This is a genomic window from Paenibacillus sp. FSL P4-0184, from assembly GCF_038004625.1.
Classification (GTDB): Bacteria; Bacillota; Bacilli; order Paenibacillales; family Paenibacillaceae; genus Paenibacillus_AQ.
The window spans coordinates 3,541,344-3,656,686 of record NZ_JBBORN010000001.1; the positions used below are offsets into that span (position 1 = coordinate 3,541,344).

At 44.6% G+C, this 115,343-nt stretch carries 101 protein-coding genes (2 of these 101 cut by a window edge); 83 read left to right on the top strand and 18 right to left on the bottom strand.

Annotated elements, in window-relative coordinates; genetic code table 11:
* The 6 genes in view from ruvA to yajC are tightly spaced (at most 49 nt apart) and all read left to right on the top strand, a layout consistent with a single transcriptional unit that may run on beyond the window.
* Positions 1–8 carry the 3' end of a Holliday junction branch migration protein RuvA gene (gene ruvA / locus MKY52_RS15455; protein ID WP_341052169.1) on the top strand. 610 nt of this gene lie to the left of the window's left edge, so 8 of the gene's 618 nt are visible here — the last part of the coding sequence; its start codon lies beyond the left edge, outside the window; the stop codon is at positions 6–8.
* A gap of 36 nt (positions 9–44) precedes the next feature.
* A complete protein-coding gene (ruvB, locus tag MKY52_RS15460) occupies positions 45–1,052 on the top strand; it encodes a Holliday junction branch migration DNA helicase RuvB (RefSeq protein WP_341052170.1) in 1,008 nt (335 codons plus the stop codon).
* A 32-nt stretch (positions 1,053–1,084) separates the two neighbouring features.
* A complete protein-coding gene (locus MKY52_RS15465) occupies positions 1,085–3,187 on the top strand; it encodes a SpoIID/LytB domain-containing protein (RefSeq protein ID WP_341052171.1) in 2,103 nt (700 codons plus the stop codon).
* 9 nt (positions 3,188–3,196) lie between these two features.
* Positions 3,197–4,225 carry a tRNA preQ1(34) S-adenosylmethionine ribosyltransferase-isomerase QueA gene (queA, locus tag MKY52_RS15470; RefSeq protein WP_042191125.1) on the top strand — a complete coding sequence of 343 codons (1,029 nt, stop codon included), beginning with the start codon at positions 3,197–3,199 and terminating at the stop codon, positions 4,223–4,225.
* Positions 4,226–4,246: 21 nt separating this feature from the next.
* Positions 4,247–5,383 carry a tRNA guanosine(34) transglycosylase Tgt gene (gene tgt / locus MKY52_RS15475; RefSeq protein WP_042130504.1) on the top strand — a complete coding sequence of 379 codons (1,137 nt, stop codon included), beginning with the start codon at positions 4,247–4,249 and terminating at the stop codon, positions 5,381–5,383.
* Between the two features lie 49 nt (positions 5,384–5,432).
* On the top strand, positions 5,433–5,741 hold the full coding sequence (gene yajC / locus MKY52_RS15480) for a preprotein translocase subunit YajC (RefSeq protein ID WP_042191123.1): 309 nt from the start codon (positions 5,433–5,435) through the stop codon (positions 5,739–5,741).
* A gap of 94 nt (positions 5,742–5,835) precedes the next feature.
* On the opposite strand, the gene MKY52_RS15485 is transcribed toward yajC, so the two are convergent.
* Together MKY52_RS15485 and MKY52_RS15490 are read right to left on the bottom strand one after the other, a co-directional pair.
* Positions 5,836–6,675 (bottom strand): phosphatase PAP2 family protein, encoded by an 840-nt coding sequence (locus MKY52_RS15485; RefSeq protein WP_341052172.1) that lies wholly within the window; start codon positions 6,673–6,675, stop codon positions 5,836–5,838.
* A gap of 95 nt (positions 6,676–6,770) precedes the next feature.
* Entirely contained in the window at positions 6,771–7,163 is a 393-nt protein-coding gene (locus tag MKY52_RS15490; RefSeq protein ID WP_042191121.1) for a TIGR04086 family membrane protein, read from the bottom strand.
* Positions 7,164–7,388: 225 nt separating this feature from the next.
* On the opposite strand from MKY52_RS15490, the gene MKY52_RS15495 reads away from it, so the two are divergent.
* Positions 7,389–8,153, top strand: coding sequence for a DUF421 domain-containing protein (locus tag MKY52_RS15495; protein WP_341052173.1), 765 nt, complete (start codon positions 7,389–7,391; stop codon positions 8,151–8,153).
* A gap of 5 nt (positions 8,154–8,158) precedes the next feature.
* Here the strand turns inward: MKY52_RS15495 and spoVB are convergent, their stop codons facing one another.
* On the bottom strand, positions 8,159–9,751 hold the full coding sequence (spoVB, locus tag MKY52_RS15500) for a stage V sporulation protein B (RefSeq protein ID WP_341052174.1): 1,593 nt from the start codon (positions 9,749–9,751) through the stop codon (positions 8,159–8,161).
* A gap of 196 nt (positions 9,752–9,947) precedes the next feature.
* On the opposite strand from spoVB, the gene MKY52_RS15505 reads away from it, so the two are divergent.
* The 6 genes from MKY52_RS15505 (at position 9,948) to MKY52_RS15530 (ending at position 16,853) form a co-directional block, all read left to right on the top strand.
* Entirely contained in the window at positions 9,948–10,199 is a 252-nt protein-coding gene (locus MKY52_RS15505) for a post-transcriptional regulator (protein WP_042191115.1), read from the top strand.
* Between the two features lie 223 nt (positions 10,200–10,422).
* Entirely contained in the window at positions 10,423–11,673 is a 1,251-nt protein-coding gene (secD, locus tag MKY52_RS15510; protein WP_042191112.1) for a protein translocase subunit SecD, read from the top strand.
* Entirely contained in the window at positions 11,663–12,562 is a 900-nt protein-coding gene (gene secF, locus MKY52_RS15515; protein WP_076284843.1) for a protein translocase subunit SecF, read from the top strand. Before secD ends, secF begins: the two co-directional genes overlap by 11 nt.
* Positions 12,563–12,727: 165 nt before the next feature.
* Positions 12,728–13,678, top strand: coding sequence for a cation diffusion facilitator family transporter (locus MKY52_RS15520; protein ID WP_042191108.1), 951 nt, complete (start codon positions 12,728–12,730; stop codon positions 13,676–13,678).
* Between the two features lie 29 nt (positions 13,679–13,707).
* The gene (recJ, locus tag MKY52_RS15525; protein WP_341052175.1) at positions 13,708–16,110 is read left to right on the top strand and encodes a single-stranded-DNA-specific exonuclease RecJ; all 2,403 of its coding nucleotides are present in this window, start codon (positions 13,708–13,710) and stop codon (positions 16,108–16,110) included.
* Positions 16,111–16,334: 224 nt separating this feature from the next.
* The gene (locus MKY52_RS15530) at positions 16,335–16,853 is read left to right on the top strand and encodes an adenine phosphoribosyltransferase (protein WP_042191103.1); all 519 of its coding nucleotides are present in this window, start codon (positions 16,335–16,337) and stop codon (positions 16,851–16,853) included.
* Between the two features lie 207 nt (positions 16,854–17,060).
* Here MKY52_RS15530 and uraA read toward each other — a convergent pair whose 3' ends face one another.
* Positions 17,061–18,374, bottom strand: a complete 1,314-nt coding sequence (gene uraA, locus MKY52_RS15535) for a uracil permease (protein ID WP_341052176.1) — start codon at positions 18,372–18,374, stop codon at positions 17,061–17,063.
* Between the two features lie 306 nt (positions 18,375–18,680).
* Here uraA and MKY52_RS15540 point away from each other — a divergent pair, with 306 nt between their 5' ends.
* Positions 18,681–20,861: a RelA/SpoT family protein gene (locus tag MKY52_RS15540; protein WP_149647662.1), complete on the top strand. Its 2,181-nt coding sequence runs from the start codon at positions 18,681–18,683 to the stop codon at positions 20,859–20,861.
* Positions 20,862–20,882: 21 nt separating this feature from the next.
* Positions 20,883–21,326, top strand: coding sequence for a D-aminoacyl-tRNA deacylase (dtd, locus tag MKY52_RS15545; protein ID WP_076284841.1), 444 nt, complete (start codon positions 20,883–20,885; stop codon positions 21,324–21,326).
* A gap of 160 nt (positions 21,327–21,486) precedes the next feature.
* Here dtd and MKY52_RS15550 read toward each other — a convergent pair whose 3' ends face one another.
* From MKY52_RS15550 to MKY52_RS15560, 3 genes are all read right to left on the bottom strand, one after another.
* The gene (locus tag MKY52_RS15550; RefSeq protein WP_341052177.1) at positions 21,487–22,608 is read right to left on the bottom strand and encodes a TolB family protein; all 1,122 of its coding nucleotides are present in this window, start codon (positions 22,606–22,608) and stop codon (positions 21,487–21,489) included.
* A 130-nt stretch (positions 22,609–22,738) separates the two neighbouring features.
* On the bottom strand, positions 22,739–24,202 hold the full coding sequence (locus MKY52_RS15555) for a sensor histidine kinase (RefSeq protein ID WP_341052178.1): 1,464 nt from the start codon (positions 24,200–24,202) through the stop codon (positions 22,739–22,741).
* Between the two features lie 2 nt (positions 24,203–24,204).
* Entirely contained in the window at positions 24,205–24,897 is a 693-nt protein-coding gene (locus tag MKY52_RS15560) for a response regulator transcription factor (protein ID WP_341052180.1), read from the bottom strand.
* A gap of 283 nt (positions 24,898–25,180) precedes the next feature.
* Between MKY52_RS15560 and MKY52_RS15565 the strand changes: the two genes are divergently transcribed.
* From MKY52_RS15565 to MKY52_RS15640, 16 genes are all read left to right on the top strand, one after another.
* A complete protein-coding gene (locus tag MKY52_RS15565; protein ID WP_179085778.1) occupies positions 25,181–25,336 on the top strand; it encodes a hypothetical protein in 156 nt (51 codons plus the stop codon).
* A gap of 148 nt (positions 25,337–25,484) precedes the next feature.
* A complete protein-coding gene (locus MKY52_RS15570; protein WP_076284837.1) occupies positions 25,485–25,994 on the top strand; it encodes a type 1 glutamine amidotransferase domain-containing protein in 510 nt (169 codons plus the stop codon).
* 44 nt (positions 25,995–26,038) lie between these two features.
* Positions 26,039–26,488: a hypothetical protein gene (locus MKY52_RS15575; RefSeq protein WP_042191093.1), complete on the top strand. Its 450-nt coding sequence runs from the start codon at positions 26,039–26,041 to the stop codon at positions 26,486–26,488.
* Between the two features lie 366 nt (positions 26,489–26,854).
* On the top strand, positions 26,855–26,980 hold the full coding sequence (locus MKY52_RS15580) for a hypothetical protein (protein WP_256990000.1): 126 nt from the start codon (positions 26,855–26,857) through the stop codon (positions 26,978–26,980).
* A gap of 197 nt (positions 26,981–27,177) precedes the next feature.
* A complete protein-coding gene (gene hisS / locus MKY52_RS15585; protein WP_341052181.1) occupies positions 27,178–28,431 on the top strand; it encodes a histidine--tRNA ligase in 1,254 nt (417 codons plus the stop codon).
* An 81-nt stretch (positions 28,432–28,512) separates the two neighbouring features.
* Complete coding sequence (aspS, locus tag MKY52_RS15590; RefSeq protein ID WP_042191089.1) at positions 28,513–30,291, top strand: aspartate--tRNA ligase; 1,779 nt, start codon at positions 28,513–28,515, stop codon at positions 30,289–30,291.
* A gap of 66 nt (positions 30,292–30,357) precedes the next feature.
* Positions 30,358–31,113 (top strand): tRNA threonylcarbamoyladenosine dehydratase, encoded by a 756-nt coding sequence (locus MKY52_RS15595; protein ID WP_060621914.1) that lies wholly within the window; start codon positions 30,358–30,360, stop codon positions 31,111–31,113.
* A gap of 241 nt (positions 31,114–31,354) precedes the next feature.
* Complete coding sequence (locus MKY52_RS15600; RefSeq protein WP_341052183.1) at positions 31,355–32,653, top strand: NCS2 family permease; 1,299 nt, start codon at positions 31,355–31,357, stop codon at positions 32,651–32,653.
* A 130-nt stretch (positions 32,654–32,783) separates the two neighbouring features.
* Complete coding sequence (locus MKY52_RS15605; protein ID WP_341052184.1) at positions 32,784–34,967, top strand: HelD family protein; 2,184 nt, start codon at positions 32,784–32,786, stop codon at positions 34,965–34,967.
* Between the two features lie 395 nt (positions 34,968–35,362).
* Complete coding sequence (locus tag MKY52_RS15610) at positions 35,363–35,644, top strand: CD3324 family protein (RefSeq protein ID WP_042191081.1); 282 nt, start codon at positions 35,363–35,365, stop codon at positions 35,642–35,644.
* A 244-nt stretch (positions 35,645–35,888) separates the two neighbouring features.
* On the top strand, positions 35,889–37,193 hold the full coding sequence (locus tag MKY52_RS15615; RefSeq protein WP_076284834.1) for a replication-associated recombination protein A: 1,305 nt from the start codon (positions 35,889–35,891) through the stop codon (positions 37,191–37,193).
* 374 nt (positions 37,194–37,567) lie between these two features.
* Positions 37,568–38,584, top strand: a complete 1,017-nt coding sequence (locus tag MKY52_RS15620) for an ABC transporter ATP-binding protein (RefSeq protein ID WP_076284833.1) — start codon at positions 37,568–37,570, stop codon at positions 38,582–38,584.
* A complete protein-coding gene (locus MKY52_RS15625; RefSeq protein WP_341052185.1) occupies positions 38,571–39,506 on the top strand; it encodes an ABC transporter ATP-binding protein in 936 nt (311 codons plus the stop codon). Before MKY52_RS15620 ends, MKY52_RS15625 begins: the two co-directional genes overlap by 14 nt.
* A 4-nt stretch (positions 39,507–39,510) precedes the next feature.
* On the top strand, positions 39,511–40,473 hold the full coding sequence (opp4B, locus tag MKY52_RS15630; RefSeq protein ID WP_076284831.1) for an oligopeptide ABC transporter permease: 963 nt from the start codon (positions 39,511–39,513) through the stop codon (positions 40,471–40,473).
* Positions 40,474–40,500: 27 nt separating this feature from the next.
* A complete protein-coding gene (locus MKY52_RS15635) occupies positions 40,501–41,406 on the top strand; it encodes an ABC transporter permease (protein ID WP_076284830.1) in 906 nt (301 codons plus the stop codon).
* 19 nt (positions 41,407–41,425) lie between these two features.
* Positions 41,426–43,273, top strand: a complete 1,848-nt coding sequence (locus tag MKY52_RS15640) for an oligopeptide ABC transporter substrate-binding protein (RefSeq protein ID WP_341052187.1) — start codon at positions 41,426–41,428, stop codon at positions 43,271–43,273.
* Between the two features lie 340 nt (positions 43,274–43,613).
* On the opposite strand, the gene mnmA is transcribed toward MKY52_RS15640, so the two are convergent.
* Positions 43,614–44,735 carry a tRNA 2-thiouridine(34) synthase MnmA gene (gene mnmA / locus MKY52_RS15645; RefSeq protein ID WP_341053429.1) on the bottom strand — a complete coding sequence of 374 codons (1,122 nt, stop codon included), beginning with the start codon at positions 44,733–44,735 and terminating at the stop codon, positions 43,614–43,616.
* 292 nt (positions 44,736–45,027) lie between these two features.
* On the opposite strand from mnmA, the gene cymR reads away from it, so the two are divergent.
* Positions 45,028–45,447, top strand: coding sequence for a cysteine metabolism transcriptional regulator CymR (gene cymR, locus MKY52_RS15650; protein WP_042191066.1), 420 nt, complete (start codon positions 45,028–45,030; stop codon positions 45,445–45,447).
* Positions 45,448–45,669: 222 nt separating this feature from the next.
* On the opposite strand, the gene MKY52_RS15655 is transcribed toward cymR, so the two are convergent.
* Both MKY52_RS15655 and MKY52_RS15660 read right to left on the bottom strand, forming a co-directional pair.
* The gene (locus MKY52_RS15655; protein WP_341052188.1) at positions 45,670–46,806 is read right to left on the bottom strand and encodes a sialidase family protein; all 1,137 of its coding nucleotides are present in this window, start codon (positions 46,804–46,806) and stop codon (positions 45,670–45,672) included.
* A 114-nt stretch (positions 46,807–46,920) separates the two neighbouring features.
* Positions 46,921–47,286 (bottom strand): hypothetical protein, encoded by a 366-nt coding sequence (locus MKY52_RS15660; RefSeq protein WP_341052189.1) that lies wholly within the window; start codon positions 47,284–47,286, stop codon positions 46,921–46,923.
* Between the two features lie 199 nt (positions 47,287–47,485).
* Between MKY52_RS15660 and MKY52_RS15665 the strand changes: the two genes are divergently transcribed.
* The 3 genes from MKY52_RS15665 (at position 47,486) to MKY52_RS15675 (ending at position 50,361) form a co-directional block, all read left to right on the top strand.
* Entirely contained in the window at positions 47,486–47,860 is a 375-nt protein-coding gene (locus MKY52_RS15665) for a hypothetical protein (RefSeq protein WP_341052190.1), read from the top strand.
* 169 nt (positions 47,861–48,029) lie between these two features.
* Positions 48,030–49,238 carry a glycosyltransferase family 2 protein gene (locus tag MKY52_RS15670; RefSeq protein ID WP_341052193.1) on the top strand — a complete coding sequence of 403 codons (1,209 nt, stop codon included), beginning with the start codon at positions 48,030–48,032 and terminating at the stop codon, positions 49,236–49,238.
* Between the two features lie 25 nt (positions 49,239–49,263).
* Positions 49,264–50,361, top strand: a complete 1,098-nt coding sequence (locus MKY52_RS15675) for a glycosyltransferase family 4 protein (RefSeq protein WP_341052195.1) — start codon at positions 49,264–49,266, stop codon at positions 50,359–50,361.
* Positions 50,362–50,438: 77 nt separating this feature from the next.
* On the opposite strand, the gene MKY52_RS15680 is transcribed toward MKY52_RS15675, so the two are convergent.
* Entirely contained in the window at positions 50,439–51,113 is a 675-nt protein-coding gene (locus MKY52_RS15680) for an SOS response-associated peptidase (RefSeq protein ID WP_341052198.1), read from the bottom strand.
* A gap of 125 nt (positions 51,114–51,238) precedes the next feature.
* On the opposite strand from MKY52_RS15680, the gene MKY52_RS15685 reads away from it, so the two are divergent.
* The 6 genes from MKY52_RS15685 (at position 51,239) to leuS (ending at position 58,230) form a co-directional block, all read left to right on the top strand.
* Complete coding sequence (locus MKY52_RS15685; RefSeq protein ID WP_341052200.1) at positions 51,239–51,688, top strand: DUF523 domain-containing protein; 450 nt, start codon at positions 51,239–51,241, stop codon at positions 51,686–51,688.
* Between the two features lie 229 nt (positions 51,689–51,917).
* Positions 51,918–53,063 carry a cysteine desulfurase family protein gene (locus tag MKY52_RS15690; protein ID WP_341052201.1) on the top strand — a complete coding sequence of 382 codons (1,146 nt, stop codon included), beginning with the start codon at positions 51,918–51,920 and terminating at the stop codon, positions 53,061–53,063.
* Positions 53,064–53,162: 99 nt separating this feature from the next.
* Positions 53,163–53,684 carry a PRC-barrel domain-containing protein gene (locus MKY52_RS15695; protein ID WP_042191050.1) on the top strand — a complete coding sequence of 174 codons (522 nt, stop codon included), beginning with the start codon at positions 53,163–53,165 and terminating at the stop codon, positions 53,682–53,684.
* Positions 53,685–53,698: 14 nt separating this feature from the next.
* On the top strand, positions 53,699–53,908 hold the full coding sequence (locus tag MKY52_RS15700) for a hypothetical protein (RefSeq protein WP_036677557.1): 210 nt from the start codon (positions 53,699–53,701) through the stop codon (positions 53,906–53,908).
* Positions 53,909–54,194: 286 nt separating this feature from the next.
* Complete coding sequence (locus MKY52_RS15705) at positions 54,195–55,262, top strand: AI-2E family transporter (protein WP_042191048.1); 1,068 nt, start codon at positions 54,195–54,197, stop codon at positions 55,260–55,262.
* A 517-nt stretch (positions 55,263–55,779) separates the two neighbouring features.
* On the top strand, positions 55,780–58,230 hold the full coding sequence (gene leuS / locus MKY52_RS15710; RefSeq protein ID WP_341052202.1) for a leucine--tRNA ligase: 2,451 nt from the start codon (positions 55,780–55,782) through the stop codon (positions 58,228–58,230).
* A gap of 59 nt (positions 58,231–58,289) precedes the next feature.
* Here the strand turns inward: leuS and comER are convergent, their stop codons facing one another.
* Positions 58,290–59,141: a late competence protein ComER gene (gene comER, locus MKY52_RS15715; RefSeq protein WP_341052204.1), complete on the bottom strand. Its 852-nt coding sequence runs from the start codon at positions 59,139–59,141 to the stop codon at positions 58,290–58,292.
* Between the two features lie 186 nt (positions 59,142–59,327).
* On the opposite strand from comER, the gene MKY52_RS15720 reads away from it, so the two are divergent.
* From MKY52_RS15720 to MKY52_RS15730, 3 genes are all read left to right on the top strand, one after another.
* A complete protein-coding gene (locus MKY52_RS15720) occupies positions 59,328–59,966 on the top strand; it encodes a helix-hairpin-helix domain-containing protein (protein WP_341052205.1) in 639 nt (212 codons plus the stop codon).
* A 115-nt stretch (positions 59,967–60,081) separates the two neighbouring features.
* Positions 60,082–60,600 carry a deoxycytidylate deaminase gene (locus MKY52_RS15725; RefSeq protein ID WP_042191041.1) on the top strand — a complete coding sequence of 173 codons (519 nt, stop codon included), beginning with the start codon at positions 60,082–60,084 and terminating at the stop codon, positions 60,598–60,600.
* A gap of 117 nt (positions 60,601–60,717) precedes the next feature.
* The gene (locus MKY52_RS15730; RefSeq protein WP_341052206.1) at positions 60,718–63,393 is read left to right on the top strand and encodes a ComEC/Rec2 family competence protein; all 2,676 of its coding nucleotides are present in this window, start codon (positions 60,718–60,720) and stop codon (positions 63,391–63,393) included.
* A 434-nt stretch (positions 63,394–63,827) separates the two neighbouring features.
* Here MKY52_RS15730 and MKY52_RS15735 read toward each other — a convergent pair whose 3' ends face one another.
* A complete protein-coding gene (locus MKY52_RS15735) occupies positions 63,828–64,148 on the bottom strand; it encodes a transposase (RefSeq protein ID WP_341052207.1) in 321 nt (106 codons plus the stop codon).
* Between the two features lie 422 nt (positions 64,149–64,570).
* Between MKY52_RS15735 and MKY52_RS15740 the strand changes: the two genes are divergently transcribed.
* From MKY52_RS15740 to MKY52_RS15755, 4 genes are all read left to right on the top strand, one after another.
* The gene (locus tag MKY52_RS15740) at positions 64,571–65,476 is read left to right on the top strand and encodes a GNAT family N-acetyltransferase (protein WP_341052208.1); all 906 of its coding nucleotides are present in this window, start codon (positions 64,571–64,573) and stop codon (positions 65,474–65,476) included.
* A gap of 845 nt (positions 65,477–66,321) precedes the next feature.
* Positions 66,322–66,861 carry an RNA polymerase sigma factor gene (locus MKY52_RS15745; protein WP_341052210.1) on the top strand — a complete coding sequence of 180 codons (540 nt, stop codon included), beginning with the start codon at positions 66,322–66,324 and terminating at the stop codon, positions 66,859–66,861.
* The gene (locus MKY52_RS15750) at positions 66,858–67,976 is read left to right on the top strand and encodes a hypothetical protein (protein WP_341052211.1); all 1,119 of its coding nucleotides are present in this window, start codon (positions 66,858–66,860) and stop codon (positions 67,974–67,976) included. The genes MKY52_RS15745 and MKY52_RS15750 overlap by 4 nt, the downstream gene beginning before the upstream one ends.
* Positions 67,977–68,048: 72 nt before the next feature.
* On the top strand, positions 68,049–69,065 hold the full coding sequence (locus MKY52_RS15755; RefSeq protein WP_341052213.1) for a LacI family DNA-binding transcriptional regulator: 1,017 nt from the start codon (positions 68,049–68,051) through the stop codon (positions 69,063–69,065).
* A gap of 87 nt (positions 69,066–69,152) precedes the next feature.
* Here the strand turns inward: MKY52_RS15755 and MKY52_RS15760 are convergent, their stop codons facing one another.
* Positions 69,153–70,103: a sugar kinase gene (locus MKY52_RS15760; protein WP_341052215.1), complete on the bottom strand. Its 951-nt coding sequence runs from the start codon at positions 70,101–70,103 to the stop codon at positions 69,153–69,155.
* 345 nt (positions 70,104–70,448) lie between these two features.
* Between MKY52_RS15760 and MKY52_RS15765 the strand changes: the two genes are divergently transcribed.
* The 5 genes from MKY52_RS15765 (at position 70,449) to holA (ending at position 75,032) form a co-directional block, all read left to right on the top strand.
* On the top strand, positions 70,449–71,090 hold the full coding sequence (locus MKY52_RS15765) for a bifunctional 2-keto-4-hydroxyglutarate aldolase/2-keto-3-deoxy-6-phosphogluconate aldolase (RefSeq protein WP_042130419.1): 642 nt from the start codon (positions 70,449–70,451) through the stop codon (positions 71,088–71,090).
* Positions 71,091–71,326: 236 nt separating this feature from the next.
* Entirely contained in the window at positions 71,327–71,563 is a 237-nt protein-coding gene (locus MKY52_RS15770; RefSeq protein WP_042191032.1) for a hypothetical protein, read from the top strand.
* A 384-nt stretch (positions 71,564–71,947) separates the two neighbouring features.
* Complete coding sequence (locus MKY52_RS15775; protein ID WP_036677530.1) at positions 71,948–72,496, top strand: RNA polymerase sigma factor; 549 nt, start codon at positions 71,948–71,950, stop codon at positions 72,494–72,496.
* Positions 72,493–73,734 (top strand): anti-sigma factor family protein, encoded by a 1,242-nt coding sequence (locus tag MKY52_RS15780; protein WP_341052217.1) that lies wholly within the window; start codon positions 72,493–72,495, stop codon positions 73,732–73,734. Before MKY52_RS15775 ends, MKY52_RS15780 begins: the two co-directional genes overlap by 4 nt.
* Positions 73,735–74,012: 278 nt before the next feature.
* Positions 74,013–75,032 carry a DNA polymerase III subunit delta gene (gene holA, locus MKY52_RS15785; protein ID WP_042191027.1) on the top strand — a complete coding sequence of 340 codons (1,020 nt, stop codon included), beginning with the start codon at positions 74,013–74,015 and terminating at the stop codon, positions 75,030–75,032.
* A gap of 248 nt (positions 75,033–75,280) precedes the next feature.
* On the opposite strand, the gene rpsT is transcribed toward holA, so the two are convergent.
* Positions 75,281–75,553 carry a 30S ribosomal protein S20 gene (rpsT, locus tag MKY52_RS15790; RefSeq protein ID WP_042130412.1) on the bottom strand — a complete coding sequence of 91 codons (273 nt, stop codon included), beginning with the start codon at positions 75,551–75,553 and terminating at the stop codon, positions 75,281–75,283.
* A gap of 248 nt (positions 75,554–75,801) precedes the next feature.
* On the opposite strand from rpsT, the gene gpr reads away from it, so the two are divergent.
* The 16 genes from gpr to dnaJ all read left to right on the top strand — a co-directional run bounded on the left by gpr (position 75,802) and on the right by dnaJ (position 96,126).
* Entirely contained in the window at positions 75,802–76,803 is a 1,002-nt protein-coding gene (gene gpr, locus MKY52_RS15795; RefSeq protein ID WP_042191024.1) for a GPR endopeptidase, read from the top strand.
* A gap of 156 nt (positions 76,804–76,959) precedes the next feature.
* Entirely contained in the window at positions 76,960–78,333 is a 1,374-nt protein-coding gene (locus MKY52_RS15800; RefSeq protein WP_341052219.1) for a stage II sporulation protein P, read from the top strand.
* A gap of 63 nt (positions 78,334–78,396) precedes the next feature.
* Positions 78,397–78,882, top strand: a complete 486-nt coding sequence (locus MKY52_RS15805; protein ID WP_341052221.1) for a hypothetical protein — start codon at positions 78,397–78,399, stop codon at positions 78,880–78,882.
* Positions 78,883–79,016: 134 nt separating this feature from the next.
* Positions 79,017–80,831 carry a translation elongation factor 4 gene (gene lepA, locus MKY52_RS15810; protein ID WP_036677511.1) on the top strand — a complete coding sequence of 605 codons (1,815 nt, stop codon included), beginning with the start codon at positions 79,017–79,019 and terminating at the stop codon, positions 80,829–80,831.
* A gap of 108 nt (positions 80,832–80,939) precedes the next feature.
* Positions 80,940–82,745, top strand: coding sequence for a sensor histidine kinase (locus MKY52_RS15815; protein ID WP_341052222.1), 1,806 nt, complete (start codon positions 80,940–80,942; stop codon positions 82,743–82,745).
* Positions 82,730–83,497, top strand: a complete 768-nt coding sequence (locus MKY52_RS15820) for a response regulator transcription factor (protein ID WP_149647635.1) — start codon at positions 82,730–82,732, stop codon at positions 83,495–83,497. The genes MKY52_RS15815 and MKY52_RS15820 overlap by 16 nt, the downstream gene beginning before the upstream one ends.
* A gap of 95 nt (positions 83,498–83,592) precedes the next feature.
* Complete coding sequence (locus MKY52_RS15825) at positions 83,593–84,897, top strand: ABC transporter substrate-binding protein (RefSeq protein WP_341052225.1); 1,305 nt, start codon at positions 83,593–83,595, stop codon at positions 84,895–84,897.
* A gap of 91 nt (positions 84,898–84,988) precedes the next feature.
* A complete protein-coding gene (locus tag MKY52_RS15830) occupies positions 84,989–85,873 on the top strand; it encodes a carbohydrate ABC transporter permease (RefSeq protein ID WP_231573337.1) in 885 nt (294 codons plus the stop codon).
* Between the two features lie 63 nt (positions 85,874–85,936).
* Positions 85,937–86,764 (top strand): carbohydrate ABC transporter permease, encoded by an 828-nt coding sequence (locus MKY52_RS15835; RefSeq protein ID WP_076284811.1) that lies wholly within the window; start codon positions 85,937–85,939, stop codon positions 86,762–86,764.
* Between the two features lie 19 nt (positions 86,765–86,783).
* The gene (locus MKY52_RS15840) at positions 86,784–89,033 is read left to right on the top strand and encodes an FAD-dependent oxidoreductase (protein WP_341052227.1); all 2,250 of its coding nucleotides are present in this window, start codon (positions 86,784–86,786) and stop codon (positions 89,031–89,033) included.
* 213 nt (positions 89,034–89,246) lie between these two features.
* The gene (gene hemW, locus MKY52_RS15845) at positions 89,247–90,419 is read left to right on the top strand and encodes a radical SAM family heme chaperone HemW (RefSeq protein WP_341052229.1); all 1,173 of its coding nucleotides are present in this window, start codon (positions 89,247–89,249) and stop codon (positions 90,417–90,419) included.
* A 93-nt stretch (positions 90,420–90,512) separates the two neighbouring features.
* Positions 90,513–91,004 (top strand): N-acetyltransferase, encoded by a 492-nt coding sequence (locus MKY52_RS15850; protein ID WP_042194380.1) that lies wholly within the window; start codon positions 90,513–90,515, stop codon positions 91,002–91,004.
* 105 nt (positions 91,005–91,109) lie between these two features.
* Complete coding sequence (gene hrcA / locus MKY52_RS15855) at positions 91,110–92,141, top strand: heat-inducible transcriptional repressor HrcA (RefSeq protein WP_042191003.1); 1,032 nt, start codon at positions 91,110–91,112, stop codon at positions 92,139–92,141.
* A gap of 62 nt (positions 92,142–92,203) precedes the next feature.
* A complete protein-coding gene (grpE, locus tag MKY52_RS15860; RefSeq protein ID WP_149647632.1) occupies positions 92,204–92,785 on the top strand; it encodes a nucleotide exchange factor GrpE in 582 nt (193 codons plus the stop codon).
* A 114-nt stretch (positions 92,786–92,899) separates the two neighbouring features.
* The gene (gene dnaK, locus MKY52_RS15865; protein ID WP_042190999.1) at positions 92,900–94,747 is read left to right on the top strand and encodes a molecular chaperone DnaK; all 1,848 of its coding nucleotides are present in this window, start codon (positions 92,900–92,902) and stop codon (positions 94,745–94,747) included.
* Between the two features lie 257 nt (positions 94,748–95,004).
* Positions 95,005–96,126, top strand: a complete 1,122-nt coding sequence (gene dnaJ, locus MKY52_RS15870; protein WP_042130386.1) for a molecular chaperone DnaJ — start codon at positions 95,005–95,007, stop codon at positions 96,124–96,126.
* Positions 96,127–96,210: 84 nt separating this feature from the next.
* Here dnaJ and MKY52_RS15875 read toward each other — a convergent pair whose 3' ends face one another.
* A complete protein-coding gene (locus MKY52_RS15875; protein ID WP_341052232.1) occupies positions 96,211–100,692 on the bottom strand; it encodes a S8 family serine peptidase in 4,482 nt (1,493 codons plus the stop codon).
* 284 nt (positions 100,693–100,976) lie between these two features.
* Between MKY52_RS15875 and MKY52_RS15880 the strand changes: the two genes are divergently transcribed.
* The 12 genes from MKY52_RS15880 to MKY52_RS15935 all read left to right on the top strand — a co-directional run bounded on the left by MKY52_RS15880 (position 100,977) and on the right by MKY52_RS15935 (position 111,245).
* The gene (locus tag MKY52_RS15880; RefSeq protein ID WP_042190997.1) at positions 100,977–101,336 is read left to right on the top strand and encodes a hypothetical protein; all 360 of its coding nucleotides are present in this window, start codon (positions 100,977–100,979) and stop codon (positions 101,334–101,336) included.
* A 39-nt stretch (positions 101,337–101,375) separates the two neighbouring features.
* Positions 101,376–101,555: a YfhD family protein gene (locus MKY52_RS15885; protein WP_042130382.1), complete on the top strand. Its 180-nt coding sequence runs from the start codon at positions 101,376–101,378 to the stop codon at positions 101,553–101,555.
* A gap of 93 nt (positions 101,556–101,648) precedes the next feature.
* The gene (locus MKY52_RS15890; RefSeq protein ID WP_340972278.1) at positions 101,649–102,023 is read left to right on the top strand and encodes a hypothetical protein; all 375 of its coding nucleotides are present in this window, start codon (positions 101,649–101,651) and stop codon (positions 102,021–102,023) included.
* A gap of 363 nt (positions 102,024–102,386) precedes the next feature.
* On the top strand, positions 102,387–103,298 hold the full coding sequence (locus MKY52_RS15895; RefSeq protein WP_149647628.1) for a methyl-accepting chemotaxis protein: 912 nt from the start codon (positions 102,387–102,389) through the stop codon (positions 103,296–103,298).
* A gap of 197 nt (positions 103,299–103,495) precedes the next feature.
* A complete protein-coding gene (locus MKY52_RS15900) occupies positions 103,496–104,056 on the top strand; it encodes an RNA polymerase sigma factor (RefSeq protein ID WP_076299677.1) in 561 nt (186 codons plus the stop codon).
* Entirely contained in the window at positions 104,016–105,692 is a 1,677-nt protein-coding gene (locus MKY52_RS15905; protein WP_341052236.1) for a DUF4179 domain-containing protein, read from the top strand. The genes MKY52_RS15900 and MKY52_RS15905 overlap by 41 nt, the downstream gene beginning before the upstream one ends.
* Before the next feature lie 135 nt (positions 105,693–105,827).
* Positions 105,828–106,406 (top strand): DNA-3-methyladenine glycosylase I, encoded by a 579-nt coding sequence (locus MKY52_RS15910; RefSeq protein WP_341053430.1) that lies wholly within the window; start codon positions 105,828–105,830, stop codon positions 106,404–106,406.
* A gap of 190 nt (positions 106,407–106,596) precedes the next feature.
* Positions 106,597–107,652 carry a 50S ribosomal protein L11 methyltransferase gene (gene prmA, locus MKY52_RS15915; protein ID WP_341052238.1) on the top strand — a complete coding sequence of 352 codons (1,056 nt, stop codon included), beginning with the start codon at positions 106,597–106,599 and terminating at the stop codon, positions 107,650–107,652.
* Positions 107,653–107,654: 2 nt separating this feature from the next.
* Positions 107,655–108,338 carry a site-2 protease family protein gene (locus MKY52_RS15920; RefSeq protein WP_042190984.1) on the top strand — a complete coding sequence of 228 codons (684 nt, stop codon included), beginning with the start codon at positions 107,655–107,657 and terminating at the stop codon, positions 108,336–108,338.
* Between the two features lie 278 nt (positions 108,339–108,616).
* Entirely contained in the window at positions 108,617–109,381 is a 765-nt protein-coding gene (locus MKY52_RS15925) for an RsmE family RNA methyltransferase (protein ID WP_042190982.1), read from the top strand.
* 3 nt (positions 109,382–109,384) lie between these two features.
* Positions 109,385–110,728 carry a tRNA (N(6)-L-threonylcarbamoyladenosine(37)-C(2))-methylthiotransferase MtaB gene (gene mtaB / locus MKY52_RS15930; RefSeq protein WP_339243213.1) on the top strand — a complete coding sequence of 448 codons (1,344 nt, stop codon included), beginning with the start codon at positions 109,385–109,387 and terminating at the stop codon, positions 110,726–110,728.
* Positions 110,729–110,924: 196 nt separating this feature from the next.
* A complete protein-coding gene (locus MKY52_RS15935) occupies positions 110,925–111,245 on the top strand; it encodes a hypothetical protein (RefSeq protein WP_341052241.1) in 321 nt (106 codons plus the stop codon).
* A gap of 244 nt (positions 111,246–111,489) precedes the next feature.
* On the opposite strand, the gene MKY52_RS15940 is transcribed toward MKY52_RS15935, so the two are convergent.
* Together MKY52_RS15940 and MKY52_RS15945 are read right to left on the bottom strand one after the other, a co-directional pair.
* Complete coding sequence (locus tag MKY52_RS15940; RefSeq protein ID WP_341052243.1) at positions 111,490–111,816, bottom strand: AzlD domain-containing protein; 327 nt, start codon at positions 111,814–111,816, stop codon at positions 111,490–111,492.
* Complete coding sequence (locus tag MKY52_RS15945; protein WP_341052244.1) at positions 111,807–112,541, bottom strand: AzlC family ABC transporter permease; 735 nt, start codon at positions 112,539–112,541, stop codon at positions 111,807–111,809. Before MKY52_RS15945 ends, MKY52_RS15940 begins: the two co-directional genes overlap by 10 nt.
* A gap of 211 nt (positions 112,542–112,752) precedes the next feature.
* Between MKY52_RS15945 and MKY52_RS15950 the strand changes: the two genes are divergently transcribed.
* Together MKY52_RS15950 and MKY52_RS15955 are read left to right on the top strand one after the other, a co-directional pair.
* Positions 112,753–114,981, top strand: a complete 2,229-nt coding sequence (locus MKY52_RS15950) for an Ig-like domain-containing protein (protein ID WP_341052246.1) — start codon at positions 112,753–112,755, stop codon at positions 114,979–114,981.
* A 158-nt stretch (positions 114,982–115,139) separates the two neighbouring features.
* Positions 115,140–115,343, top strand: partial view of an ECF-type riboflavin transporter substrate-binding protein gene (locus MKY52_RS15955; RefSeq protein ID WP_341052248.1) — the 5' end (the start) only. 357 nt of this gene lie beyond the right edge of the window; only the first 204 of its 561 coding nucleotides appear in the window; its start codon is at positions 115,140–115,142; its stop codon lies off the right edge, out of view.

A 115,343-nucleotide genomic window follows, 5' to 3' on the forward strand; every position in this document is an offset into this window, starting at 1 on the left:
CTAAGTAAAGCCGAACACATCCTTGAAGAAAGGGAGCGATAGGAATGGATGAACGGATTATATCCGCTAATTTGATGATGGACGAGCAAGCGGTAGAATTAAGTTTACGCCCTCGTTATCTGGGAGAATATATCGGACAGAATCAGGTAAAAGAAAACCTGAAAATATATATCGAAGCAGCCAAAATGAGAAGTGAAGCGCTGGATCATGTGCTGCTCTACGGGCCTCCAGGACTCGGTAAAACAACACTCGCGAACATTATCGCCAATGAGCTGGGTGTGAATTTACGAACAACGTCCGGTCCTGCGATAGAGCGGCCGGGAGATTTAGCCGCCCTGCTGACGAACCTGCAGGAAGGCGATGTGCTGTTTATCGATGAAATTCACCGCTTACACCGGACGGTGGAGGAGGTTATGTATCCGGCGATGGAGGACTTCGCGCTGGACATCATGATCGGCAAAGGGCCAAGTGCCCGTTCGGTACGATTGGATTTGCCGCCTTTCACACTTATAGGTGCTACCACCCGTGCTGGCCTGCTGTCAGCGCCACTACGTGATCGTTTCGGAGTGGTCAGCCGCTTGGAGTTCTATACCATAGATGAGCTAAGCTTCATTGTTGCTCGAAATGCAGATCTTTTAGGAATTGAGATTGTCGGAGATGCGGCAGAAGAGATAGCGCTTCGTTCCCGTGGAACGCCGCGGATTGCGAACCGACTATTGAAGCGAGTCCGTGATTTTGCTCAAGTGCGCGGCGATGGGATTATAACCCCTGAGATTTCTGGGGAAGCCCTGAAGATGCTACAAGTGGATCCACGTGGGCTGGACAGCATCGACCATAAGATGTTAAGAGCGATGATTTCAAGCTTTCGTGGCGGTCCTGTAGGGCTGGATACGATTGCTGCTACAATTGGTGAGGAAAGTCAGACGATTGAGGATGTTTATGAGCCCTACCTGCTGCAGATAGGATTCTTGCAGCGGAGCCCTCGTGGAAGAATTGTAACCCCGGCCGCTTATCATCACTTAGGCCTTCCGCTCCCTCCGGAGCAGCACTGAGTCAGTAACTACATTTAAAAGGAGGATGCTGGATGAAGCATACGAAGATGAAATGGGGAGGAATAGCTCCACTAAGCAAAGGATTGCTAGCAGCTGCGATTGCTGTGGGAAGTCTCTTGATCCCTGCGGGTGCCAGTCATGCCGATTCTAATAGTACGATACGAGTTGCCCTTTATGCCGATATTGGTAGTAAATATAAATCTACCGTGCCAGTAGTAACTATGTTATCGACACAAAGCTTCACTTTGATGTCAAACCAACCAGGGAGCACTCCTTTGTTATCGGTGCCTGCCCAGAGCAGAATTCGTGTTAGTGTGGATGGTTATAGAGTAAAGGTAATGGAGACTTCAAGCTGGAAAACAGCTGCCGATGCGGCTAAAAAGCTTCAGTCCACCTCTGATAAGCCTCAAATTTATATGATTTCTAGAAATGGAACCAATGTGTATCAGTTGTATACAGGAGTCTATGCCAGTGAAGCTGCTGCCAAGGATGGACTTACCCGTGTAGTAAAGGCAGGACTCGGCATTCCTGCTGATCAAACCCCTGCGTTGAAAGGGGACAAGCATTTATCGGCGGGTCGCTATTCTTCGGAACAAGAAGCTGATACTGCTCTGAGTAGTATTACAGCTGCTGGTTTTGATGCCTGGAAGGTATTTCTCTCAGGAAGTGATGGCAGTGCTCAGTTTGAGGTATGGGTAGGCGAAGCTGCGAACGACAAAGATTTGGGTGCTGTTCAGACCGCAGTGTCTGCAGCATTGCCACAGCTTGCTATGTCTGCTGCAACTTCACCTGGGTTAATCATGCGTCTGGATGCTGGGCTGGACCTTAGTAGCGAGACACAGGCTAATCATTATATGGTTTCCGGAAATGATGCTAAATTTTTGGCCGTTGGCAATGAGGCTGGAATTCAGCTCGAAGAAAGATCCAAGCGTACCTACCGTGGAAATATGGAACTAAGTAATTTGAGAGGTTCCCTAGCGGTTATCAATGAAGTGCCACTGGAACAATATTTGTATGCAGTGGTTGGAGGAGAGGTTTCCTCCAGTTGGCCGGATGAAGCTCTAAAGGCTCAGGCTGTCGCCGCCCGAAGCTATGCAATGGCGCAAGGCAACCGTTTCGAAGTAGCGAATGTAGTAGATTCTACATTGAGTCAGGTATATAACGGAATCGGATCAGAGGCTCCAGTTATTATTAAGGCAGTGGATGCTACTGCCGGTGAAGTATTGATGAGCGGTGGTAAAGTTATAGAGGCTGTGTTCTCCTCGAACAGTGGCGGAGTAACCTCTGATCCATCAGAGGTATGGGGAAATGGTGGAGATGCATTTGCCAGCGTTCCCAGCAAAGAGGATGTCGCAGCTACCGCGACCGCTAAGAAGTGGTATTATTTACTGCTCGCTAATGGCACCTCTGGATACGCACGTGAGGATAACATTAAATTGACAGGAAATAAAACTGCAGCGGGACTGGATATAGCGACAGCTACCACTAAAGATGTCAATGTACGCCCGCTTCCTGCTGTTGAAAGTAGTGTAAGTGCGGTAGGTAAGCTGAATCCAGGCGAGAATGCTGTTGTTCTAGACAAAGTCTATGAGTCCGGTAGTTATAGCTGGATCAAAGGGCCATATACCTCTGCCGACCTTCTAAAAAGCTTGCAAGGTAAAACAACTAGCGCGCTCCCTTCTAGCATCCTTAATTTGCAGGTCACTCAGCGCGGTCCTTCTGGAAGAGCGATTCAGGTGAAAGCAAATGGTCAGGCACTGGATGTGAAATATCCTGATATGTTCCGTTCTGCGTTCAATGGATTGCCAAGTACATTGTTTGATATTGTACCAGCCGGAAGTTATACTGTATTAGGCGCTGACGGTGCTACCAGCACGATTGGAAGTTCACAGAGCGCAGGTGTACTCTCTGCATCAGGTAAGGTTAATGTGAACGGTAGTGGAACTGTAGTGATGGGTGGGGATTCCTCAGCCAGAGCGATTACTAACAGTTCGGGCTTTCTGTTCATTGGCCAAGGATACGGTCATGGTCTAGGCATGTCGCAATGGGGCGTGAAAGGCATGGCTGACAGCGGGTATGATTACAAGCAGATATTGCAACACTATTATCAGAACGTTACTATAGTTAAGGAATGAAGACAGACCATGAATGTAGACGCATATGATTTTCATTTACCGGAAGAATTAATTGCCCAGACACCACTCTCTGACCGTAGCTCTTCTAGACTGCTCTTAGTAAATAAGGAGGACGGGGAGCTGGCTCACCGGCATTTTACCGATATTATTAATTATTTTCAACCAGGAGATACGCTTGTTCTGAACGATACGAGAGTCATTCCTGCCAGATTGTTTGGGGCTAAAGAAGATACGGGGGCTAAAGCCGAAGTACTTCTCCTTAAGAATCTGGGAGACGATCGTTGGGAAGCTCTTGTAAAGCCAGGTAAAAAGCTCAAGACAGGAGCGGTTATCATCTTTAGTGATGAGCTTCGTGCTGTTATTGAGGACGAGGCTGATATGGGTGGACGAACGCTTCGGTTCATTTATCAGGGTATTTTTCAGGAGATTCTGGACAGGCTGGGAACAATGCCACTGCCTCCTTATATTAAGGAAACACTCGATGATCGGGAACGATATCAGACCGTTTATGCTAAGCATGAAGGATCAGCAGCTGCTCCTACAGCAGGGCTTCATTTTACCAAAGAACTGTTGGATCAGATTGAAGCCAAGGGTGTAAATATTGCTTATATTACACTTCATGTAGGTCTCGGAACATTCCGTCCGATGTCTGTTGAGAAGGTTGAAGAGCATGTTATGCATTCAGAGTATTTTGTAATGTCTCAAGAAACAGCAGACACTATAAATGCTACCAAGGAACAAGGTGGTCGCATTATAGCGGTAGGGACAACTTCTTGTCGAACACTTGAAACAGTCGGAAGACAATGCGAAGGCGGTCCACTAGTGGAATGTAGTGGCTGGACGGATATTTTCATCTATCCGGGCTATAAGTTTAGTGTAGTTAATGCGTTAATTACTAATTTTCATTTGCCGAAGTCTACTTTGGTGATGTTGGTTAGTGCTTTGGCAGGTCGGGAACATATTCTAGCTGCTTATGAAGAAGCGATAGAGCAGAAGTACCGGTTTTTTAGCTTTGGAGATGCAATGTTTATTTACTAATGTAAGAGGATGGGTTAACTTATGGCAGCAATTACTTATGAGCACATCAAAACGTGCAAACAATCCGGAGCAAGACTTGGAAGAGTCCATACTCCACATGGTGTGATTGAGACACCTGCATTTATGCCAGTCGGCACACAAGCTACAGTCAAGACAATGAGTCCTGAAGAACTGAAAGAGATGGATGCTCATATTATTTTGAGCAATACGTACCATTTGTTCCTGAGACCGGGCCATGATATTGTTCGTGAAGCAGGCGGACTGCACAAGTTCATGAACTGGGACCGTCCCATTCTAACGGATAGCGGCGGGTTTCAAGTGTTCTCGCTTAGTGACATGCGCAAGATTACCGAAGAAGGCGTTCATTTCCGTTCCCATCTAAATGGGGATAAGAAGTTTTTGTCTCCTGAAGTAGCTATGGAAGTTCAGAACGCACTTGGCTCTGATATCATGATGGCATTCGATGAATGTCCTCCATTCCCAGCGGAATATGACTACGTGAAAAAATCATTGGAGCGTACAACACGCTGGGCAGAACGTTGCCTGAAAAGTCATGCTCGCCCGAATGATCAAGGGCTGTTCGCTATCGTTCAAGGAGGTATGTATGAGGATCTTCGCCGTCAGAGCGCGGCAGATTTGACTTCCATGGATTTCCCGGGGTATGCTATTGGAGGGCTCAGCGTCGGAGAGTCCAAGCAGCTAATGTATGAAGTGCTGGATTATACAGTTCCCCTGCTGCCACAAGGCAAACCTCGCTATTTGATGGGCGTTGGTTCACCGGATGCGCTGTTGGAAGGTTCAATCCGGGGAGTGGACATGTTCGACTGTGTTCTGCCTACCCGTATTGCTCGTAATGGAACAACGATGACCAGTCAGGGAAGACTCGTTGTACGCAACGCAAAGTATGCCCGCGATTTTGGGCCGCTTGATCCGGAGTGCAACTGCTATACATGCCGGAATTATTCCCGCGCTTATTTGCGCCATCTAATCAAAGCCGATGAAACCTTCGGACTTAGATTGACGACATACCATAACTTGCACTTCCTGTTGGATTTGATGCGTAAAGTGCGCGAAGCCATCAAGGAAGATCGGCTGCTTGATTTTCGCGATGAGTTTTTTGCTAAATACGGATTATATGATAATCTTAAAGGCTTCTAAAGCTTCGTTGAGGTCCATGTTTTAATGTGCTTTGAAAGGGGGGAGAAATATGTTTCAATATGCAGCAGCAACAGGCGGAGGTAGTATACTGGGTCTTGTAGGTCCATTCGTACTTATGTTTGTAGTATTCTACTTCTTGCTGATTCGTCCGCAACAGAAGAAGACCAAAACACGTAATGCAATGTTGAAGTCTCTGAAAAAGGGCGATAAAATCGTTACTATTGGTGGTCTTCACGGTACGATCATGGAGATTTCCGATGATATCGTGGTTCTACGGGTCAATGATGTAACTAAACTGACCTTTGATCGCGGTTCCATTAGTCACTCCGTTGCCACGGACGTGGAGGAGAAAGTATAGTTTCGTTATTTAAAAGTACATAAAAAGCGGTGTCTTCTCATTAAGAGAATGACACCGCTTTTTTGACGTTCATCTTTCATCGTGATCTATGGGTTTAACGCATATCCGTTATTCGGCTGCGAACGGTGAGCGATTCTTCACGTCCCCGTAAGGTTAATTTGGCAAGCTGTACACCAACTGTTGAAGCTAGGACTGCTAGCAGAGTGCCGCCTATCATATCTGTAAGCCAATGAATGCCCAGATAGAATATACCAAAGACGATTACGACTGCGGAAATACTCGTAATGACCATCCACCGGCGGTTTCCTGAACGGAATGCCAGTAATGCCATCGTAACGGAAATGGACGTATGTAGACTCGGGAAGCAGTTGTTGAGACCGGATAGAGGGCGGTACTCTTGCTCAAACTTCGGAAATACATCCAGCATAGTAAATCTAACGCCTGCAGGTACATAGGACCATACTTCATTTACAGGGAAGTATAGGTAGAATGGAATTGCTACAGCATAGTTAATGATAATAGCATAGCAGGTTGCGTACAGCATCACACGGTTCTTATCTAACAGATAGACACCTAGAGAAGCTGCTAGTACAGATTGAAGCATGAAGATGTAGAAGAAAACTATGATAGGCGTTAGCCATGGACTATAGAATATATCCTGAACAGCTTGGACAAAATGCCCCTCTAGTCCAAATACAAATGATGTATAGTCTGAGGTAAGATGCATTTTTTCTTCAATTTGTAGTTCGTATTTATTCAAGACCAGTACACCAAACATGCCTACCATCAATAGCAAAAACTTGTAGGATTGCAGCATCTCTTTTCCGATTTCAACTAATGCCATGATTGGATTTCGACGAGCGCCAATCCATACTAATATCACTACTAATGCAACTGTGTACAAAACAATATGATTCATTGATTGGTAAAACAAAGCATTCGAAGCCTCCTTGATTCTCTTTATGAAGTCAGATGATCACAGTTTAACATATTTCCAAGGAATGTTTCGAATTTTATGGAATAATAATTTTAGCTTTTCTGTAAATTAACCCCAAACATTCCGCCAAGTGCACCAATTGCTGCCGCAGCTAGAACCCAAAGAAGGTCAACACCAGAGGGTGAGCTATCCAGTGCCAGAAATCCAATTAACAGAACGATAATCCCGTAAAAGATTCCTGTAAGACTTCCTTGATACCAGCCTTTGTTCGTGGCTCTGCGACCGGCGGTTAGTCCTCCGAATGCTGCGGCTATGCCGTGTACTATATAAGTGTACATTGAGAGATCCTGCTCCTTCAGACCGCTGCCCCATAATAAAAGAGAGAGGACAAACGCGCCAAGCAGCATCCAAAGGAATGATCGACATAGGCCAGACAATACAGGATTGGCTATTCTCCATGAGAACAGGCGCCGGATTAAATACATGGTACAACCTCCTAAAGTTTTTTTAGAAAAATAATCTACATAAGTTATTATTCATTGTATGGGGAGGCTTGCCCCAATAGTACAAGAATGGGCATTGTAGCCTTTTTACCATTAATTAATATGTAAGCTTCCGAATGTTCCCTGTGCTGAGCGGTCAGAATAGGGTTACATTAATCCACCCGAGAAAACAAGTCTGCGGGTGAGAGTGGAGGGGAGCGAAGCTATATGTCCCAGCATATCACTACCCATATTTTCTTGACCGTGCTGATGTATTTCTTCATATTCCTGTGCATGCGTATCATGGGGAAGAGGGAAATCGGTAAGCTGTCTGTATTTGATCTAACGATCTCAATTATGATTGCTGAGATTGCTGTTTTTGTGATCGAGGATATTAATCGCCCGATTTACGAAGGTCTGGTTCCGATGGCCACACTGGTGATCATTCAAGTTGTGGTTGCTCAGCTCAGTCTTAAGAGTAGAAAGGTTCGGCTGTTAATGGACGGTAAACCGAGCATACTTATTTCTGGAGGCAAGCTGCACCGGGGAGAGATGCGTAAACAAAGGTACAATATTGATGATCTGTTGCAGCAATTGCGTGGTCAGAACATCGCCAGTCCTGCTGATGTGGAGTTTGCGATTCTGGAGCCCAGTGGTCAGCTTACCGTTTTCGAGAAAGACAAAGGACTTTCATCTTCCAATCAAACAGGCAATAGCAGTTCAGTTGCTGAGAACAATAAGACCGATGAGGATGCAGATGTAAGCAGTCAGAAAGTTAAGCTGCCAAAGAACAAAATCAGATATGAAGGGCTTCCTATTCCATTGATTATGGATGGAAAGGTCCAGGATCATAATTTAGAGATGATAGGAAAAACAAGGTTCTGGTTAAGAACACAGATCCGCCAAAAGGGTGTATCAGATTTTCGGGATGTATTTCTTTGCTCCATAGACCATAAAGGCCGAGTTTATGTTGACCGTTTGGATAATCGATAATCTTTCTAAAGCCAACGCTTAATGAAAGGCAGTCGATCTAAATCACGAAGGGAAATAAGGCCAGCTAATAGACTGAGACCGAAATACAGGGCCATTCCTATCGCAGAGGCAAATAAAAATTGAATCCATTGTGCTTCTGCAATGGGAATGGAGATGTATACATAACGCACGCCTGCTCCCATAATGATCATTGCACATAAGGTCTTAATGGTATCGGTTATTCGTAAGGATAATGAAATTAGATTGACTACGCTGTACCCGTGCAGTAGAGTAACAAGAACGCTGTTCACAATAATGGCGATGATTGCGCCGTAGATTCCGTATTCTGGCTGTGAAGCTAATATAACAATCAGAATGATTTTGACTACTGCCCCAATAAGAGTATTGATGAGTGCCCTTCCCGGTCTGTCCATAGCTTGAAGTGCAGCTTGTAAGGGTGCTTGAACATAGATGAACAAAGCGAAAGGGGCCATTAGTTTTAGCATAGGAGCGGTGTCCGGATTTCCGTATAACAAGTTGCATAGTGGGACTGCCAGTACATACATAAGAACAGCAAAGGGAGCCCCTGTTACAAGAGCGAGTCGAAGAGCTTGGTGCATTCGTTTGTGAATGGTAGGCAAGTCCTTTCTCGCGGCAGCCTCGGATAAGGAGGGAACCAAAGACACTGCGAGAGAGGAAGTTAACGCACCGGGAAGCAACAGTAAGGGGATAACCATTCCCTGTAAAGACCCATATTGAGCAGTCGCGGCGGCTGTTGCGATTCCGGCTAGTGCAAGACTTCGTACGGTAATTATAGATTCCAGTAGATAGGAAAAAGAGCCCACAAGCCGGCTTGCTGTAACAGGAATAGATACACCTAGTAAACGTCGTAGTATGGGAGAGGTTGATTTTACATCATCTGAACCAGAGTGTATAACCTCCTTCTCAACCGTTTGCTGTTCTATAGGGGTTGTTTTTTTATCCTTTTTCGTGATGACATAATATTGCCACAGAATGGCTAACATTCCGCCAATCTCTCCCACGGTTACGCCTAGCATCGCCCCTGCAGCTGCAAAAGCGATACCTTTGGGTAACAGCAGCCAAGAGAACCACAGCATAAAAAATATTCGCACGATAGACTCGAAAACGGAAGAAAGTGCGGAAGGAATCATGTTCTGCCTACCTTGAAAATAACCGCGGTATATCGCAGATACAGCAACAATTCCAATCATTGGGATCATGGCAATAAAAGTATAATAAACTCTGTGGTCTGTTAAGATCACATTGGAGACCCATGAAGCACTGACCAGCGCAACAATGGTAAAGAAGATTCCTAGTCCGACACTAAGAGTAAGGCCAGTCCGTAAAATTTGCCGCGATTTCTCAGGGCGGTTCTCTCCCTCTGCTTCCGCCACCATCTTAGCAATAGCTAGGGGAAGTCCGCCTGTAATAACAGTAACCAACACGATAAAGAATGGGTACGCGAGCTGATATAGACCCACACCTTCTGCTCCAATGATGCGTGGCAAAGCAATTCGGGGTATAAATCCAAGCATTCGATTAATGATGCCGGCGGCAAGCAAGATTAAAGTTCCTTGTATAAAGCTCTGTTTCCTCAAAGGTCACGCCTTCTTCCCCAAATGAAATGAAACGCTGGCCAACTTGTCTATTCTTATGGATATGCTATACCCCTATCACGGCATGCCTTGTTTTAGTAGTTGTAACTTTTTGTGACGGAAGGAGGAAAGCAGAGAACTTGGGTCGAATACCTATGGTAAGCATACGAACACGAGCGATCTTTGGAGGTGTCATCACGTGGAATCGGAACAGTGGAATCATGATCAACATAGTGAAGAAATCGAAGCCATGTGCCGCAGCAAAGCTGAAGAATTCCGGCTCCTCGGCTATGAGTATGTAACCAGCAAGGATATTTGGGATTGTATCAGTCGTAATTATGATAAGGATGGAATGCCCCCCTTGCATAAGCTGGTAAATGATATTTATTCCTTAAAAGCCAATAGTTACATGACTTATTTGACTCTTGCAGCTTATCGGGGGTTGAACTAAACAATAAACATCTCGCTTCTTTTTTTGCGAAAAGCCTTATAAAGCAGTAAAGTAAGAGAATAATAACTTCACATCTCCTATCTAAACGGATGTCTTGCTAATATGAGCAGGGGCGGCCGTTTCTTTGTGTGAGTATAGCTATGTCTATGCTGTGAATTGACGGTCATTTCACGTGTAGCTATAATAGGAATATTGAGTTAATGAAAGGGGAACTAGCTAGAGCATGAAGAGACTAATGGGCTTTATTATTACCGTGCTCGTTTTGACAGGCGTCATGGCATTTACTACTCCTGGACTGCTGGACAAGGTTAGACTTGGTCTTGACCTGAAAGGCGGATTTGAGATTTTGTACCATGCTGAGCCTATGGAAGCGGGAGCAGCGTTGTCCCGAGCTTCACTGTTGAAAACAGCAGAAAGTTTAGAAAAACGGGCCAATGCGCTCGGAACCAGTGAACCAGAGGTTACAACTGAAGGTACTGACCGTATTCGTCTGAAAATTGCAGGCGTTACTGATGAAGCCGAGGTTCGCAAGAAGATGAAGGAACCTGCAGTTCTGACTTTCCGTAGTGCTGCTGAAGGTGACGCTGAAGGTACTTACAGCAAAATCGAACTGGTAGGTAGTGATTTTGTTGAAGGTGCGGCAGAGGTTGGACGAGATAACCTGAATCAGCCAATCATCAGTATCAAAATAAAAGACAAGGATAAATTTGCAGAGATTACGAAACGCCTCTTGGGAAAGAATCTCGCAATTTATTTGGATGAGAACAAACTATCTGACCCTACGGTACAAGCAGTACTTACCGATGGTAGTGCGTCTATTTCTGGTCAGTATACAATTAAAGAAGCACGTGAATTGGCTGACACTATTAATCTTGGTGCGTTGCCACTGAAACTTACTGAGAAATACTCCCAAAGTGTGGGTGCAACACTTGGTAAACAATCGCTTGATCAAACGATCAAAGCCGGTCTTTTGGGTTCTTTGATTATTCTTATCTTCATGATCGGTATGTATCGCTTGCCAGGTCTCTTGGCTAGTTTTGCGCTGATCTTGCATACATGGCTGCTAATTGTAGTCTTTGTCTTAGCAGACTTCACATTGACGTTGCCTGGTATAGCCGCATTTATTCTGGGTATAGGGATGGCCGTCGATGCCAATATCATTACAAATGAACGGATAAGAGAAGAAATGCGCAGTGGTAAAAGTGTACTTTCCTCTGTTAAAGCAGGTAATAAATCCTCTTTCCGGACAGTAATGGACTCCAATGTCACAACTGTTATTGTGGCAGGTGTCATGTTCGCCTTCGGTACAGGTGCAGTCAAAGGTTTCGCATTGGTACTGATCGTGGAAATCGTTCTGAGTATCGCTACGAATCTTTATTTCTCCCACTGGTTGCTTAGCCAGCTTGTTAAAGCCGGTAAGCTGAACAAACCGAAGAGTTTCGGTGTTAAGGAGAGTGATATTCGTGCGCTTTAAGAAAGAGCTTGATTTCGTACATCTGAGTAAATTTTTCTATGTTTTTTCCATCGCCCTTACAGTGGCAGGTTTGATTTTCCTAGCAACCTTTGGATTGAATTACAGCGTTGATTTCAAAGCGGGATCTAATGTTGATATCTCTCTGTCTAAGAATTTGACATTGGAAGAGGTTAATTCAGCAGTTGAAAAAACTGGGATTTCAAGTGAGCCAAGCATTACGATAGGAAGTGAACGGGTTAACGTTCGTTATGATCAAGTGCTCGATGAGCAACAAGATGAAGCTCTTAAAGCAGAGATCTTGAAGCTGGACGAAAAAGCATCGTTTGAGATTAACACCGTGGATACTGAAATGTCTAAAGAACTTGCACGCAATGCAATCTATGCGGTTCTCATTTCTTGTCTAGGGATTATCATTTATGTAAGTATTCGTTTTGAATGGCGGTTTGCATTGGCAGCTATTGTTTCATTGATCCATGATGCCTTTATGGTCGTTGCAATCTTCTCCATCTTCCGCTTGGAAGTGGATTTGACGTTTATTATTGCGGTGCTTACGATTATCGGTTATTCCATCAATGATACGATCGTTATCTTTGACCGTATCCGTGAGAATTTGCGTTTTGGTAAACAAAAAACCTATGAGGATTTAAAAGAGCTTGTGAATAAGAGTGTGGCTCAAACTCTTATGCGTTCTCTTTACACAGCATTTACCGTATTTATTGCGGCGTTCTTCCTGTTGATTCTTGGAGGCGAGTCCATCAAGATGTTCTCGCTTGCGATGGTTATCGGATTGCTATTCGGAGCGTACTCCTCTATCTTTATTGCAAGTCCGGTCTGGCTACTGCTTAAGAAGCGTGAGAAGATAAAGGTAAAGAGCCCGGCTAAAGGGTAATGTCTCAAGAGAAATAACATGGCTACACTTGAATGAAAAAAACATCAACTTTATAATTTAAGAAAGCCGCGTCAAATGCGACGCGGCTTTCGAAATCTTTGGGGTAGTATGTCATGTGTATTGTATCATCATGAGATTACTTGCTAGTGGTAAGGGGGGCCTCGTATGAATAAAGAACGATCACCGCAAAGCAAGACGGTTGCTTGGACAGGGATCATCAGCGATGTTACTTTGGCAGTAGCTAAGGGGAGTTTTGGCTATATTTCAGGTAGCAAGGCTTTAATGGGCGATGCATTATATTCTGGAGCAGATGCTGCAGCTAAATTGGCGGATATTCTCCCATGGCGCTCTGAACAAAGCAGAAAGAGCAAGCAGCGGATAGAAGAGCGACGAGGGAATAAGGAGCCGCTTTTAGCTATACTTTTTTCGGTATTAATTCTTATGGGGGGGCTGCAAATCGCCTTCTCTGCAATCCGTGACTTAACCGAGGGACAGTCATCCACTCGCGGAGAACTTGCACTTGTAACTGTCTTGTTATCTATTGTACTTAAAGAAGCTGTATTTCAATATCAATATCGGTACTTTAAAAAAATAGGTGATGGCAGTCATGCTGCTTATGCCAATAGTCATCGTTTCAGTTTGTATACTTCTATCACAGTATTAGTTGGGATATCGTTATCAATGGGGGGTACCTATTGGCATCCTCTACTCTATATGGACCCTATTGCTGCACTTTTAACAGGATGCTTAATTTTACGTAAAGGTTATTTGCTCATTGTTAATACTGTTAGTGTTAAGAATGCACAGGAGCTACCTTCTGAGGAGGCAGCTAATTTTATTGAAACCGTACAACGTGTTCATGGTGTTATTCGTGTAGAACATTTGAAGGCACTTGAGCAAGGGAATTATGTGAATCTGCAAGTGAAGATCAGTGTAAATCCGCGTATTACGGTGATGGAAGCACAGGATATTTCAGAATGTGCAAGAAAGTTGCTGCAGCACAGGTTTGTTCATGTTGGTGAGGTACATATGGACGTAGTTCCTTATGATCCTGGTTATCCATACAAAAGTAATTATGAATTGGTGGATAATGATATTCCGACGCTGCTTCAGTAGTTCGCAAGGTGAGAGAAAGGTGAGCGCTATTGCTTTATTCAAAAACAAGATGGCAATCTCCGGCAGCCGATCCCGACGTCGTAAGGGATATGGCCCGGAGCCTTTCTATTTCTCCGCTCTTATCCTCACTCTTAGTGACTAGAGGACTTGATACGCCACATGAGGCTCTATCGTTCATGGATGGCGGTGTGGAAGCTCCGCATGATCCGTTCCTTCTAAAAGGAATGGCCGAAGCGGTTCCCAGAATTAGAAAGGCTTTAAAAGAAGAAGAACATATTCTGATTTACGGCGATTACGACGCTGATGGTGTGTCCAGTACAGCATTAATGATTCATTTGCTGCGTTACTTAGGCGCTTCCTTTGATATTTATATCCCGCACCGTTCTAATGAGGGCTATGGGCTGCATAATCATGCTTTGGATTGGGCTTTACAGCAGGGTGTATCCTTGATCATTACTGTAGATACTGGCATTAGCGCCTATCATCAGATTGCTTACGCTAATGAACTCGGGATTGATGTGATTGTTACGGATCACCATGAGCCACCAGAGCTTCTCCCAGAGGCTTATACGTTGATTAATCCGAAGCTGCCCGACTGCCTCTACCCCTTCAAAGGATTGGCAGGTGTAGGTGTAGCTTATAAGCTCGCCCAGGCTATGCTAGGGGAGGAAACTCCCGGAGAATGGGCAGAGATAGCTGCTATCGGTACTGTAGCAGATTTAATGCCGCTGCTGGGTGAGAATCGTGAGATTGTTCGAAACGGTTTGGTGAGTATGCGAAATTCTCGATTCCCAGGTATTCGTGCCTTACTCGGTGTTAGCGGCGTGACCATGAGTACTGTGAGTGCGGTTAATATCGCTTTTGGAATGGCGCCTCGTATCAATGCGAGTGGTCGTCTGGATCATGCTGGACGTGCAGTGGCGTTGCTTACAACCGAGCATACTGATGAGGCAGAGCAACTGGCTGGGGAGCTTGATCTGCTTAATAAAGAACGCCAATTGGTCGTAGAAAGAATTGTAGTGGAGGCCACTGCAAAACTGGAGCAGATGACTCAGGGTGGAGAAATACCAGACATCATAGTCCTTGCTGAACAAGGCTGGAATGTGGGTGTGGTAGGCATAGTGGCTTCTAAACTGCTGGAGCGTTACTATCGACCTGTAATTATTCTGGATATTCATCCGGAGACCGGCATGTGCAAAGGTTCTGCCCGCTCTATTCCTGGACTTGATATATATGCGGCGTTATCCTCTTGTTCTAACTTAATGGATCATTTCGGTGGTCATCCAGCAGCCGCGGGAATGAGTCTGCATCGGGACGGCTTAGAAGCCTTCGCTGCGGCATTAAATGAATACGCTGCTACTGTGTTAACACCGGAGCATTTCGTTCCTGTTGCTTCTGCTGATGCAGAAGTGTCGATTTCCGATTTGTCCCTACAGACCGCGCTTGAATTGGAAAGGCTTGCACCTTTCGGGATGTCGAATCCATTGCCAAAGTTCATCATTCGCGGGGCTACAGTGAAAGAGACACGCACCATGGGGCAAGAAGGAAAACACTTGAAGATCGTCTTGCAACAGGGTAAGAGTACGATCGAAGCCTTGGCTTTTGGTAAAGGGGATTTGGCTAAGCTACTCCCTGTGGGCACCCCGATCAATGTGCTGGCTGAACTGTCGATCAACGAATGGAATGGCTCGAGGAAACCACAGCTGATGCTACAGGATTTATCAGTTCAGGATGCTCAATTATTTGATCTTCGTGGTGCTGCTGACGCTGAACGGCAGGCTGCACATATTAGAGAGCTGCTACTTCCCTATAGTGGTGCTGGCCCATATCGTACTGCAGCAGTATTTCAGAGTGGACGTATGTCTTCACAGACTGAATTGATAGGAATGTCCTTCTGGGTATATGATAAAGAAGATGGGATTAGCGCCGCGATTAAGGATGATTCGATTCAGGAATCAGGGCATGTCTCACTGTTATGTCTACTGGATATGCCGGAGACTCCTGAACAACTAGACGCGTTACTGAAGGCTTTTCCTAATGCTGATAATATTGCGTTATTGCATTCTATAAAGGATGGCCGAGAACGACTTATCATTCCGACACGGGATCATTTTAAAATACTCTATAAATTGCTGGCTTCGATCACTGCTGTTGCAACGCCAGAACATGAAGTGCTGCTGCGGCTAAGTCGACAATCCTCATTAAGTATTCGAATGCTTAGTAATATGCTAGATGTGTTCGAGGAGCTGGATTTTATCGAAAGAAGTCAAGGAAGTGTGGCCTTTATTACGCAGCCTACAGCTAAAAGCCTTACAGCATCAAGACATTTTGTTAGACTGGGGCAGATGGCGGAAATGGAGCAGTACTTCATGGAAGGTAGCTTGTCTGAACTGCAGGATTGGATGTTATCACGCCGTTTAGGCGTATCATAAAGACTAAACAAAACAAAGCAGGCGCTTACGAAGTAAGTTTTGCCGAAACGGACTCAAAGTAGCATATGCTAACAAAACAAAGCAGACGCTTACGAAGTAAGTTTTGTCGAACCGAACACAATGTAGCATATGCTAACAAAACAAAGCAGACGCTTACGAAGCAAGTTTTGCCGAAACGGACTCAAAGTAGCATATGCTAACAAAACTTTTAGGAGATGAAAAATTTGGATTTTAAAGATAGTATTCGCGTGATTCCTGATTTCCCAAAAGAAGGTATCAGTTTTAAAGATATCACCACCTTGTTAAAAGACGGTGATGCATATCGCCAAGCGATTGATGCCTTGAAAGCTCTTGTATCCCACTTAGAAATCGATGTGATCGCTGGACCGGAAGCACGTGGTTTTGTAGTTGGTGCACCTCTTGCTTATGCATTGGGTGTAGGCTTTGTGCCGATTCGTAAGAGTGGTAAACTGCCGTATGAGACTATCGAGGTTGGATATGATCTTGAATATGGTAAAGACACACTTGCTGTTCACACGGATGCCATTAAGCCTGGACAAAATGTATTGATTGCTGATGATTTGTTAGCAACAGGAGGTACTATAGCTACTTCGGTTAACCTTGTGGAGCAGCTTGGTGGTAAAGTGGTAGGCGCAGCGTTTTTGATTGAATTGGTTGAGCTTGCTGGACGTAATAAGCTTTCTGGAATTGAAGTTATTACATTAGTTGATTACGAAGATTAATGCGATAAACTTGTCTTTTCCCGGGAAATAAATCGGGATTTATGTATCGAATAATGTGGAAAAGTGCAAACAACAGCAATTCTCTGTTACTACTAGCGGAGGGTTGCTGTTTTTCGATTTTTTGGTCAAAAGAGATACGAAAAAAGACTGCCCAATCCATAAAATGGATCTGGAGCAGTCTTTTTGAATTATTAATTCATAAATAAATTAGTGAGCAGCTTTATCGCTTTCTCCACCTTCATTAGACAGTCCAAGAACTTCAATGAGTTTGAAGAATAGGGCTAGAACGATACCAACAATCGTAGCTAGAGCCATACCACTGAGTTTTACGCTACCCATAGTAAGAGTTGTACCACTAATTCCGACAACAAGCACCAACGTAGCCATAATCATGTTAGTGGCTTTGGAAAAATCAACTTTTTGCTCTACGAAGATTCGCAGACCGGATGCGGCAATTACACCGAACAACAGTAGTGATACACCACCCATTACAGGTGTTGGGATGTTAGCGATAACGGAGGAGAAAGTTCCGGAGAATGATAGCAGAATCGCAATCACTGCTGCGCCACCGATCACATATACAGAATAAACTTTAGTTAATGCCATAACCCCGATATTCTCACCGTAGGTTGTATTTGGAGTAGAACCGATAAAACCGGAGATAATTGTAGATATCCCGTTACCCATCAGGGAGCGGTCAAGTCCAGGGTCTTTAGCCAGATCTCTGCCAACAATATTGCTGGTTACAAGTAAGTGTCCAATATGTTCAACGATTACTACTAGCGATACTGGGATGATAGTCAGGATTACATTCCAATCGAAGGATGGAGTAACAATGGTAGGGTGCGCTAAAAAATTCGCATTAGATATTGCAGCAGTATCCACCATTTTCAGAATATAAGCTAAGCCATAACCAGTTACGATACCGATGAGGATGTGAATGATTTTTGGGAAACCGCGGAAGAGTACAGCTCCAATTACGGTTACGCCCAGTGTCACCATAGAAAGTGTGATTGCTTTGCCATCTGGAGTCCAGTCTGCAACTGCAACACCTTCAGGGGCAATAAGTCCTGCCATTCGGGCGGCAACAGGCACAAGTTCAAGTCCGATCGTTGCTACGATAGCTCCCATTACTGCTGGAGGGAAGACAACATCGATCCATTTTGTTCCTGCATAACGGATGATCAAAGCAACGAGCACAAAGATAACACCTGTGATGATGAAAGCGCCCAAAGCAAGCGAGTACCCTTTCATATGATCATCTTTATGATCAGCAAGCACTGATAATACGGGTGCGATAAATGCAAAGCTGGAGCCAAGGTAGGCAGGTATTTTACCACGGCAAATCCAAATGTATAGCAGTGTGCCGATACCGTTCATCAGCAAAATCATGCCAGGGTCAACCCCGAACAAGTTAGGTACTAGCACTGTACTGCCAAACATGGCGAACAAATGCTGTAGGCTTAATAGAAAACCGGGGCCCCATGGAAGTTTTTCATTAACTTGAATTTCGCGTTGCAATGGAGTTCACTCCTCTTTCTTAATGGATATGATGTTGTCCAGCGAAAATCCGCCTTTACTAGATTAAATAGAACTGGACATTTTTACAACAACATTTTCACAAGTGTTATTAATTTGTCCGATTTTCATAACTTTTACTTCTTGAGTACCATGAGATGGCAAGTGTTGACGTAATCCCTCGTAAGCGTCATAATTATAGACAACTTTGAACAAGAGCGTAAGTTGCTTGCGAAATGATTGGAACCTGCAGATTTCAGAATGATTGCGGGTTCATTTTATTATAGAAAGGAAACGGATACGACGAGAATGGGCATAGAGCGATTAATTGATAAGGCTGGCGCCTATATAAAAGATAAAGATCTTCTCCGCATCCGGGAAGCTTATGAATTTGCCGATCAGGCTCATCACGGGCAGATCCGCAAGTCGGGGGAGCCATACATTCTGCATCCGCTGGCGGTGGCAGATATTGTCGTCAATATGCAAATGGATGTTATATCTATTGTTGCGGCGCTTTTGCATGATGTTGTGGAAGATACGACGGTCTCATTGGAACAAATCCGCGCGAAATTTGGCGATACCTGCGCGATGCTTGTCGATGGCTTAACTAAGCTGGAACGCATCCGTTTTCGCTCAAAGGAAGAGCAGCAGAACGAGAATTACCGTAAGATGTTTATTGCGATGGCGCAGGATATCCGGGTCATCGTTATCAAACTAGCGGATCGTCTGCATAATATGCGTACGTTAAAGTATCAATCTGAAGAGAGCCAGCGACGTATTTCTTACGAAACGCTGGAGATTTTCTGTCCTGTGGCTGATCGTTTGGGGATTTCCGCGATTAAGTGGGAGATGGAGGATATTGCGCTTCGTTACTTGAATCCGCAGCAGTATTATCGCATTGCTAATCTAGTGCATAAGAAGCGGGCTGAACGTGAGCAATTTATCGACAGCGTAATTGGCCGTATTCGTGCCAAGCTGGATGAAATGGGCATTGAAGGTGATCTTTCAGGTCGTCCGAAGCATATCTACAGTGTCTATAACAAAATGAGTACGAAAAACAAACAGTTTAATGAGATCTATGACCTGCTGGCCATCCGTATCATTGTGGATAATATCAAGGATTGTTATGCAACCCTCGGAATTATTCATACCCTTTGGAAGCCAATGCCAGGTCGATTTAAAGATTATATAGCTATGCCCAAAGCCAATATGTATCAATCTTTGCATACTACAGTGGTAGGTCCTGGCGGAGAGCCAACCGAAGTGCAAATTCGTACTTGGGAAATGCATCGCACGGCTGAATTCGGGATAGCAGCACACTGGGCATACAAAGAAGGAACCAGCAATAATGTGAATCCTGAGAATCGGATGCCTTTTTTTCGCGAAATATTGGAGCTTCAGCATGAGGCCAAGGATGCCGAAGAGTTCGTAAAATCACTCAAAATGGACTTTTTCTCGGATCTTGTGTTCGTGTTTACGCCTAAAGGCGAGGTTATTGAGCTTCCTGCGGGTTCTGTACCACTTGATTTCGCATTCCGTATTCATACGGAAGTGGGTAATCGTACGATTGGTTCTAAGGTGAACGGGCGGATCGTACCGTTAGATCACAAGTTGAAGACGGGCGATATTGTAGAGATACTGACATCGAAGCATTCGTACGGACCAAGCCGCGACTGGCTCAAGATTGCTCAATCCTCACATGCGCGAAGCAAAATTAAGCAATGGTTCAAAAAAGAAAAACGTGAGGAAAATGTCGAAAAAGGTCGCGAAGCGATTGAACGTGAGCTGAAGCGTCTGAATGTCGAGGTTTCTGAATGGATTTCTGATGATAAACTTTTAGAAGCAGCGAAGAAATTTGCTTTTAACGATGTTGAGGATATGTTATCTGCCGTTGGATTTGGTGGGATTACCGCTTCGCAGATTGCTTCCCGTTTGACGGAAAAGCTGCGCAAAGAGCAGGAAGAAGCTGCTAATCATTTAGAGCTTACTTCAGAGATGAAGGAGATCAAGTCTTCCGGCGAAAAACGTAATCAACCGACCAATGGTGTTAGTGTAAAGGGAATTGAAAATTTACTTGTCCGTTTTGCACGATGTTGTAATCCGGTACCGGGTGACGACATTGTAGGGTATGTTACACGGGGCCGGGGTGTATCTGTACATCGCCAGGATTGTCCTAATATTCCGGGTGAGGGTGACGGAGAAGAAGCAGCAAGGGTGATTGAAGTGGAATGGGAAGGTACGATGGAAGCAAACTACAGTGTGGATATTGAGATTACAGGTCATGATCGTAATGGACTGCTCAATGAAGTGCTGCAGGCAGTTTCCGAGAGTAAAACGAACATTTCTGCGGTCACTGGGCGCTCTGACAAGAATAAAATGGCAATGATTCATATGACCATTCTCATTCGTAACACGGAACATCTGCAATCCGTTGTAGATAAAGTGAAACGAGTCAAGGATGTATATACAGTGAATCGGATCATGCAATAGGGCAAGGAGCGGAGTAGTACGATGAGAGTTGTAGTACAGCGTTGTAAGGACGCCAAAGTAACCGTGGATAAGGCAGTGACCGGAGAAATTGGCAAAGGCTTAATGCTGCTAGTTGGCGTTACGCATGAGGATACAGAAAAGGATGCCAAATATTTGGCGGATAAAATAGCAGGACTACGAATTTTTGAAGATGATGCTGGTAAAATGAACTACAGTGTCACAGAGACTGAGGGAGCGATTCTTTCAGTATCCCAGTTTACTTTATACGGGGATTGTCGTAAGGGGAGACGGCCGAATTTCATGGGAGCAGCAGCTCCTGCGGAGGCCGAGCGACTTTATGATTACTTTAACCAAGAGCTTAGAGCTGGCGGCCTTCAAGTGGAGACGGGGGTTTTTGGAGCGATGATGGATGTGTCGCTGACCAATTGGGGCCCGGTTACTCTCATTTTAGATAGCCGCAGTTAATGAAAAAAATGTCGAAGATTGCTTCCTATTTATCAAGACCTTAACAAATTTCAAATTTAAAAAGCGTCCAACATATTAGTCTTGACTAATATGTTGGACGCTTTTTTGTTATTGTAATATTCGTTCTCCGTTGGTGTAATCAACATATTAATCTTGTTAATCACTTCAACACTAGCCGATAAGTCGTGAGTTTGGGCTTATTATCCAAAAATGTGCTCGTCGAGACCATTAGTTGCTTGCCCGAAGGGCTCCAGGCGACGGTTGCGACATCCTGGAAATCGCCGAGTTGCTCGATCTTGCCGGTCTTCGCATTCGCAACGTAGACACCGTTCATGCCGTCCCTGTCCTTGTTATACACGGCGAACGACAAGTACGAGCTATCTGGGGACCAATCGAAAGCGTACATCTGAGTCGTCACGGCGAGCTTAGTCCGCTTCGAGGTGTCGTTCGAGTTCATGAGGAACAGCGTGCGTTCCGTATCCCCCGTACTCTTCAGCATGGCTAACTGATTGCCGTCAGGGGACAGCGACATTCTCCAGACGGATTTGTCCACGATCGTCTCTTTCTTCGTCTCCAGATTGTAGGCCGACAGTGTGTTATCGGGGTTAGGGTTGACGTAGAAGAGCGTATTCCCGGTCTTCGCTGCATAATCGAACATGACGTTTTTATCTTTGCTAAGCAATACCTCGTCTTTACTAACTGTCCCAACCTGCAGAATAGCACCATTACCGTTGCCGACGATCAGATGGCCGGAGTCTGTCCACTGGCCCCATTCCTGTCCGCCCTTATCCTTATCCGTGATTATTCGGCTAGTTCCGGTTGGCAAATGCACAAGGACACCGCGACCCCCGTCCATCATGAACGAGGTGTTTTCATGGAAAAAGACATATTGGCCGTCCGGCGAGACAATCGGACTCTCATGCACGCGGTCTTCGCTCGGTTTCAGCGCCTTGACCTGCTTCGTTTTCAAATTGTAAATGTACAGCTGGGCAGGCTTCATTGGACCGGAGTCGGAATCAATCTTCTTCGCGTCCGGATTCGTCTGGGCAATTAACAATTCGTTCTCGTTCAGCCAATCTTGCGCATACAGGCCGTCAAGTCGCTCGAGTTGATCCATGGTGATTGGTTTATCGGTTTGCGAATCAGGCTTCTCTGGCTTGTTCTTGTCGATGACGGTAACTGGTGGGCTATTAGTTGCTCCACCGCCGTTATTCTGTGTTGTGCTGCTGCAGCCTGCGATCCCAACCGCTAGTAATACGATCCCAACTTGTTTCATCTTCATGAATGATGTATCTCCTTCTAAGCTGTGTTATAAATCTGATAAGAGTGTACCAACAGGATGTCTCCACAATATTTCGAATTGTTTCCAAGTTGTAAACGGATCGAGACTTGGAGAAGAGAGGAGTTGGGACTTATACAGAATCATGATGATAGAGGGGAAACTGTACTTCAAACACGCTCCCAGTGGAGTCTGACCGTTTCAATTGTATGATTCCTCTTTGCTTCTCCAACCATTGCTGAACGAGAGCAAGTCCCAAGCCGCTTCCTTTCGTTTCTTTTGAACGCGCCTTGTTCGCGGTGTAGAAGGGTTCAAAGATTCGCTCCTGGGATTCGAAAGGAATGCCAATTCCCGTATCAATAATTTCTACCTTTGCGTGATTCTGTTCGGTATACAATCGAATATTGACGCTTCCACCGGGGAGGTTGTATTTGATCGCGTTGTCCAGTAAATTAACGAAGATGTGTATTAAACTCTCGCGTTCCGCCCATATGGTGGCAGGTACTGTGTGAAGCTGAAAGGTTAGTCCGAATTTGTCAGCCTTGCCTTGCATAAGAGAGACGAGCTCGTCCAGCACGATATCAAGTGACACGGCTTCAGCCTGATATTCGAATTCGTACTTCTCCAGTGAGGCAAGGCGCAGCGCGTTTTCCACTAGCTTGTGCAGTCTAGACGATTCCTTGCGAATGCTTTCCATCGCTTGCTGAAACAGTAAAGGATCATCTGGGTACAGTTCCAGTAGATCGGCATATGCAGTGATAGAAGTGAGAGGTGTCTTAAGTTCATGACTAATATTGTTAATGAATTGCTTCTGTTGCTGCTCCAATACTTGTAGCTTGTCTACGACAAGCGATAGCTTCGCTTTCTCCGTTTCTAACTTCTTCATACTCGATTCGATCTCACGGCTCATGCTATAAATGCCCTCGCTTAATTCGCCAAGTTCATCCTTACGGACTAGTGGTGCATGATCAATATACGCTCCTGCTTCAATGTTGTTCGCTGTCTGCTTGAGCAGAGTTATAGCTTTGGATTGTCGGTAGACATAGAGGAAGCCGAGCAGGAAGCTGGCGAGCAGAACGGTTGACCCGGATAGGAGGAACATTGTTCTTGTCTGCCGGTAAAAGGCGTGCAGCTCGCCCACGGGTCTCTGGAATTCGGCTACAGCGATCAGTTGTTCCTCGAACATGATGGGTGTGAAATAATATAGCACGTCCTGGACGTCCGAATAAGCAACCTTGCCCTGGAGTGCATACTGCAGCGCATCCGGCATAGTGGGGGAAGGAACGAGAGGCAGCGAATTCCCGATCTCGACACCGGTCTCATCGTACAGTCGGACGTGCAGTCCGTTGGATTGCCCCAAACGATTGGAGAGATCCATGCCACGATACTTCATGAATGCCTTCAAGCTGACCTGTTCCCCGGACAAGTAGCTCATCTTCACCGTCAATTCGGCGCGGTTCGTCATCTCCGCCATTTCACGCTCCAGTCCAGTACGTTGGTTGTGACGGATACTGCGTAGTACTAGCACACTAAGCACGCTCACCGTGAACAACAACAGGCCGGCGAGCAGCAGGGAGAACTTCCATCGTAAGCTCACCCTCATAAGGACTCCCGGGTGGCCTTGTAACCTACTCCGTATACGGTCTGGAGCAGACGTTGACCTTCGTCGCCCAGCTTACTGCGGATTCGCTGTATATGAATGTCGACAGTGCGCGTACCCCCGTCATAGTCGAGCCCCCAGACAAGATCTAGTAGTTCCTCGCGCATGTATACCCGTTCCGAATGGAGGACGAGCAGGTGTAGCAGCTCGAATTCTTTGGGCGTCAGCCCCACCTTCTCACCGGCCACCTGTACGTCACGATGTGACGGGTTTACTGTCACCGCACCAATCATAATTGAACTGTCGGAGGGAGCGTGTTCCGCACTTTTCTCGACTCGACGGTGCAGCGCTCTAACTCGGGCGACGAGCTCCCGAATATCGAACGGCTTGGTCATATAATCATCTGCACCCAGCTCTAGGCCTAGTACTTTGTCTACAATGTCGTTCTTGACCGTGAGCAATAGGATGCCAATCCCTCTCCGGTTCTCCAGCCGACGGCACACATCATAACCAGACAGCCCTGGCATCATAACGTCCAGTACGAACACTTGCGGCTGGAACGATTCGACGAGCCTAAGCGCGGCTTCGCCGTCAGCGGCCGTTTCGACCTGAAAGCCTTCCCGCCGCAGTGCATAGGCGATCGCTTTCACGATAGAGCATTCATCGTCTACGACAAGCACTCTTTTATCCATGCTGTTAATCCTTTCCACCTCGCTATTGTTGTATTGATACGCCTATTCTACATTTTGCGCGCAACAAAAGCGATCCAATTGGGAATTTGAAAGCAAACACCAGCTCAAACGTATTTGCCGAAATTCCAGTAAGCCTCCTGCTTCTGATGGCTACAAGTATCCTGCGCGTAAAAGTCTGCTTGTTTCTGTTGTGTTGTAAGTAGAATCTTGTGCGGATAGAGCCTCTTGGAGCTGGATAAACTAAAGGTAGACAGTTATCCCGCACGATGCAAGGAGCTTAGCAATGAGACATTCACAGAAGGCATGGGTATGGAGAAGTATCCCGGCACTAGCGACAGGGAGTCCTGTAGAAGCCTATGCATTAGCCAAAAAGACGGAAGATGAAATTGAATCTCAAGTGATCAAAGGAAGAAGCCGTAATCTCTTACCGCGTACCTGAAAGGGGTGGTGGAGGCGGCTTTTTGATGCGGTTAACCGGGGATATTTTCTGATTAGAGGTTAGAAATCATTGTGATAAGGGTAATAGACGACAAGAAAGATCAATAAGTACCTATTCATTTGCACAAGCAGAGAGGAGAACTTATCACATGAGTAATGTTGCATTTTTACTAGCTAATGATTTTGAAGATTCTGAGATGAAGGTCCCTTACGATGAAGTTATAAAGGCAGGACATCAAGCTGACATTATTGGTTTAAAGAAGGGTGAGACCTTACTAGGCAAAAAGAAGGAAGTCTCCTACGCAGCCGATAAAGCCATAGCTGACGTTCAAGCAGGTAATTATGACGCGATAGTAATTCCTGGAGGTTCTTCCCCAGAAAATTTACGGCAAAATGCAGATATTTTGAAGTTTGTGAAAGAAGCAAACGAAGCTGGTAAGCCTATCGCTTCTATTTGCCACGGACCCCAAATTCTGATCAGTGCAGACTTGCTTAAAGGACGTACCATCACCTGTTATCCTCCGTTGAAAGATGATGTTGTGAACGCTGGTGCGGAGTTTAAAGATGAAGAAGTGGTAGTTGATCGTAATTACATTACTTCGCGTACCCCGAAAGATGAGCCTGCCTTCGTTCGTGAAATATTGAAGGTCCTGCAATAGCAATTTATAACACTGAGTCTTATAATCTAAAGGAGGTAATGGTAATGACCAGAAAAATCCAAGCATATTTTAGAACGGAAAATGAAGCAGAAGGTGCTAAAATAGCATTGATTAGTTACAAGGTAGATGGCTTGGAGGTATGGCCACTCACAGACCCTATTGGGGAAGATCGTAGAATTCTGTTTCCGATAGCCCCGTTTAGTAATACGACGTTAGCCGCAGGTACAGTAGGGACGCTTGGAACGGGTAGCACTCCGGCAGCTGGAGCTATGTTGGCCCCTGGTGTTGCCGCCTCCGAAACGCGTGATGAGCCTGAGACCCATTATAGCGTGGATGAAGACCAGGTTAGTGCGGATGTAGCAGATGGAGAGCTCGAGGATGGGGATTTAAGTGAACTTCGTTATGTGATGGACCTAAGTGTTGCAGAAGAGAATTATAATGAGGTTGTGGAAACCCTTCGGGGCAAAGGAGCATTTGTAGAGCAATTCGATTAACAACAATCTATTAAAATAAACCGCTTTCATGAATGTAATATAATCGTAATATTACATACATGTTTCCTTAATATAGCGTGTTTATAATAAAGGCATGACCCCCTTTTTAATAATATATGATGATGGACCTGCAGCATTTGGCTGCAGGTCATTTTTTTTGTAACGGTTGAAGTTAAAGGTCAAAAGTTGAAAGTTGTCGAATTTTTTATTCAGCTTCGCATTTCCTGCCTTGACTTTAGCGCAGTAGTTCAGTAGAATTTAAAAATATACGATTTTATCATATGGTTTTGATGACGGGAACAAGTAATTCGAGGACCCACAACTCCAGAGAGGAATCCCCTGTAGATTCAGATGATATCCAGTACAATGGATGATCTATCGTTTCTGCTTGGCTGCAAGGATTCTGTTGATGAGCGAATGAATGACCTCCCCGAGAACGTACGGCGAAAGTGGGCAATGCATATTGCCGCTATCAGTAGCCGTTATGCGTAGGCGGGCGTTAACCGCTTTGAGCGGATTCAGAATGGTTCTGATCCGGAATGTGGGTGGTACCACGGGTGTATTATTGGTTATGATAATCCCTCGTCCCTGTTTTTTATAAACAGGGCGGGGGATTTTTTGTTTTGTTTAGCATGATGAAGTGATGAAGAGAGCAGATTTAGAGGGGTATTTTTTAGGAGGGATAGACTGTGGCTAAAGAAAGATTCGAGAAACCTACAGGAACGCAGGATGTGCTTCCGGGAGCTGTGGAGAAATGGCAGTATATTGAGGGGAAGGCTAGAGATTTATGCCGTCGTTTCAATTACCGTGAAATCCGTACACCGATGTTCGAGAATACGGGGTTATTCGAGCGTGGAGTAGGCGAAACAACGGATATTGTAGAAGGCGAGATGTACACGTTCAAGGATAAAGGCGATCGTGATCTGGCGCTGCGTCCAGAAGGAACGGCTGGTGTCGTTAGAGCTTATGTTCAGAACAAGCTTTACGGTGAACCTGATGTAAGTAAGCTGTATTATATCGGACCTATGTTCCGTTATGAGCGTCCACAGGCAGGTAGATATCGTCAATTCCATCAGTTTGGTATTGAGGCTTTTGGAGCTGTGGATCCGGCTATTGATGCGGAAGTAGTCTCCTTAGGCTATCAATTCTATAAGGATCTTGGCCTTAAGGATGTAAGAGTGGAAATCAATTCTGTCGGTAACGCACCTAGCCGTGCAGCTTATCGGGAGAAGCTATTGGGCTTCTTAAGACCAATGAAGGATACCCTTTGCAGTGACTGTCAGCGTCGTATTGAGCGTAATCCGCTTCGCGTGCTGGATTGTAAGGTAGATCAAGATAAATTTACAGATGCGCCTTCCATTTTGGATAGTCTGGACGAAGAGTGCACGACTCATTTTGAAAAGGTGAAGATGCACCTTGATATCATGGGTGTGGAATTCACCATTAACCCTCGCCTTGTAAGAGGACTGGATTATTACACGCATACAGCGTTTGAATATAAAGCAGCAGGTATTGGTACGATTGATACCGTGGGCGGCGGAGGCCGTTACAACGGTTTGGTTGAAGAAATTGGTGGACCGGATCAACCGGGTATTGGTTTTGGGATTGGACTTGAACGAATTCTCCTCATTTTGGAGGATCAGAAGGTAGAGCTGGAGACGGCGAAGCCACTGGATGTGTACTTCGTAGCTCTCGGTGAAGCAGCTGATATCGAAATCTCTAAGCAGCTATATATTCTGCGCAGCCAAGGGTTCTCAGCAGAACGTGACTACCTGGGCCGGAAAATGAAGGCACAGATGAAATCCGCAGACCGTATGTCGGCACGTTATACTGCGATTCTTGGCGAAGATGAGCTGAAGAATGGTGTAATTACCGTGAAGTCGATGAATACAGGGGAGCAGCGCACTGTGAAGCTGGATGAGCTGGGTCAGGCACTAGTTTAGACCATCTGACTAACGTCTTATGGTGACTGTATAGAGAAAGATTAAAAATGTATTTTTAACCATGAAGGGGAATGATAAATTATGCAAAGAAGTCATCAGTGTGGACAGTTAACACCAGAACATATTGGACAGACAGTAACCTTGAACGGATGGGTGCAGACTCGCCGCGACCTTGGGGGCGTACTATTTATTGATCTGCGTGACAGAAGCGGTATTGTGCAAGTTGTATTTAACCCAGACTACTCTGGCGAAGCCTTACAAATTGCTGATAAGGTTCGTAGTGAATACGTCCTGGCTGTTAAAGGTAAGGTTGTTAAACGTGATGAGGAAACCATTAACCGCAACCTGCCAACAGGTGAAATTGAAGTTCAAATTACGGACATTGAAGTGCTGAACGCAGCTAAGACACCTCCGTTCTTCATCGAAGATGGTGTGGAAGTAGACGAGTCTCTGCGTCTCAAATATCGCTATTTGGACCTTCGTCGTCCGGAGATGCAAAGAACCTTGTTGCTTCGCTCGAAAGCTTCTAAGATTTTCCGTGATTTCCTTGACAGTGAAGGATTCATCGACGTAGAAACACCGATCCTAACTAAGAGCTCACCGGAAGGCGCGCGTGATTATCTGGTACCAAGCCGTGTGCATGAAGGCGAATTCTTCGCATTGCCGCAATCTCCACAAATCTACAAGCAATTGTTGATGGTCGGCGGCGTTGAGCGCTATTACCAAATTGCTCGTTGTTTCCGTGATGAAGATTTGCGTGCTGACCGTCAGCCTGAATTCACTCAAGTCGACATTGAGACTTCATTCCTGTCACAAGATGAACTGCTTGGTATGATGGAGAAGCTGATGCAGCGTCTGTTCAAGGAAACTGTAGGAGCAGATATTGAGCTTCCGTTCCAACGGTTGACTTATGCTGATGCTATGGGCAAATACGGTTCTGACAAACCTGATCTGCGTTTTGGATTAGAGCTTGTAGAAATGAACGATATTGTTGCTACTAGCGGTGTTAAGGTATTCGCTTCTGTAATCGAAAAAGGCGGCGAAGTGAAATGTCTAAATGCTAAAGGCTGTGGCACTTGGACTCGTAAAGAAATCGATGACCTCGGACCTTATGCTGCTCGCTATGGCGCGAAAGGCTTGGCATGGATTCAAGTGAAAGACGGCGAATTCAAAGGGCCGATTGTGAAATTCTTCTCCGAAGAAGAAATTGCGGCTGTGAAGGAACGTACAGGCGCTGAAGAAGGCGACCTTCTCCTCTTCTCCGCTGATAATAAAAAGGTTGTAGCAGACGTTCTAGGCGCCCTTCGTGTTAAAATTGGACGTCAGCTCGGTCTGATTGACGATAACGTGTTCAAGTTCGCTTGGGTTACAGACTTCCCACTCCTTGGATATGACGAAGATCAGAAACGTTATGTAGCAGAACACCATCCGTTCACTCGTCCACGTGAAGAGGATCTGCATCTATTTGACACAGATCCAGGTGCGATCCGTGCACAAGCTTATGACATCGTTCTGAACGGTTATGAAGTAGGCGGAGGCTCCATGCGGATTTACAAACGCGAAGTACAGGAGAAGATGTTCGAAGCCCTTGGATTTACGAAAGAGGTTGCTTATGAGAAGTTCGGCTACCTGATGGATGCGTTCGAATATGGTACACCTCCACACGGTGGTATCGCTTTCGGTTTAGATCGTCTAGTTATGCTACTGTCCGGTCGTACAAATCTGCGTGAAACCATCGCATTCCCGAAAACGGCAAGTGCAACAGATCTACTTATGGATGCACCTTCGCCAGTAGATGGTTCACAATTGGAGCAGCTTCACATTAAGCTGGCGCTTAAACCGAAGAAAGAAAAAGAATAATTAACTAATCGAAGCGGGCGAGGCAGATTTCTGCTTCGCCAAATCTTTTGAAGGAGGCTGAACCTCATGCTACATCAGTTCTCACGCACGGAACTGGCGATCGGGCCGGAAGGTCTGGAAATAATGAAGAACAGCACGGTAGCGGTGCTAGGCATCGGCGGTGTTGGCGGTATGGCTGTTGAGGCTTTGGCGCGTACCGGCATCGGCAGACTGATTCTGATTGATAAGGATTCGGTAGACATTACTAATGTGAATCGGCAGATTCATGCACTCACCACCACGGTTGGGCAGAAAAAGGCTGAACTGATGGTAGACCGTGTTAAGCTGATTAATCCCGAATGCGAAGCGATTGCGCTCAACATGTTCTATACGGAAGAAACCTATGAGGAATTGTTCAAATTAAAACCTGACTATGTACTCGATGCTTCGGATACGATTATTTATAAGGTTCATTTGATCAAAGAATGTCTGTCCCGTGGAATTCCAATGATCTCAAGCATGGGCGCTGCCAACAAAATGGATCCTACAAGATTCCAGGTAGCGGACATTTCCAAGACAACTTATGACCCTATTGCGCGTGTCATTCGTCAGAAACTGCGTAAGGAAGGAATTAAGAAAGGCGTGAAGGTGGTTTTCTCTACGGAGCCGCCAATGAAGCCACGTCAGGATGTTACGGATAAGATCGTTCCGGAGAATGCGCCGGATCGACGTAAAGCGAAACAACCACCAGCTAGTAACGCCTTCGTTCCGCCGGTAGCAGGCCTGATCATGGTCAGTGTTGCCGTGCGTGATTTGCTTGAGGCTGGAGGCGTCAGCGTGTAAGTGAATCGCTGAGCTGAAGCTGTTTCAATTATAGCGGTAGTAGTAGTAGTAAAATGGACCAAAAGGGCGACCAGCTGAAATCCAGTTGCGTACGCCCTTTTGTTGTGGTTAACAGGCGGGTCTGCAAGATGCAGACCACAAATAGGCATAATAGTTGAACCGGGATGAACCGTTGATTATAAGCCTTATTATCCGGGTAAAATCCGCCTGCGGAACTTAATATCAGTGGAGGTTTTTGTACATGAAATCAAATTTTTGGCGAAATAGTGTAGGGCTTGCACCTGAGAATGACTGGAAACGGGAGTGGGCTGCAGGGATCCTTTCGTATTTTGCTTCGGTATACATTGTGATGGTGAATGCTGCCATTCTTCATGATGCGGGTATGCCGCTTAGACCAGCAATGGTGGCTACACTATTGACTGCCATTACAGGCTGTCTACTGATGGCCTTTGGTGGGAAGACACCGATCATCGTGGTACCAGGAATGGGGATAAACGCATTTTTCACATACACACTTGTACATTCTATGAATTTAGGTTGGAGAGAGGCGCTTACTGTAGTCGTAATAACCGGTGTGTTATTCGCTATCGTGGCCTTCACATCGCTCTATCGGATTCTAAGTGAGGCGATTCCTCAAAACCTACAGCATGCCATTACGGTCGGGATAGGGCTTTTTCTGACCTTTATAGGACTGCAAAAAAGCGGGATTGTGATTGCACATCAGACCACGTTTGTTGCTATAGGACATTTTAGCGATCCAGCAGTTATTACTTCCTGTGTAACCTTGTTACTCGCTTTAGTACTGTTTATCCGCGGGACCAACGGTGGTTTGCTTATAAGTATGCTGGTTGGTACAGGTCTAGCCTACTTGCTGGGAGCGGCTCACGCGCCTGATAAGCAGGCATCCGGTCATGTATTTACGGGTTATGAAAGCTTATTTCTGGGAATGGACTGGAGCGGCATAGTGAGCCTTGTGTTCTGGATTGCTGTTTTCTTACTGCTCTTAATTGTTGTATTTGAAAATATTGGGCTAGTCGCCTCACAGACTATGATGGCAGGGCGTCCTGAGCGCTTCAAGAGTAGCTTACGAGCACTCTCTATTGCCAATATCGCTGCAGGTCTCTTCGGAAGCAGTCCTGTAGTAGCCGCTGCGGAATCTAATGCAGGTATTGCTGCAGGTGGACGTTCGGGACTGACCTCACTCGTGGCAGGGCTGCTGTTCGGGGCGACATTCCTGTTCCTCCCTCTGCTCTCCTACATTCCAGACAGTGCTATCGCTCCGATCTTGATTGTAATCGGTGGGCTTATGGTACAGAATGTGCGTGAAATGGACTTGGGAGATTTAACAGAGCTCTTTCCTTCTTTCCTAATCATGGTCATGATTCCATTCACCTATAGCATCGTAGATGGTATGGCTTTTGGATTTATTACTTATCCGATCGTGAAGCTTGCGGTGGGCAAGGGCAAGGAAGTACCTCCTGCACTGTATGGGATTGCGGGTTTATTTGTAGCTAACTTTATTTTGCAAGCTGTGCTGTAGTCGTATGTTCGCTTGAAAGATTTGGTATTTTAGTGCTGATTATGCTACAATGGGTATCCTTTTTGCGTGAGAAGAGGGAATGAGGAGAATGAAAATTTAAGCTCGATAAACTTTTAGGAGGTAACTGAAATTGGAAGACAACTTTCAAAGTGCCTATCAAGAGGAAGAAGACAGGCTGAATCAAGCGCTTACTGAGATTGACACCTTACTGGAGAAACTTAACCAGACTCCGGTATACACGGGACATGATTATACGGAACAGGTGTTAGAAGCGAACCGTGATCAGAAGCGCAAAGATCTTGCCAAGCTTCGGCAGGAGCCTTATTTCGGACGGCTTGATTTTCAGGGCAATGATGAGAAGCAGCGAAAGGCACTCTATATAGGCAAAATCGGCGTAGACCGCGAGCAGGTAAGCGACCGTCCGCTAGTCATCGACTGGCGCGCACCGGTAGCAAGCCTGTTCTATTCGTTTACCGGTGGTACGGAGCCTGCCTCCTATGAAGCTCCTGAGGGGCTGATAGAAGGACTGGTATACCTCAAGCGCAACGTGGTGATCCGGAAGCAGATTCTGGAGCGGGTCGCAGATACGTATAACCGGGAGAGTGACGCACCTGTGGTGTCAGATGAGTTTCTCGTCTATCGCCTGGGTGAGAACAAAGATAATCGTCTCCGCGATATCGTATCGACCATTCAGGAGGAACAGGACAAGATTATCCGTGCCGCCAAAAATACAGCATTGATCATTCAGGGCGTAGCAGGAAGTGGTAAAACTACAGTTGCACTACACCGGTTAGCCTTTCTGCTGTATCAATACAAAGATCAGGTCTCTGCAGAAAAAATGATTATTTTTGCACCGAACCGGATGTTTCTGGATTATATTTCGGATGTACTGCCTGAACTTGGTGTAGGAAATATTGCCCAGAGCACTTTCCCGGATTGGGCTGCAAATGTACTAGGTCTGGAGCTTCCAGAGCAAGATGCTACGGAGACGATGAACCGTTGGTTCGAAACTCCGGGCGGCATGCCTGTGATTACAGAAGAGACACCTGGACGCTTCAAGGGTTCTACGGTGTTGATGGGAATAATAGAGTCCAGCATCAAGCTATTGGAAAGCAGCTCGGTACCTGAGGGTGATTTTATCCCATGGGAAGGTGCTGTACTGCGCCGCTCCATGATCTTGCGCTGGCATAATGAGGAGTACGCTCCTTATCCGCCAGCGAAGCGTAAGGAACGTGTAATGGCACGGATACATCGCTGGATTGAGATGGAGCTGAAGAAAAGTCCGTCAGCTGCAGCTATGAAGGATCGCAAGAAAAAAGGTGCTGCGCGAGAAAAAGCATACAGTGCAAAATGGCCTAAGTATGATCCACTGACGATCTACAAGCAAATCTTTCGTGCGGCTAAAGTCCCGGAAGATTGGCCGGTGGATCCACCTGAGAATATTCCAGCAGCTGTGCTGAAGGAAACGGCAAAAGAGCTGAAAAAAGGGATTATACGTGAAGAGGATTTACCACCGCTGTTGTATATTTATTATCTTTTGAATGGGAACGAAGGCGGCACTCGTTTTGATCATGTGGTGATCGATGAAGCCCAGGATTTCTCCCCCTTCCAAATTGCCGTGCTGGATTTATACGTGCGTGGACATTCCTTTACCATTCTAGGCGATCTGTCGCAGGGTATACACGCTTATAAAGGTGTTCACGCATGGGAAGAGATGCAGACCTTATTTGCCCCTGAGAACACGGCTTACCATGCGCTGACACGCAGCTATCGTTCAACCATGGAAATTATAGACTTCGCTAATGGAATTCTATCCTCGGGAGTAGAAAGTTCGTTGTTGGCTGTTCCTGTCTTTCGTAGTGGGGACCCTGTTCGGATGATCGCCTACGGTGAAATAGTCGGAGAACGGGAAGCTGAAGGAAATGCTCGTTTGAGCACTATACAATCGGCACTGAAGTCCCTGTCTGGAAGGGAATATCGTACGGTGGCTGTGCTGACACGTAGTCTACGTGAAGCCACAGAGCTGTACGCTGAACTGGAGCAGCATTTTGAAGATATTCATCTGATCGACGGTAGTATGACGCAATATCAGGGTGGATTATCGGTACTACCTGTGTATTTATCTAAAGGTTTGGAATTTGATGCGGTCATCTTAGCAGATGCCGATCAAGAACATTACGGAGCGACAGCATGGGATGCGAAGCTGATGTATGTAGGCTGTACACGAGCGCTTCACGAGCTGTGGTTACTCCATAATGGGGAAATACCTTCCTATGTGCAAACGGCGGCTGAAAGCGATTCTGAGGGGAGCTAAGACTGGTGGAGAACAGTTATAACTGTTTTTGAACTTGTAACTCCCCTACGGGTATGGCTTAATAATAAGTGTCCGGCCGGGCAAGAACACTTCTGGAAGGAGGCTGAGTGAGATGATTTCAGTATACGAGGTGGTTTCCGTCTAAGACGGAAACCCGCTTAAAGCGAGGAGGCCGTAAGGCCTCCTTATTTCAAAACATGAGATATATGTACCGATTATCAATTAGGATTACGAAATGTGAATTAGAATGTAGACGCTACCAAGAGGTTTTTATATAATGAAATTACGGATTTTTCCAAATATGAGGAGAAGAAAGGAGGCAGGTGACGTGGAAATTACTTTATCAGTAGTTGACGGACGCATAGGAACACACCTGTTGAAGGAGGAAATGCAAGTTGAGTTATGTAAATGGGAAGGATGTGCTCCCCCCTGGCTTGCTCAAAGAGCTTCAGGGATACATCCAAGGTGAACTGCTCTACATCCCGAAGAAAACGGAAGAGCGGGTTAGATGGGGCGAGAACAGCGGTTCGAGGAAAGAGATAGCAAACCGCAATGAGGAAATTTTCAGTTGTCATCGAAAAGGCGATTCCGTAGCAGAGCTTCAGAAGAAGTATCATCTGTCGGAAGAGAGCATTCGGAAAATAATATCAAAAATGCGGCTGGCAATAAATTGCTAGCGTACAATTCAAGCATAAACGCCTTTGGCGTCCCTATAAGGACGGTAAGCGTTTATGCGAGAAATAATAAGGATAAAGTATAGCGTGGAACCTATACTTTCGTATATTTTGAAAAAAGAGCATGGCTCCCGCCTTTCTAAGACGAGATCATGCTCTTTTTATTTTTTTGTGAAAAATAAGTCTATGGTATGATAATGGGAGATGTACATTGGCTTTTATAAGAATATAGCAAGGAAGTGGAGTTATGGATTTATTTTCTATGGGAGAGGACAACGGGAGCGGACGGTTGCTTGCGGACCGAATGAGACCGGAGAATCTGGATGAATATATTGGTCAAGAACATATCATAGGCCGGGGAAAGCTGTTGCGAAGAGCGATCGAGGCAGACCAGGTCTCTTCGATTTTGCTTTATGGACCTCCTGGATGTGGCAAAACAACATTAGCTCATATCATTTCTCATCACACACAAGGTGAATTCGTACGCCTGAATGCGGTGGAGGCTTCTGTGAAGGATGTACGGGAGGTCATTGAACGAGCTCAAAATAATAAAACACTTTACGGTTCTAAGACGATTCTTTTTCTGGACGAGGTGCATCGGTTTAACAGTTCACGTCAGGACGCGCTATTGCCAGCAGTAGAAAAAGGTACCATTACATTTATTGGCGCAACTACGGAGAATCCGTTCCATTACGTTAACGGAGCACTTATGAGCCGTTCTACCTTGTTTCAGCTAGAGGCGCTAACGAGTGAACACAGTCTGGTCGCGATGCGCAGAGCTTTAGCAGACAAGGATAGAGGGCTTGGATTCATGGAGCTTCAGGTCGATGAAGAAGCATTGCTGCATATTGCTACCATGGCTAATGGAGATATCAGGCGGGCTTTAAATGCTCTGGAACTAGCAGCGTTAACTACTGCTCCGGAGGTAGACGGGAGTGTGCATATCACGCTGGAGGTGGCGGAAGAGTCGATTCGGCGCCCCATTGTGAAGGCAGATGAATCGACGCAGTATGATGTTCTATCTGCTTTTCACAAAAGCATTCGAGGTTCTAGTGATGCTGCCTTGTTCTGGTTTCTGTATGCGGTAGAGAAATTGGGGATGGACCCAATGACTTTTATTCGTCGACTAATTGCAGCGAGCAGTGAGGATATTGGCTTAGCTAATCCCCAGGCTATGGTCCAAGCGGTGAGTGCGCTTGAAGCCTATAGGAATAACGGTTGGCCAGAAGCGAAGCTGAACATTGCGCAAGCCATTCTTTTCGCGGTGGAGAGTCCGAAGTCTAATGCCGTCTATACTGCTATTTCAAATGCAATGGCGAGTATGGATGAGATTAAATCCGCTGAGGTACCGCTACATTTACGTGATACACACTATAAAGGTGCTACTGCACTAGGGCATGAAGGGTATCAATATCCGCACAATTTTCCGGGGCATTATGTGAAACAGGAGTATCTGCCTAAGGAGATTTCTCAGCGTGTCTTTTATCAAGCGACCGAGCAAGGGAATGAAATTAAAATCCGTCACAACCAACGACTCCGACGAGAACAATAGTCCACCAGTGACTGTAGTATCTTCCATTTTAATGCTAATAAGCAAATAAATTTAATGTAACACAAAAAAATATTTATTCCAAAAAAAGGCGGCCTAGAGCCGTTTTTTTGTTGTCTGCGTTACTTTTAATCACATGAACGAATTTTTTTTATAGGAAAAGATTGATAATTTACCATAAGTTAATTAAAATGAACTACAAAGTTACGGAGAAACAAGTTTTAATTCCGATGGAAGTACTTGTACTATTCTTAATGGTGTTAATAATCATAACAGTCAATGTTTGATATGTTTCATGAAAAGAATGCTGTTATATCAAAATTTACATAATATTTCATTGGGTAAATTTTGAAACTTTTGCCGTTAGGGGGATTAATTTGAGCGAAGAATTACTAGAAATCAAGAATTTGTCCACATCGTTCAGAATCGTAGATGACTATTATGCTGCAGTAGACGATGTTACCCTGTCCGTTCGCAAAAATGAGATTCTTGCCATTGTTGGAGAATCCGGCTCAGGAAAAAGTGCGCTCGCCTTTTCAATTATGGGATTGCACACAAGGGCCAAAATAGACGGAGAAATCAAATACAAAGGTCAGGATATCGTTACTATGTCTCCTGCTGCACTCAACAAGCTGCGCGGTCAAGAAATGTCTATGATTTTTCAAGATCCTTTATCCGCATTAAATCCACTCATGATTATCGGTTCACAGATTGAAGAAGTACTCATCCTACATGATTCCAAGCTTTCGAAGAAGCAAAGAAAAGAGAAGGTCATTGATCTTTTGACCAAGGTTGGAATCTCCCGTCCCGAACATACATATCAGCAGTACCCCCACGAATTATCTGGTGGAATGAGGCAGAGGGTTGTGATTGCTATTGCGATTGCCAACGGCCCCAAGCTTTTGATCGCCGATGAGCCGACTACGGCACTAGATGTAACCATCCAATTGCAAATTCTTGAACTTATAAAAAAATTAAAAAACGATATGCAAGCAGGCATTATCTTAATTACCCATGATCTAGGGGTTGTCAGTGAAATGGCTGATCGGGTTGCGGTAATGTACGCCGGGCAAATCGTAGAAATCGCAGATATTTATACATTAACGTCTAATCCGAAGCATCCGTATACAAGATCCTTGTTGAACTCCATTCCAACCGTTAAAGAAGAGAAGTCTAGACTTCATGTGATTCAGGGAATTGTCCCACCATTACAGAATCTTCCGCGTAAAGGATGTCGTTTCGCGGCCCGAACACCTTGGATTCCGGAATGGGAACATGAGGAAAATCCGCAGCTGCATGAAGTAGCCCCAGGGCATTTTGTTCGCTGCACCTGCCATAATAACTTTCATTTCCCGGATACTAACGAGGAGGCAATCTACAATGGGACTTCTTGAGGTTAAAAATTTAGCAGTTCATTTTCCAATCCACGGCGGCGTTTTTCGAAGGGGAATTGGCGTAGTCAAGGCAGTTGATAATGTTAGTTTTACTATTGAAGCAGGCAAAACTTACGGTTTGGTTGGTGAATCCGGATCAGGTAAGACGACTACTGGTCGTGGAATCATTGGACTCAATTCTATTACTAGCGGCAGTGTGATTTTTGAAGGACAGGATTTGGCTTCAAAGGGTGTACGTAAGCAAAAAAATATTCGCAAGGACATTCAGATGATCTTTCAGGATCCGTACTCTTCCTTGAATCCTAAGAAACGTGTGCTGGATATTATTGCTGAACCCTTACGTAATTTCGAAAAGATGTCTCCGGGCGAAGAAAAAAGACGTGTGCAGGAATTGCTTTTGCAGGTTGGATTAAGTCCTGAAAATATTCTTAAATATCCGCATGAATTCTCTGGCGGTCAGCGGCAGCGGATCGGTATTGCAAGAGCTATTGCGCTCAAACCGAAGTTGATTATTGCAGATGAACCTGTCTCTGCGCTGGATGTTTCCGTACAGGCACAGGTGCTCAATTTTATGCAGGATATTCAAAAAGAACTGAATCTTACGTTTCTGTTCATCAGTCATGATCTCGGAATCATTAGGCATATGTGTGATCACATTGGGATTATGTATAAAGGACGTCATGTGGAGCAAGGGACTGCTAAAGATATTTTTGACAATCCTCGCCATATTTATACCAAACGTCTAATTGCTGCCATTCCTGATATTGATCCTAAGCAAAGAGAGAAGCAGACGGAGTTTAGAAAATCAGTAAGTCTGGAATATGAACAAGCGCACCGGAATTATTTTGATGAACAAGGCATGCCTTATCCATTGAAATCCATTTCCGAGACTCATCTGGTAGCCTTGCCTGAGAAAGGTTGAGAATATGTGGAAGATTATTGTTCGTAGAATTCTTATTATGATTCCTCAAATATTTCTATTAAGTATTCTTGTTTTTCTAATGGCGAAGGCGATGCCGGGAGATGCGTTATCAGGGATGCTTGATCCAAATATTGATCCTGCGGCCATCGATGCGATGAGAGAAAAACTAGGCTTAAATGATCCGTGGTACATCCAGTACTGGGATTGGATCACTAAAGCGATTCAAGGTGATTTTGGTCAATCCTTCCGTTTCAAAATGCCTGTATCAGAGCTTATCGGTCAACGCCTCATGAATACACTTTGGCTGGCGATTGTCACGCTGATCCTTACATACCTTATTGCTATTCCACTTGGTATTACTAGTGGTCGTTATAACGATTCATGGCTGGATCGCCTCATTACTGGATACACCTATATTGGCTTTGCCGCACCATTGTTTATTTTCGCTCTCTTAATGGTATGGCTCTTCGGATTTCATCTTCATTGGTTTCCTACTAGCGGCAGTGTTAGTCCTGGGGAAGTTCCGGGTACGCTAAGCCACTTCTGGAGTAAGTTATACCATTTGCTACTCCCTGCTTTATCAATGGCACTGATTGCAACGGTAGGAACGGTACAATATTTGCGGAATGAGATCATTGATACGAAACAAAAGGATTTCATCCTCACGGCAAGAGCAAAAGGTGCTTCAGAGTCGCGCGTCTATAATCGACATATATTGAGAAATTCCTTACTGCCAATTGCTGCATTTTTCGGATATGAGATTACTGGACTGATCGGCGGAACGGTGTTCGTTGAAAGTATCTTCAGCTATCCGGGTATGGGTATGCTGTTCCTCAGCTCGATAACGATCCGGGATTTCAGCGTAGTAACGGCCCTAGTTCTTCTGTATGGGGTTGCTGCCATCGTCGGTGCGTTGTTATCAGACATTATCTTAAGTATCGTAGATCCGCGTATCCGGATTAAATAAGAAGATGAACACTTTGAGGTGAATGAAATGGCAAAGACAAGCGCAGAGATAGCTCTGCTGCAGGAAACAGATAAAAGTCCATCAGGCTTCAGAATTGTTTGGCGAGAGATTATCCGGGATAAATTGGCTTTGGTCTCACTGGTTTTCCTATTTGCGATTATCGCCGCTGTTTATGGGATTTCCTTATTTTTAGATCAAAAAGAAATTGTTACGGTTGACTTGTTCGCCCTTTATGAGAAGCCTTCGGCTGTACACTGGCTAGGGACCGATTATGGAGGACGGGATGTATTCGGTCAATTAATTATAGGCACACGAAATTCCATGTCGATTGCTTTTATGGTTACTTTTTTTACGGGAGTCATCGGTATTCTAGTAGGTTTGATCTCAGGTTACTTTGGTGGAACGATAGATAATATTTCGATGCGTGTTGTAGATTTCTTCATGATTTTGCCTTTTATAATGATTGTTATAGCTTTTGTGAGTGCAGTTCCTAAATACAATACGCTAACCTTCTCCTTTATCATGACTGCCTTTCTATGGATGGGGATTGCCAGGTTAATTCGTTCCAAGACGTTACAAGAGAAGGAACTGGATTACGTTCAGGCATCTAAGACCCTAGGTTCCTCCAATCTGAAAATAATGTTCACACAAGTGCTGCCGAACTTAAGCTCAATCATTATCGTCACGATGACTTTAAATTTGGCAGCTAATATTGGATTGGAATCAGGCCTATCCTTTCTAGGTTTTGGTTTTCCAGAAAGTACACCCAGTCTGGGTACTCTTGTAAGCTATGCGAGAAATCCGCAAACGCTTGAGTTCAGATGGTGGATCTGGTTACCCGCATCACTGCTGATCTTGGTACTGATGTTGAGTATAAATAATGTGGGTCAAGCGCTCAAACGTGCGACCGACGCAAGACAAAGAAAAGGATAATAAGGGAGGAAATGATTAAATGAGAAAAGCCATTCGTTCAAAAGCTTTACTAGTTTCATTAATGTTAGTAATGTTGTTCGCTCTTGCGGCTTGCGGCTCCAAGAACAACAACGGAGCGGCTGAGTCAACAGCAGCACCAAGTGCCAGTGCTCCTGCGGAAACCGCAGAAGCGACGGCAGCACCTGAAGCAGAAGACGGACTTTATAACATTAAAGATTTCAGTAACATTAAGACTAATCAAGGTGAAGCTATTGATGGTGGAACAATTACTTTTGGACTCGTTTCCGACAGTCCGTTTGAAGGTACCTTGAACTTGAACTTCTATTCTGGAGCTCCAGATGCTGAAGTGCTGAATTGGTTCGATGAAGGCTTGTTAACTTGGGACAAAGACTATGTGTACACGAATGATGGTGCAGCAACTTATGAAGTAGCAGAAGATGGACGGACCTTTACCTTTACGATTCGCGACAATGTGAACTGGCAGGATGGAAAGCCAGTGACAGCAGAAGATTGGCTGTTCGCGCATGAGGTTATTGGTAATCCGAAATATGATGGTCCACGTTACGGTTCTGACTTTACGAATATTGAAGGTATGGAAGAATACCACTCCGGAAAAGCAAAGACTATTTCTGGTATTAAAGTTCTGGGTGAGAAGAAGCTGCAAATTACTTATCTTAAATCTTCCCCTTCGCTGTTAACGGGTGGCATATGGATTTATCCATTAGCTAAACATATCTTTGGTGGTATGGATGTTGCCAAAATCTCCTCATCCCCTGAAGTTCGTCAAAAGCCAATTGGCTTCGGAGCTTTTAAAGTGGAAAGTATCGTTCCTGGTGAGTCTGTAGTATTCGTTAAGAATGAAGATTACTGGCGCGGCGCACCTAAATTGGATAAAGTAATTTTGAAGGTAATCAACCCTACGACTGTTGTGCAAGAACTGAAGTCTGGTGGAGTTGACTTGGTGGATGCCTTCCCTATCGATCAATTCCCAGATAATGCAAAAATGTCAAATGTCGAGTATCTCGGTGCTGTTGACCGTGCATATACGTATATTGGATTTAAGCTAGGTAAATGGGATGCAGAGAAAAAAGTCGTTGCTACCGATCCTAAAGCTAAAATGGCGGATGTGAACCTGCGTAAAGCTATGTGGGCTGCTGTAGACAATGATACAGTGGGTAAGAAATTCTATAGTGGTCTTCGCTGGAATGCTACAACTTTAATTCCACCTTCTCATCCGGAATTCCATGATGCTTCTAATCCAGGTGTACCTTATGATCCAGAAGCTGCTAAGAAGATCTTGGATGACGCTGGTTACAAACTTAACGGTGAATTTAGAACGAATCCGGATGGCAGTGAGCTGAAAATTAATTTCATCTCGATGACAGGATCGGACATTGCAGAACCATTAGCTCAATATTATGTACAATCCTGGAAAGCGATTGGTCTGAATGTGAATTTGGAGATGGTAGAATTTAATACGTTCTATGATCGTGTTGGACAAAATGGTGAGGATGATCCTTCTGTGGATGTTTACCAAGGTGCTTGGACTGTAGGGATTGATGTTGACCCAACAGGTCTTTATGGTAAAGACGCGATCTTTAACTTCCCGCGTTACTCAAGTGCAGAGAATGATCGTTTGCTCACCGAAGGAGTCTCCGAGGATGCATTCGATGTAAATAAACGTAAAGAGATCTATAAAGAATGGCAACAGTTTATGGTTAACGAGATTCCTGTATTCCCTACGCTTTATCGTGCGGCCCTAGTTCCGGTCAACAACCGTATACTGAATTATGGAATAGGTGATGGAACAGGACTTTACTATAATGACATAGCAGTTTCTGCGGATAAAGCTGCAGTAGCTCAGTAAATAGAAACAACACAGAACAGCAGTTCAGGGAGAGCTTCCTGAACTGCTATTTGTTTGATTCTATTTGAATCGCTCATTTGGTTAATATTCGCTTCAAAGTCGGTTAGTTGTATTTCATGCAACTAAAACCTAAATGTTAGATCTAAGAATGTAATATAACTGTACTTCATACATCTATTTTCCGGATGTGAAGATAAATAAGGGATATTGCGTGATTTTAACTGTACATACTACAACTAAATCGAAAAGGGATTCTGAACACAAGAAATAGCTGTATAAAATACAGCTATTTCTTAGGTTTTCGTATATTAGAGTTAATGTTGTAAGTTATAGAATACACTTAAGCTTGCGCTGAAGGAACAACCTTCTCGGCATATTCTATCGTTCCGCCACCGAGACATTGCTCACCGAGATAGAAGACAACGGCTTGGCCAGGTGTTATCGCTTTTTGTGGAACATCAAAGTCTACGTTTATCGTTCCGTCTCCCCGTGCTGTAAGGGTCACGCCCTGATCAGGCTGGCGATAGCGGAATTTGGCGGTGCATTTTAGCGGCTCAAGACCTAGCTCTTGCCCGTTAATCCAGTTTACACCGGAGGCAATCAGACTAGTGGAGTACAGGCTGTGGTGCTTGTCTCCTTGAACTACATAAAGAATGTTGCGGCTAAGGTCTTTTTCGGCTACAAACCAAGGTTCACCGTTACCGGAGCCACCAATGCCAAGGCCTTGGCGTTGACCCAATGTATAGTACATAAGTCCATCGTGGCGGCCTTTGATTTCTCCAGTTGTTATATCTACCATATCACCCGATTGTGCTGGAAGATACTGGCTGAGGAATTCGCGGAAGTTACGCTCACCGATGAAGCAAACGCCTGTGCTATCTTTTTTCTTGGCAGTATAGAGTCCAGCTTCTTCGGCAATTCTCCGAACTTCCGGTTTCGGAAGATGACCAATCGGGAACATTGCTTTAGAGAGTTGATACTGTCCCAGTGCATTCAAGAAATAGGTCTGGTCTTTATTGTTGTCTACACCGCGGAGTAGCTTGTACAAACCATCTTCTTCTATAACACGTGCATAATGTCCAGTTGCTACATAATCGGCGCCAAGCTGAAGGGCTTTGTTCAGGAACTCTCCGAACTTGATCTCTCGGTTGCACATGACGTCTGGATTCGGCGTCCGGCCGGCCTTATATTCATCGAGGAAATAAGAAAATACTTTGTCGAAGTATTCCTTCTCGAAATTAACGGTATAGTAAGGAATATCAATCTGCTCGCATACGCGGCGAACATCCTCTGCATCGCTTTCGGCCGTACATACTCCGAATTCGTCGGTATCGTCCCAATTTTTCATGAAGATGCCGATGACGTCATAGCCCTGCTGCTTGAGCAGAAGCGCCGTGACGGAGGAATCGACCCCTCCGGACATGCCGACGACGACACGGGTGTCTTGTTTTGCTTTTGTCATCGTAATCACCATTTCTGTACCCAAAATACCGGTCATTCATGGAACACCCGGCTCAAAATGTATTATAACATACCTGTCTACTGTAAAGCCTAAAATAAGAGGCTGAGAATAGAAAAATGTCCACCAGGGGTGAACATTCTTGCAAAATGTTTCGTTTGCCATTTCATTTGTGACTTCGAATATGATAACATAAACTAAGAGTAATCATCGGAATACCTTGATATGACAAACGCATGACTTACCGAATCAATAGTATACAATAACTAGACACTAAACCGAAAGAGGTGCCCCTTTGAAAATATCAACCAAAGGACGTTACGGACTAACAATTATGATGGAGCTTGCACTGAAATTTGGTGAAGGACCGACCTCACTTAAGAGTATCGCTGAGAAAAATGGACTTTCTGAACACTATCTGGAGCAGCTAATTGCTCCTCTGCGTAACGCAGGACTGGTAAAAAGTATTCGTGGTGCATACGGTGGATACATTTTATCACGTGAGGCTAGTGCTATCACAGCGGGTGACATCATTCGTGTGCTAGAGGGCCCAATTTCTCCAGTAGATTTTACTGAAGAAGATGATGCAGCAAAACGCGATTTATGGCTGCGTATTCGCGATAGCATCGCCGACGTACTAGATTCCACGACTCTTCATGACTTGATTAATTATAAAGAAGAGAGCTTGGCGGACAACTATATGTTTTACATATAGTTAATGTATATGGAATAAAAACTTAAAGTTATAGTATTATCAATGTTTAAGCCCCCTTTTTGGGGGCTTTTTTAATGGGAAAACCACATTCAGAGTAATCAATGAAGCTTGTCTTCTCGATTACCGGGAGAAAGGTCCAGGTTACTCTCGTTACGCAAAAAAAAGGATGCCCTATATTCGCTCGGCATCCTTTTAATTAATCATCAGAAGTTTATTAATAGCTTATTGATTATCACCAAACCAGATGTTCTCTGTACCGGTCCGCGTGTCCGTCCATACGCTCACTAGACGGCCTGTTTGGGGGACAATGGCATTGCCGATGTAGTCCCCAATTAGGGGAATGCCGGTGACATCAAAGGATATTGTCGTTATACGGGTGTTTATAAACGTCTTACCCCCATCTCTAGATGTAGCTAGATATACATCAAGGTTGAGGGGATTGACTCGATTAGTGTAATAGGTAACGAATATTGCACCATCCGCAGGGGACACGGTGATGGCTGGGAAAAAGTTTTGGGAGCCCAACGGACTACCTGTAATGGATATTGGTGCCCCCCAATCTACACCAAAATTAGTGGAGATAGCAAGAAAAATATCAGAATAACCTTCTCGAAAATCTTGCCATACAGCATAGACATTACCTCGCGTCGTCGGTGCATTAGAAATATCTGCTGCGAGGGAAGGGTATGTCAGACATCTAAATGTATATCCCGGCAATGGATCTGGTGGGACTACAACGCTGGCGACCATGGTTTCAGGAGTAAAAGTGACCCCGCCGTCTGAGGATGTGCGAATTTTAAGATCAGTATTACCGGGAGGCTGATTGATCCATCCCACGATAACAATCCCATTTAATGTAATTGCTATACCGGGGAATTCTTCGAATTCTTCGACCGAAGACAGCAGGGAGGGACTGGAATAGGTATTACCGTTATCTAGGGAACGATTGAAGAATATCGTATTTCCCGGTATGAATTGTGTGTTGTAATCATGCGTATAACCAGTATATACATTTCCAAAAAAGGGACTTGATCCAGCTTTGTCGGTGACAACGACCACCTGATCATCATTTACAAACTGCCCAAACCCTTGATTCACGATGACTGGCGGTCCGAATGAAGAGGCGTTGTCGGCAGATGTATAGGAAACGATCGACCCGCTGAGACCGTCTGAATCGAAGGCGTGGGCTAATACTACGAAAGTGGTCGGAAAAATATAATCAATATGTGGTGCTTCGATGCCTGCAAATCCTGTCGGTAACGGCAATAACGTTGTTGTCCAAGTGGCACCTGCGTCAATAGATTTGTACAAACCTATATTGGGAGGGCCTGTTCGAAGATCTACAGCTACGGCGACCATAACCGAAGGATTAAGCCAATTTACCGCGATGGTGGGCTCAAATTGAGCACTTGTGCTCGGCGAAAGTTGAATATTAACCATGCAAAGCTCCTTTCGTCATAGATTTTTCGGTACTTACGGGTTCAGCTGAGCTATGAAAGTAAGTTCGGATTGCAGCACTCTTTGATGAGGAATGACGTTTCCTGACGAATCCGTTCCGAATACCGTAATAATCGTGTCTGCTGGTGCGTTTCCAGTTACGAGAAATTGGACTTCATAAGCTGAATTGCCTGCGATATTAAAACCGAGAAACTGGCTGGTGTTAGCATTAATATTCAATGAGTTGGAGTAGACTAAAGCCTTACTAACCAAGGTATTCCATACGTAAACGTGATAGACTACGTTAGATGAAAAACTAAGGTTGTCATTGTCGATATTAATGTTCACGTTGGATGCTGGGGTAGTCCCTGTGTTCGTAATGATGCCTGTTGTTGTTGCCATGAGCTTCACCTCTTTATTAGTTTGCTATATATATATGAATTGAGATTCATTGTGTTTGGACAAGGAAATCAGAAAAATCGCGGAGATTGGAAATATGAGAGGTATGCTATTATTCCATGAATCTCCCCTTCCTCTTGCCTCGCAACTTACAAACTATTCCCGAATAAATTGATAGAAAATGAGGGGAGGAGTGATGGAAATGGCTTTTACAACCGGTCTTATTACTAATACGAGAGCTACTGGTACTGCAGCAAGTAATGTAGTGGTCAGCGTTCGCAACACAAGCAACGCGAGTGCAATGATAATCGTCGAAGTTTTCGGCGTTCCGTATTCAACGCTTGCACTAACACCGCTTTATGTCACAGGTTATTATGTTCCAGCAATGAGTTCTGATATCAGAGAGTTCTTCATTGCGGGGAATGTCGCTTACGAGGTTCAGATAAGTACTCCTTTTCCTTTAGCAAATGTACTATGCTCTACGTACGGATTGGATGAGTTCGGAAATCTTGTTACCGATCAGAGAGTGCTTCAATCGGAATTAACGGAGATTACCGCCCTTTCTATACCTGTATAGAGTAATTGTTTAGACAATCATGCAGTAATCAAGAAGCAACCACCGATAGAAACAGGGTGGTTGCTTCTTTTTTTAGGCGCAATAAATCTCATAAAGGCATTCACACAGGCACAAAGGTGGAATTTAAATATACTAATTTTATACTCCAATGTAGAGAGAGGTAAAAATCATGGCGGATGTAGGAGTAGTTATGCCTTTGTATACCCAAAAGCCGGAATTTCTCCGGCAAGCTCTGGAGTCTGTTCTGCGCCAAACCTTCACCGAATTTCGACTGATCATTGTAATTGATGGTGCGCCAGAAATGGAACCGCTTGTGAGATCTATAATTGCCGAGGATCCGAGGGTAACTATTATCTCTTATGTACAGAACAGGGGTATCGCACATGCACTGAATACGGGCTTTGATCTTTTGTTTAGCGAACCCAGTATTCAGTATTTGAGCTGGGTCTCCAGCGATAATGTTTATGAACCCCGTTTCCTCGAAATCCTTCGAGGTGGACTAGTAAAGGGGCCGCAGGAGCTAGGAATCGTGTACAGTTCTTTTCAAAGTATAGATAACGAGGGAAACCTACTTCATAACGAACATCAACTCGCTACCCAGCGAAATTACCAATCACAGCCCAAAGAGAGATTGCTGGATTACTCGCTTATTGGTGTTTCTTTCATGTACAAATCGCAGGTTGCGAAGCTTGTTGGGGGGTACGGAATGGAGCCGGTGGAGGATTATGATTACTGGCTAAGACTGGCTGAACATTGTGATATTCGCTTTATCCCCGTGGAGCTGGTGAATTATCGTGTGGATTCTACCTTTAGTGTATCTGCACAGTTACATTCCACTGAGAATCATCGGAGATGGAGATATACGTACCACTTGACCCGCCATCAGGCACGATTCCGTAGAGGGATTCGTCCTATGATTACCATCTTATTTCCTGTAGTAAATGCTGGTGCGGAGGAAATAGCGAGGATAGAGAATCTGTATGAACAGACGTATAGCAATTATGAGTGTCGGGTGCTGGATTTATCACTTACGGGTCAACCATCGGCTCTACTGGGTTCAATCCCTCATCCTGCAACTGAGTTCGTTTATATGCCAGGAGTTGTGGAGTCGCACGCGATTTGTGGAGCGTTAGAGCACATGTCCACTCCCTACACGATAGTTTTAGGTCCCAAGATTTTCATTGGAGCACTCGATATTGAATACATGCTGGAAGCTTTGATTACTACCGGTGGGGACACAATCTCCAATTATTATACGGATGATCATAGCTTGATTGGGTTCCGGCATAGACATGTCCCATCGACCAAAACTCACTACTATAATGAGCTGTTTCGAAGCGCAGATTTGTATGATTTGCTGAAGATTTATTTTTCCTAAAATAATATGTGAATGAGTGATCGTAATGAAGATTTTGTTCACTTTCTTCAACCCGAGTGGAGGCATGCAAACCCTGAACCGTGTGCGCTGCCAAGCGTTACATGATCGCGGTGTAGAGTGTCATTTGTTGTACACACACCCTGGAAAAGGGCAGCAGAATATTCCTAATATTCAAACCTATATTACCAATAATGATGACGAGATCAGGGGATTGCTTGCTCAAGAATCCTTTGATTTGATTGTAGTGTGTACGGATATTTACTTAGCGGAAAGGTTCAGAGGGTTTGGTTACAAGGGGCCGCTTGTTTTTGAGGTGCAGGGATTGGGGACATTAGATGAAGCGGAGCAAGTTATTAGTAATTTTAGTGAGCGGATTCACAAGTTAACAGATGCGCTGCTCTATCCTGAAACGACCCATTTGCAGACGCTTTTTAAAGGTGGGTTTCCATCTATTCCTCAATATTGCTTTGACAATCCGATCGATTGCGATCAGTTTGGATATACCAATTATCCCGCAAAAAGCTTTCCCATCCTCGGCTGGGTGGGACGAATTCAAACGAATAAGAACTGGAGAGAATTTCTACAAATCGGACAACGGCTGCTGGCGACCCATCCCGAGCTTTATTTATGGATTTTTCAGGACGATACTTTGTTTGAGCCGGAGCAAAAAGAGAGCTTCGAACAATTTGTAGCCGAGACAGGGATTTCCTCACGTTTGATTTCGCATTCCAATGTTCCTCACGGGCAAATGGCAGATTATATGAGCATTATTGGTGACTCGGGAGGATTGCTCTGTTCTACTTCTATTCTCGAGGGATTTGGGTATGCGGTAGCAGAGGCGATGTTGTGTCGTTGTCCTGTACTTACTACGGATTCAGATGGCATTCGAAGGCTTGTCATTAATAATCATACTGGAAAAATATACAGAAGAGGGCACCTGGATGAAGCTGTGAATGCGGCTCTATCTTTAATGCATGATCCAGCGCTGCGAGCCAGGATCAGGGTGAATGGGGAGTGGCATATCCGAAACAACTTATCATCAAAACTGTATGCGGATAGATTTCTCCAGATGTCTCATCAATTGATGAGACGCCGGTCTAAGATCGAGCGCCGATGGTCTTAACTCTGCGGTTATGCCGCAGGGTTAAGATGTTTTTTTTAAATATAAGAATTTATATGCTTACGTTATAATTTATCCTTCTATTTCTGCGCCTCTTCAATTAATTCCTTCGCATCATTCCGAACATTTCCGACAGCCGTGGAAACTGGATAGGCTCGCATTAGTTGTTGATCATACGGTTTCAGGAGTCTTATTAGAGAGGTAGTGTCCTGATTGCCCCGATCCAGCCATTCTGTCTCATCCTCAGGCTTCAAAATAACCGGCATGCGATTATGGATTTCAGCCATAAGCTCGTTCGGAGTAGTCGTTATAATCGTGCAGGTACTTAGTTTATTACCCTCAGGGTCCATCCAAATATCATATAATCCGGCCATAGAGAAAATACCTCCATCGCGCATCACGATCCGCATGGGTTGTTTGCTGCTGCCCTGCACCTTCCATTCGTAGAAGCCGTCAGATGGGATGATGCAGCGGCGTGAGCTTACTAAGCGCTTGAAAGAAGGTTTCTCCAGCAGCGATTCTGCCCGGGCATTGATCATTTTATTGCCGATTTTGTCATCTTTTGCCCATGAAGGAACCAGACCCCAACGCAGTTCCCCAAGCTTATTGCTGGAGCCTGTATGAATGACTGCCGGAATTTGCTGCATGGGCGCAACATTATATTTTGGGGCATAGTGGATAATGGTTGAATCATTTGCAAAATATCTGACCATCAGCTCTTCCATGGTGACAGTTATTGTATAACGTCCGCACATTATTTACACTCCCCAGTCAGTAGATTAGAAGTTCACTCCGTTTACAGCTTAATTTCATCATGTTATGCTCGGAATATTTCTTATTATAAACGAAGCGGAATGAATGAAGAAAGAGGTGCTCATTGGTGATTTTGGTAAGCTCTTGTCTAGCTGGCATGAAGGTGAGATATAATGGTACGGATTGTTTGGATGAGAAAATTCAGAAGCTTTTGAATGAGAATCAAGCGATTGCTGTGTGTCCAGAGTTGCTGGGAGGATTCTCAACGCCTAGAGAACCAGCCGAAATCATTGCTGGGAATGGCGAGGATGTACTGGCAGGGACGGCTAAAGTAGTGGATCGATCAGGTACAGATGTTACAGATATGTATTTAGAGGGTGCTTATATTACGCTTGCAAAAGCCCAAGAGGTATCAGCTACGATGGTAGTGCTTAAAGAAAATAGTCCTTCTTGCGGCAGCAGTATGATTTATAATGGGGAATTCAAAGGGAAGAAAATAGCCGGAAATGGCGTTACTACAGCTTTACTTAGAAAAAATGGCATTGAGGTAACCTCTGAAGAGAACTGGCTACTATAATCCTAGCTTTCATAGGGAAATGATTACAATATTGTGTTCTTTCGCTTGTGGAAAACTCACTTCTCGCGCGGTATAATTTAATAGTTCCAAGTATAAACGTCTTCTTCGTCCTTTTAGGACGGTCAGCGTTTAAGCGAGAAATATAAGGATAATGTATAATGTGAAACTTATACCTTCTTATATTTTTAGAAGAACTAGTTTCCTATACTCTAGAAGCGGAGAAATGAATATGAAATCCATCTATTTGGACCACGCCGCATCAACCCCGGTTCATCCCGAGGTGGCTAAGGTCATGCTGAATATAATGACAGAACAATACGGAAATGCATCGAGTGTACATCAGTTCGGGCGTTCAGCTAAAAGAATATTGAACGGGGCGCGCGATAATATCGCCGCCTTTTTGGGCTGTTCCCCTGACGAGTGGGTGTTCACTGGAGGCGGCACCGAGAGCGACAATTTAGCGCTCTATGGAGCAGCAGCTGCAGTTTCCCATAAAGGAAAACATATTATCACCACCCAGATCGAGCATCATGCAGTGTTACATACCTGCGAAGAGCTAGAGAAGGAAGGCTTCAAAGTTACCTATCTCCCTGTGGATTCGACGGGCAGGGTATCTGTTACAGACGTAGAGGCTGCATTGCAGGAAGACACGGTGTTGATCAGCGTAATGTATGCCAATAATGAAGTAGGCACCGTTCAGCCTATTCAGGAGATTGGTCAGCTTGCTAGAGAACGGGGAATTCTGTTCCATGTAGATGCTGTACAAGCTCTAGGTGCACTCCCTATTACACTCCGAGAGCTTCCAGTAGATTACATGAGCTTTACTGCTCATAAGATCAATGGACCTCAAGGGATCGGTGGTTTATACGTTCGAAGCGGAGCGCCACTGCATCCAAGACTTCATGGCGGCCTTCAGGAGCGCGGCAGACGTGCCGGAACAGAGAATCTAGCCGGAGCAGCTGGGTTTGCCAAAGCCGTTGAAATAGCGGTTAAGGGGCTGTCAGAACGTCAACAGAATATGAAGCTCCTACGCAGTAGCCTGCTCGAGGAGCTGAATACTCTGATTGGACGGGAGCGTTACTCGCTTAACGGTAATACCGAGGAGTTTTTGCCTAGTATTCTGAATTTGAGCTTCCCAGGGGCTGGGACAGATGTTATGCTGATGAACCTGGATATGGAGGGAATTGCGGCAGCAAGTGGTTCGGCTTGCACCTCAGGATCCCTGGAAATATCTCATGTTCTGAAAGCAATGGGACTTCCCCAAAATATTTTAGAGTCTGCGATTCGATTTAGTATCGGTTTGGGTAATACTACTGAAGAAATCGAGTACGTTGCTCGAAAAGTTGAAACCATTTTGAATCGCCTACGTAAATGAGACTAGTTACTCTAGGTTTCGATCTGTATCGGGGCGATTCGGGCTTTTGGCTTTCTGAGAACTCGTAAGTACACTCAAAGTGAGGGGACCGAGGCAGCCATGAGACTACAAGATCTGATCGGCTTGGCTGTATTTGAAGTTGAAGAGGGGAATGAAATCGGCAAGATTGTCGATATCCTACTCGATTCAAACTGGAATATTACGGGTATTGAACTGGAAAGCAAATCTTTTTTTGGTGGCCATGTGAAATTTGTGGCATGGAAAGATATTGTGGCCTACGGCGAGGATGCTGTCATGATTCGTAGTAAAGAGTCGATTGATAAGACAGATGCCGATCATATACCTTGTACTTTTCTACTAGGAAAGAACAAACTTAAGGATTTGAAAGTACTGACTACAACTGGAACTATACTTGGACGAATATCGGATGTTTATTTTGACCAAAAGTTGGGAAACACAATAGGAGCGCTGGAAATCAGTGACGGGCTTGTGACTGATTTGATCGAAGGCCGCAAATGGCTGCCTTGTTCTGATGAGATGTCCATTGGTGAGAATGCTCTAATGGTTCCTGCAATGAGCGAAGAACGGCTACAAAAAGCCATTAATATTGTTAACGGATAGGTGGAATGTATTATATGAAGTGTCCAAACTGTAACTCCAAAGATATCGGAAAGATTGGTTCCCACCAGTTCTATTGCTGGGGCTGTTTCATTGAATTGACGGTAAACGGCGAGAAAATGTCGGTGTATCAAGTTGAAGAAGATGGCACACTCAGCTCGCTGGACGATCTCTTCTCCGGGGATGATATGACTCAAGATTTCCCGCAAATTCATGCGTCGTCTTAACTATGAATCTTGCTTTGTAAGCAAGAATGATCTATGTACTTAAAGCGTCAATCTCCTTTCAGTTGAAATCAGCTGCAGGGTTATTGGCGCTTTTTTTGGGTTCCCCGCAAAGCATCGAAGGACAAGCCTCACTTTGTGGGGTTATTTTGGGGGTTCCCCGCAAAGCATCGAAGGACAAGCCTCACTTTGTGGGGTTATTTTGTGTGCTTGATGGTTATTTTGCTGCGGCCATACATATACTTATTTACGAAGCTAGTCCAGGCTACAGTCGCAGGAGGGTACACTCATGGAGCAATGGTCCCAAAGTAAGTGGTTCCGCTGGATGATCGGAGTGCTGCTCTCCCTGATCATTTTGTATTTTGTTTGGTTGCTTCGTCCGATGCTGCAGGGGATATTTGTATTTTTGAAGGCAATCCTCGCTCCATTTCTGGCAGCTATGATTATTTCCTACGTGCTGAATCCCGTCGTTAGTATGCTGGCTGGACGGAAGATGCCGCGTAGTGTAGCTGTTCTACTTATATATGCAGTATTCCTAACGGCGATTGCAGTGATCGCAATTAACCTTATCCCGATGTTTATCGAGCAGCTTGAAGAGTTGAATGAACATTTGCCAGAGATGACGCTGCAAGCCCAAGGGCTGATGCGACATATGAATTCTAGACTAATCCCGCCCGGGGTCGAGATGGGGATGAACAACTGGTTTTTCCAATTGGAAAGTCGTCTCGCCGAAGGGATTTCTAATTTTCTCGATAATATAGGGACAACGATTAATGTGCTGTTCAATGCTTTCATCGTACCGTTTCTAGTGTTCTATATTCTGAAGGATTTTGATGTGTTTGAGCGGACGGTGGTGTCTTGTCTGCCCCGCGCACGGCGCAAGTCTATTGTAACTTTGTTAAAAGATATCGATGATGCACTCGGTAACTACATTCGTGGACAGTTTCTGGTCTGCATTATTATAGGTGTGCTTGCTTATATCGGTTATGCCATCATCGGAATGCCGTATGCTTTACTGTTTGCGAGTGTGGTGGCAGTGTTCAATATTGTTCCGTATATGGGTCCCTTTTTGGGGGCTGCACCAGCCATTGTAATGGCTTCTACTGTTTCTTTTCGTTTAGTGCTGTTGGTTGCAGTGGTTAACACAGTGTGCCAAATCGTGGAAAGTAACATTATTTCACCACAGGTGGTGGGAAAGAAACTGCATTTGCATCCGCTGCTCATTATTTTTGCGCTTCTGGTTGGCGGTGAATTGGCGGGAATGATCGGACTTATCCTTGCTGTACCGTTCTTCGCGGCTGCAAAAGTCGTTATTCAACACTTTATGACGTATTTAATCAAACGAAAGCCCGTGTAAATAGGGTAAAACATTGACTATAGTCAACAGTTTTGTATATAATGTTGGGGAATATTACTGATGAACAGTCGGTATATATAGTTGATCGATGATGAGGAGTATTAATTCTATACCGTTATTGCAGAGAGCCGGCACTAAGGTGCGAGCCGGTTAACGGAACGGAGTGAACTCACCTCGGAGTAACGGCGCAAGTTTCAGGATATCCACTAGACATAATGGATGTCCTAGGTGAACCGCCGTCGCCTCACCCCCGCTAAAGGGTGCAAAGTGAGTGGCAGAATAAAGTATATTTAGCCGCTAACTAGGGTGGTACCACGGGAATTATAACCTCTCGTCCCTAGCGATAATACGCTAGGGATGGGAGGTTTTTTTGTAAATATAAGAGGGTATAGGTTTCACGAAATACTTCATGTCTTATATTTCTCGCATAAACGCTTGTCGTCCTTATAAGGATGCCGATGGCAGTTTATGCTTGGTTAAGAAATCTAAGTAGTAACACTCCAAGGAGGAGCAGACAATGAGCGACAATCAAACAAACAGTATACCTGCCGGCGGTTACCGGGCGCAGGCTATTGAACCCAAGTGGCAAAAGTTCTGGGATGAGAACAAAAGTTTTAAGACAGGTGAAGATCCAACCAAACCGAATTTCTATGCACTGGATATGTTCCCGTACCCTTCAGGTGCAGGACTGCACGTAGGTCATCCAGAAGGCTACACAGCAACGGATATCGTATCCCGTTACAAACGGATGCGTGGTTTTAACGTGCTGCACCCAATGGGCTGGGATGCTTTTGGACTTCCTGCAGAGCAGTATGCAATGGATACAGGTCAGCATCCACGTGATTTTACAGATAAGAACATCGATAATTTCCGTCGTCAGATCAAATCGCTGGGTTTCTCCTACGACTGGGATCGCGAGATCAGCACTACAGATCCAGATTATTACAAATGGACGCAGTGGATTTTCATCCAGTTGTACAACAAAGGCTTGGCTTATGTAGCAGAAGTACCTGTTAACTGGTGCGAGGCATTGGGTACAGTACTTGCCAACGAAGAAGTTATTGATGGTAAAAGTGAGCGCGGAGGACATCCGGTTGTCCGCAAACCGATGCGTCAGTGGATTCTGAGAATTACTGAATATGCTGAGCGTCTGCTTGAAGATCTGGAAGAGCTGGATTGGTCTGAAAGCATCAAGGATATGCAGCGCAACTGGATCGGCAAATCCACAGGTGCAGAAGTGAACTTTGAAATTGAAGGTCACGATGCTAGCCTGACCGTGTTTACAACACGTCCAGATACATTGTTCGGAGCTAGCTACTGCGTATTAGCACCAGAGCATGAACTGGTTGATGCCATTACAACAGAAGCACAACGTGCAGCGATTTCAGAATATCGTGTGAAAGCTTCTCATAAGAGCGATCTGGAACGTACAGATTTGGCTAAAGAGAAGAGCGGTGTATTCACGGGTGCGTATGCAATCAATCCTGTGAATGGCGCCAAGGCACCGATCTGGATTGCAGATTATGTACTTGCTGGATATGGAACGGGTGCGATCATGGCGGTTCCAGGTCACGATACTCGCGACTGGGAATTTGCTAAACAATTCGGCCTGAATATCGTGGAAGTCGTACAAGGTGGCAACGTTGAAGAAGAGGCGTATTCCGGAGACGGACCGCATGTCAATTCTGATTTCTTGAATGGGCTTAAGAATGAAGAAGCGATTGCGAAGATGATTGCTTGGCTGGAAGAGAAGGGCGTAGGTAAAGGTAAAGTAACCTATCGTCTGCGTGATTGGCTGTTCAGCCGTCAACGCTACTGGGGAGAGCCGATTCCAATTCTGCATCTGGAAGACGGTACAATGAAGACTGTTCCGGTTGATCAGCTGCCGCTGGTACTGCCTGATGTAGAGGCGATTAAACCTTCGGGTACTGGGGAGTCTCCGCTTGCCAATGTAACAGAGTGGGTGGAAACGATCGATCCTGAGACTGGTATGAAGGCTCGCCGTGAGACCAACACCATGCCGCAATGGGCGGGCAGCTGCTGGTACTACCTGCGTTATATTGATCCGAAAAATGATCAAGAGCTGTGCTCCCCTGAGAAGCAAAAAGCATGGCTTCCAGTGGATCTGTACATTGGCGGAGCGGAGCATGCTGTACTTCACTTGCTCTATGCACGTTTCTGGCACAAGGTGCTTTATGATATCGGCGTAGTGGAAACGAAAGAGCCTTTCCATAAGCTGGTTAACCAAGGCATGATTCTTGGAAATAATAATGAAAAAATGAGTAAATCACGCGGAAATGTCATCAACCCAGATGAAATTGTTGAAGCTTTCGGTGCGGATACACTGCGTGTCTATGAAATGTTTATGGGCCCTCTGGAAGCAACCAAACCTTGGAATGAAAAGGGTGTTGAAGGGGTTCACCGGTTCTTGTCCCGTGTATGGCGCCTGTTCGTGAATGAGGAAGGTAAGCTCAATTCTAAAATCACAGCAGATGGCGGTACGGAAGAGTTCAAACGTACTTGGCACAAAACGATTAAGAAAGTCACTGAGGATTTCGAACATCTGCGTTTCAATACGGCGATTAGCCAGTTGATGATTTTCATTAACGATGCCTACAAGCAAGAAACCTTGTCCCATGAAGCTGCCGAACACTTTGTGCAAATGTTGTCACCACTGGCGCCGCATATTGCTGAAGAGCTGTGGCAACTGCTTGGTCATGAAGGAAGCATCAGCTACGTGGCTTGGCCAACTTATGATGAAGCATGGACAGTCGATGCTGAGGTTGAAATCGTTATTCAAGTTAATGGTAAAATCGTACAACGCGCCCTGATTCCGCTGGATATGGGTCAGGAAGAAATGCAAGCTCATGCGCTGTCACTTCCTAATGTGAGTGCAGCTGTAGAAGGTAAAACCGTACGCAAGATTATTGCGGTTCCTGGCAAGCTTGTAAATATTGTAGTGGGTTAAGCGAAGAACGCAATTCTGCCCGCAGCATCGGAGAAATCCGTGCTGCGGGCTTTGTTGTTCTAGCGTTCTTTAGGACCCTGATTAATAGTGTTGTGTCCGAATAGCTCATCAAGCTTAATAACATCCTCATCATATTTATCATGCGTTGTCGTGATGAGGCGTTCAAATACACCATCTAGACTGGTACGTAAGTGGTTTAACGCTTCTGCGGTAATGCCACCGCGAACAGCGACCCGTTCTTGAAGCTCTTGCGGGGTAAACTCCCCTTCTGTCAGTAATTTGCCTGTTCCAAGCAGCATTTCACCAGCGAGTCGACTGATTAATGTCTCTTCAATTCCAGTGGCCTCAACGGCTGCTTCTATCCATCGCTCAATGAAATAGCTTAAGAACGCAGGTCCACAGCTGGAGAAATCAGAAGCGATTCGGGTATGTGCTTCTTGGATTTCTAATGGAACACCTATGAAAGACAATAGCTGTAGCAGTACAAGCCTGTCTTCTTTATTAAGCCTGCTGCCAAATATGCACAGTGAAGTCCCACTCTTGACGCAGTGCGTAATGCTTGGGATGATCTTGGCAATTTTGGACGGCAAAGCGGATTCCAGATGATGCAATTGAACTGGACTTGTAATGGATACGACAATTTGCTCACTCCGGAGACATGAGCCGATCTCATCTGTTAATGTTTTAAATTCAAGTGGCTTTACGCATAAAAAAACGATATCACTTCCTAACGCTGTCTCCCTATTGCTTCCGCAAATGGAAATGCCGGGGTGACGCTTCTCAAGCTCCAGCAGCTTGTTCAGGCTGCGGTTGCTGGCAAGCACATCACACGGTTCTAGCGCTCCGGAAGAAAGAAAGGCGTCGATCAGCAGGCTGCCCATGCTGCCTGTTCCGATAAATCCTACTTTCACCTGTGGTTCCTCCTTTCTAGCATTGCTTTTTACTAACTGACATGAATTCTCTTCGTTATATGTATGCAGGATAGCCTTGGACAAATGACAGGTTTTGTATGAATTATTAAAGGGAATTCCAATTAAAGGAATGTATGAAGATTCACAAAAAAGTATAGGACGAATTTTCGTGAGGGGGAGTGCATTTTGAATAAAGGGAATATAGTGCTCGGAGTGGTTGTAGCTCTACTGGGTGGTGGGTTGCTATGGTCTGCAGAGAGCAAGGGGGATTCCGGCATTGCCGGATGGGAAACCTTGAATGGAAGCATGGAACAAGCGATTGGAGTTTCTGAGCCAGATGAAGCTTCGGCTACAGAGGGCAAAGTGGGAGGCCAGCAGACGAAGGTAGATAAGCAAAGTGCTGGGAAAGTTACAGTGGGAGCCGAAGCTACTGGGAAGACTGATGCTTCTGGGAAAAATGATAGTGCTGGAAAGGCTGAAGTTAGTGATAAGTCTGATGCTGCTCAGAAGGTGAAGGATACTGCACAAGTAGATCATACTGTCCCGACTCCAGTAGATGAAAAGGGGACAACAGTTACTGGAGAGAATGCTTTGGAGGGGCTTGAGATTACCACGTCAGTCGCTTCACAGGAAGGTAAAATAAATGTGAACACTGCGGGTGCTAAGGAACTGATGGATCTTCCGGGCATCGGAGAGAAGAAGGCCCAGACTATAATCGAATACCGCAACCGTGAAGGGGCTTTTCGTAGTCTGTCAGATTTGGGGAAGGTGAAGGGGATCGGGCCCAAAATGCTGGAAAAGCTAAAGCCTTTAGTAATATTTTGAAGATAAAAGGGTATTGAAGGTACTGTTAAATGTGCTACAACCGTTGTCCTAGTGAATACTTGCGGGGATGTGCTACAATAGTTAACAACTATTTAGAAGGATATGGAGATTGATTATGACTGCTGCTTATCGTAAAGACTGGGATACTTATTTCATGGACATTGCCTGCATGGTCTCAACTCGTTCACGCTGTAATCGCCGACATGTGGGTGCTGTGCTGGTACAAGGCAAGAAGTTGCTAGGAACAGCGTACAACGGGGCGCCAATGGGCGTACCTGATTGTTCAGAGGCAGGCTGTATGCTCTCGGAGCAATATGAAATGGAAATCGTGGATGGCGTAGAGACAATGGTGAAGAAACAGCGCTGTATTCGCACAATTCATGCGGAACAGAATTTATTGCTATTTACAGACCGAATCGATCGGGAAGGCAGTACCGTCTATGTGACAGATGAGCCTTGCTGGACCTGCGCAAATATGCTGGCGAACAGTGGTATCGTGGAAATCGTGTATTACCGACCTTACCGTAAGGATATGGAAAAGGTTGAAGCGATGATGGCTGCCAAGGGTATCATATTTCGTCAATTGGAGAACTATGAGCCGCCAAGTGAAACGATGATCAAAGTATCGGAATAGCTGAACTGCACAACACCAATTTAATAAGATGGCTTGAGGAAGAACCTCTCGTGCGCTTTTATGGCGTATGCAGAGGTTCTTTTTTTGTATCCAGTATTGTGAAAGGGGGATGGGCACGTGAAGGAAAGACCTTTACTAAGCTTTACGGCATGCTGGGTGGCTGGAAGCGCAGTGGCTTGCTTAAACTCAGGGAACGGAATGCTGTTGGCTTGGGCTGGATTAATATTTTTGCTGATAAGTCTGAGGGTGTGGGGAACAATGAGCTGGAAATACATAGCTGTGTTGTGTATGTCCATTTCTTTAGCAGCTGGATATTGGGAGTGGAACGAAGCTCGCAATATTAGCGGAATTCCTGAACCGCTGGGTAGCACGATTGCAGAGCTGAATGGGAGTCCCGTGGAAGCTAGAGGCACGATCGTTTCCGGCGTGGAACGGGATGGGGATCGGGTTGATTTTATAATGAAGCTCTCACATATGAATCTGCTTGCAGAGGGGGATGATAATTCATCCGATCCTTTGGATGGAAAGGACAGCAAGATGCAAGGGGAGTTAATCGCAGTTCAGATCAAACTTCTGGCTGAGCAAGAAATCGCTGTCGCTGCGGAGTGGCGAAGAGGGGATGAGGTGCTGCTTAATGGCGTGCTGGAAGAGCCGGCAGTAGCGCGTAATTTTGGAGGCTTTGATTATCGTGCCTATTTACATACGAAGAAGATCCATTGGCTATTGAAGGGGCAGGGAGCGGAAAATGTAAGGGTAACCGTGCCAGATTCATGGAGTCCGTTAACGATTCTTCGCTTAAATGACAGCGCGCGAACGGCCCTTGGGGCAGAGCTGGACCATCTTTTTCAAGGACGCCACTCTGGGTATATGAAGGGCTTAATCATTGGGATGCAGGATGATCTCGATCCGGATACCTTTAAGCAGTTCTCTCAGCTCGGTTTGACGCATATTCTCGCTATTTCAGGTATGCATGTAGCCGTGTATGTAGGTGTTCTTTTATTTCTGTTCAGGCGCTTACGACTGACAAAAGAGACCGCACTAACGCTCACTTTCATACTCGTTCCGGTATACGTCCTCTTATCTGGTGCGGGTCCGTCCATTGTGCGTGCGGGGCTGATGAGTATGATTGCCTTGCTCGCTGCACGAGTTGGGATGCTGAAGGATGGACTGAATATTTTGGCGGCATCGGCACTGGTTATGTTGATCTGGAATCCTTATATGCTGCTCAGTGTCAGCTTCCAGCTGTCTTTTCTGGTGACCTTAGGTTTGATGGTCTACGTTCCGCTTATGAATCCTCTTCTGAATACACTGCCACGCTGGATAAAAGGTGCCGTCTCTGTGACTCTAGTAGCACAGTTGGTTTCGTTTCCGCTGACGGTTTATTATTTTAATCAGTTTTCGCTACTGTCCTTTGTCGCCAATTTGGTCTTTGTGCCTTTTATTACTTTTGTAGTATTGCCGCTTGGGACACTTGCGCTACTGCTTGGACGACTGTGGGAAGATGCAGCAAAAGTACTGGCACATGTTACGGAGCTGCTGAATAACTTTACTTTTTACGCTGTGGAATGGATCAACGAATTTGCTGGTGGAGTTTTGATTTGGGGCTCGCCTTCACTGCTGTGGATCGGGGTGTACTATGTTTTGTTGTATGGTCTGCTGTATGTTGCCAAGCGAAGAAAGGAAGCTCGTTCTGCACCGCAATATATGGAGGATGAGACGAGACCATTAGCGGAGGCTGGTTTATCTGTGAACAGTCACGGTGGGTTTGGGAGAGTGGAGAATGCACGGTTTGCTATTGGTGCTTCTAAGGTTGGACGCTGGAGCGGAGAGATTGTTCTACTATTGGCAGTTGGACTGGGGATGTTGCTGTATAGGGGTTATCAGTCGGATGGTCAAGCGGGTAGAAGTACAATTAGTTATCTGGATATCGGACAAGGCGACAGCATTCTCATCACTACACCGAGCGGAGCACATATTCTAGTGGACGGTGGTGGAACCTTAAACTTTGGTCAAAAAGAAGAGTGGCGCGTTCGCCGAAGTCCGTTTGAGGTTGGAGCTAAAGTGCTGGTGCCTCTGCTGAAAAAACGTGGTATTCACCGTTTAGATGCGATTATTTTGACACATGGAGATCAGGATCATGCCGGAGGACTCCAAGCCGTGTTGGAAGAGATTCCGGTTTCGGCGTTGCTTTTTAATGGAACGTTAGTTGATCGCGAGTTTTATATGGGGATGATGAGGACTGCACTAGAGAAGGATGTTCAGCTGTATGCTGTACATCAAGGAATGACTCTTTCCCCGGATGATAAGACGGAGCTGTCCTTTTTATGGCCGGAGGGAAGGGGTGGAGAAGCGTCGGGTACTCCTTATCAGAATGGCATTCCTTTACTTGAAGAGCAGAACCACGATTCGGTAGCTTTTCGCTTAGAAATGAATGGTAGGAACTTTCTATTCACCGGAGATATGGATCTGGAAGCCGAGGAGGAGATTGTAGAGCAGGCTAAGCAAAAGGGCATCAGCGCTGGACCTGTCATTGATGTGCTGAAGGTGGCTCACCATGGGAGCAAGACATCTTCTGGCGAAGCTTGGCTTGACTTCTGGCAGCCTGTAGCAGCGGTGATTTCTGCGGGAGTCAACAACCTGTACGGTCACCCGAAACCTGAGGTGTTGGAGCGATTGTTGGATAGACATGCGGCTATCTTCCGGACGGATCAGCAGGGGGAGATACAGATGCGGGTGCGGGCGGAGGGGGTTGAAGTGCGATATAAGTTGGTGGAGGAAAAGGTAGGGGGATAGGGAGGGGAGGTAGAGAAGGTGGGTAGATGGAAAGGTAGTAGATTAGAAAACAGGATAGAAAGAAGGATGGGGGTTTAGGAGAGTGATAGAGTGTTAAAGGAGAGGGGAGCGTGCCTAGCTCCTCCCATTGCACTTTGTGCAATAGAATGCACTCCAAAGTAGCTGGATCTTCATTCTATTGTATTTTGTACACTCAAAATGAGGAAAAGAGCCTATTTCTCTGCGATTCGTTCGGCTGAATGCCAATGCAGATTTGTAGCGAGAATGACGGGATTACCTTTCGGATCTTTTAGCATCACCACCCGAAATCGGTTCTGAGTGACTTACATAATTGGCAGGTCAAATCCTGCTCAATCGTTCCCGTGAAAGGGCGTTTGCGTTCTCTTGGAATCGGATTCTGGAAGGTCGTATTGTTACGAAGCCGAATCACAAAATTACCGATTTTCTTGCTCTTGATAGTTGTCAAATACCTTATGCTTGCCATACGCCCGGTCTGCTACCAAATTATATCTCCAGTCCAATAAGTCTGGGCGGCTCTTCGGATCAGGTTCATATCCCGTCGTTTCGGTAACTTTGTGCAATTTTCCGTGGTCTCCAATGATCCCTACGTGTAGCTTAATACACGCTTTTTGACCTTTGTGTGGAGCCCAAGGCAGCCGTCCCAACCCTACCGTAATTGTGGTAAAATCAACGACCAGCAACTCCTTTGGAATGCCGAGTACACGCCGAGTCTTTTGATTGCACAACCCAATCATAAGATCTAGCAAACGCTTGAATAATTTAAAAAGGAACGTCTTTGGCTTTTTTGGAGAGAGTAGAATGATCTACAGAACGTTGCCAACAAAGGGCCATTCGCTGCTCTCCGTCCCGGTATCCATCCCACTGATGGAAGGTGGCTTCGCTCAAAATAGAAACAAATCATATACAGTAAGCTTTCTTGCCACATCAATATACTTCAGCTCTTTAAGAAGATGGAGTACCTTTTCCTCGGGAATCACCAATTGCAGAATATTCGATAATGAAGTAGACTTTCTCAACTCATAGTTTCCACTCGAAAAATGTTTGTTTTGTGAACGTACGGATCATATTCAGTAGTATAAAATAATAATAACTATTTATGATATATGCTTCATTTTGCATCCCCCTTAATATGAAATTAAAGAGAGGGGCGTGGAAAATGAACTTTAGTTTTAGAAGCTACCGTTCAGAAGATCTGTTAAAGGTACGTCATTTTCTTATTCAAAGTTATAGTAAGCTAAAGACTCCAAATACCTGGCTTATAGACCGCTGGGAATTCGTTATTTTTTTTCAGGAGACGAGAAGTGGAACGCTGGAGCAGTGGGAACAAAAAGTGGGTTTATGGGAGTATGACAATGGGGAGGTTGCTGCTGTAGTGTGCAGGGACGATGGGTTTTATTTTCAGTGTGACGAGATAAATCCTCCGGAAAAATTACTTGAAGAAATGTTCGCTTTTGCTGAACAAAAAGCTGAGGAAGAGAATGCTGGTTACGTAGAGCTGTATGTGCCAATACCGGAGAATATGACTTCTGCGGCGGAGGTTGCTCGTAAGAGGGGGTATCATCTAACGGGTGGTAAGGAAAGCGTAAACTCCTTGCGATTGGATAAGGAATTTCCTGTGGAGCTCCCCTCTGGATTCAGAATTTGCAGCGGAGATGAGATCGAAGCTACTTCAAAAGCGCTAGGACATGTTATGGCCTTCGACTATGCAGAAACGGTGGAGGCAGAGCTCACGCTGCTGCATTATGGGAATATGAGTAACGCTCCAAGCTATAATCCGCAGCTGGATCTTAGCGTTGTGAATGACGCGGGCGAAGTGGTTTCCTTTTGTAATATTTTTTGGGACAGCAGCAATAGAATTGGTGTTCTGGAGCCTGTAGGCACATCCGTTAATTATCGAAAGCTGGGACTGGGGCGGGCGGTCCTGCACGAAGGATTTAACCGTTTAAAACAACTTGGAGCTAGTAAAGTTTACGTAGGTTCGATGCAGCCTTTCTACGAGAAAGTGGGCTTTACTACAGAAGTTTGGTTGCAGGTGTGGGAATATTCAGGTCACACAGATTAAGTTGCTCCGGCTGCCCCCAACACTGGATCTGTCAGCAGTACCTAAACTGATAACGTACTATGGAAAATCCCCTTGATGGGTAAGTCATCAAGGGGATTTTTGGGTTTGAGCTCGGCAATCATATGCAGCACAGTAATCTCATACGTCGCACAGCAATCATACTGCCACAGCAATTATGCGCTGCAAACGGCCTCTGATTACACTTTGTGCACGTCTGTTGATTAGCTAAAAAAGCCTTCCATTCTAAAGGCAAAGTTTGCAGCGTAAATAAACGATCAAAATCGGCAAACGTTAACTTTATGCTCCAATGCACCACAGCATTTCCTTGGTCGAACAGGAACTTAAGTAACACCTAAACGAGTAAGGCAGTGTAGAGCTGAATTGCTTGAAAAGCTCAAAAGGAACATCTTTAGCTTATTTAGAGAGCGTGGAATGGTCCACCGTTCTGAGGCTACCCAAACCCATTCGCGCTTCACCATCTCGATATCCTTCCCACTGCTGGAACGAAGCTTCAGCCAAAAACAAAGAGGTCGTAGACAGTGAATTTCCGCGCCACATCAACATATTTAAGATCTTGAAGGAACGGCAGGATTTTCTCCTTGGGAATCACAGATTGCAGAATGTTCGAGATTGAAGTAGACGTTCTCATGAGGTCGCCTCGTTTCGGATCATCCCTATCATATATCCACACACCACCAATGAACGGTTTAAACGCTCATCGGTGGTGTTTTTTTATAGACAAACTTACTGATTATACTGTTAAGTAAAGAACAACCCAATTATTAATTTTATAGGGAACTTTTTCAAGTTTGAAAAGTCATATTAGGCAAGGGGTGAGACGAAACATGCTAAGCGAAGATATGCCATATGCAGAAGCGTATGCGTCCGAAATGACCTTGCGGGAAATGATGGAGGAGTATGGATCAGATGTGTGGAACTATGCTTTTTTCTTAAGTAGAAGCCGTGAGCAAGCGAATGATATTAGCCAAGAAGTGTTTTTGAAGGCATATAAAAATGTGGGGAAGTACCGGGGACAATCGTCGATCAAAACTTGGCTACTTACGATTACTAGAAATACAGCCTTTAGTTGGAGTAAAAATAGCTTTTGGCGCAGATTCATACCATTTGGGGATCAACCTGTCATTATAACTGCTCCGTCTGCAGAAAAAGAAGCGCTCGGCAAACAGTATGCGAACCGAATCTGGGAAATTATTATGACCCTACCAGATAAGAACAGAGAGGTGCTAGTACTGGATATTCAGCATGGGCTATCGATCAGCGAAATGTCCGATTTACTGAATGTACCACAAGGGACTGTGAAATCTCGGCTTGCGCGCGCGAGGGAGAAGGTTAAGCAAGCCATCCAGAAGGAGGAGAGAGAATGAAAGGCAAAGCTGATAATAGTAATCCAGTGATGATCGGACAGACTGATTGGTATGCACAAGCAGGCAAAAGGCCTTTTATTGAAGATGGCTTTACACCTGAGCTGATGATTCAGATCGAACAGGCTGCTACGCTTAAAAATAAAAATCACAGACGTTATCGAGTAAACAAAAGTGTGCTACTGACCAGTGTGGCTATGATTTTGTTGATAGGTGCACTTAACTTGCCTATAGGCGCATGGAAGAGTCATGGTCCAGTCCAATCTTCATCGGTGCAGTCACAAGCTGCAGGGATACTACCTTCTTCTACTCCTGCTACTAATGACAAAGCGTTAGAGCCTCCGACAAGTCCAGCAGAGTTTGAGATTAGCGGTAAGAAATATTATATGCCTTTGCCAATGAGCAGAGATAAGACTAAAGCATATGCCGTTGAGACAACAGCGGGAATCCTCTGGTCGCCGCCGCCCCCGATGGTTGACTACAAGAAGCCAAAGTACACACATCCTACAGAGCCGTTCACCCTTTACCTGAGCTCGAAGGACCAGACGGAGCTATCGGCTTCTTCGGCTAATAGGATATATACTTTTCCTCTTTATGCGGGAGGGGCAAGTACCTATCAATATTTGAGTGGGGTTTTTGGAGCGGGAGATTATGTCCTGTTAACTTCTTACAAAAAGACTCTTGGTGTAGGTATGTATGAGGATGGTAAGTTTTCGATACTTAATGTTAAAAAAGCAGCGGCAGGGGAAACTGTGGTACCTATCGCGCTTAAATCCTTTGATTATACACTATTAGATTACAAGTCAATAATTGCTGTTGATAAGGAGCATGAGCAACTCGTATTTAGTTACTTAGAAGATACAGGGGATAAAAAGTACAAAGAGAAAACCGTACTTTATGATATGGAGACCATGAGCATTCCAACACCCGCTATAGCAATTAGGTTTAAAGAGATTACAGGGCAAGCATTAATCATGGATTATAGAGTGGACGGGGAACAACGTAAAGCGGATATTCTTCTGAAAAATGGATTGGGGTGGCTGGATGAGAATTGGGCTTTTTTATCGGAAGAGCAACAAAATAAGCTTTATATGGATTATTTGAATTCTACTCCTTAGTAGATAATTCACCCAATAAAAGCTATACTTTTTGATAAAGTATTTTCTTTTGAGAAGAGTGGAGCCGAAGAGATGAAGAAGTTAACGATTGATGATGTGGCTCAAAAAGCGGGAGTGTCGAAGAGTACGGTCTCCCAATTTTTGAACAAACGTTTTAAATATATGAGTGAAGCGACGAAGAATCGGATCGAGGCTGTGATTGAGGAGCTTAATTATCAACCGAATGGACTTGCACGCAGTTTGAAACAGAATCGGACTCATATGGTCGGAATCATCGTTGCTAATATCGATTATTCGCTGTCTATTCAATGTATCCGGGCGATCGAGAACGAGCTGCAGCAACACGGAATCCAAGTAATCATATGCAATGCCGATGAGAATGCGGAAAAAGAAAGCAAGTACGTCGAAACCTTAGTTGCCCGCCAGGTGGACGGTTTGATTATTTTTCCGACGGGGAACAATCCATCTGCATACAGCCGACTAATAGAGGCGGATTTTCCGTTAGTGTTTATGGATCGTCTGGTAGATGGAATCACTACGCAGAGTTTGCTGCTCGACAATGAAATGGCGGCCAAGATAGGTGTGGGACAGCTTACACAGCAAGGCCATGAGCGAATTGCTCTGGTCACCCTGCCGCTAGGGGAACATGCTATTACCCCTCGTAAAGAGCGGATCAGTGGTTATAAAAAAGCGATGGAAGAAGCGGGCCTAACGCTACGTGAGGAGTATATTTGTAGTGTGCCAAAAGAAGAATTAGCTGCAGGACTGAAGCGCCTTTTAGCGTTGCCGGAACCTCCGACAGCGCTATTGGCTACGAATGATATCACGCTAGCAGAGATTTTGAAATATGCGAATCGAAATGCTATCGCTATTCCGGAACAATTGTCTGTCATCGGTATAGATGATGCGGAGTTCGCGCAAATTTATAATCCGGTCATTACAACAATTCGTCAGCCTGCTTACGAAATGGGCATGCAAGCTGCTAAGATTATACTCTCTTGTATCGAGGATAAAGGTGCTTCGGTTCCTATCACTTATCGTTTTCCGCCGACCTTGCAACAAGGGCAGTCTGTGAAGTCTTATAAATAAGCATAGGCTTTAAAATACAAAGAAATGCCGTTCCACAGTTCAACTGTGAGACGGCATTTTTTAATGACTATACTCAAATCTATGTGCTTAAACCTCCTGCTGCATAAACTTCGCAAGCTCCTCAGGGGTCGGAAGTCCATCCATATCGCCAGGCGACATAACGGCTAACGCACCGATCGCATTGCCACGTTTGACGGCCTCAACAATCGGAAGCTTTTCCAGCATCGCACTGATTACACCAACGGCAAACCCATCACCTGCACCTACGGTATCAACGACCTGCTCTACCTTAAACCCGTCTACATAACCTTCTCCTTCAGCGGATTTATAGTAAGCGCCTTCAGGTCCCAGCTTGATGACGACTAAGCTGACACCACGCGCCAGGTAATAGTCCGCAATCTCTTCTGGCGTACTTAGACCTGTAAGAATCTTACCTTCACCGAGTCCTGGAAGAAACCAATCACAGCGTGTAGCCAGATCATTGATCGTCTTCACCATCGTTTCTGTATCCGGCCATAAGCTAGGGCGCAGATTTGGATCGAGAGAGACCGTCTTTCCTTGTCGCTTCATAAACTCCATAGCATGAACAGAGAATTCATGACAGCTCTTGGATAAGGCGGCGGAGATACTTGTTACGTGTAAATGTCCTGCAGCATTAAAGTATGCCTCGTCAAAATCAACCAGACTAAGCTTGGAGGCTGCGGAATTTTTGCGGAAGTATTCGACTTTAGGATCGCCTGTAACAACCTTTGATTTGATTAACATACCCGTTGAATTTTCTTTAGTAAAAGTAATGTTGGTGGTATCAATGTTCTCTTTCTTCATTGCTTGAGCAATGAAGTGACCAAAGTTATCTTCGCCAAGCTTCGTAACATAACCTGTAGGATGATTTAAGCGCGATAAGCCTGTAGCAACATTGCTCTCGGCACCTGCCAACGCTTTGGAGAACGAAAATACTTCATGCAGGGGACCCGTTTCATTCGCATAAAACATCGCCATCGGCTCTCCGAAAGTGACGGCATCCAACTGTTTACTCATTTGAGTTCCTCCTAGGGTAATGAATTTATCCCAGTATAATGATGTATAATTTGAAATTATCACATAAATCGGTTTTGTACAATAAAAGAATGATTTTTAATCCAAAAGGTGTTTTGGATAAAAGAAAACAAATGACCAATTAATCCTTATAAAACAAGGGTTTGTTGGTCAATTATATAAATTTATATTTCTATATTCATAAAAATGTATTGACTGTTAACTGTATTGTTATTACTATCTGATTATAGATTATATCGTTTTGATTAGTAAATTTAATAAAAAAGTTTATCTGAATTAGTATTTCATATTCATCTATGATCGTACCAAGAGAAAGGGAGTCTACTGATGAAGAAAATGAAAGTATTGCAGAATGTGGCGTCGGTTGGAGTTGTAGCCGTTATTCGTGCTGATAGTGCTGAGGAAGCTTTTAAAATGTCCGTTGCTTGTATCGAAGGCGGTTTGAATAATATTGAGGTAACTTTTACTACTCCAGATGCGGATGTGGCGATTAAACGATTGGTAGCGGAGTACGGAGATCGCGCAGTGATTGGAGCAGGAACTGTACTTGATCCTTTAACGGCGAGAATAGCCATTCTTGCAGGCTCGGAATTTGTGGTCAGTCCCTCTTTTGAAGCAGAGACAGCTAAAATGTGTAATCTTTATGGTATTCCGTACATGCCTGGCTGCATGACATTAAATGAAATGAAGGAAGCATTGAAGTTTGGTGTGGATGTGCTTAAGTTGTTCCCTGGCAGTGCGTTTGGTCCGGATTATGTGAAAGCGGTTAAAGGCCCTATGCCGCATGTGAACATTATGCCAACAGGTGGCGTGGATCTGAATAATATGGAAAAATGGATTGCCAACGGCTGTATAGCAGTAGGAATCGGGGGTAATTTGACTGCACCTGCGAAGGATGGTCGATACGATCAAATTACCGATCTTGCGGCTCAGTATGTGGCGAAATTTAAAGAGGTAAAAGGTATTTAATTCTGTTTTTTCTTAATTCGAATAGATAGATTTATTGAAGGTTGTATAGCTGACGCATGTCAGCCGTACAACCTTTTTTATATACATATTTTCCGGCATTCAGATTTTCTTACATTATATGTTTTCATAAAGTATAGAATGAGGACAAAGGCAATAAACTATAAAGTAGAAGAGTTATGATGTTTGACTGACGTCTACGAATTGGAAAGGTTTATTATCGGACCGGGAGTGAGTATATGCCTGCTTATCATGATAAAAAGCTGTATCTTGCAGCTGATGAAGAGGATGCGGAATACGTAGAAATTGCGTCGGCATTCCATGGTTGTAAGGTGACGGAAGGCCAGATCTATAGATTAGAGAGGAATTACAATAACCCTCATATTTTTGAGAATGGAGAGGCGTATGTTGTGGATGATGAAACTAGGGACAACTACGCAGTGTTCATGCTCTGCAAGATTGTGTTATATAAATAGAGTTATGTGCTCGATTCTAAGGTTATTTCTTGTCTACTGACGGCTTCTTTTCCGACAGGAGGATAAGCCGTTTCTTTTGGAAATGGGAGATATTTCTTACCTAAACGCTTGCCGGCTTTATTGAGATGCCGAAGGCGTTTATACTTGTGTCATTTTTGTTATAAAGTTATTCAAAAGAGTATTTGAATGATTGAAGTTTCCCCTGTATGCTTAGTAGGGATTATTGGCTGTGAAATGCTATGAAATGTGCGATAGCGCTTTATAAAAGATGGCTTAACATGACGTTCTAAGAAAAGTTTGGTATTCTAAAAATATTAATTACAGGGTTGCAACAAATTCGCAGTCTTGCGCGTCAGTAAGATTGCATAGAGAGGGGGAACCTTCGTGGTGGAGCAGGGACTCATCAGAGCCGCTCAAGCGGGCGATCGCGACGCTCTAATCACCCTATTGCGAGAAATTGAAGGGCATGTATATAAAACCGCCTTCTACATTTTGCATAATGAACAAGATGCGCTGGATGCATCTCAGGAGGCCTTGATCCGGGTTTATACCAAAATCGGTTCATATGAGGAAAAGGCCCAGTTCAAAACGTGGGTTCAGCGAATCGTTACCAATATTTGCATTGATAAATTCAGAAGAACTAAACCTACAGTTTCTATTGATGAGCATGAAATGGTGTTTCAGGATAAACACAATGTGGAACGTGAGGTTCTATCCTCTTATTTAGCTGAGGATATACGTGAAGCGATTGATCAATTGCCCGAGCATCATCGGACAGTCATCGTCCTGCGCTATTTACAAGATTTTTCTTACAACGAGATTGCAGACTGCCTGGATTTGCCTTTGAATACAGTGAAATCATATCTGTTTAGGGCCAGACAGCAGCTGCAGAATAGACTTCAGGAGTACCAGAAAGGTGGTGTATCGGGATGAAATGCGCGGAGGTGATGGAATGGATGCACCGCTATATAGACCAAGACTTGAGCCAAGATGAGATTGTTGAGATGTTCCGTCATATCGATAATTGTCCTTCCTGCGCGGAAGTCTTTGAGCGGCTGACGCTTCTCTCCAAAGAATTGGAGCAGTTGCCAGACGTGAAACCCCCGTTTAGTCTGGTTGACTCTATTTTACCTCAGCTTGCAGAATTGGATCGAAGCAGTCGTGAACAAAGCGCTGTGAGAACCGAGGAACCAGTTGTAGTTCCATTTTCACGTGAAAGCTCCCGCGGTAAACCTTCCAAGGGAACCTCTATAGCAGCACGGACAGGCATTGGAGCTATCGCAGCTGCCGTAATATTAGGGATCGCTATTTTTAATATGCCGGATAAAATGCCTGGGGCAGAGGTAGAACAAATGATGCAGGATAGTAGTAAAGCGACCAGCGATAGTGCTAATAATATGGCTATTGGATCGCAAGCCTCTACTTCTGCTGAATCATATGAGGCTGCGCCTGCTAATAGTGGAACGGATTCGGGGGCTCTACCAGCTGCTCCTGATGTGAATGAAGATAACGCTGCATTAGATAGAGCGATGGGGCCGGTAGACCCTGCGTCGATGCCGACTTCTCCAACAGAAACTAATGCTGGATCTGGAGGACGGTCGATACCAGAACCAACAAATAATGTGAAGCCCAATCCTACGGAGAAGATTATGACGCCGAAGCCGGATACTGTAACGAAAGTTCAAACTCCGGATACTAGTGCTGGCGGTAATAATCAGTCCAAAGCTGATAAGAAGGATCAATCTGCTTCTATGGATAAAGGGATCGCAGCTGATTCAGCGCCACCTACGGAGGAATCATTAAAGACTTCTGATGACTTCGGAATGGGCGTTATGGGTTTTAACATTTCTAATGATTCTAATGTACAGACTTGGACTTCCCCTGATGGGCATTATGCCGTTGAGTTTGCTGGATTACAGCTTGTTATTTATAAGAATTCACCCGAAGGTTCAGTGGAAGATAGGATAGCAGTGACTTCTTATCCATTAGAAGGAAATTGGATTTCTGGAGAATGGTCGGCGGATAGCTCGCAGTTCACGTATGTGACGGAGAAGGATGGTGTGAATACCACTAAGGTGTACACTGTACAGGAAGCAGCAGCTTCTTCAACGCCGGTTACATCACCTGGGGCGACACCATCGAAGACTCCATCTTCAACGTCAACAAATTAAATTGAGGCTGGAACATTTTTCGAAGTTTCAGAATATACTATAGCAACCGGACAGGAACTAGAAAGTATAGGATTTGAAGAACATCGGTATGACCGTCGGATGGGAAGTTTCTAGGGCTTCTCACTCCGGCGTTTATATAGATGCGCCGCTTAAACGGAGGGGCTTTGGCCATGGCTGCCAGAGTTTCTCCGTTTTTGCATGTGCATTTATGTCGTTTTTTTTGCTACAATAGGAATCTGGGCAAATTGGGCTAGATGAATGGAAAAGGAAGTGGCGGAATGGATGCCAAAACGGCGATAAAAGAAATCAAACAAGGGAAAATCTCACCGCTGTACCTTTTGTACGGCAGTGAAAAATTTCGAATGAATGAATTCGCGGCATTGCTGGAAGACCAGCTGATTGCCAAAGAGGATCGCGATTTTGCGGTTATTCCCTTTGATCTCTCTGAGACGCCGGTGCAGGCTGTGGTAGAAGAAGCTGAGACTGTACCTTTTATGGTAGAGCGTAAATTATTGCTGGTGCGGGACGCATCGTTATTTACAGCGGGAAAAGAAAATGCCAAACTTGAGCATCGTATAGATATTTTAAGTGATTATTTGCAGCATCCTGTAGATTTCAGTGTGATCGTCTTTATGGTGAATAGTGACAAGCTGGACGAGCGTAAGAAAATTGTGAAGACTGTTAAAACGGCGGGTACGGTATTAGCTTTCAACCCGCTAGGGGCAGAAGAGCTGCTACGCTGGGTAGAGAAAGGGATTCGTGAGCGGGGTTGTACGATGGCACCTGGCACCGCAGAGATTCTTATCACTAATGCCGGGACAGGTTTGCAGGGCTTATCCGCGGAAATGGACAAGCTATGTTTGTTCGCTGGTAAGGGCGGAACCGTAGACGCAGAGGCAGTAGAGAGTCTGGTGCATCGCGGAACGGAACAAAATGTGTTTACGCTTGTAGAGGATATCGCTAATCTGCGTCTAGATAAGGCGCTTGATACGCTGTATGAGCTGTTGAAGCAGCGGGAAGAACCCATTAAGATTGCTGCGCTGGTTGCGCGGCAGTTCCGAATTATTTTACAGGTGAAGGATTTATCAGCACATAGTTATTCGCAAGGTCAGATTGCCTCTCAAATTGGACTTCATCCTTATGCAGTAAAGCTTGCAGGGGAGCAGGCCCACAAGTTCTCAAGTGAACGTCTGCGGCAAATTTTAAGTGCACTAGCTGATCTGGATTATAAGATGAAGACAGGAGCTATAGATAAAGTGCTTGGTCTGGAATTGTTTATGTTGCGGCTAGGTACTTGAACTAAGCAGTGGAAAAAGTATATGGAGATGATCCATCTATGAAAAATGCCTAATCGGAATAAAAGTAACTTATTCAAAAGAGAAAAGTTGATCATTTAAGAAAACTACCTTCCTAAGGTGGTTTTTTTTCATTCAACTAACGTCTAAAGGAAACTATTACTTATATTTATAGAATAGTAGACACAAAAAAACCCAACCGTATGAAACATAGCGGTCAGGTTCTTCAATTGCTCATTATGAATGTCGTCCTAGGCTTGAGCCTTAAGAGCGTTCAATTTCTTCGCCAAGCGGGATTTTTTGCGGGCAGCCGCATTTTTATGAACCAGACCTTTAGTTACGGCCTTGTCCAGCTTTTTGGAAGCAGCTTGGAAAGCAGCTTGAGCAGTTTCAACTTCCGTACCTGTCAGTGCTACATCAGCAGTTTTCACAGCTGTACGAAGCGCGGATTTTTGGGAAGCGTTCAGTGCACGGCGTTTTTCGTTCGTGTTTACGCGTTTAACCGCGGATTTAATATTTGGCATTGCATTCACCTCCTGTAAGACATTCGAAATCATTATCAAATGATTCACAACTTAAAATAGTTTAGCATGACCGGTAGTAAAAAGCAATACTTAAAGCTTTCAAATTAAACCATTTTAACCTGCATAAACAAGGGCTTTCTCTCGCACACTATCGACAAAAGAGCATAGGCAGAAGCTTGCAATTTGAGTTTTTGTTAGAAGTAACTCAAGGAAGTGTCTACTCACAAAACTTTTAGGAGGCTGGAACAATGGAACCGGATCTGCAGCTATATTCGGTACGCACGGACTTGGCGTTAGAGGCAAAGGAAATGGCTCAAGGGCCACAAAGGACGCCAATCCCTGGTGTAAACGAAGAAGTGGAAGAGTCTGATGGGATAAAAGTTACCCGGCTTGGTGTGGCTAACGCTGCCGGATCACAGGCGATAGGTCGCGCGATTGGGAATTATGTCACGCTTGAGGTACCAGCATTGCGCAATGGAGATACTGGCTTGCAGCAAAAAGTAGCTGAAGTCTTTGCTCGCGAATTCGAGGACTTCCTGACTAGGATTGGGATTGGTAAGGATGCATCTGTACTGATCGTTGGACTCGGTAACTGGAATGTGACTCCAGATTCATTGGGGCCGCTGGTGGTGGAGAATGCGCTCATTACTCGGCAATTTTATGAGCTCGTGCCGGATCAGGTCTCTCCAGGCTACCGTAAGGTAAGTGCTATTGCTCCCGGGGTGTTAGGGTTGACGGGTATCGAGTCGAGTGAGGTTGTACAGGGGATCGTGGATCGTACAAAGCCAGATCTTATTATTGCTATTGATGCGCTGGCATCCCGTTCGCTTGAACGGATCAATACGACGATTCAAATTGCCGACATCGGTATCCACCCCGGTTCGGGGATTGGTAATAAACGACGTGGATTGACGCAGGAAATTCTGGGTGTTCCTTGTATTGCTATCGGTGTTCCTACAGTTTGCTATGCTTCGACCATTGTAAATAATGTACTGGAGATGATGAAGAATCATTTCGGACAAGGAGCTGGTCACACTAAGGAAATTATGGGGATGCTAGACGATATTTCTGAGCAGGAACGATTGTCATTAGTGAAGGAAGTACTTGAGCCACTAGGACATGATTTGATCGTTACACCGAAGGAAATCGATGAATTTATTGAAGGCATCGCCAATATTGTAGCCAGTGGTCTGAACGCGGCCCTGCATGATGCGGTCGATCCTGAGAATGTCGGCGCTTATACCCACTAATTGAATTATAGCTAGCACAAGTCCGGCGGGATGCTGATGTACAGTATCTCGCCGGACTCTATGTCTATTCTCTCATTTACGGTTCTACTATTTCTCTTTCGCTCATAGATTTGGAGTATAAGAGATTACAGAGGGCTGGAGGAGGACATAAATATAATGAATAAAAAATGGTTTCAGCTTTGGAACATCGGCCGTTTACGTGGAAGAGTGCTGGATGCTTTATCGCTGGGAAGAACGATGCTGCTGTTGGCCGGAGGTTCGCTAGTATTTTTTATGCTGCTTGGCGCTGGTGGATTGGCCGGACAGAAGTTGAACTCTTCACCCATTCCATCTATGAAGGGGCTTGCGGCCTCCCTATCGAGTGGATTTTTCATGGAGCTGTTGGGGATGGAGGTCCCCCATTTACCGCAAGGGAAAGAGCCTTCCGCTTTTTCAGGTGAAAAAGTAACTTCCTTTGTATTTCAATTGCTGACCAGTGTGAATCCAAGTGATCCGAAGAGTCTAGTTTCTCGTGAAGTGCCAGGCTTGGCAGCGGATGATCCATTTCTTTTACGAAAAGGCTCGGGTGGCTCTACAGGAGCTCCTGTTGATTATCATCCGGGAACGGATGAACTGGCTGAGGGTGGAGGGGAAGAGGTTGATCCATCGGTTCCAAACGAAGTGGACAAGCCCGAAGATACTCCAGCACAGCAGCCTGAAGCGACAATAGCTCCGTCTCCTGAGCCATCAGGAGCTGCGGGAGGTATGGATAAGAGTGATCCGCAAAGCGAGACAGATAATACCAAGGACACCTCAGTTAAACGGATCCTTATCTATCATTCACATCCTCGGGAGGCCTATAACCCTCTACTAGGAGTAGCGAACGAAAATCCAAGCTCTGCGGTTTCAACTAAAAATGTAATGCTGGTAGGATCATATATTACGAAAAGATTGGAACAACGCGGGATTGGTACAGTTCATGCCAAAGAAGATTTTCTAACAAAAATTGCCGACTATAACTGGAATTTTTCTTACAAATACTCTCGAATGTTGGTTAAATCTGCAATGAGCTCAAACCAAGAAATGAGTGAACTTATCGACATTCACCGCGACTCACAGCGTCATGGCAAAACAACTGCAGTGATTGATGGGAAAAGTTACGCTCAGGTGTATTTTATTATCGGACATGCGAATAAAGATTGGAAGAAGAACGAAGAGTTTGCGAACAAGATTCATCAAACGATTGAAAAGAGTTACCCAGGAATATCTCGCGGAATATGGGGAAAAGCTGCGGGTAAAGGAAACAACGGGGAGTACAACCAAACCCTCTCACCTAATAGTGTCTTGATTGAAGTGGGCGGTATTGATAATACAGCAGAGGAATTAAAACGTACGGCTGATATCTTGGCAGATGCTATTGCGGATGTGTATTGGAGCAGTCATGACTCGGAGAAGGTAAACGCAGCTGGCAAGGCGAAGAATCCCACAACCCAAGAGAGCAAGGGACAAACCAATGCTACAGCACCTCAAAAGTCGAACGGAGCTTCTTAAGCTATAGAAATTTAATTAGAATAAACAGCCTTATTACCAAGAATTTAAAAAGGAGTGGCTTACATGTCTCGTTTCGGTAAAAAACTGGTTATGGTCGGTATTTGGGCAGGGGTCGGCATACTGTTAGGTATGCAGTTCAGCGGCAACGGAGGGGCGACTGTCTCTAAGCTGTTGCCAGGCTGGACCGACCTATCGACTACGCCAACCAGTCAAGTGACGGGCATGCAATCACAGCCGATTAAGAATGGGGTTACACAAGGTGGGCAGACTTATGTGTATGTTCCGATGGTGATCGACCCTATCACAGGTGCATATACGCCTGTTTCTCCATTGCCTCAGAATAGCAATCCTGCGCCAACTACAGATCTTCCTCAGAAGGTGGTAGATGGGTATAATACGAAAACTCCAGAGCAGATTCTGATTCCTGAGGAACAAAAGCCGACAGTCGATGTGATAGCGGATAAAACGGCAGGCCTTCTGCAGCAAGCTTCTCAGAAGGGCATACGCTGGGTAGTCTCATTGTTCGATTCGGCGGAAGAATCACAATGATTTCAGGAGAAACAGTTATTTCACGGGTACGTGAATAGCTGTTTCTTCTGTTTTACGTAAGGGCGGGATTGATGGAGTAAGCTTGTACTGTTATAATAAGTGGATTAATATCAGGCTGTCTGTGGGGGTAAGGAATGACTGACGTTCAGAAAAGACAACAACAAATTCGCAATTTCTCGATTATTGCACATATAGACCATGGTAAATCGACACTAGCTGACCGCATTTTGGAATACACGGGGGCACTAACCACGCGTGAAATGCAGGAACAGGTACTCGATCAGATGGATCTGGAGCGCGAACGTGGTATCACAATAAAGCTGCAAGCCGTGCGTTTAACCTATCGTGCAGACGATGGTGTAGAGTATTATCTCAATTTGATTGATACACCGGGACACGTCGATTTCACCTATGAGGTTTCCCGCAGTCTTGCAGCATGTGAAGGCGCACTGCTGGTTGTGGATGCGGCTCAAGGAATTGAAGCGCAGACACTGGCCAATGTGTATTTAGCACTGGATAATAACCTTGAAATTCTACCTGTGCTTAACAAAATTGACTTGCCAAATGCTGACCCTGACCGGGTAAAGCAGGAGATTGAGGATGTTATCGGGCTGGATACCAGTGAAGCGGTTATGGCATCTGCCAAAGCCGGTATCGGAATCAAGGAAATTCTGGAGCAGGTGGTGAAGCAGGTTCCTGCGCCATCCGGTAATTCAGAAGAGCCGCTTAAAGCGTTGATTTTTGACTCTCATTACGATCCTTACAAAGGCGTTATCGTTTATGTGCGCGTAATGGACGGTAAGATCCGTGCGGGATCGAAGATTAAGATGATGGCAACTGAGAAGACCTTCGAGGTCATTGAAGTTGGCGCATTTATGCCGCGTATGACCATTGTCGATGAATTGAACATCGGGGATGTTGGATTTATCGTAGCTGGGATCAAGCATGTTGGAGATACCCGTGTCGGTGATACTGTCACTGACGCAAAGAATCCTACTGCTGAGCCGCTTCCAGGTTACCGTAAGATCAACCCGATGGTATATTGCGGTTTGTATCCGATTGAGACCTCCGATTATAACGATCTTCGTGAGGCATTGGAGAAGCTCCAGCTTAATGATGCTTCACTAAGCTTTGAGCCGGAAAGCTCGAGCGCGCTTGGATTTGGTTTCCGTTGCGGATTCCTTGGACTCTTGCATATGGAGATCATTCAAGAGCGGATTGAGCGCGAGTTCAATTTGCCGCTAATTACAACAGCACCGAGTGTTATTTATCGAATTATGCTGACCAATGGCGAAATGATTCAAATCGACAACCCGTCACATTATCCGGAAATCGGAACGATTGACTACATTGAAGAGCCATATGTTAAAGCAGCGATCATTGTGCCTAACGACTTCGTAGGTACTGTAATGGAGCTGTGCCAGAACAAACGCGGCGAGTTCGTAAATATGGAATATCTAGATACTAATCGTGTAACGATTACGTACGAGATTCCGCTGTCAGAGATCGTTTATGATTTCTTTGATCAGTTGAAATCCGGTACGAAAGGATATGCTTCTTACGACTATGAAATTTGCGGATACCGTCGTTCGAATCTGGTCAAGATGGATATCTTGCTTAACAATGAGCAGGTCGATGCCTTGTCCTTTATCGTTCACCGTGATCGTGCATACAACCGCGGTCGTATCATTTGTGAGAAACTACGTGGGATTATCCCTCGTCAAATGTTCGAAGTGCCGATTCAAGCCTCTGTGGGTACGAAGGTGGTTGCGCGTGAAACCGTTAAGGCGATGCGCAAAAACGTACTTGCAAAATGTTACGGCGGTGATATTTCGCGTAAGCGGAAGCTGCTAGAGAAACAAAAAGAAGGTAAGAAACGCATGAAGCAAGTAGGTAGCGTAGAGGTACCACAAGAAGCATTCATGGCAGTACTGAAGATCGACGAGTAGAAATTAGGTAGAGCCGGGAGAATATCCCGGCTCTATTTTTTTGCGCAGGAGAAGATTACAATAGGGTGGAAGGATTGTAAGCACATACACTGTAAGGGGAGTCCTCTTTTGAAACGATTATATTTGAAACTTACGCCAAGTACCTTTAAGAATCGGATTTTGTTAGCTTTCTTACTGTTGGTACTAACACCCATTGCCATGCTCGTTCTGTATAACTTCAAAGAGACAGAACAAATGCTTCAGGATAATGCGGAAACGAAGAACATAGAGCAGCTTATTGGGATTAAGAATGGTTTTGTTGATCTCATGAGTCTCGTGATGAAAACAGGGTCATTACTTGAACAAGATACAACGATTTTATCGATAATGAAGAATCCCGAGCAATCGGATGAAATCACGAGAAAAAAACTCGTTGAAAACAAGTTTGGAGCGATTGAAAATACATTCTTCATGAGTGGAGCGACGGTGTATTATACTTTAATCGACCTTCATGGAAACGCATACACTTCCTTTATGCCGAGGGAAACCTTGAGCTACGACGAAATCCAATCGGAGGATTGGGTTCAAGCATTGAAGCGAGAAGGAGCGAATCGATATATATGGAATCCGAATGACAAGAATAATGTGGTCCGGGAAAGTACGACAAGTAAGAAAATGCTTAGCCTCTATGAGGTTATGCGTGATAATGGTTTTAACATTTATGCCTATGCAAGACTAAGTATCGATTATGAGGAGTGGTTTATTAGATCAACGTTAGGGAGTAAACAGGAAGGGTCTTTTTTTCTGCTCGATGCCTCAGGGAGAATGATGCTTAACCCGGATAAGGATAAGACCTTTTCTCCGGATATTGCGCAGAGTATTGTGAAGAGTGACCACCAGCGGCAGACAGAGCGTGCTGCATCCATCATCGATCCGAAGGAGAAAAGCTTATACACATACAGCTACATCGAAGAGTTGAATGGTTATGTCGTTAAAAAGGTACAGCTAGCACAGTTATTTCTTGAGGTGTATAAGCAGAAGCAACGATTTTTTGCTGTATTTGGAGTCATACTACTGCTATTTGTTCTATTAACTTATTTTATATCATCGACGATTACAGTGCCGCTAAAGAAGCTGCAGAAGAAGATGGAGATGACCGCTAAAACGAATCTCAAAATGAAATTACCCGAACAAGGGCGGGGAGAGATTCTTGCACTGACTCAGAGTTTCAATATAATGATCCATGATTTAAATGAGCTGTTGCAGCGTCTTCAGCTTGAAGAAAAACAGAAGCAATTCGTTCGATTTCAGGTGTTGCTCTCGCAGATGAATCCACATTTCCTACTAAATACATTGAATACGATAAAGAGCATCGCCTTAGATAAAGATGATGATGAAATTTATGAAATTTGTGTTGCACTAGGCAAAATATTGGAAACAACCTTAAATACGGAAGTGGATTTGATTCTGTTAAAGGATGAGATCGTACTAATTGAATCTTACATGGAGATTCAGCGGCAACGCTTCGGACATGGGATTGAGATTCAATATGATATCACCGAGGAACTACAATACGCATTAATCCCTAAATTCTGTCTTCAGCCCTTAATTGAAAATAGCTTGATTCACGGCTTCGGTCAGTCTGTGAAACAAGGGAGAATTGATATTTCCGCTAAGGTGACTGGACAGCAACTATATCTGCAGGTTAAAGATAACGGCATGGGGATAGATAGAGCACAGCTGAATAAGGCTGCACGGAAACGAAAAGGAATCGGTGTTCAGAATATTAGGGAGAGCTTAGAGCTGTTGTTCAAGAATCAACGGACAGGCATGGACATTGTATCATCAGACACAGGAACTGAAGTGATTATCCATTTTCCACTTCTTATTTCAAAACCTTACGATGGAGGTAAGCTCACATGTGGAGAACGTTAATTGTGGATGATGAACAACCCGCGGTTAAAAGTATACGGAAGCTATTCTTAAAGGCTGGAATCCCGTTTGAAATTATAGGTGAGGCGGAGAATGGAGAAGTAGGCTTGCAAATGATTCGTGAGCTACATCCAGATGTGGTAGTGACGGATATCAATATGCCAGTGATGGATGGGGTGAAGCTCCTTCAAGTTGCGCGAGAGGAAGGCTTCGACTGCCGATTTGTAATGTTGACCGCATTGAGTGAATTTGAATACGCTCGGCAAGCGCTCGTATTTGGAGCTTCGGACTACATTCTGAAGCTATCTTTAGATCTCCAAGGTTTGAAGCAGACCATGGATAAGGTTCATGCCGAGCTGGAGCGAATGGTGAAGATGAAAAAAGCCGATAAATGGTTTCCTGAGAAGCAACAAACGGGACCGACAGATCATGTGGAGATGAACAAAATAATTGCTTATATTGAAGAGCATTATTCTGAGGACATCTCGCTCAAATCCATGTCAGAGTTGATACGAATGGATGCCAGCTATATAAGTGACTTATTCAAGAAAAAGACAGGGAAAACGTTGACGAATTATATTCAAGAGCGGCGTATTCAGGCTGGAAAAATGCTGCTTGCAGAGACGAAGCTAACGATTAGTGAGATTGGGCAGCAGGTGGGCTTTGAGAACGATAATTATTTTATTAAAATTTTCAAAAAGTGGTGTGGCGTCACGCCAAATGAATTTCGCAAAGAACCAAAAAACGTTCTATAGTTTCCCAAATGTAGTTCATCCCCCAGAATCCGCTCTGATGATAAAGTTATAGACGTAGAGCACAACACATAATCCTTCCAAGGGGGAAGATATCGATGAAGAAAAAGTGGTATCCTGCAGTGCTTTCTGTCTTATTAGCAGGTACGATGCTGGCTGGTTGTGGTACTAGTGGAAGTAATGATGCGCAGGGCAGTGCAAATGGACAAAAAGCAAAGGAGAAAATAAAGCTTACGATGTGGGGGGCAGTTCCTGCAGAAGCCGGGCCTCAAGCTGTAATTGATAACTGGAATAAAGATAATCCAGACATTCAAGTCGAGTATATCCGTAATGTAAATGACGATGCTGGAAACTTAAAGCTGGATACTGCCTTGATGACCAATCAAAACATAGACCTTTTCATGAACTACGATCTTGCTCATTTACAGAAACGTATGGATGCAGGCGTTGCCTTGGATCTAAGCACGAAAACAGATTATGATATCGACAGCCAGATCGGCGAGGACGCAGCAATGTGGAAAATCAATGATAAGTACTATGGGATTCCTACAAAGAAAAACATGGCGTTTGTATGGTTGAACAAAGATATGCTGGATGCAGCAGGATTACCGATTCCTGCGGTGGACTGGACCTGGTCAGATCTTGAGGAGTATGCGAAGAAGCTAACGAAGCCTGGTGTGTACGGATTATTGCAGGCAGATTCCTCCTTCTCAACAACGATGGACGGTACGCTTGCTGGAATGGGTGTGAAACAGGCGGATGGTACTTCAAACTTTGGGAATGATCTATGGAAAGAACACCTGGAAATATTGCATAACATGATGTTCGTGGACAAATCCACACCGGAATATGGCGAGCAACTGACCAGTAAAATGCCGGTTGACACCATGTTCCTTCAAGGCAAAGCGGCAATGCTGGCAGCAGGTGAGTTTATTTTCCGAAATGCGAACAACTTGAAGGACTATCCGCATGATTTCAAAACCGCGTTCGCCGCTATTCCAAAAGTGAATAAAGATCAAAAGGATTATAAATATTCGGGCGGTGTGGGTGACATGCTTGCTCTTAATGCGAAATCCAAGAACCTGGATGCAGCTTGGGAGTTCGCAAAATGGTATGCGGATGGCGGTATGCTGCCAATGGCAAGCGGGGGGCGTATTCCAGCCTCTAAGAGTGTAGATAGTAAGGAAGCAATGAGCCTTCTCATGAAGGGTGTGGAAGACAAATATGATACAGATTCAATGAATAAAATTGTATTCGGCAAATTTCCATCCTTCCAGCTAAATGTAACTCAACAAGCCATTGATGCACGTAAAGAAGAGTATGAAAAATACTTCTTAAATAAGCAAGATATTGAAACCACGATGAAGAATATGCAAACCCGTTCGCAAGAGTTATTGAAATAATGAAATAGTTAGCACAAAAGAGAAGGAGGAAGATTTCTTCGTTCTTCTCTTTCGTGTACCCATTTTTCAGCATACGAAAGGCGGCGATACCGTGAAGCGGAGAAGCTGGATGGACAGACAAGGCTGGATCGGCATGACCTTTATTCTTCCGAATATGATTGGTATTCTCTTATTCTTTATTATTCCTGCAATCTATTCCTTTGTCCTCATGTTTACGAATTATCAATTTTCAAATCCGAATTGGCAATTTACCGGGCTGGATAATCTCAAACGATTGTTCCATGACGATAATTTCTATGCCTCGATCAAATATACGGTGATATTCCTGATATCGGTTCCAGTATCGATGGTGCTCGCATTTATTGTAGCGCTATTTCTAAACCGCAGTGTGTATCTTAAAGGCGTATTACGTGGAATGTTCTTCCTACCGTATATCTCCAGTGGAGTAGCCGTTGCATTTGTTTGGATGCTGCTATTTCAGCCTTCACAGGGACCCATCAATGAAATGCTTCGCTGGATTGGCATAACATCGCCGCCAGGATGGTTTGCGGATACGGAAACCGCAATGTATGCCATTGATATCGTACAAATCTGGCTGATGCTTGGCTACAATATGATCATATATTTAGCTGCATTACAGGAAATTTCGACAGAACAGCTGGAGGCTGCTCGGATCGATGGTGCAAGCACATTCAAAACAACATGGAAAATTGTATGGCCTCTTGTTAGTCCCACAACTTTCTTATTAATGATTACCGGATTAATTATGACGATGAAATCGTTCTCGATTATTCAAGCCATTACGGCTGGAGGTCCTAGCGGAAGTACGACGGTCTTATCACTATTCGTTTATAAAACAGCATTCAGTTATTACGATATGGGATACGCTTCAGCCATTTCATGGTTCTTGTTCGCCGTCATTCTCGTCATTACAGTCATTCAGTGGATCGGCCAAAAGCGCTGGGTTCATTACTAAATGATCCCACAAAGTGAAGCTTTGCGGGGGGCCCCGAAACCATAATTTAAAGGAGCAGGCGGTATGAATGAAAAAGCAGGAAACATGAAGGTGAAACTGCCAGTAACGATCATCATGTTTGTTCTAGGACTATTTATGATTGTGCCTTTCCTATGGATGCTCAGTACATCCTTTCAGACACCTGCCGAGGTGTTTAATAAATGGCTGCCTTCATCTCTCAACTGGAGCAATCATATTCGGGTGTGGACAGGAAGTCATGATTTTGTTCCGTATTATTTAAATTCACTTAAGATTTCGATTATTGGAACTGTGGGGGCGGTGTTTCTATCTGCCCTTGCCGCTTACGGATTTTCACGTACTTCGTTCAAAGGTCGAGATGGACTATTTGTCATATATCTATCTATGATGATGGTTCCACCTCAGGTACTTTTTGTTCCAAAGTTTATCATGTTTAACTGGGTTGGAATTTACAATACGCATTGGGCGCTGATCCTACCCGCCATGTTCTCAATCTTCGGTGTATTTATGCTTCGGCAGTTCTTTATGAGCATCCCCAAGGAAATTACGGAATCTGCTTTTTTAGATGGGGCGGGGCATTATAAGATATTTTTCCGCTTAATTCTGCCATTAGCGAAGCCAGCAATAGCAACGTTTGCTATTCTCGATTTCTCCTGGCAATGGAATGATTATGAGAATGCGCTTGTATTCTTGCAAAGCCCTAAACTATATACCATTCCGCTTGGATTGCAGAATTTTATTCTTGAGAACAATGTGGACTACAACGGGATGATGGCTGCTTCATCGGCTGCGATTATTCCAATGATTATTATCTTCTTTGTGGGTCAGAAATACATTATTCAAGGGATTTCAAGTTCGGCTGTGAAAGGCTAACTTTAGGAGGAGTACTAACATGAGAACAGAAACGGTTAAATCCGATGTAACAGTGGTCGGTGGTGGACTTGCAGGAATGAACGCGGCGATCGCTGCAGCGCGCCTAGGGTTAAAGGTAGCACTAGTGCAGAACCGTCCTGTACTTGGTGGTAACTCGAGTTCAGAGGTTCGGGTATGGGTATGTGGTGCAACAGGACATGGTGTAAATCGATATGCACGTGAGACAGGCATTATGGGTGAGTTATTCATCGAGAATCAATACCGGAACCCGGAGGGAAATCCATACTTATGGGATCTAACCTTACTCGAAGCCGTGAAGGCAGAGTCGAATATCAGCCTGTTCCTAAATACCGATGTACGCGAAGTGGAAGCGGAAGGAGAGGCAGAGGATCGGACGATTCGCAGTGTGATTGGTTGGATGATGGGATCTGAGCGGTTGATTACGTTCAAGAGTGAGGCGTTCATCGATTGCACGGGCGATGGTTTGGTTGGCTTCCTGGCAGGAGCTGATTTCCGATTAGGACGTGAAGCCCGCCATGAATTTAATGAGGAATGGGCACCTGAAGTGCCTGATAACATTACATTAGGCAGTACATTATTGTTTTATACACAGGATACAGGAAAACCGGTACGTTATGTTGCTCCATCGTTCGCGAAGGATATTACAACAACGTCGATTCCGATCCGTCGGGTCATTCGGAGTGGAGATTCAGGCTGTCACTACTGGTGGATTGAGTGGGGCGGTGAGCTTGATACGGTGGATGAGAATGAACGTATACGTGATGAGCTATCCTCTGTTATTTATGGGATTTGGGATTACATTAAAAACTCAGGTCATTTTGATGCCGAAAATATGACGCTGGAGTGGGTTGGCTCAATTCCGGGTAAACGTGAATACAGACGGTTTGTTGGCGATACGATCTTAACGCAAAATGATATTCTTGCGCAGCGTGAATTTGAAGACCGGATTGGATTCGGAGGATGGTCGATTGATCTGCATCCACCGCAAGGGATGTACGCAGAAGAGAGCGGCTCGAAACATCTGCATGCGGATGGGATTTATCATATTCCATTTAGTTCGCTCTATTCGAAGAATGTGCGAAATCTACTCTTCGCGGGTCGGAATATCAGCGCATCTCATGTGGCTTTTGGAACAACACGCGTCATGGCAACCTGTGCGATCATGGGTGAAGCGGCTGGAGCAGGTGCAGCATTATCCGTCATCAAAGGTGTAACCCCTCGTGAAATTCGCAAGCAGCATATGCATGAATTGCAACAGGTGATGTTAAAGCAAGATGCTTCGATTATTGGATTGCGCAACGAAGATCCGCTAGACCTCGCGAGAAATAGTGAGATTCTTGCGTCTAGTACGATGAAAGGCATATTACTGGATCGTCCAGCTGAAGCTTATGAGCTTTCTCATGACGTAGGAATTTTGTTTCCGGTTGAAGGAAATATCCTTGGGTTGAAGCTGCTTGTGTCAGCAAGTACTCAGTCAGAGCTGACCGTTGAGCTATGGACGACTGGGCGTGAGGAAAATTATGTTCCAGCAGAGTCTAGACAGGTTGATGTTGTTATAGTACAAGCTGGAGAGCAGCAATGGATTGATGTTCCGGTACAAGAGGAGCAGTGGAGTTCAATCGGCGAATGTAATATCTTCGCTATTATTCGAGCTAATGAGCATATTCAATTGCATATTTCAGAAACCCCAATCACAGGTGTTATTACATTTGAGAGAGGCGTTAAACCTGTAGTTGATTCAGCGCTGGAGGATCATCAGCCAGACCAGCCGGTGATGGAGTGGAGCATGAAACAGCTTGTACGCAGGCATTTCTGCTTTGCGGTAGAAACATCCGCATATGCTGCATCCAAAGTCACTGACGGGTATGTTCGACCTTTTGCAGGGCCACATAGCTGGGTTTCTGAGCCGATGACTGCTGGTAGAACGGAGTGGGTAGAGGCGCGTCTCCCGGATGCTGCTTCAGTCTCTGAAATTCATTTTACCTTTAACGATGATGTTAATGAGGATCTTATCAACCTACATCACCATGAAACGCCATTTCTAGTGATTCCTGAACTAGTAAAGGCTTACGATGTAGAGTTGCTCATTGATGGCGTGTGGCAAGTCATGTTCCGCGTCAAAGACAATCATCGCCGGAAGAACGTACATCGTTTAGAGAAGCCTGTCCTTACGGATGCTGTTCGGATCGTTGTTCATGAAACCAACGGAGGAAAACGTGCAGAACTCGTGGAAATGCGGATATATTAAGAAGAAACGGCTTAGCCGTCCTTATAGGGACGGTATCCGTTTCTGCGAGAAATACAAAATATATAGGATAACGTAAAACTTATACTTTTTTGTATTTTAAAATAGAGATCATTTATAAATGATCGCCCCTCGAAGGGAAGCCGTCAGGCTTCCCTTTTCTTGTTTTTTAGATTACACTAGTCAAACGATATTTTTATATAAAGGAGACAGCTAATGACTACGAATACTAATGGCCGTCCCCCTGAGGCCGTGTACATTCATATACCTTTTTGTACCAATAAGTGCTTTTATTGTGATTTTAATTCCTACGTTCTCAAGGATCAGCCGGTTATGGATTATCTCGAAGCCTTGGATCGAGAAATGGAGCAGACCGTTAAGAACACCCCACCGGGTGTCATCAAAACGATCTTTGTCGGCGGAGGTACTCCAACTGTACTGAAACCCGATGAGATGGCTTATTTTCTAAAATCAGTTCGCACACATTTCCCGAATTGGGATAAAGATATCGAGTTCTCTATGGAAGCAAATCCGGGAACTACGGATAAAGATAAGTTGACGGTTATGAAAGAAGGCGGCGTGAATCGGGTGAGCTTTGGTGTTCAGGCGTTTCAGAACGAACTCCTGACGGGCATTGGCCGGATTCATAATGTTGACGATGTATACCGCAGCTTGGAGAATGCTCGTGCAGTTGGTCTTAACAACCTGTCGGTTGACCTTATGTTTGGTTTGCCGAACCAAACTGTAGAGATGCTGGGCGAAAGTATTCGTAAGGCCTTGGAGCTTGATTTACCCCACTATTCTATTTACAGCTTGAAGGTGGAGGAGAACACTCTTTTTCACACCCTATTTAATAAGAACAAACTTCCTCTTCCTAATGAAGAAGATGAACTGCAAATGTACCTCTTGTTGATGTCATCTATGAAGGAAGCGGGCTATAACCAATACGAAATCAGTAACTTCGCAAAACCAGGTATGGAGAGTCGTCACAATATCACTTACTGGCGTAATGAAGATTATTATGGTCTCGGAGCAGGTGCACATGGATATGTTGGGCGCCAGCGTCATATTAATGTTAAGGGTGTAAATCCTTATGTTGAAGCTACACGTAAAGGGTTGCCTCGATTAGACGCATACCCAATCACTGAAGCAGAAGCGATGGAGGACTTTATGATGGTTGGCTTACGTATGCATGAAGGCGTCTCTAATGAGGCTTTTCAAGCGCAATTTGGGCGTTCGATAGAGGATGTATTTGCGAAATCCTTGCATAAGATGCTGCATGCGGGTCTACTTGAGCACGAAGAGGGGACTTACCGACTCAGCAAGCAAGGGATCCTTTTCGGGAACGATGTTTTCGCGGAATTTGTAGGCGCACTGACAGAAGTTTAATTTTAAAATACCCCTTGAATTGTAATTCACTCTGTTGTATATTTATTCATATTATCAACAGAGGGGTGAATTAAAGTGCTTGCCAAGACGGAAATGATCCGCCATTCGTCTCCAGCAGGAGACGCACAGGTGATTTGCAGAAATGCTGTGATAGAAGATGTTGAACCGTTGTATCTGATGATAGAAGAATACGCACAGCGCGGGATCATGTTGCCCCGTTCCAGGCAGGCGCTGACACGCCAGATCGATCAATTCGTTGTTGCAGAAATTGGCGGCAGATTCGTTGGCTGTGGGTCACTCTTCAGACTCGGGAATGATCTTGTAGAGATTCGCTCGATCGGTCTGAATGACGAAGGTAAGGGCAAAGGTGTAGGCTCAATGATTTTAGAGAAGTTGGTTGAGGAAGCCAGAAACCAGAAAATCCCTAAGGTCATGGCACTAACCTACGCCGTAGATTTCTTTCTTAGAAACGGATTCGAAGTTGTCGAGAAAGAGATTTTTCCCGAAAAGGTATGGACAGATTGCGTGAATTGTAAAAAGCAGCATGCCTGCGATGAAATAGCAGTACTTAAGATGCTGAACTGACTTGACAATGTCAATGTCAGTTTGGTATTTTTGTATTAGTGGTTAGCACTCATCTGAGTCGAGTGCTAACGAATCGGAGCCAATAGCCGGGTAGGAGGGGATAACATGTTAACTGATCGCCAGAGAATGATACTAAATGCAATTGTAGATGATTATATTTCATCGGCAGAACCAGTAGGATCTCGCAGCATTTCTAAACGGGGTGATGTAGGGTACAGCCCTGCAACTATTCGAAATGAAATGGCTGACCTAGAGGATTTGGGTTATCTCGAGCAGCCTCATACATCGGCGGGGAGAATACCTTCCCATAAAGGATACCGATATTATGTGGATCATTTGGTACCGTGGAATTCCGCCGAAACGGCAGAGATGGGCACGATCCGCGCTTTTTTTGCCGAGAAGCTGAATGCGATGGAGCAGGTAATCCAACATGCGGCGATGATTCTTTCCAATATGACGAATTACACTTCCATCCTTCTGGGACCGGAGGTTTTTCATACATCATTGCGTCATTTTCAGTTGTTACCACTAGATGATAAAACCGCTGTAGCGATTATTGTTACAAGTACGGGTCAAGTTGAGAACCGTACGGTGAACATTCCGCCGGAGATATCCGTTTCCGAGATGGAGAAAGTGGTTAACCTACTGAATAGTAAGCTGGTCAATGTACCACTCTATAAGCTGAAGACTCGGCTGTATTCCGAGCTTGGCGAGGAAATGCAGCGTCACATCTCACATTATGAAGAATTAATGCAAGTGCTAGACATTGCGCTGGAAAGTGATCAAGAGCAGCGTATCTATCTTAGTGGAGCGACGAATATGCTTACACAGCCTGAGTTCAAGGATGTTGACAAGGTGAAAAGCATTCTTGATCTGCTGGAAGAGACGCCTACATTGCTCAAAATGCTGGCCCCTACAACAGGCGGAACAGGTATCCAGGTCCGAATAGGGACGGAGAACAATCATGAAGCGTTCGCTAACTGCAGTCTGATCACCGCCACTTATTCTCTTGATGGGCAGGCACTGGGGAGCATTGGTATCCTTGGTCCGACACGAATGGAATATGCAAGAGTGATGGGGATCTTGGGCATTTTATCCCGAGATTTGACAGCGATGCTGGCACACTGGTATAAGTGAACAGAGTCAACATTGATTACGTGAATGATTATAATGAATGATTTTAAGGAGGTGAAGACAACTTGAAAAAGGAACAAGTTCAAGATGCTAATGAATTCAAAGATGATTTGATAAATGAGGAACCTGAGGCTGATGTAGCTTCGGAAACCGACTCATTTACGGCAGAAGAAATTAGTGAAGGTGCTTCAGACACAGGTTCGGAGGTAAAACGTCTGCAGGATCTCGCTGATGAATATCAAGGACGTGCGCTGCGTGCGCAGGCTGATTTCGATAACTTCCGTCGTCGTACTCAGAAGGAGAAAGAAGAGTTGGCTCAATATGCCACCTCCAAGCTCGTGACTGAATTGCTTTCAGTACTGGACAATTTTGAGCGTGCTTTAGTGACTACTCCTAGCAGCCCAGAATCCGAAGCTTTCGTGAAGGGTGTTAATATGATTTTCCGTCAGCTAGATGGGGTATTGAAGTCCGAGGGACTTACGGCTATGGAAACAGTAGGACAGCCTTTTAATCCTGAATACCATCAGGCTATTATGCAGGTGGAGAGCGAGGAGTACGAAGAGGGTATCGTAACGGAAGAGGTCCAAAAGGGATACCTCCTGAAAGATAAAGTCCTTCGTCCTGCTATGGTCAAAGTCAGCATGTAATCTGTATATATAGGACGGGCAGTATCTGTCCACCATGTACCAATCGAATTTTTTAAATATTTTATTATTTTAATGAGCGAATGCTCCATATACCTTTAGAGGAGGCAAATTATTGTGAGTAAAGTTATCGGTATTGACTTAGGAACCACGAACTCTTGCGTTGCCGTAATGGAAGGCGGCGAAGCCGTTGTAATTCCAAACCCAGAGGGCGCACGTACAACCCCTTCGGTGGTAGGTTTTAAGAAAGACGGCGAGCGTATCGTCGGTGAAACAGCTAAACGCCAAGCAATTACTAACCCTGATCGTACGATCAGCTCTGTTAAACGTCACATGGGTACTAACCATAAAGAAAGCATCGATGGTAAAGACTACTCCCCACAAGAAATTTCAGCAATGATTCTTCAAAAGCTGAAATCCGATGCAGAAGCATATCTTGGCCAAACTGTTACTCAAGCAGTTATCACAGTTCCTGCTTATTTCAATGACAGCCAACGTCAAGCTACTAAAGATGCAGGTAAAATTGCAGGCTTGGAAGTTTTGCGTATTGTGAATGAGCCAACAGCTGCAGCTTTGGCATATGGTCTGGAGAAATCCGAAGATCAAACTATCCTTGTCTATGACCTTGGTGGCGGTACGTTCGACGTATCTATCCTTGAGCTGGGCGATGGATTCTTTGAAGTAAAAGCTACAAGCGGCGACAACAAACTTGGTGGCGATGACTTTGACCAAGTGGTTATGGATCATCTGGTATCCGAATTTAAGAAAGAGCAAGGCATTGATCTGAGCAAAGATAAATCTGCTGTACAACGTTTGAAAGATGCAGCTGAAAAAGCGAAGAAAGAATTGTCGGGCGTACTGACAACCACTATTTCTCTTCCGTTCATCACTGTAGTTGACGGAGTGCCTCAGCATTTGGAGATCAACTTGACTCGTGCGAAGTTTGATGAGCTTACTGCTGGTCTAGTAGAACGTACTTTGGGACCAACTCGTCAAGCATTGTCTGATGCTGGTATGACGCCTGCAGACCTTACCAGAATCGTTCTGGTTGGTGGTTCTACACGTATTCCTGCTGTACAAGATGCAATTAAGAAGCTTACAGGTAAAGATCCACACAAAGGTGTGAATCCGGATGAAGTTGTAGCTCTTGGTGCTGCTGTTCAAGCGGGTGTATTGACTGGTGATGTTAAGGACGTTGTATTGCTCGACGTAACTCCGCTTTCCCTCGGTATCGAAACTGCAGGCGGCGTGTTCACGAAGATGATCGAGCGTAACACTACAATTCCTACAAGTAAATCCCAAGTATTCTCGACCTTTGCTGACAACCAACCTAGCGTTGAGATTCACGTGCTACAAGGTGAGCGCCAAATGGCGAATGGCAACAAAACATTGGGACGCTTCATGCTGAACGAGATTCCACCAGCACCACGTGGCGTACCACAAATCGAAGTTTCTTTCGATATTGATGCCAACGGTATCGTGAATGTGTCTGCAACTGATAAAGGCACTAACAAGAGCCAAAAGATCACTATCACTTCTTCCAGCGGTCTGAGCGACGCAGAAGTAGAACAAATGATGAAGGATGCCGAGCTTCACGCTGAGGAAGACCGTAAGCGTAAAGAATTGGTAGAAGCGAAGAACAGCGCTGACCAACTCGTGTATTCCACTGAGAAAGTGATCAAAGATCTTGGTGATAAAGCTGATGCTTCCGAAGTTGAAAAAGCAAACGAAGCTAAAGATAAAGTGAAAGCAGCACTTGAAACTGACAATCTTGAAGAAATCAATGCAGCTACAGAAGCATTGACTGAGATTGTACAACAGTTGTCCATGAAGCTGTACGAACAAGCTGCTCAAGCAGAGCAAGGTGCTGAAGGTGGCGCTGGAGCTGCTGAAGGCGCTCCTAAGAAAGACAATGTAGTTGACGCTGATTATGAGGTTGTTGACGAAGATAAGAATCAAGGGTAACCTTAAACGATAAGTGTATAGGGCGTAACTGATAAATTCTTATATAGTTAAGAAGGGAAGGTCAAAACCGGGTCATCCCGTGTTTTGACTTTCCTTTTGTAATATCAGTTTGCACACTCTTCGCGAATGCGCCTTCTGATATTGTAAGAATAAACATCTGCTGGAACTGGATGGTCAGATCCTGGGGTTTTATCGTATAATGGTTTCTTTGACAGGTAATTAGGAATTTGAGTATGTAATGTACGGAGGTGAAAGCAGTGGCAGATAAACGCGATTATTATGAAGTGCTTGGCCTCAGTAGAGATGCTTCAGACGACGAGGTGAAGAAAGCGTACCGGAAATTGGCGCGCCAATATCACCCAGACGTGAATAAAGCAGATGACGCTGAAGCTAAGTTTAAAGAAGTAAAAGAAGCTTACGATGTTCTTAGCGACGGGCAACAGCGAGCTAGATATGACCAATATGGCCATATTGATCCTAACCAAGGTATGGGCGGCTTCGGAGGCGGCGGTGGCGACTTCGGAGGACTAGGTGATATCTTTGATATGTTCTTTGGCGGCGGCGGACGTCGTGATCCTAACGCACCACAGCGTGGCGGGGATTTGCAGTATACGATGACCATTGAATTCAAGGAAGCGGTATTCGGTAAAGAAACTGATATCACTATTCCACGTACGGAAACTTGCGATACCTGCTACGGCTCCGGGGCTAAACCGGGTACTAAACCAGAGACTTGTTCCACTTGTCATGGTAGTGGGCAACAGGAATTCGTACAGAATACACCACTTGGACAGATGCGTAATCGTCGTCCATGTTCACATTGCAGTGGTACAGGTAAGATTATTAAGGAAAAATGTACGACTTGTAGCGGACAGGGTAAAGTTAAGAAGCAGCGTAAGATTCATGTACGCATCCCTGCCGGTGTCGATGACGGTGCGCAGCTGCGCATGACTGGCGAAGGCGAGGGCGGCTTACGCGGTGGTCCTGCTGGAGACTTGTATATTGTCATCCGTGTCAAATCGCATGATTTCTTCGTACGTGAGAACGATGATATTATGTGCGAGGTTCCACTTACATTTGCACAGGCTGCACTTGGCGATGAGATTGAGATTCCTACCTTAACGGAAAAAGTGAAGCTGAAGATTCCTGCGGGAACGCAGACCGGTACTTTCTTCCGCCTTAAAGGTAAAGGTGTTCCACGTCTACGTGGATCTGGCCAAGGTGACCAGCATGTTAGAGTCATTGTTGTGACACCTAGCAAGCTGAATGATGAGCAAAAAGATTTGTTGCGACAGTTCGCCTCTCTAAATGGAGAAAACACACATGAGCATGAGCAATCTTTCTTTGATCGTGTGAAGCGTGCGTTCCGCGGGGACTGATATTTCTAACTTCATTAATTGAGTAATTGAATAAAAGCTGTTCCGATGCAGGGTATGCATTGGAACAGCTTTTTTATCATTCAACTAGATGTTGTTTGAAGAACGTAGGTCCTCAAATACACGGCTCAGAATTGTTGCTGCTTGTGCACGAGTCAGTGTACCTTGTGGATTGAAGCTGTCCGCAGTAACACCTTTGAGATAACCTTTGGTTACAGCATAGGCTACAGCGTTGCGTGCCTCCGCAGCGATGTTATCTGCATCCTTAAAGCTTAAAGGTGTCTTTGCTACTGTAAGATCAGCACCAAGAGCCTTAGCGATGATAAGAGCTGTTTCCTCGCGAGTCAGCACATCACGAGATCCACTTTCTTTGATGCGAGTACTCCAAGTGTCACCTTTTCCAAGTAGACGGTCGAAGAGCGTTAGAAGCTCTGCCTGATTTAAAGTGTCAGCAGGTTTAAAGCTGCCATCGGCTCCTTTGCCGGCAATGATACCATGTGAAGCAAGGATTTCGATATCGGTTTGAGCCCAGTGTGTGCCAATATCTTTAAAGCTTATTTTTCGGGATGCTGCACTGTAAGAACCGTCACCAGTAACGTTAAACTGTAGAATCCCTTCTTTAGAGATAGAACCAGGTAGTAGATAGGACCATTTATGATCCTTTGATTCTACATAAGCGGCAGTCTTTCTTGCATCATGAAGACTGCTGGCCTTTAGATTAAGCTGAAGGATGATCGGCTTTCCGGTTGTCCAACCATTTTTGATAGTGAGAATGGAAGAACCGATATTTATTGCAGCCGAGCTACCTGCTAAGACTGCTGTGTTACCTGCATCTGTCAGACTAATCGTAAGGGTCAAACCAGTGCTGTTGATGAAATCCGGAAGAGTCGCCGCTGGAATAAGTACATTGAACCCACTACCGTTTAGGCGGAGTGCATACTCTGATTTCTTTAACTGCTCGGCTTGGGCCGGGGTAAGAGAAATAACAACTTGGCTATATTTATTGAAGCTTACATCGCTAAGATCAAGAACAGAAGTTTTATCTTTTGCATTCTGGATCGAATTGGCTAATGCAGTGTCTAAGATGTTGAACACCGCTGAAGGCTTGCCACCTGCTGGATCTGCAGTCTCTACTAGCTTCCCAGATTTCAATGCGATTCCAGAAGCAGGAGCATTGGTTGCTGTAGGTACATACGAATCAGGTGATGGAGTTGGTGTTGGCTTCGGTGTTTCAGGTGTCTTAACACTTACGCTTAACGTTCTCACACCAGATGGGATTGTTGATGTTGTAGCATCATTCCAGATCTGCACATCATACAGCTCGAGGGAATAGGCTCCTTCTACTGTAGGTTTGAAGGTTATTTTGCCTAGTGAGCCTGAGCCGTGATAAGCACCACCTGACAGATTGACGCTATACTGTGTCAGCTTGCGGCCGTCTCCTAGCTTATAGGTTTGTGAGAATTCTGTAAGTGGAATACCTGAGAAATTCTCCTCTTGATACGTAGCCAGTTGTACGCTTGGCTGGATTACCGGTGTTTCAAGGGAATCGTCGTAAATGACAGCGAATGAAGCCCCATAGACGCCATAAACCTCATCTGTCACGGAATACCCAAGATCAACGGTTACCGGTTGTCCCACATCAATGGTGGCTGCAGATAGAGACGGAGTTACATTGAAAATACCATCTCCAGTGCTATAAAGCAGTCGCTGAGCATAATCATCGTCGTCCGCGCCGTTACCTACTTTATCAACCACATAGATTTTGTACTCATTAAGTCCCTCGTTAACAGGAACGTCAATGGAAAAAGCACCGTTATTTGCAATCACACCGCCAAATTTATAAGTATTCCCATCATAATGTTTACCTTCGGCGTACACGGTAAACCAGTTTCCAATAGGTTGTGTATTAGAAATATAATAGGCCATTAGGTCATCATCAATAAAACCGCTGATTTGAGCCGCACCAGGATCGGTTGGCGCTTCACGTTCATATTCCTCAAGTGTGATGCCGGAAACTAATGGCTTCTCGGTATCAATTGTGAACTCGGTCTTTTGATTCTCGAGCAGTTGCCCATTAGGAAGCACAGGAGTGATGTAGTAATGACCATCTGCTAAAGTGGACTTGGCGGAGGTCTCCAGGTCTGTTAACGTTCCATCCCAATTTGTAATCTCGTAAACGCCACGATAGACCTTTTCATCGATAGAATAAACTTCACCTAAAACTGTCGCAGGAGCATCTATTGGAGAGGCTACGAAACTTATGCCATCCAGTTCTTCATTGACAGAGAAGGTAAAGGTGGTGTCGTCTGAGCGTCCATCCCCATTAGGAGAAATCTGTGGACTTTCAAAAGAAAGCTGATTAACAGGCTCTAAGTTGAATTTATCGCCGACAAGTGCATTAAAGGGAAGACGAAGAGTTTCAGTATCAGAGGTTAGGAACAGGATCCCTTCATATGCACCCTCTTTTGCTGTGTCAGATACCTTTAGTGTAAATTGTGCATATTGATCTACACCTGAGGTAACGCTGTTTGGTGCAATATTAATACTAATGTCACCAGGCGCTTCTGTAAGCCATTCGGTGGAAAGAGTATAGGTTGATTCATTCCCATTAAAGTCTTCCACATAGACTGATTTCGTTACGCTAGCTCCTTTTGGGAGCAGGCCAAAGGACAAGGAACCTGTGTAATAAGGGATTTCTACAGTCCCAGGAAGGCCGCTAATTAAGCTCTCCCCAACTTTAGCGATAGATTCAGCTTTTGCTGATTTCTCCAAATTAATTAATCCGGCACCTTGTTGATATAGTGAGTAAGCATCCCCATCACGGTTAAAAATAGGATCCGCATTGTTCATCAGCAACGCTTTAATATCATTTGGCTTAAGATCAGAGTTTTCACTCAGTAGCAAAGCTACAGCCCCTACAACATGTGGGGTTGCCATGCTTGTACCGCTTTTTAAGCCATAAGCATGTTCGTAATCCCCACTCCAGCTAGGAATTGTGGAGTTGATATTTACTCCAGGAGCTACAACATCAGGTTTGATTAGATAATCCGGCATCCCCGGGCCCATAGAGCTGAAGTTTGCTAACTGATTTACTTCAAGCCCTATATAGTAACTGATAATATCTTTAGCAGCATCCAATTGAGCTTTTATCTTTTTCCCATCTGCTTGAGTAATTCCGTAGGTAGGAATGTAAATCCCGGGCGCACCAAGGGTGGGACTGATTTCACCAGCAGCATTATTAGCAATTAGGACAAGCTTGGCTCCAGCTGCTTTGGCATTTAGAGATTTATCTCCGAAACTCAGCACACCTCGATCGACAAGGACTACCTTATCTTTGACGTCCAAATTTGTGTAATCGGAAGTACCTCCAAGACCAGCGTAAACGATCTTACTGCCAGCAATATTATCAACTAAGTCTGGGGAGTAAGTTGCTAAGGTCCCTGGAATTTTTTTAACATCGCCAATATCAAAGAATGGGGTATTCACTGGGGTAGTAGAAGCACCTACACTAAGTGCGAGTTGAGATCCAGCAGGTTCGCCCAATGTTCCTACATCCGGTCCAGCGTTACCGGCGGCAACTACAACATTCACGCCCGATTTTATGGCGTTGTCTATCGCGATTGAACTTGCGGAATAGCTTTGGTTGACATCAGAGCCCAGTGAGAGGTTAATTATATCAGCTCCATCAGCGACCGCTTTCTCAATACCCGCGATTACAACCGCTGTGGGCCCGGAACCATAAGGGCCGAGTACGCGATATGTGTACAAATCTACCTCAGGTGCAACATCCAAAATTGTACCGGCTACGTGAGTGCCATGTGAAGTTTCGTAAGGGTTACCTGCTTTTGGAGGGAAGTTAGCATCAGGTGGTGTTTCTGACGGATCATCATCCTGATCATAGGCATCGTAACCGCCCTTATAATTATCCTTTAATAAAGGGTGATTTTTATCGATGCCGGTATCGACAACGGCTACCTTTACTCCTTCTCCCGTGTAACCTAATGCATGTAGTTTATCCGCGCCTATAAGATTGCCACTGTCTGAATAGGAACGTGTAACAGGCAAAGTCGCTACCTCAACACTGTCTGCTAACGCATGTACTTCATCATTTGGATAAACAGCCGCAACGCCCGGAAGCTCTAGCAGCTTGTTTACTTGATTGGCTGGCAACGTAATGGAATACCCGTTAAAAATTTCACTGTATTCAAAACCGATGTCGGCATCGATTTTCTGCGCTGAGGAAATAAAGCTTTTATGCTCTGAGATAATTTTACTGCGTTGTAAGGAGACTGAGGATCGTAAAGAAGAAGTTTTAGCCTCATTTTCATACACACTGACTGGTTTATTAGTTAATTCCACGATCACGGATACTGGTGCTGAACCTTTGAGCACACCCGCGTAGTTATGAGGGGTCACACTTTGAGACTGTACATTATTAGCTAGGTTAGTTGATGTTTCAAGGGATGAGTTCGCAAATGCAGCGGATGGAAAAAGGACAGAAACAGCCAGTCCGAAGCTCGCCGCCCCAATACCAAATTTTTGAATAGAGTGTTTAAAGGTACGTTTCAAATAAGTTCATCCTCCCAAATGAATTTTTATAGTGCAGTGTGTATCTGTAGTTCTCCTCCTCAGCGTAAAATGTAAAAAATTATGAAAATTAAATTTATTCTACAGCTATAACTTCAAATCGAATATACAACTTTAGTACTATATTGCAGGGAAGCGTCGAGGAAAATGTCGAATTCCCAGTAAATAAGTGGAGTATGAGAAAAAAAGGGCATAAAAGAAGTGAAATGAAGACAATATAAAGGAATGCAACAGATATCTGAATTTCAAGCGAGAGCGGGGATAAGATGTCGGAAAGATCTATTTTGGCTTATTTTAAAAGTCCTGAAGAAGCGGAGGGTGTTGCTCGTAAGCTCCGTGCACTTCGGGCCATTGAAATTTCCGTTGATCGCTTCAGTAGATATGGAGGCACGAGCTTTAGCTCAGGGGTAAACCCAGTGACAGGCAATGTTGCCAGAATGGACTCCATGACTGCTGAGCGTGCACACACAGGCATACTAGCTGCTGCTGATACCAGCGCCAGTGGGATGAGTCATGGCGGAGATGGAGGACCGACGGGTAGAGATATTTTACTTACGGTGATCTTGAATTCGGAGTCCCATGATCAAGCATTACGCTTAATTGAAGAAGCAGGCGGGATGATTTGAATAATAATTTTCTTAATAAGAAGGGAGACGATCGATACTATGGATAGAGAGAACTCGCAAATATTCTCAAAGACCGAGAAGATGAAAATGCTGTACGAGGCGAAGGCAGAGGACGTAGAGTTTTCAGCAGCGGAGGCAGATCTGGAGGATATCGAAGCCCAGGCTCGGGCTCTAGAAGCAGACAAACGTCAGCTGCATGAAATTATGAAAAAAGAATAGATGCTAAAAGCTAAGGCAGATACCTCACAATGTGGGGTATTTTTGCGTTCTGATGTGTATAATTAGGAGAATAGCCCAAGCAGGGGGGAGAATATGGACAACGTTATTTTATGGATAGGTTTAGCACTGCTTATCGCATTCTTAACTTTTATGAATCAGAAGCAACTGTACTCTTCAAAAGTAAAACAGGCCTACCGTGAGCTGCGGGAGCTAACTGAAAAAGTTCGGCTGGAACGATCTGAGGCAAGCGATTTATACCGTTGGGAAGTAGAATTAGCGGAGATGGAGAAACACCCGAACGAACTTAATAAACTGGATGCTGAGATTGGGGTTCGCCAGGCGTTTGTGATGTATTTGGAAAGACATAGTCCTCTGGATGCAAGACTTCCAAGTTTAAAGGAGGCTGCGTCCTATCAGAAGGATTCGGTATGGGGAATTAAGATCGGAGATTACGGATCCAAGAAATAAGGAAATGTACATATAAAAGGCTATGTTTGCTGGAACGTTTGGTATGTGCATTTTGCAAGAGACAAATTAGTATTAATAGGAACTTGCTTCGAACCCTGGCTGGAATTACGGCTGGGGTTTTCCCAATTATCATCACTTAGAAGTATCTCGATATTACTTGCCCCTCGTCAGAAATCGGCGTATAAACATCCGGGATGAAAGCTGGACTCTACCGAACGTTGGTGGGGTTATTTTTATTACGAATTAGATGCATTTTAATGAAAATCATGTGTTTCTCTCTGCGTGATAAGAGCGTATAATTGTTCAGATATACTTCATGATGACGCGACGAGTAACTTGTAGATATCCAGGAGGAATTATTATATGGGAATGGTACACTCTCAGGGAGTTACCGATGAGCTTGTTGTCCGATCTTTAGAAAAAAATTTAGCGATTATAAGGTTTGATCTTGATCGACGAGTGGCTTATGTGAATGACGTTTTTGCTAGTTCGATGGGGTATAACAAAGAAGAGATGTATGGGATGCATCATAAAGAGTTTTGCTTTCCTCACTTTGTAAATAGCCCGGGCTATGAGCTGTTCTGGCAGGATCTTTTTTCAGGAAAAAGTGTACAGGATAAGATCGAACGAATGGATGCAAAAGGAAATGCGGTATGGCTGGAAGCTACATATATGCCTGTCTTTGATGAAAATAATGAACAGGTCATTGGCGTATCTAAGATAGCGACTAATATCACGGATCGACAAAATAACATGAGTGTTGTAGTACAGCGGATGCAAGAGATGTCGGACAGCTTAAATCATAGAGCCGAGAAAGGCATTGAACGTAGTCAAGAACTATTGCTGAGTATCGATAAAATAGCCGAAGTATCCATTGAAAATACACAGACTCTAGCTAATCTGGAGACACAAGCGGTATCGATTCAGGGAATTGTACAAACTATTCGTAACATTGCTTCGCAAACGCAACTGTTAGCGCTTAATGCAGCAATTGAAGCGGCACATGCCGGGGAGTTTGGGCGTGGTTTTGACGTGGTTGCAAAAGAAGTTAGGAAGCTATCTTCCATGGTGCAGGATTCGATCATTCAAGTGAAAGATAGTGTGGATGCCATTACGCTGGAAATCAATAAGATCTCCAAAGGAACAAACCAGGTGCAAGAAAATATAGAAGCTAGTCAACAGCAGATTCAAATAGCCTTAGATGATTTCAATAATATCTCTTCCTCAGCCCAGGATTTAGATACACAAGCACGAGAGGTTATGAATATCATTTAATTTCTGTATGCTGTTAGCGTGAATATAAAGGAAAGCCAGTTCCCAGATTTATGGGGAGTGGCTTTTTGTGTTGCGAGTATAATTGCTATCTTTCATCTGTTATTACTAGCATCTATAGTTTATGCTCAGAAAAACGAACCTTTTCCAGAGATTGGTTGTCATATAGATATCACGGATAAGAAAGGAGGGAGAAAGATTTGGAGACTAATCGGGAATTATTCGAAGCCTACAACAAGGATGTATATCGGACCTGCTACTATATGGTGCATGACGCCGCGGATGCGGAGGACTTGACGCAGGATGTGTTCATTACCGTATTTCACACGAATCGTGAGAACGTAGAGCATTTGAAGGCTTGGATTATGAAAATAACGGTCAACCATTGCCTGAATCATTTGAAACGGAAGCGTACTTTACAACAAAAAATATCAGACAATCTTTATTTATTTAAGAAGTCTCCTGAAATCCCTGTAGAACGATTGATTGAGCAGCGGGAGACGACAATGGAATGGGCGAAATATTTGAGCCAGCTCCCAGTCAAACTTCGGATGGTGATTACGCTTAGGTACATGCATGATTTCAGCTTGGCTGAAGTATCGGACCTGCTATCCATCCCGCTCGGGACGACCAAATCAAGGCTGCATAAAGGGCTAAAGGTATTGCGGAGAATTTTGCTGGAGGCTGGGGTTCAAATTGAACGGAAAGAGGGCGAATCTTATGAAAAAGTTGGAGAATATGCTGGAGCATCAGTTAAATGAGGGTCAAAGTGTAACATATCCTGATTTTGAAAGCATGTGGGAGAGAATTGAACATAAAAATACAACATCTTTTCACACTCGGATGAGCAGTGGTAGCCAGAAACAGGGGAGAAACTGGAGCAAAATAGCACTTGTTTCATCGTTTTCAGTACTTCTAGCGGCGGCGCCAGTATATGCGGCAGTTCATTATAATTGGGATACAATGCTCCGTGAAAGAGGTGGTATTCAGGCGGCACTGGCACAAAACCTCGGTCAAAAGCTGGATCAATCGGTGACAAAGGACGGAGTGACGCTAAAGCTACATACCGCCATCGTGGATGAGAACCGAACGGTCATCTTATTCACATTGGATGTTGGACAACGACAGGACAGTGAAACTTGGCGTGTCACTGAGATGACCCTGAAAGGTACTAAGGGGGGAAATAGTTCTGGAGAGTACAATTATCTGAACTGGGACGAAAAGAACCAAATTTATAACGGTTATTTCGAAAGTGAATGGACACCAGAGAAGGACACTGTGAATGTTCAGCTAGTTACAAATGATATTCAGGCTTTTAGTGAACAATCGTTAGATTTGCCGCTGGATATTCACTCGACGGAGACACAGAGCTTCCCTATTGGACAGGAAGGGATGCGCAGCATAGAGGTGAAGCCATTTACCCAAGGTCAAGAGAAAATGTTATTCTCTTCAGCGATTATTTTTGATCAACCGGAAGCAAAAGAATGGGCCTTTCCAAATATTGTTGCATACAAAAACGGAACGCTCATAAATTCGCTGACTGGAGGTACTTTCGGTACACCGGGAGAAAACGGGGAATATACGTCCCAGCAATATTTTAAGGCGGAGGATGTTTCCGGTGGTCAAACGACTTATAAGCTGCAATATATGAAGAAAGAAAAAGATGTTAATGGACCACTTTCATTCGATCTTCAATTAAGCAAAAAGCAGATGGAGAGCGGGACGATAAAAACCAGTCTAAATCTGCCGCTCGAGGCAGGTGAGACTGATTACACGCTGGAGAATATGGTTGTGTCGCCTACTCAAATTCGAGTCACAGTTAGAAGTAAGGATATAGACAATGGCTTCCCTTATAAAAAGTATGCTCTTGAAGTAGCAGGCAAGACGCTTGAGGGGAATTTATGGAGATCTCCAGAGGGTGAGCCGGAGCTGACAGTGCTTCGTTTCGAACGGCCAGTCGACCTTGAAATTACGAAAGAGACTCCGATTACCTTTGTAGCTAAATATAAGGTGACTCAGCATGGCAGCTATAAAATTACAAATAATAATGATGACAAAATACCGCTTCTTTTAACGAACATTTCTCAAAAGAAACAGACGATTATCCAGCAACTCAACGGGTATCCGGTGAAGTGGACATACTATATGCAGGGATCCGATCTTTATGTAGAAACTGGAAGTGAAGATGCTCGCTTCGGTGGAATTAACCAGACACATATCGGGCTTGGTAAGGAGCGCATCCTAGGTAAACCGCTAACCGTCAATTTCGCGGGGGATGGAAACAACAAGGCCATTGATGTGTATAAGAATTTTAAAGGTACAGAAGCTACTATCTATATGTTCTACTATACAACTGATGATCCGGATAAAGAAACGAGAGTGCAGATCCAGTTATAAGAGTTAGAAGAAGCATAATTAAAGGAAATAGAATAACTTTTTTAGGGGATGAACCTTGTGTTCTTCCCTTTTTTTCGTATACAGTGAGTAGACGTTGTAAAGGTTTAGCTATGAATAATTAAAGGGGGGGAAATGATGGAAGTCACTCGCTGTGCTTGGGTCAATGATGATCCTCTATATATTGCCTATCATGATGAAGAGTGGGGAAAGCCTCTGTATGGTGACCAAAAGCTGTTTGAATTGCTTATGCTGGAAGGGATGCAGGCAGGGCTGAGCTGGTACACGGTACTAAAAAAACGGGCGCGTTTCAGAGAGGTATTTGACGGATTTGATCCGAATAAGATTGTCCATTATGATGAAGCCAAAATTGCAGAGCTAATGAGTGATCCAGGGATTATTAGAAATCGATTAAAAATTGATGCTATCATTCGTAATGCGGGTGTGTATTTGCGAATTTGCGAGGAATATGGCAGCTTTGCAGAGTATCTCTGGAGCTTTGTCGGAGGTGTGCCAACTATTAATCATTGGAAGACTCGTGCAGATGTACCTGCTTCGACGGCTCAGTCTGATGAGATGAGTAAGGCATTAAAGAAGAAAGGCATGAAGTTTGTGGGTACTACAATATGTTATGCTTTTATGCAGGCATCGGGGATGGTGGATGATCATTCGCTCAACTGCTTTTGTAGGCGTAAAGAGGACGTCGCAGGTTGTTGAGCTGTAGTTTGGCGTTACACCAATAAGAAATGTTATACTATGAAGCGAATGCTTTCGAAGCGAGTTTTGCACGAAGTAAATCAATGAAGCAAATGCTCACAAAACTAAGCCTATGCTTTCGAAGCGAGTTTTGCACGAAGTAAACCAATGAAGCAAATGCTCACAAAACTTTTAGGAGGATTACATAAAGATGTTATGGCATGAAGTGACGATACATACAACAGAAGAAGCACAGGAAATGATTTCGAATTTTTTATATGAAGCTGGTGCGGGTGGGGTTTCTATCGAGGAATCCGGCACACTGAATAAAGAACGGGATACACGTTACGGTGAATTGTACGACCAACCTTTGAATGATATTCCTGAAGGGGAAGCGGTCATAAAAGGGTATTATGCCGATTCCACAGATATGGATGCTGTTATAGAAGAATTGACTCCACGGGTAGCCGAATTGCATGAGTACGGGATTGATCCAGGCAAAGCGTTGATTTCTTGGAAGACTGTGGATGAAGACGAATGGGCGCATGCTTGGAAGCAATATTTCAAACCGCTACGCGTATCCAAACGGCTTACCATTAAACCAACCTGGGAGGAATATACGCCTGAGAGTCCAGATGAAGCCATCATTGAGATCGACCCTGGCATGGCATTTGGTACTGGGACTCACCCTACAACAGCTCTGTGCCTCCGTGCACTTGAAAAGAATATTAGCGGTGGTGAAGAAGTTATCGATGTCGGCACCGGTTCAGGAATTCTGGCTGTAGGTGCGATGCTGCTAGGTGCAAAATCCGTATTGGCCTTAGATTTAGATCCGGTGGCTGTGGAAAGTGCACGGGAGAATGTAGCCCTTAACAAGCTTGAATCGTCCATAACGGTAAAAGAGAGCGATCTTCTATCGCTGCTGGGCGGGGAAGGCGTAGCTGATACAGCGGCTGGAGAGATGTGGCCATCCGCTAGACCTGGTCACTCACTAGAAGGAGCCGTTCCTGCTAAGCAAGAGCAAGAAGGCAACCTTGGCGTGACATTGCCTGTACAAATTGTAGTTGCGAATATTTTGGCGGAAATCATCGTATTGTTTACGGATGATGTGTACCGCGCGCTTCAGCCTGGAGGCCTCTACATTACCTCAGGTATATATAAAGATAAAGAAGGACTTGTAGCGAACGCGCTGAAAGCGTCTGGTTTTGAGATTATTGAAATATCCCGTGAGGAAGATTGGGTGGCGTTTACAGCCGGAAAGAGGTAAAGATGGATATATTACAAAATATAATTCGAGTAGATTTAGATCAGCTTCCTTTCCTGCTCATTACAATTTTAATTGCTTTTACAGTACATGAATTCAGTCATGCATATTTCGCGAATAAGTTCGGTGACCCAACAGCAAGATTACTTGGCCGCATGACGCTTAATCCTGCTGTTCATTTCGATTTCTTTGGTATTTTGCTGCTGCTAGTTGCTGGCTTCGGTTGGGCACGTCCGGTTCCGGTAAACCGCGATAACTTTAGTCGTCCTCGTCTCATGGGAGTCATCGTGTCGGCTGCAGGACCAATCAGTAACCTGCTCTTAGGAATTATTGGTGCTATAATATACGGTGCACTTGCGGCAACTGGAGTTCTAGATAATATCTCGAATGATCGCATGCTCGAGGCTGTATACTTATTCTTTGGCACCTTCATTCAATGGAACTTCTTTCTGTTTCTGTTCAATCTTATTCCGCTGCCGCCACTGGATGGCTATCGGATTGTGGAAGATATCGCCCCACGTTCGATCCGCGGCAAATTACAGCAATTTGAACAATGGGCTGTATTTCTCTTTTTATTGATTCTGTTTATTCCTGGGCTACGGACGTATACGATTGATCCGCTCGCAGGTTGGGCTAGTGAAATGTCGAGAACATTTGTACAGCTGTCTCTAAGAATTTTTGGCAGCTAAGGCAAGGGATAAAGTCTGTTCAACCTTTGTCAAACATTGTATTATGTAATTTGATCAAAATTTGATCGTTAATTTTCGTCTGACCGAACCTTATATTTCTTGAAGAAACGGGTGACGTCCTTATAAGGGCGACTAAGCCGTTTCTTCAAATATAAGAAAGTATAAGTATCACTCTATACTTTATGACTTATATTTTTCGATTAAACGCTTACCGTCCTTATAAGGACGCCGAAGGCGTTTATACTTGTTACTGAATTTATGAACAGGATGATGATGAGATGCAGCGATATTTCGTTACACCGGAGCAGTTTGGTGCGGATACCGTGAGAATTGATGGGGAAGACGCCCGTCATATCGCTAAAGTGATGCGTGGTAAGGCAGGGGACAAGCTTATTGTTAGCGATGGTGTTTCCCGTGAGGCATTAGTAGAGATTGCGCAGATTGAAATTGGGGAAGTCACTGTGAACATTTTGGAGTCCCTGGAGATGACGCATGAACCTCGAATTAAAATTACAGTCGCTCAGAGCTTGCCTAAAGCCGATAAGATGGAAACTGTCATTCAGAAGTGTACAGAGATTGGTGCTGTAGGCTTTGTTCCTTTTCTGTCAGAACGCACAATAGTGCAATACGACGAGCGTAAAGAAAGCAAACGACTGGATCGCTGGCGTAAAATTTGTAAGGAAGCTGCCGAACAGGCTCATCGGAACATCGTTCCGTCTGTAGGGTCACCGTTGTCCTGGAAGCAGCTTTTGCAGACTTTTAGTGAGTATGATGCTGTTTATTTCTGTTATGAAAAAGAGGAAGGCTTACAGCTTCGAAGCAGCGTCGCTCCATGGTTAGCATCGCTTTCGCCGCAGTCTGGCGGGAAAGTTATGGTTGTGGTAGGTCCTGAAGGAGGTTTTACTCCGGAGGAATGCCTCAAGGCAGAAGAAGCCGGGGCAGTATCCGTAGGACTAGGACGGCGAATTCTGCGCTGTGAGACAGCGGGCATGGTTGCCGCTGCTTGTATATTATATGAATCTGGAGAAATGGGAGGAGCTTAAGAGATGCCATCCGTAGCGTTTTATACTTTAGGTTGTAAAGTGAATTTCTATGATACCGAAGCCATTTGGCAGCTATTTAAAAATGAAGGTTACGAGCAGGTTGATTTCGAGGGTCCCGCCGATGTATATCTGATTAATACTTGTACAGTAACTAACACAGGTGACAAAAAAAGCCGTCAAATGATCCGACGTGCCGTGCGCCGTAATCCAGAGGCCATCGTAGCCGTAACAGGCTGCTACGCACAAACCTCTCCTGGGGAGATTCTAGATATTCCTGGAGTTGACCTTGTCATCGGTAACCAGGACCGCGATCAGATCATGACACATGTGAAGAATATTGAAGCCTCACGTCAGCCGGTCAATGCTGTGCGTAATATTATGAAGACACGCGAGTTCGAAGAGATGGATGTGCCAGGCTTTGCGGATCGGACGCGTGCTTTTATGAAGATTCAGGATGGTTGTAACAACTTCTGCACCTTCTGTATCATTCCATGGTCGCGTGGACTTTCTCGCAGCCGTGATCCAAAAAGCATCGTAGCTCAAGCGCATCAATTGGTAGAAGCAGGGTATAAGGAGTTTGTACTAACGGGTATTCATACCGGAGGTTACGGTGATGATCTTGATAATTACCGTCTTTCCGATTTACTGTGGGATCTAGATAAGGTAGATGGTCTGGAACGGGTGCGTATCAGTTCTATTGAAGCTAGTCAGATTGATGAGAAGCTGCTTGAGGTGCTGAACCGCTCCTCCAAAATGTGCCGTCATCTGCATATTCCGTTACAAGCCGGTCATAATGATGTGCTGAAAGCGATGCGCCGTAAATATACGACAGAAGAGTATTACGCCAAAATGCAATTGATCCGCCAGGCGATGCCAGATGTCGGGATTACTACGGATGTTATCGTTGGATTCCCGGGTGAGACCGATGAGATGTTCCGTGCCGGATACGATTTCATGAAGGCTGTAAATTACTCGGAGATGCATGTGTTCCCGTATTCCAAGCGGACAGGTACTCCTGCAGCGCGGATGGAGAATCAGATCGATGAGGAGATCAAAAATGTACGCGTGCAGGAGCTGATTGATCTATCCGAAGAAATGCAATTAGCATATGCCCGTAAGTTTGTAGGACAGACGCTTAGTGTGATTCCGGAAAGATCCGCTAAAGGAGCTCCGGGCCGTAATATCCAGCATGGATTCAGCGACAACTATTTGCAGGTCTTCTTTGATGGAGAGGATTCACTTCAAGGAGAACTTTGTGAGGTGAAGATCACCGAAGCTGGTGTGAACGAATGCCGAGGCGAATTGGTCGGGGTTAGTCAGAGCGGTCTTAAGCTGGCTGTTCGTTAAGGAATAGATGTTAGTTAAAAGACAGCAAAGGAGCAATTCTCCCGTTAATGGAGAATTGCTCCTTTGTGTGTTTGGCGTTAGCTGAGAAATGCAACCGCATAGCAGAGAAATAGCTGCCGGATGGCTGAGACGTGGCTGCTACATGGGAGAGGCATAGCTCTCTCCTAATCTTGCGGTTTTCTATGGAGATACCAGCATGCTTTTTAGCCATTTGAGCATACTTTCGGACTCCAGGGACAATATTCTTGGAAAAGTGGTACATATATTAGCAGTGATTTTGCAAAGAAGCCCAAAACTGCGCCCGTATCGCCCGGAAGGCGTGAAAAGTGAAAAAGAGGGGGATAAATCCCCCAGATATCGCCCGGAAGGCGAGAAAAGTGAAAAAGAGGGGTATAAATCCCCCAGATATCGTCCGAAAGGTGTGAAAGGTGAAAAAGAGGGGTATAAATCCCCCAGATATCGCCCGGAAGGTGTGAAAGGTGAAAAAGAGGGGTATAAATCCCCCAGATATCGCTGAGAAGGTGGTGCGGAGCGTCTGAAAGAGAAGCTCTCGCTTACAATCACTATAAATGATTGGTACTATGTCATCTTTTTAACTCTTTTATGGACGAAACTGGCATGATGAATCCTGATCGTTACGCAGAAATAATGCAGCTATTCCTGAAAACGAATTCTTACGAGTAGCGCCAAGAAGTGGTCAGATAAGAGACGGGGGGACCAGCAGCCACAGTAACTCATTGCTTTTGGGGTCCCCTGCATGATCAAAAAAACATCCGCAGGATCATAAGGGAAATAATACCCGTAAGTACAGTTCCTAGCAAACTCCGGGTCTTTATAGCGATCCAAAAAGTAGGGATTGCCGCAAAAAGCTCAACGTTATTAGCTATAGGTGAGAATTTTCCATCATTTAAGAGGATCTCCTGACCTATTAGTGCCGCCATAACAGAGATAGGAACATAATTTAACCAGCGCATTCCCCATTCAGGCAATTCGAATCGGCTTAGAATCATTAATGGAACCACCCTTGGAATGAAGGTTACCAAAGCCGCCCCTAGAATAATCAAAAATACATCCCATCTCACTTCCATTTTTCAAGCACCATCCCTACTGTTGATGCAATGACCGTTGCAATAATGACACCTACACTACCGGAGAATACGAAGGAGCTAGCTACAGCGATAATTACTGCTAGGATTGCGACAACTAAATCAAGTTTTATTTTATTACGATCAATCATGGAAATAACAAGGATGCCAATGAACATGGCAGGTAAAGCAAACTGTAGACCGAATTGATCTGGATCAGAAATCCACTGTGCCAAAAAAGCTCCTGCTATATTCGCAATAAACCAATTTAAATAGGCAGTGAGATTAAGGCCATGCATCCATTTTTCACTGATTTGTTGCTTATTCACTGTTTGATTAATAGCAACTCCAAAGGTCTCATCTGTCAGCAGGGTTCCAACCAGCATGTTTCTCAGTGGGGTAAGATGCCGGAAATAAGGTGAAAGAGCTGCACTAAGCAAAATATGACGAAGATTCACGATAAATATCGTAACGATAATAGCAACAGGCGAGCTGCTAACAGCTATCATTCCAGCAGCTATAAACTGTGCTGAACCGGCATAAAGCATCAGACTTATCAAGGCAATCTCAGCAATGCTAAGCCCGGCGGTCTTTTGAACAACACCTGCTGCAAGTCCAATGCTCAAATAACCGAGTAGTGTGGGAATGCAATCTTTTACCCCTTTAAGGAAGCTATACTCCTCTCTTGGAGTAGGGATTGTCTCTAGTTGAAAGTTCTCTATACTCATCGTAGCCCCCTTGGTTCAAAAAAAGAATGTAGTAGCTAGCATATTACTTCCTAATATATTGATCAACCCTTCACCTGATTATCTAGTCTGAAAGTCCTGAATTTGGCTTTATGGAGTTATAGGGTAAACACTTGGTGTACAATTGTCGATATAAGTAAAAGAGTGTGGGGATAAACCACCAAACGACATTATAACCTAAGGGAGAGAACAAATGACTGTGTACAGGAAAATGACGAAAATGCTCCTCATCATGATATTGTTAGCTACTGCGGTTTTTCCGGTAAGTGTCTTTGCAGCTGCCGGCGATATCAACTCGATTGAGTTTGAAAGCTCAGCCAAAGTGCAGCTTACGGTTGGACAAACGCCAAAGCAACTGAAGGTATATGCGAATGTGGAAGGGTCCTCCTCCAAAAGAGATGTGACTGGTGCAGTGGTATGGAATTCTTCTAACACTAACGCTGTAAAAGTAGTAAATGGCTTATTGACTCCGATAGATAGCGGAAAGGCTATTATTACAGCTACTTATAATCATGCACTCGCTACTATAGAAGTAGAGGTATCACATCCGATCAAAGAATTAAAGCTCGAATATAGCTCCGAAGGGAACTACAAATTGGGTGACGAAGAGGATAAACTGTTGGTCAAAGCCAATGCGATTGGTGGCGAAACAGCAACTTCTGCCAAGGATGTAACGGCTGATACCACTTGGAGCAGCTCCAATACAAGCGTATTGACGATTGCAGAAGGTAAGATCACACTGGCAGGTGAAGGTACTTCAACCATTACTGCCAAATACAAGGATCTAACAGCAACCTTTAAAGCAGTAGTCAAATTGCCTTACTCTGGAATTGAACTTAAAAATGATAAGGGCATCGTAATTAAGGAAATTGAAATGCTCGTTGGCGATAATCCGGTAAAAATCGCTGCGTTTACCAAAGAGACTACAAAATCGACCGCAAATGATATTTCCACGAAAGCGGAATGGTCTTCTTCCAATACCAGTGTTGCTACGGTAGACAAGGGAGAAATCAAAGTATTAGCCGCGGGAAAAGCTGTAATTACAGTAACTTATTTAGGAATTACACAAACTTTGGATGTATATGTACGTGCTCCTTATGAGGCGTTATTGCTAACTCCATCAGGCGATCAATTCTTGTTTATGGGTGAGAGCTTGAACGTCAAAGCAGAAGTTCGAGATGCTGCGAATTCCACTCCGAATGTATCCAGTAGTGCAGTATGGAGTTCGGACAACCAACTCGCGGCGACGGTTACTGCGGGTACTGATGCTGCAGCGATCACCGCAAAAGCAGTGGGAACATCGGTTATTAAAGCAGAGTACAGAGGGATTAGTAAAAGCTTTAAGTTGACGGTATATCCTACGATTACTGAGTTGGAAGCTGATAAAAAGGAACTGGACATGTACACAGAGGATTCCGTTAGTTTGCCAAAGGTCAACGGAACCAAGCTAGATGGAACGAAGCTGGATCTCAGTCAAGAAATCGAGTGGACTTCTGCCAACGATGAGATCGCCACCATCAAAGATGGCAAGCTCGTTGCTGAAAAGGCTGGTACTGTTAATATTGTCGGCAAAATAAAATCAGAGAATCCTACCTCCTCCAAAGCGGCTATCCGGGAAAAAAGTGTTGTAGTGAGTGTTACAGTTAAAGATAAGGTTCATATTTTGCTCGGACCAGAGGAAAACGTTGTGATTGTTACTGGTGAAGAGAAGGCTGTTCCTGAAATCAAAGCTGTGATGGAAAATGGGAATGAACTCGATGCTACAGGTACTATGGAATGGGAGATTACCGGTACGAATGCAATTATCAAGACAACCTCTTCCGGCAAGGTAATCAAAGGACTGGTGAAGGGTTCTGCCACTTTAAAGGGAACCTACGCTAATAAGACTATTAGTATCCCAGTTACTATTGAACAAAAGGTTACTAAAATTGTTGTAGAACCGAATGCGATTGAATTGAATATTAAAGGTTCTAAATCCATAAAGGTAACGGCTTACTACTCTAATGGTAAGACGGGGAATATCTCCAGCAGTATGAATTGGGAGTCCTCGAATGAAGCAGTTGCCACGGTTAAAAGTACATCTGTTAAAGCCATAACAGAAGGAACTGCGACGTTATCAGGTTCTTATCAAGGGCTCGCTGCTAGTGTCAAAATTAATGTAGTTCCTAAGCTATTGAAGTTGACTGTCAACGAAAATAGACTGAAGATGGCTCCGGGAGCTGTTCAGAATGCGGTTGTGATTGCGCAGTATGATACGGGGAAGACCGCTATTGTTACTGGAAGTGCGGCGTGGACTAGCTCTAAGCCTTCTGTAGCTAGAGTATCTGCTAGCGGCCAGATTGTAGCTGTGAGCAAAGGAACGGCATCCATTAAAGGAAAGATTGGCACCAAGACAGTGACGGTAACCGTTACTGTGAAATAGATAAAGCAAATCATATAATAACTCTATAAGTGGTCTGGGTCTGCAAAGCCAACATTAATGTTGCTTTGCAGATTTTTTTATTTTAATCTATATTAATTCCGACTATTCCGATGTATAATTACATAAAATAAAAAAGAAGCGTAGGGGGAGATGAAAATATGGCAAAACAAAAGGTGTTATCGATTAAGACGATTGTTGCGATTGGTATCGGTTCTGCTTTATTCGTTATTTTGGGCAGGTTCGGTTCGATTCCATCCGGAATTCCAAACACTAACATTGAGACTACATACGCTTTACTGGCATTGTTCGCACTGTTGTACGGTCCGTTTGCCGGATTACTCATTGGTCTGATCGGACATACA

Excerpts from the sequence above, each read along its gene's own strand:
- MKY52_RS15945 (WP_341052244.1), bottom strand. The coding sequence starts at position 112,541 with ATGAGTATAGAGAACTTTCAACTAGAGACAATCCCTACTCCAAGAGAG.
- MKY52_RS15675 (WP_341052195.1), top strand. The coding sequence starts at position 49,264 with ATGAAGATTTTGTTCACTTTCTTCAACCCGAGTGGAGGCATGCAAACC.
- MKY52_RS15490 (WP_042191121.1), bottom strand. The coding sequence starts at position 7,163 with ATGTATTTAATCCGGCGCCTGTTCTCATGGAGAATAGCCAATCCTGTA.
- MKY52_RS15565 (WP_179085778.1), top strand. The coding sequence starts at position 25,181 with ATGAGACATTCACAGAAGGCATGGGTATGGAGAAGTATCCCGGCACTA.
- mtaB (WP_339243213.1), top strand. The coding sequence starts at position 109,385 with ATGCCATCCGTAGCGTTTTATACTTTAGGTTGTAAAGTGAATTTCTAT.
- MKY52_RS15615 (WP_076284834.1), top strand. The coding sequence starts at position 35,889 with ATGGATTTATTTTCTATGGGAGAGGACAACGGGAGCGGACGGTTGCTT.
- MKY52_RS15600 (WP_341052183.1), top strand. The coding sequence starts at position 31,355 with ATGAAATCAAATTTTTGGCGAAATAGTGTAGGGCTTGCACCTGAGAAT.
- MKY52_RS15690 (WP_341052201.1), top strand. The coding sequence starts at position 51,918 with ATGAAATCCATCTATTTGGACCACGCCGCATCAACCCCGGTTCATCCC.
- MKY52_RS15680 (WP_341052198.1), bottom strand. The coding sequence starts at position 51,113 with ATGTGCGGACGTTATACAATAACTGTCACCATGGAAGAGCTGATGGTC.
- MKY52_RS15800 (WP_341052219.1), top strand. The coding sequence starts at position 76,960 with ATGAATAAAAAATGGTTTCAGCTTTGGAACATCGGCCGTTTACGTGGA.
- MKY52_RS15850 (WP_042194380.1), top strand. The coding sequence starts at position 90,513 with ATGATCCGCCATTCGTCTCCAGCAGGAGACGCACAGGTGATTTGCAGA.
- MKY52_RS15640 (WP_341052187.1), top strand. The coding sequence starts at position 41,426 with ATGAGAAAAGCCATTCGTTCAAAAGCTTTACTAGTTTCATTAATGTTA.
- MKY52_RS15935 (WP_341052241.1), top strand. The coding sequence starts at position 110,925 with ATGCTTTTTAGCCATTTGAGCATACTTTCGGACTCCAGGGACAATATT.
- MKY52_RS15905 (WP_341052236.1), top strand. The coding sequence starts at position 104,016 with ATGAAAAAGTTGGAGAATATGCTGGAGCATCAGTTAAATGAGGGTCAA.
- yajC (WP_042191123.1), top strand. The coding sequence starts at position 5,433 with ATGTTTCAATATGCAGCAGCAACAGGCGGAGGTAGTATACTGGGTCTT.
- MKY52_RS15735 (WP_341052207.1), bottom strand. The coding sequence starts at position 64,148 with ATGATTGGGTTGTGCAATCAAAAGACTCGGCGTGTACTCGGCATTCCA.
- aspS (WP_042191089.1), top strand. The coding sequence starts at position 28,513 with ATGCAAAGAAGTCATCAGTGTGGACAGTTAACACCAGAACATATTGGA.
- MKY52_RS15910 (WP_341053430.1), top strand. The coding sequence starts at position 105,828 with ATGGAAGTCACTCGCTGTGCTTGGGTCAATGATGATCCTCTATATATT.
- secD (WP_042191112.1), top strand. The coding sequence starts at position 10,423 with ATGAAGAGACTAATGGGCTTTATTATTACCGTGCTCGTTTTGACAGGC.
- MKY52_RS15950 (WP_341052246.1), top strand. The coding sequence starts at position 112,753 with ATGACTGTGTACAGGAAAATGACGAAAATGCTCCTCATCATGATATTG.
- opp4B (WP_076284831.1), top strand. The coding sequence starts at position 39,511 with ATGTGGAAGATTATTGTTCGTAGAATTCTTATTATGATTCCTCAAATA.
- MKY52_RS15725 (WP_042191041.1), top strand. The coding sequence starts at position 60,082 with ATGACTGCTGCTTATCGTAAAGACTGGGATACTTATTTCATGGACATT.
- MKY52_RS15560 (WP_341052180.1), bottom strand. The coding sequence starts at position 24,897 with ATGGATAAAAGAGTGCTTGTCGTAGACGATGAATGCTCTATCGTGAAA.
- rpsT (WP_042130412.1), bottom strand. The coding sequence starts at position 75,553 with ATGCCAAATATTAAATCCGCGGTTAAACGCGTAAACACGAACGAAAAA.
- tgt (WP_042130504.1), top strand. The coding sequence starts at position 4,247 with ATGGCAGCAATTACTTATGAGCACATCAAAACGTGCAAACAATCCGGA.
- MKY52_RS15805 (WP_341052221.1), top strand. The coding sequence starts at position 78,397 with ATGTCTCGTTTCGGTAAAAAACTGGTTATGGTCGGTATTTGGGCAGGG.
- mnmA (WP_341053429.1), bottom strand. The coding sequence starts at position 44,735 with ATGACAAAAGCAAAACAAGACACCCGTGTCGTCGTCGGCATGTCCGGA.
- MKY52_RS15495 (WP_341052173.1), top strand. The coding sequence starts at position 7,389 with ATGTCCCAGCATATCACTACCCATATTTTCTTGACCGTGCTGATGTAT.
- MKY52_RS15920 (WP_042190984.1), top strand. The coding sequence starts at position 107,655 with ATGGATATATTACAAAATATAATTCGAGTAGATTTAGATCAGCTTCCT.
- MKY52_RS15750 (WP_341052211.1), top strand. The coding sequence starts at position 66,858 with ATGAAAGGCAAAGCTGATAATAGTAATCCAGTGATGATCGGACAGACT.
- MKY52_RS15465 (WP_341052171.1), top strand. The coding sequence starts at position 1,085 with ATGAAGCATACGAAGATGAAATGGGGAGGAATAGCTCCACTAAGCAAA.
- holA (WP_042191027.1), top strand. The coding sequence starts at position 74,013 with ATGGATGCCAAAACGGCGATAAAAGAAATCAAACAAGGGAAAATCTCA.
- MKY52_RS15670 (WP_341052193.1), top strand. The coding sequence starts at position 48,030 with ATGGCGGATGTAGGAGTAGTTATGCCTTTGTATACCCAAAAGCCGGAA.
- MKY52_RS15820 (WP_149647635.1), top strand. The coding sequence starts at position 82,730 with ATGTGGAGAACGTTAATTGTGGATGATGAACAACCCGCGGTTAAAAGT.
- MKY52_RS15840 (WP_341052227.1), top strand. The coding sequence starts at position 86,784 with ATGAGAACAGAAACGGTTAAATCCGATGTAACAGTGGTCGGTGGTGGA.
- MKY52_RS15635 (WP_076284830.1), top strand. The coding sequence starts at position 40,501 with ATGGCAAAGACAAGCGCAGAGATAGCTCTGCTGCAGGAAACAGATAAA.
- MKY52_RS15740 (WP_341052208.1), top strand. The coding sequence starts at position 64,571 with ATGAACTTTAGTTTTAGAAGCTACCGTTCAGAAGATCTGTTAAAGGTA.
- MKY52_RS15665 (WP_341052190.1), top strand. The coding sequence starts at position 47,486 with ATGGCTTTTACAACCGGTCTTATTACTAATACGAGAGCTACTGGTACT.
- MKY52_RS15880 (WP_042190997.1), top strand. The coding sequence starts at position 100,977 with ATGTCGGAAAGATCTATTTTGGCTTATTTTAAAAGTCCTGAAGAAGCG.
- MKY52_RS15655 (WP_341052188.1), bottom strand. The coding sequence starts at position 46,806 with ATGGTCGCCGTAGCTGTAGATCTTCGAACAGGCCCTCCCAATATAGGT.
- MKY52_RS15765 (WP_042130419.1), top strand. The coding sequence starts at position 70,449 with ATGAAGAAAATGAAAGTATTGCAGAATGTGGCGTCGGTTGGAGTTGTA.
- MKY52_RS15890 (WP_340972278.1), top strand. The coding sequence starts at position 101,649 with ATGGACAACGTTATTTTATGGATAGGTTTAGCACTGCTTATCGCATTC.
- MKY52_RS15550 (WP_341052177.1), bottom strand. The coding sequence starts at position 22,608 with ATGAAGATGAAACAAGTTGGGATCGTATTACTAGCGGTTGGGATCGCA.
- MKY52_RS15540 (WP_149647662.1), top strand. The coding sequence starts at position 18,681 with ATGGGCATAGAGCGATTAATTGATAAGGCTGGCGCCTATATAAAAGAT.
- hemW (WP_341052229.1), top strand. The coding sequence starts at position 89,247 with ATGACTACGAATACTAATGGCCGTCCCCCTGAGGCCGTGTACATTCAT.
- MKY52_RS15570 (WP_076284837.1), top strand. The coding sequence starts at position 25,485 with ATGAGTAATGTTGCATTTTTACTAGCTAATGATTTTGAAGATTCTGAG.
- MKY52_RS15700 (WP_036677557.1), top strand. The coding sequence starts at position 53,699 with ATGAAGTGTCCAAACTGTAACTCCAAAGATATCGGAAAGATTGGTTCC.
- dtd (WP_076284841.1), top strand. The coding sequence starts at position 20,883 with ATGAGAGTTGTAGTACAGCGTTGTAAGGACGCCAAAGTAACCGTGGAT.
- MKY52_RS15755 (WP_341052213.1), top strand. The coding sequence starts at position 68,049 with ATGAAGAAGTTAACGATTGATGATGTGGCTCAAAAAGCGGGAGTGTCG.
- MKY52_RS15895 (WP_149647628.1), top strand. The coding sequence starts at position 102,387 with ATGGGAATGGTACACTCTCAGGGAGTTACCGATGAGCTTGTTGTCCGA.
- MKY52_RS15595 (WP_060621914.1), top strand. The coding sequence starts at position 30,358 with ATGCTACATCAGTTCTCACGCACGGAACTGGCGATCGGGCCGGAAGGT.
- MKY52_RS15660 (WP_341052189.1), bottom strand. The coding sequence starts at position 47,286 with ATGGCAACAACAACAGGCATCATTACGAACACAGGGACTACCCCAGCA.
- MKY52_RS15885 (WP_042130382.1), top strand. The coding sequence starts at position 101,376 with ATGGATAGAGAGAACTCGCAAATATTCTCAAAGACCGAGAAGATGAAA.
- lepA (WP_036677511.1), top strand. The coding sequence starts at position 79,017 with ATGACTGACGTTCAGAAAAGACAACAACAAATTCGCAATTTCTCGATT.
- MKY52_RS15940 (WP_341052243.1), bottom strand. The coding sequence starts at position 111,816 with ATGGAAGTGAGATGGGATGTATTTTTGATTATTCTAGGGGCGGCTTTG.
- MKY52_RS15825 (WP_341052225.1), top strand. The coding sequence starts at position 83,593 with ATGAAGAAAAAGTGGTATCCTGCAGTGCTTTCTGTCTTATTAGCAGGT.
- hrcA (WP_042191003.1), top strand. The coding sequence starts at position 91,110 with ATGTTAACTGATCGCCAGAGAATGATACTAAATGCAATTGTAGATGAT.
- MKY52_RS15705 (WP_042191048.1), top strand. The coding sequence starts at position 54,195 with ATGGAGCAATGGTCCCAAAGTAAGTGGTTCCGCTGGATGATCGGAGTG.
- MKY52_RS15575 (WP_042191093.1), top strand. The coding sequence starts at position 26,039 with ATGACCAGAAAAATCCAAGCATATTTTAGAACGGAAAATGAAGCAGAA.
- queA (WP_042191125.1), top strand. The coding sequence starts at position 3,197 with ATGAATGTAGACGCATATGATTTTCATTTACCGGAAGAATTAATTGCC.
- MKY52_RS15695 (WP_042191050.1), top strand. The coding sequence starts at position 53,163 with ATGAGACTACAAGATCTGATCGGCTTGGCTGTATTTGAAGTTGAAGAG.
- ruvB (WP_341052170.1), top strand. The coding sequence starts at position 45 with ATGGATGAACGGATTATATCCGCTAATTTGATGATGGACGAGCAAGCG.
- gpr (WP_042191024.1), top strand. The coding sequence starts at position 75,802 with ATGGAACCGGATCTGCAGCTATATTCGGTACGCACGGACTTGGCGTTA.
- MKY52_RS15925 (WP_042190982.1), top strand. The coding sequence starts at position 108,617 with ATGCAGCGATATTTCGTTACACCGGAGCAGTTTGGTGCGGATACCGTG.
- prmA (WP_341052238.1), top strand. The coding sequence starts at position 106,597 with ATGTTATGGCATGAAGTGACGATACATACAACAGAAGAAGCACAGGAA.
- MKY52_RS15780 (WP_341052217.1), top strand. The coding sequence starts at position 72,493 with ATGAAATGCGCGGAGGTGATGGAATGGATGCACCGCTATATAGACCAA.
- MKY52_RS15580 (WP_256990000.1), top strand. The coding sequence starts at position 26,855 with ATGGATGATCTATCGTTTCTGCTTGGCTGCAAGGATTCTGTTGATGAG.
- leuS (WP_341052202.1), top strand. The coding sequence starts at position 55,780 with ATGAGCGACAATCAAACAAACAGTATACCTGCCGGCGGTTACCGGGCG.
- MKY52_RS15625 (WP_341052185.1), top strand. The coding sequence starts at position 38,571 with ATGGGACTTCTTGAGGTTAAAAATTTAGCAGTTCATTTTCCAATCCAC.
- MKY52_RS15760 (WP_341052215.1), bottom strand. The coding sequence starts at position 70,103 with ATGAGTAAACAGTTGGATGCCGTCACTTTCGGAGAGCCGATGGCGATG.
- MKY52_RS15835 (WP_076284811.1), top strand. The coding sequence starts at position 85,937 with ATGAATGAAAAAGCAGGAAACATGAAGGTGAAACTGCCAGTAACGATC.
- MKY52_RS15520 (WP_042191108.1), top strand. The coding sequence starts at position 12,728 with ATGAATAAAGAACGATCACCGCAAAGCAAGACGGTTGCTTGGACAGGG.
- MKY52_RS15770 (WP_042191032.1), top strand. The coding sequence starts at position 71,327 with ATGCCTGCTTATCATGATAAAAAGCTGTATCTTGCAGCTGATGAAGAG.
- MKY52_RS15745 (WP_341052210.1), top strand. The coding sequence starts at position 66,322 with ATGCTAAGCGAAGATATGCCATATGCAGAAGCGTATGCGTCCGAAATG.